Below are 114,266 nucleotides of genomic sequence, written 5' to 3'. Positions count from 1 at the left end.
GAGAAGCTGTCCAGCGGCTTCCGCATCAACCGCGCGGCCGACGACGCTGCAGGCCTCGCGATCTCCGAGGGCCTGCGTTCGCAGGTCAACGGTCTGAACGTCGCGGCACGCAACGCCCAGGACGGCATCTCGGTCATCCAGACCGCGGAAGGCGCCCTGACCGAGGTCCACTCGATCCTGCAGCGCGTTCGCGACCTGACCGCTCAGGGTGCGAACGACTCGAACAACGCGAAGTCGCGCGACGCGATCCAGAAGGAGATCAACACCCTCGGTGATGAGCTCACCCGGATCGCCGGCAGCACGAACTTCAACGGCATCAAGCTGCTCTCGGGTGGCGACACGCTGACGTTCCAGGTCGGTGCGGGCTCCGTCGCCGCCGAGGACCAGATCTCGGTCGCCCTGACCGACTTCGCCACCCTCGGTGCCGACATCAAGACGCTCGCGGCGACCATGACGGACGCGGCGACGTACGGTACCGCACTGGCGGGCATCGACACGCAGATCCAGGCGGTCTCGACCGCACGTGCCGGCTACGGTGCGCTGCAGAACCGCTTCGAGTCGACCATCAACAGCCTCAACGTGTCGGCGGAGAACCTCGCCGCTGCCGAGAGCCGTATCCGCGACACCGACATGGCGTCCGAGATGGTCAAGTTCACGTCGAAGAACATCCTGTCCCAGGCAGGTACGGCGATGCTGGCCCAGGCCAACCAGGCCAACCAGGGCGTGCTCCAGCTCCTGCGCTGAACCATGCCATAGGGTCCGGGCGCCCACCGGCGCCCGGACCCTGTCCGCTCCCGACCTGGAAAGGCGACCATGTCCCTCTCGCTCGACGGCCTCGTCTCCGGCCTGAAGACCACCGAGGTCATCAAGGCGCTGATGGATGTCGCGGCCATCCCCCGTTCGCTGCTCAAGGCGAAGATGGATGACAAGAACGGCATCGTCACCCAGCTGCGGACGCTGAACACCGCCGTGCAGAACCTCGCCACGGCGGCGGAGAAGGCCGCGACGCGCGACGGGCTGGCCCGCTTCACCACCACGTCGTCCTCTCCCACGGTCACGGTCGCCACCCGCGAGGGCGCGGCGCCGCTCGCGGCCGACATCGTCGTCGACAAGGTCGCCAAGAACCACACCATCGTCTCGGCCGCCTCCAACGGCTGGCCCGTCGACCCGCCCGTGATCACCCTCGAGAACGCGAAGGGCGAGCGCGTGCAGGTCACGGCCGACTCCACATCGATGCAGGATGTCGCGCGGGCCGTGAACGAAGCGGGCTTCGGCATCGTCGCCGCGGCCGTTCCCGCCGGACGCGACGCCGACGGCAACCCCATGCACCGCCTGCAGCTTCGTGCCGCCGATTCCGGGGAAGCCGGACAGTTCCGCGCCTATCGCGGAGACACAGCGGCGGTCGCTGCGGGCACCGCCTCCGACATCTCCACCGAAGCAGGAGCAGCCGTTATCGACGTCGGCGCCGATGCGCAGGTACGGCTGTGGGCGGGCACCAGCGCCGAGCAGGTGCTGACGTCGTCGAGCAACACGTTCACCGACCTGTTCGACGGTGTCGACGTGACCGTCTCGGCCGTCTCCGCGGCCCCCGTCACCATCGGCGTCGCCGTCGACACCGCGGCACGCACCAAGGCGTCCGCCGACTTCATCGCCGCCGTCAAGGACATCCTGACCCGCATCGACAACGGCTCGAAGGCGACCGTCGCCGCCAAGCAGGGCGACAAGACCACACTGGGCGTCTTCACCGGCGACAGCGCGGTCCGAGGACTCCGCACGGCCCTCGCCGACGCGGTGCAGCACCCCGTGAACGGCGTCTCCCCGTCGTCTATCGGCATCTCGACCGACATGTACGGCGTGCTCAGCTTCGACGAGAAGAAGTTCGCCGAGGCACTCGCGAAGGACCCCGACGCGGTCGCAGGGCTGTTCTCCGACATCGCCGCGCGGGTGCAGGACACCTCGAAGGTCTACTCCGACAAGTACGAGGGCCTGCTCACCACGCGCATCACCGGGCAGGAGAGCGAGGTGAAGGGTCTCGGCGAGCAGATGGAACGCTGGGACGTCCGCCTCGCGCAGCGCAAGTCCACTCTCGAGCGCACCTACGCCCGCCTCGAGGTCATGCTGTCGCAGCTGCAGTCGCAGTCCTCGTACCTGTCGTCCCAGATCGCCGCCCTGCCGGGCTCGAGCTCGAACTCCGGGAAGTGAGCATGAACGCCGCCCTGCGCGCCCAGCAGCGCTACCGTGACGACGCCGTGCTGTCGGCACCGCCCGAGCGTCTCGTCACGATGCTCTACGACCGCCTCCTGCTCGACATCGAACGCGGAGAGGTCGCCCAGCGCGCCGAGGACTGGGAGGAGGCGAACGCCCAGCTGCAGCACGCGCAGGCGATCGTCTCGGAACTGTCCTCGTCGCTCACCGACGACTGGAACGGCAGTGCGGGTCTGCGCTCGCTGTACGTGTTCCTGTCGCAGACGCTCATCGGGGCCAACATCGGTCGCGATCCCGAGCGCACGCACGCCTGCCACGAGATCATCTCCCCCCTGCGCGACGCCTGGCACGAGGCCGCGCGCACGGTGGCCGAGGCGCGGGCGTGAGCGTGGAAGAGTGGACCTCACTGCTCGACCGACTCGAGCAGGAGGCCGAGCAGATCCTCGACGCCGCCCCCGGTGCCGCCGCCGAGGCCACCCTCGCCCCATGGACGCCGCCACGCACGCCGCTTCCCCCTTCTCTCGCCGACCACGCCCGGCGGGTGATCGACCTCCAGCGCTCAGCGATGGACCGTGCCCGTTCCGACCTCGACGGCATGCGTCGGCATCTCGGCGCCGTGAGCCGCATCCCGAGCACGCGCCGTCCCGAAGAGCCCGCCTACCTCGACGTCGACGGGTGAAACCGCTTCCTAACATCGCGGACGACCCTGCCGATAGAGCAGGGCGAGCACGGATGGCTCGCAAGACTCGGCCATGGATCGGCCATACCAGCCACACACGGGAGCCGGTTCGTGTTCGATTCTGTGACCATCAACGCACTGACGAGTGCGCTCGACGGCCTCGCGCAGCGCCAGCGCGCGATCTCCGACAACATCGCCAACATCAACACCCCGAACTATCACGCCAAGCGCGTGCAGTTCGAAGAGGCGCTCGCCCGCTCGATCGATGCCGGCGACGGACGGGTCGGCGCGACGGTCGGCACCTCGCTCGAACCCACGCGCCTGAACGGCAACAACGTCAACCTCGACACCGAAACCCTGTCCAGCATCGACACGATGCTGCGCTATCAGTTCGCGACGCAGGCCGTGAACGGATCGTTCACGTCGATGCGCACCGCGATGAGGACCTCATGACCTTCGACGCCATCGGCATCGCCGGCACCGGCCTGACCGTGCACCGCAAGTGGCTCGACGCCATCAGCGACAACATCGCCAACATCAACACCGCCGCCCCCAGCAACGGGGCGGCCTTCCGCGCCAGGTACATCCTCGCCCAGACGAGCGATCAGTCCCCGGGCGTGTACGTGGCCGGAACCGCGCAGGGCAGCGCGCAGGGACGCCTCGTCCATCAGCCCGACCACCCTCTCGCGGACGCGGACGGCTACGTGCGCTACCCCGACATCGACCTGGGCGACCAGATGAGCCAGCTCATCCTCGCCCAGCGCGGCTACCAGGCGAGTGCGGCCATCGTCGACCGCGCACGCAACTCCTACGAATCCGCCCTCCAGATCGGACGCAGCTGATGGCCTCACTCCCCGGAATCGAAGCCATCTCCTCCGGTTTCACGCTCGCCCCGCCCGCCCCCGCGACGACCAAGGCCACCGACGACACCGCCTTCGCGAGCAGCGTGACCGGGGCCATCGACGAGCTGCGTTCGCTGCAGTCCGAGTCCGACAAGCTCAAAGTCGCGGCCGTCACCGGCGACCTCGACGACATCCACTCCGCGATGATCGCGTCCTCGCGCGCATCCGTGACCCTCGAACTCGTCGCCGCCGTGCGCAACAAGGGTGTCGACGCGTTCAACGAGATCATGCGGATGCAAGCCTGATGCCCCAGGCCGTCACAAACGTGTTCCAGCGCATCGGACGCGTGATCGCGGGCTTCTCGCTCGCCCAGCGCACGATCGCCATCATCGGCGTCGCCGTGCTCGCCCTCGGTATCGTCGCGCTCTCCAGCTGGCTCAGCCGCCCGACGTACACGCCGCTGTTCTCCGGCATGAGCGCCTCCGACGCGAACGCCGTGGTCGAACAGCTGCGGTCGTCATCGGTGCCGTACGAGCTCGCCGACGGAGGAGCGACCGTCCTCGTCCCCGAGAAGGACGTCTACGACCAGCGGCTCGCCGCCGCGTCGGCAGGGCTCCCCGGCACCAGCTCCGGCGGATACTCGCTGCTGGACAAGATGGGCGTCACGACGAGCGAGTTCCAGCAGTCGGTGACCTTCAAGCGGGCCATCGAGGGCGAGCTCGCCGCGACGATCTCCTCGATCAAGGGTGTGACCGCCGCATCGGTGCAGCTCGCGATCCCCGAGGAGAGCGTCTTCGTCTCGGAGACCGTCGATCCCACCGCCTCCGTCTTCGTGGAGACCTCCGGCAGCTCGACGCTGTCTCCGAAGCAGGTCGAGGCGATCGTGCACCTGACCTCTGCCGCGGTCAGCGGCATGAAGCCCGAGAACGTCGCCGTCGTGGACCAGAGCGGGCAGACCCTCTCCGCCGCGGGCGTCGGAACCACCGGAGGCATCGACCAGCAGGCCAGCGACTACGAGGCGCGGGTCACCGCGAACGTGCAGCAGATGCTCGACACCGTCGTCGGGCCCGGCAACGCCAAGGTGACCGTCGTCGCCGAGATCGATCACTCGGTCAACGAGCGCGTCGAAGAGACCTACACCCCGGCCGAGGGCGCTCCCCCGCTCACGGAGCAGACCAGGACCGACCGGCAGAACGGCTCGAGCTCGAACGCCGGCGTGCTCGGCCCCGACAACATCGCCGTCCCGTCCGCCGACGGCGACGGAACCTCCGAGTCCACCGAGACCTCGAAGACCAACGCCGTCAACAAGAGCACGCAGAGCACGTCCACTCCCGCCGGATCGCTGCTGCGCCAGTCGGTCTCGGTCGCGGTCGACGCGGGTGCGGGCGGTGACCTGAGCACCGCTCAGCTGAGCGACCTCGTCGAGAGCGCCGCCGGTATCGACACCGAGCGCGGAGACTCGATCGCGGTCGAGCTCGTCTCGTTCAACCAGACCAGCTCCGAAGCGGCGCAGGCCGCGCTCCAGGCCGCGAAGGACGCCGAGGGGGCCGCACGTCAGGCCGCGCTGCTGAACACGATCATCATCGCCGCCGCCATCGCCATCCCCCTGCTCGCCGGCCTCGCCGCCCTCATCATCCGTGCACGCCGACGCAGCAGCGCCGACACCGAGTTCGACCAGCTCTTCGGCGAGCGCCCGCCCGCACTCACCGTCCTCGATGCCGGCGCCACCGCGGCGATCGACCAGGCGCCGACCACTCCGCTCGCCTTCCTCGAGACGACTCCCGACCCGGAGCCGGAGCCCGACCCGGAACCCGCGCAGGTCAGCCTCGAGCGCCGCCGCGCCGAGATCGACTCCCTCACCCGGCAGGACCCGAAGCGCACGGCCGACCTGCTGCGGACCCTCATCGACGACAGGCAGCAGGTATGACCGGACTGACCGACAGGCAGACGGCGGCGGTCGTGCTGATGAACCTCGATCGCGCGCAGGCGATCGAGGTGATGAAGCACCTCTCCGAATCCGAGGCGGAGGCCGTCGCCGCCGAGATCATCGACCTGCAGAACCTCGATGCGGCGACCACCGCGCAGGCTCTCGGACAGTTCCACCGGATCGCCTCGGGCCACCTGCCGCCCGCCCGTGGCGGCCGCGACATCGCCGCAGGACTGCTGGAGGCGACGTTCGGCGCCGAACGTGCCGCCGCCGTGCTCGGCAGAGTCGGTTCCTCCTCGATGACGTCGTCCTTCGAATTCCTCGGATCCGCCGACCCCGCGCAGCTGGCGACCCTTCTGGACGGCGAGCTCCCGCAGACCGTCGCCCTGGTGCTCGCCCACCTGCCGACCGACCGCGCCGCCGCGGTGCTGGCCGCCCTTCCCGACCCCACCCGCACCGATGTCGCGCATGCGATCGCGACGATGGGGACCGCATCGCAGGAGGCCATCGCGATCGTGGCGGATGCGCTCAAGGCGCGGACCGGGACGTTCGCCGCACGCGACACCCCCGAAGTGCTCGGCGGTGTGGAACCGCTCGTCGAGATCATCGCCCGCTCCGGGGCGACGGTCGAGAAGGCCCTCCTGGCGAGCATCGAGGACAGGGACAGCGCCCTCGCGGAGGACATCCGCTCGCGCATGTTCACCTTCGCCGACATCGTCAAGCTCGACGACCGCGACACGCAGCGCGTGCTGCGGGGCATGGACATCCGCTCGCTCGCCCTCGCGCTGAAGGGTGCGCACCAGCCCATCGCCGACCTCATCCGGCGCAACGTCTCCGAACGGAACAGGGAGAACCTCGACGAGGAAGCCCGCACCCTCGGCCCGGTGCGTGTGTCCCAGGTGGAGGAGGCCAGAGCCGAGATCGTGCGCACGATCCGCGCGCTCGAGGCGGCCGGCGAAATCACCGTGCAGCGCGCGGACGAGGACGAGTATGTCTACTGACGCCTTCTCGCCGGTGCTGTTCCCGCGTCTCGACGGACGCGGGAGCGGAGAGGAGCATGCCAGGGCGAAAATGCGCGGCTATGCCGACGGACACGCGGAAGGCTTTCGCGCCGGCCGCGCCGAGGCGGAGGCGGCACAGCGCGTGGCGGAGGAGGCATGGGCCGCCCGTGAGGCGGTCGAAGCCGGAGAGGTCGCGCGCGCGGTCGCCGTGCTCCACGCCGCCGCTCGGTCGCTGAACGAGCGCGAGCGCGAGCTGACCACGGCCGCGCAGGACCACGTGCTGCGGTGCGCGATCGAGCTCGCGGAGCTGATCGTCGCCGGGGAGCTCTCCGATGCCGGCGCCTCCGCCGCAGCCGCCGCGCGACGAGCCGTCAGCGGTGTCGACCCGTCGGAGATCCGCGAGGTGCGCCTGCACCCGGACGACCTCCGGACGCTTCGAGGATCGGCAGCCGAACCGGCCGGCATCGCGCTCATCGCCGACGACACGCTCGCCCGGGGTGACGCCATCGCGACCCTGCCCCACGGGCACATCGACGCCCGCGTCGCCCGTGCGCTCGAGCGCGCCCGCCGCGCCCTCGCCGAGGCCGGTGCATGAACGCCTGGGACGCGGTGCGCGAAGCGGTGCGACCGGAGCGTGTCGGGGAGGTCTCCCAGGTGCGCGGGCTGAGTGTGCAGGTGCGCGGACTCGAGGGAGCGGTCGGCGACGTCGTGACCCTCGACGGCATCGATGCCGAGGTCGTTGCGATCGGCGAGGGCGGACTGCGATGCATGCCGCTCGCCCCCGTCGCCGGCCTCACGGTCGGCGCTCCGGCGCGCGCACGCGGAGGGGCGCTGCGTGTACCGACCGGTACCGCGCTGCTCGGACGGGTCCTCGACGGGCTGGGGCGCCCGATCGACGGGAAGGGGCCCCTGACCGGTGCCGTCCCCGTGAGCCTCGACCATGCTCCGCCCTCGATCATGGGGCGGGACCGGATCGACTCGCCTCTTCCCCTCGGCGTACGCGCGCTCGACACGCTCGTGAGCGTCGGACGCGGGCAGCGTGTCGGCCTCTTCGCCGGCTCCGGTGTGGGCAAGTCCTCGCTGCTGTCGATGATCGCGCGCGGCACCGAGGCGGAAGTCACCGTGATCGCCCTCGTCGGCGAGCGCGGTCGCGAGGTGCGCGAGTTCATCGAAGACGATCTGGGACCCGACGGGCTCGCCCGCTCGGTCGTCGTCGTCTCGACCTCGGACCAGCCGGCCATGGCGCGCATCCGTGCGGCCTACACCGCCACGCGGATCGCCGAGGCGTTCCGCGACGACGGCGCCCACGCGATCCTGATGATGGACTCGCTCACCCGCGTGGCGATGGCGCAGCGGGAGATCGGCCTCTCGGCCGGGGAGCCTCCCGCCACCCGGGGCTATCCGCCTTCGACGTTCTCCCTCCTCGCCGGCCTGCTCGAGCGGGCGGGCACCGACACCCGCGGCTCGATCACCGGCATCTACACCGTGCTCGTCGACGGCGACGACCACAACGAGCCCATCGCCGACGCCGTCCGGTCGATCCTCGACGGTCACGTGGTGCTCGATCGCGCCCTCGCTCTCTCCGGTCACCATCCCGCGATCGACGTGCTCGGCTCGGTGTCACGGGTGGCCGGCAAGGTCACCGCTCCCGAACGCCGGGCGCATGCGGCCACGCTGCGCGCCGTGCTCGCGGCGCGGCGGCGCGCGAACGATCTCATCGACATCGGCGCGTACCAGGCCGGGGCGGACGCCCGCATCGACGCGGCGATCGCCCACGAGAAGGCCATCAGCGCCTTCCTCACCCAGTCCCTCGACGAGACGAGCGAGATCGGCGAATCCTGGCGGCGGCTGGACGAACTCGTCACGGCGTTCGGAGGAGTCTCATGACGCGGTCCTTCTCCCTGGCCGGTCTGCTGCGCGTACGCGAGATCCAGGAGCGCGCGGCGGCTCAGCGGCTCTCGCGCGCCGTGATCGACGCCCAGCACACCGAGGCCCGCGACCGCTCGCTGCGCGCGCACCTGTCGGGCGTCGGGAGCGAGGCCGTCGACGTGCGCTCCCTCGCCGCCCTCGCTGCCGCCCGTGTGGCCGGCCGGACCCTGCTCGCCGACCTCGCGACGCTTTCGGAGCTGCAGGAGCAGACGGTCGATCAGGCGCGGACCGAGCACGCGGACGCGCGACGAGCGATGCGCGGACTCGACAGGCTCGCCCAGGCGCACGCACTGCAGGTGCGGGCCGCCGAGCTGCACGCGGAGCAGGCCGAACTCGACGAGATCGGCGCGCGCGCCCAGACGGACAGGGAGGGCCAGGCATGACGTCTCTCGGCATCGTGGATCTGCTCGGCGCGCGGACGAATCGCGCATCGGGTATACCCGCCCACTCCCGGCAGGTCACGCCGGGAGCTGCGGCATTCGCCGACGTCATCCTGGATGCCTCGCGCGCCTCGACCGATGATGCTCTCGCCGGATCATCCGCCGCGTCGCCTGCCGCGTCGTCTGCCGACGGATCATCTGCCGGCGGATCATCGGCGGACGGTTCGGCGTCGGACGCGCCGATCCCGTCTCCCCCGGCTGTCCTCCCTGCGCCCACGCCGAGTCACCCGGCGTCTCCGGATGGTGCCGTGGTCGGCATCGACGGCTCGGCGGCCCGAGCCCCCCTCGTGCCGGGGCCTGCGCCGGACGGCGCGGATCCGACGACGATCGCCGAGGGGACACTCGAGCACGAGGCCGGTGCCGCAGGGCTTGCCGCGCACACCGGGTCGATCGGCGCTCCGGCTTCTTCGTCGGCGGCTCCGGCAGCGGTCCCCGCGAACGCAGAGACCCGCATGCTCGCGTCGTCGCAGAGTTCCACTCCCGGACCTACGGCCGCTCCTGTTCCGGGAGGCGTCGCGCCTGCGGTGACGGCCGCGATCGGCACGGCCGGCCACGCAGCGCCGTCGGCGAACCCGGCTCTCCCGACCGTCCCCCGCATCAGCGTCGGTGGGAATCCGACCCCGACCGTCCTCGGCGGTCCCGGAGCCCCGATCCCGACAACCCGGACAGGAACGTCGGAGACGTCCGTGACCGTCGGCGACAGCTTCCCGGATGCCGCGACATCCGCTGCTGCGGCGACCTCGACTCCCGTCGCCACGGCGTCTCCCTCGCCGACAGCCACGCCGACAGCGACGCCGGGTGACGCGGCCCTCCCTCCCGTGGGCACCACGCCTGCCCCTGCGCCCGTGACCTCCGTGGCGGCTCCGGTCGCGGTCCCCACCGCCCGGCCCGCGCTGCTCCCGCAGATCGCCGCGCCCGTGGTGTCGCTCGCCCAGGCTCCGGACGGCGACCACAGCCTCACCCTGACGGTGTCCCCCGAGAACCTCGGTCCCGTGACCGTGCGGGCGCACATCTCCGGCGGTGCCATCCACATCGAGCTGCACGCGCCGAACGACCTCGGCAGAGAGGCGCTCCGTGCGATCCTCATCGACCTGCGCCGCGACCTGGCCGCTGCGGCACCGCACGCCTCGCTCCTGCTGTCGAGCGCGGACGACGGCCCGGCGTCGTCGAACCCGCAGCATTCCGCCCCGGGCAACGGCACCGGTTCCGGGAACTACGCCGGTCCCGGGAGCAACGGCGGTTCCGGGAACGGCGCCACCGGGACGCACGGCGGCCAGCCGGGAACCGGCACGGGTCGCGACGCGAATGCCCTGCCCACCACGTCCGACGGCGCTCTGCCGACTGATCCGTCGTCACCCGCAGACCCCGCATCTCCCCCGTCCCTCATCGCGCCGCACGGCGGCATCGACGTCTTCGCCTGATCCGAGAGGAACCCATGACCACGGTCGACCCCATCTCCGGCACCATCCCGCCCTCCGGCGTGCAGACGGGCAGCACCACGCCCCCGACGGAGCGCAAGAAGACTCTCGACTCCGAGGTGTTCCTGAAGCTGCTGGTCACACAGCTCACGAACCAGGATCCGAGTTCGCCCATGAACACCAACGAGATGATCTCGCAGACCACGCAGCTGGCCTCGATGGAGCAGTTGACCGCGCTCACGGCGACCTCGACCGAGAGCTTCGCGCTCAGCATGCGCCAGACCGCAGCCGCTCTGATCGGCCATGAAGCGCAGTACGTCGATGAGAAGGGTGTCACACAGAAGGGCATCGTCACCTCGGTGTCCTACGCCGGCGCCGTGCCCCTCGTCACCATCGGCGACGCCTCCATCCCTCTCGACGCCGTCTCCGGCGTCGCCCTCGCTCCCCGTTCGCAGTCCTGACCAGTCCCTTCCAGAAAGGCATCACCATGCTCCGCTCTCTGTTCGCCGGAATCTCGGGTCTGCGTTCGCACCAGACCATGCTCGACGTCACCGGCAACAACATCGCCAACGTCAACACGACCGGGTTCAAGGCCTCGGCCGTGCAGTTCCAGGACTCGCTCTCGCAGCTCGTGCGCAACTCGATGATGCCGCAGCAGGCCGCCGGCGGTCAGAACCCCGCCCAGGTCGGTCTCGGCGTGCAGGTCGCCGGCATCAGCACGAACTTCGCCTCCGGGGCTCCGCAGCCCACCGGCGTGCCGACCAACCTCATGATCGCCGGCGACGGGTTCTTCGTCGTGCGCTCGGGTGGCGAGACCCTGTACACCCGCAACGGCGGTTTCTCGTTCGACGCGAGCGGCAAGCTGGTCTCGGCCGACGGCGCACTCGTGCAGGGCTGGACGGCCCAGAACGGCGTGATCGTGCCCGGTCAGGGCATCGGCGACATCCGCCTTCCGGTCGGAGCGCTCAGCCCCGCAACCGCCACCACCACCGCCCGCGTCACCGGCAACCTGCCCTCCGGTGCCGCCGTCGGCGAGCAGCTGGTGCGCGACATCAAGACCTACGACGCCGAGGGCACGGCCACGTCGCTCCGTCTCACCTTCACCCGCACCGCCACGGGCTGGAACGTCACCGAGCCCGGCGGCACCAACACCGCCCTCACGTTCACCGACGGCAAGCAGCCGGCGGCCTCCTCCATCGTCTCCGGCGGTGTCACGGTCGACCTCTCGGCGGTCACCGGGTTCGCAGACGTCAGCGATGTCGCGATCAAGGAGCAGAACGGCAAGCCGGCCGGCACCCTGAGCTCGTACGCGCTGATGAACGACGGCAGCCTCGTCGGCACATTCAGCAACGGCGACACCGAGGTGCTCGCCCGCGTCGCACTGGCAGGGTTCGTCAACCCGGGCGGACTCGAGAAGGCCGGATCCTCCCAGTACCGCCCGAGCGGGAACTCCGGAGAGCCGACGCTCGGTCAGGCCGGCACCGACGGGCTCGGCGGCATCATCAGCGGCGCGCTCGAGATGTCGAACGTCGACTTGTCGCAGGAGTTCACCAACCTGATCGTCGCGCAGCGCGGCTTCCAGGCGAACGCCCGCATCATCACCACCAGCGACGAGGTGCTGCAGGAGCTCACGAACCTCAAGCGCTGACGCCGCCCTCGCACATCGCGTCTGCGTCGTCGCTGTCACCCGCTGCGGGTGAGAGCGACGACGCAGACCCTGGACCGCAGATGTGCGCTTACATAGAATCCTCAGGACATGACCACGTGGGCTCCGGCGTCGCACCACATCTGATCCGCTCATGCGGCATCGGCAGCCTGTACTCCTTCGTTGCCCTCGCGGCTTCCCCACGAAACGAGCACAATGTCCAGGACGAATCGACCCGCCGAGAACCAGCTGCGCCGCTTCCTCTTGGCCCTCATCGCCATCATCGGGCTCGTCGGTGCCGGACTGGTCGTCCCGCTGGCCGCCCAGGCCGCAGAATCCTCGCTCCGCATCGACAAGCTCGTCGACGGACTCGATACGCAGGACTCCCTGCAGCCCGGCGATGAGTTCACCTACACGGTCGATCTGGTCTGCGACGACGTGGACTGCCTCAACGTGGTCCTCACGGACACCCTTCCGGCCGAGTTCGCCGGCTTCCAGTTCGTCGGCTCGTCGTACACCCCCTCCACTCTGCCGCTGAACGTCACCACGACCGGATGCGTCGAAGAAGGCGGTGTACCCGTCGAGGTCACCGACGACTGCTCGGTCATGGTCGTCTTCGAGCAGCCCGTGGATGGCGGAGTCGGCCTCGAAGCCGGCGGAACCCTCAAGCTCAGCGTGGTGCTGCGCGCACCGCTCGACCTGCCCGCCGACTGGGCGTACAACGGCGACACCGTGACGAACACCGCGACGGCGGACTGGGACAACGGCCCAGGAGACGTCCCCGCGACCATCTCGGACACGGCGGATGCGGTCGTCACGATCGACACGGTCATCGGGGTCGAGGCCAGCAAGAGCTGGTCGCCCGCCTCGCAGCAGTTCGACCCCGGCGCGACCTCCCAGATCACGATCGGCGCCCAGAACCAGTCGAACATCGGCGGCGACGCACTCGTGATCCAGGAGCCGACGGGCGCCGTCGACGGAGCGGCGACCCTCAGCGCCGACAATCCTTTCCGCATCGTCGACTTCCAAGGGTTCGTATCCACGACCCTTCCCCCGGACGCGACCACGGTCCAGGTCGACGCGTATGTCTACGACGAGGGAACGGGGACGTGGAGCTGGCAGACCGGCACACCGGGCAGCGTTCCCGGGCTGCCGGCCGGCGTCGACCCCGGTGATGTCGGCGGCATCCGCCTGACCTATGCCGGTGGCACCATCGCCTCGGATGCCACCGCCTCCACGGGCTTCACCGTGGAGCAGCGCGCGACGGATCGCAACGACGAGAGCTCGCTCGCTACGGGCGCCTCCGTCACGAACAGCGTCACGTCCATCGTGAACGCACCCGGCGGCGCGACGGCGAGCGACGAGGCAACGGCGCCCTACGAGATCGGTCCGCTGACCGTCGACGTGGTCGCGGGCAAGACGATCACTCCGGCGGAGCTCCCCGCCGGCGGAGACGCGATGGCGGAGCTCACGGCGACGAACACGTCGAACGGCCCTGTGCAGAGCCTCAGCATCTCCGATCTCGGCTTCTTCGACGCCGAGATGCTCTTCGGCGGCTTCCCCTCCGGCATCCCGTACCCGGACGGAGCCACCGCCGGCGCGATCACCTGGTACATCGACGGGGTCGCGCAGCCTCCCGTCCCGTTCGCGGACGGGGACGCGCCGACCCCGCCCACAGGCACCGTCACCGGCTTCGTCATCGACTTCACCGGCCAGATCCCTGCCGGCACGGTCGCGACGATCGACGTGGGAATCGAGCCCTCGCTCGCGCTCGTCAGCACCGAGGCACCGACGCACCAGCGGACGAACAGCATCGACGTGACCGCGACCAACGACGTGGGTACCGCTGACGACGCAGCGGCCGATGACATCACGGTCTACTTCCCGCAGATCGGGGTCGCGGTCGACAAGCAGATCACGCCGGGCGGCGCCGTCGAACCGGGCAACAGTGTGGTCGCCAGCCTGACCGCGACCACCGAGACGGGCGTCGCGCAGGTGGATCCGACCCAGATCGTCGTCGAGGACTCCTGGCGCGACGACCAGGCGGACGACTTCTGGAACGCGTTCGACATCGTGGCGATCGCGCCCACCCAGGTCCCGCCGAACACCACCGCGACGGTCGAGTACCAGCGGCCGGACGGATCGTGGGCGACGCTCGCCACGGTCAGCACAGGCGAGACCGCGCAGACGTTCCAGATGAGCCGTGCAGAGTTCGCGGCCGCGCTCACGCCACCCGATCTCCCCTCCGACGTCACCGGGATACGGTTCACCTTCGACAACCCGGACGGATTCTCCCAGGGGTTCAGCGTCGTGCCGAACGTCGTCTTCGATGCGCGGGCCGACCTGCGCGACGGATCCGGCCCCACCGACCCGCGGGATGCCCCCGAGGACGAGCAGTCCGCGCAGGAGCCCACTGTCTATGAGAACGAGGCGAGCGCGCAGAGCCACGGGGAGGTCGACGGCCTGCCCGAGGGGATCGACAGCGACGTCGTGACCGACCAGGACACGATCGGTGTGCAGACTCCCGCCACCGGCGAGGGCGTGGGCGTCGACGCGAACAAGCGGTGGGTCCAGACGAGCGACAAGACCACCGATGCCGACTTCCTCGATGCGCAGTCCGGCGCGATCGTCTCCACGCGCAACGAGTGGCGGACGGGGACCCGCGGGATCGACACCCTCGTCCTCACCGATCCCGCCACGGCTCCGGACATGGATCCCCCGGGCGCAGCGAGCACCGTGTTCCAGGCTTTCGACCTGCTGAGCATCGATCCGGTCACTCTCGCCGACGATCCCCTGCTCGCCTGGGACGACATCACCGAGGTCTGGCTCTTCGTCGATGGCGTGTGGACCCCCATCGCCGCGCCGGGAGGAACCTGGATGGGAGCCGACGGATTCGTCGGCTACACGCTCACGCCCGCGCAGACCGCCGGGACGACGGGAGTCCGACTGGTCTACGAGCCCGATGACGCCGCACGCACCGCGAGCACGGATCCCACGCGACCCGAACCGGGCTCCGGACTCGCGACGTCCGCCGTCGGAGAATATCGGCCGACCTTCCTCACCTGGGAGCTGCGCAACGTCGTGCGCGACGACACGGCGACAGGCGACCGCTGGGTGAGCGCCGACGAGACCTTCAACGACCCCGACCCCGGCATCGTGTGGAACAGCCTCCGCGGTGACTGGACCTCGGCAGCGGGCAACGGCAGCGACTCGGAGCAGGACAACATCACCCTGATCGACCAGCCGCCGCTCGTCTCGGTGGAGAAGACCGTCACGCCGTCGAGCGTGACGATCCCGGAGTCCGCCGACGTCGACCCCGCGAACTATCCGGACGTGATGTTCGACATCGATGCCAGGAACGACAGCACCGCACGCGCGTCGTACGTGCGCGTGACCGATCCGATCCCCTGCGCGGCCGGAGCGGCGGACCAGTGCGTGAGCGCTCCCGGCGCCTGGGCGGATGACCCGTTCGACGACGCGGTCTACGACGCGGACACCAACCCCTACGAGCGCCTCACCGTGCAATCGCTCACCTTCGCCTACCCGGTCGAACAGGTGGACCCCGCCGCGTCGACCGTCACGCTCTGGGACCGCGCGACCGATGGCACGCTCAGCACCCGCACGCTCTCCGTGACCGACGCGGGAACGCTCACCGCCGGCGATCTCGCCACCGTGGTCGGGGTCAGCGTCGTGTTCCACGGCATCGACCCCACGACCGAGGGCGGCAGCATCCGCGCCGGGGAAGATCTGAGCGTCGGGATCGTCACCAAGGTGCGGCAGTACGAGCGTTCGGATGCCGATCAGCTCGTGGAGCCCGGCACCGTCGCCAACGACGTGATCGCCCAGTCCTACGACCCGGTCCTGACCCCTTCCGGCAACGCCTCGACGCCGAGCGACACCGCGAACGACACCGTGGCGCTCGTCAGCGCTCTGCTGGATGCGACGCTCGCGAAGACCATCGATCCGGAATCGATTCTCGAGACCCAGCTGCAAGACCCCGTCACCGTGACACTCGATGCGACGGACGGCTCCTCCACCGCGGCGACCCAGCAGGTCACCATCACGGATGCGGACGCCGCCTTCTGGAACGCGATGCAGTTGGCCCCCGACCCTGCGCTGACCGTGGTGCTGCCGGCCGGTGCCGACCAGGTGCGGATCGACGCGCTCGTGGGATCGACCTGGGTCGAAGGTGCGTTCGCGGCGACTGCGGCGCTCCCCACGGCGGCGGATCCGGCCGCGATCGTCGGCCTTCGGGCGGTGTTCCGCAATGCCGCCGGAGAGGTCTTCTCGCGCAATGCACCGCCCGACGACTGGACCGCGCAGCTCGCGTTCGACATCGTCGCGCTCACCACACAGCGAGATGGCACCGACCTGTCGCTGCCGACGACGCTCCCGAACACGGCGACGGTCGTGAGCGAGCGACTCGATGGACTGTATGCGGATGCCGACGCCGACGCCGATGCCGACCTGACGATCGATCCCGGGACGCACGAGCTCGATGTCGTGAAGTCGCAGCCCGGAACCAGCCACGTCGTGTCCATCGGCGCCAGCCTCCCGTGGACGCTGCAGTTCACCAACACCGGCACCGGTTTCCTCACGATCGACCAGCTCGTCGACACGCTCCCCGAGTACCTCGATTGGGACTTCTCGCCACCGACCTATCAGACCTCGGCGGGGGGCACGCTGTCGACGGACGTGTCGGCTCTGATCGACGACACCGGCAAGAACGTGACCTTCACCTGGCCGGAGGGCGGGAATCGGATGTCACCCGGTGAGGTCTTCACGATCACCGTGAACCTCGTGCTGGCCCCGGGACTCGCCCTCGACGAGTTCACGACCAACACGTTCGTCGTCACGACCGATGAGGCGCTCACCGCCTGCACGAATGCGTCCGGCAACGGGGAAGGCACGGTATCCGGCCTCGACGACGACCAGTGCGGAACGACCAACTATGTCCAGCCGTCACCGGGAGGATCCCTCGCGGCGTACAAGTACGTCAAGGGCGAAGTCGACGGCGACCTGGTCGACGGCGAGGTCAACCTGAACAACCCCGACGCGGCCTGCCCGCTCGACCCCGACGGCTACACCCGCACACCGTGCGCCGCCTACACCGCTGTCGGCGCCACGGACGACTGGCGGCTCTCCGTCGTGAACAGCGGCACGGTCGGATTCGAGACCGTATCGATCGTCGATCCCCTGCCGCGGATCGGCGACCGGCTGCTGGCGACCGGCGCTGCACGCAACACCACATTCGACCCGGTGCTCCTCCCCGAGTCCCTGGCCGCGAACATCCTCCCGGTCGGAGCGACCCTGACCCTGGACGTGACGACCTCGGCTTCGCCCTGCGTGGGCACGGGATCGAGCTCGGCATGGTTCGGCGATCTGCTCTGCGACACCACCGCGACCTGGGTGCCCGTCCGCTCCTACGCCGGCGCGTGGGAGGAGGTGACCGGAATCCGGGTCACGATCGACTTCACCGCCACGGCGGCCGGGTCGTTCGGCCCTGGCCAGGTGCTGTCGCTGCACTACGAGACGCAGAACGTCCCGGAATCGCCGGAGTATCCGGACCTCGCTCCGATCACCGTCCCCGATGCCGGGGGCTTCGCGTGGAATCAGATGGGCGCGGTGGGCACGGATGCCGGCGGGCGCGAGTACTCCGTGGCCCCCGTGCAGGCCGGGGTCACCCTGCTCGATGGCGACCTCGGGGTGCAGAAGGTGCTGGCCGGCGACACGGGGCGAGCTCCGGACAGCTTCGATTTCCTCGTCGAGTGCACGGTCGCCGGCGTTCCCCTCGTGCTCCCCGCAGGCGGCACCCTCACCGTGTCGAGCGCGGACGACCTTCGCACGCGCCTCGACGGGCTCCCGCTGGGGTCGGTGTGCCGAGTGTCCGAGACCGGTGCGGTCGGTGCCTTCGGAGAGGGGTCGAGGCTCAACGACGGCCAGACCGTCACGATCACCACCCCGGCCACCGGAGGTGAGCCGCCGACGTCTCAGATCGCGGCGATCACGAACGTGTACCTCGTTCCACCCCCGGATCCGAATCCGGACGGCGGCGGCGGCGGCCTCCCGTCCACCGGAGTCGACGGGCCCGCCGTATCCCTGTTCGCAGGGATCGGGATCCTGCTCCTCCTCGCCGGGGGACTCCTGGTCCGCCGTCGACGTCACGGGGTCGCCCTCACCTGACCGTCTCGTCGTCGGGAGGTTCGGTCCGGCTGTTCCGACGTCGATGCTCCGGCTGCGGGTTGTCCGGCTATCCGAACTCGCGGAGCTCCGATGTCATCTCACCGCCGGCATCGCCCGTGTTGACGGTGCCCTTCGGCTCGAAGAGGATCGCGTGCACCTCCTGATCGGCGCGCGGGCAGTGCTCGACGCCCTTCGGGACGACGAAGACATCGTTCGGTCCGAGCACGACATCGCGGTCGCGCAGCTGGATCGTCAGCTCTCCGTGCACCACCATGAAGAGCTCGTCGGTATCGGGGTGGGTGTGCCAGACGAACTCGCCGAGCAGTTTGACGACCTTGACGTCGTAGTCGTTGATGCTCGTCAATCGATGCGGCTGCCAGTGCTCGGTGATGCTCGCCAGCGCCGCCTGCACGTTCCGTGTGTCTTCGTCCACCCCGTCAGCCTAGGCCGCCGGGTTTCGCCGGTACTGTCGTCTGAGGGAGAACGGAGCCGGTCATGAACGCGGTCGACGCTGTCGGCACCATCGCCGAGGTCCTCTCGTGGATCGGCCTCGGCATCGGGCTCCCGCTGCTCGCGATCGTGCTCCTGGTGAAACTGCACGACGGCTCCTGGGTGCCGCACGAGGTGGTCATCGTCGAGGACGACGGCGGCCGGGCGCGAGCACGCTGGTTCGCCGCCGGCGACTTCTGGGAGCGCCCGCTGCGCGCGGAGGAATCGGTCCATTGGCACGGGCGGGAAGAAGCCGACGCGTTCCTCAGTGAACGGCACCCGAGCCTGATGCGGTTCGAACCCCGACGGCCCCTGCTGCATGCGTTCCAGGTGCTGGGGATCACGCTGGCCGGGGTCGGCGCGGCCTCCGTCATCCTGTCGATCGTGCTCCTCTTCCTCGGCTGAACGGATGCGGTGTCCGCTGATAGGGATCCCGGGCAGGATGGAGGCATGCCCGAATCCCCGCTCGCCTCCCGACCCTGGCTCGACTCCTACGCGGAGGGTGTCCCCGCGGAGATCGCGGATCCGTCGCAGACTCTGTCCGAGATGCTGTCGGCGACTGTGAAGTCTTTCGGGCGGCGCCCGGCACTGGACTTCTTCGGAGCGGTCACGACCTATCGCGAGCTCGGGGAGCAGGTCGAGCGGGCGGCCGAGGGTCTGCGGCGCCTCGGCGTCGGCCACGGCGACCGGGTGGCGCTGGTGCTGCCCAACTGCCCTCAGCACGTGGTCGCCTTCTACGCGATCCTCCGGCTCGGCGCGATCGTGGTCGAGCACAACCCGCTCTACACCGCGCGCGAGCTGCGGCATCAGTTCGAGGATCACGGCGCCCGCGTCGCGGTCGTGTGGGACAAATCGGTCGACACGGTCGCCGGATTCCCCGTCGATGTCAAGGTCGAGCACATCGTGAGCGTCGACATCACCACGGCGATGCCGCTGTCGAAGCGCCTCGCGCTCCGCCTGCCCCTGCCCCGGGCCCGCGAGGCCAGGGCGAAGCTCACCGGCGCCCCGAAGGCGCGGCACCTGATCGCGTGGAAGAGCCTCGCCGATCACCGACGCCTCTCCCGACGGGTGGGGGGACCGGGCCTGGAAGACATCGCCCTGCTGCAGTACACGAGCGGGACGACGGGTGTCCCGAAGGGAGCGATCCTCACGCACGCGAATCTCCGTGCCAACGCGATGCAGGGGCGGGCGTGGGTGCCGGGTCTCGTCGACGGCGAGGAGACGTTCTACGGCGTGCTGCCGCTGTTCCACGCCTACGGCATGACCCTGTGCCTCACCTTCGCGATGAGCATCGGCGCGCGACTCGTCCTCTTCCCGACGTTCGACCTGGGATTGGTCACCGCGGCGGCGCGTACGACGCCGCCCACCTTCCTTCCCGCCGTACCGCCGATCTACGACGCGCTCGCACGTGCGGCCGGCCGAGGAACGATCGACCTCTCGACCGTGCGCTTCGCGATCTCCGGCGCCATGAGCCTTCCGGTCGCCACGGTGAAGCGCTGGGAGGAGGCGACCGGCGGTCTGCTCGTCGAGGGCTACGGCATGACCGAGAGCTCACCGGTCGCGCTGGGCAACCCGATGGGCCCGACGCGTCGCCCCGGCACCGTCGGGGTGCCCTTCCCGAGCACGGAGATCCGCGTCGTCGACCCGGCCGACCCTGCGGTCGACCTTCCCGCCGGCGAGCCCGGCGAGCTCCTCATCCGCGGACCGCAGGTCTTCCAGGGGTACTGGGGGCGTCCGGGCGAGACGGCAGATGCCCTGCTGCCGGACGGCTGGCTCCGATCCGGCGACATCGCCCAGGTCTCCTCCGACGGGTTCGTGAGCATCGTCGACCGCCTCAAGGAGCTCATCATCACCGGCGGGTTCAACGTGTCTCCCAGCGAGGTGGAAGACGCGCTGGTCGCCCATCCCGATGTCGTCGCCGCGGCGGTCGTCGGTCTGCCGCGACCCCACGGCGGAGAGGAGGTCGCCGCCGCCGTGGTGCTCCGCGACGGTGCGGCCCTCGACGTGGATGCGCTGCGCGACTTCTGCCGCACCCGGCTCACCCCCTACAAGGTGCCTCGCCGGATCACCGCCGTCGACGACCTCCCCCGGTCGCTCATCGGCAAGGTGCTGCGTCGTCAGGTGCGCGACCGCCTGCTCGCCGACCGCTGAGTCGTCTCGGTCGCACTGCGAGCACGAAGCATCTCGGAGCGACACCCACGTGATCGCAGTCCCGCCGGTTGGCCCTTCAGTTGCCCATCTCCGCCTGGATCCGCCGGTCGAGGTCGTCGAGCTCCGCGAGCAGTTCGGCGGCGACCCAGACACGGTCCCGCTTGCGTCCGGTGATCTCTTGCACGAATCCTGCCGCTTCGAGCTGAGCGATGGCCTTGTAGGCCTGTTGCTCCGACGAACCTGAGCGCTGCTCGATCTCGCCTGCTGCCATGACGGGGTGATCGTAGAACCCGGGAATCAGCGCGGCGACCGCAGAACCGGCCCGCGGGCGCAGCTCGTTCGCCCACTCGGCTGGAAGACCTTTGATGCGGGCGATGGATTCGCGCGAGCACGAAGCCGCTGCGCGGGCCGCCCGGGCGAACAGCGCAATGAGCGGCGACGGCTCACCCCGCCGATAGTCGCCGAGCGCGGCGAAGTACTCGTCCCGTTTGGCGAGAAGCCCGCTCGCCAGGGGAACGACGGCGTTGACGGCAGCGCCACGGCGACGAAGCACGGCCGACACGAGGGCGCGGCCGAGACGACCGTTGCCATCCGTGAACGCATGGATGGACTCGAACTGCGCATGTCCGATCGCCGCCTGCACGATCACCGGGATGTCGTCTCGGTTGAGGAAAGCGATCAGGTCGTCCATCAACGCGGCGACTCGTTGCGGTGCCGGTGGCACATGAAGCGCACCTCGCGGCGAGTGGTCGCTTCCCCCGATCCAGTTCTGCATGTCACGCAAACGACCGGCATACGCCGCTTCGACGGGATCGTCCTTCATCAAGTCGTGGTGAGCGATGAGGAGGTCCTCGACCGCGAACAGACCTCGGTCGCCGACTCCGGCGACGAGGCCATGCAGTGCCGTGCTCGCCGCCACCATGCTCGTGGCCGAGGCGTTCGAACGGTTGCCGGCCAGCGCCCTGGCGTAGTCGGTCGCGCTGGCGGTGATCCGCTCGATCTTCGACGACGCGACGGATTCTGTGCGCATCATGAATCGGCTCAGCGCCGCCGAATGCCCCTCCGCGTCGGTATCCGCTTGCGCGATAGCAAGCAGAGCGCCCTCCGAGGCGACGACTGTCGCCATGGGGGCGGCGTAGTCGAGACCCGCGATCATCGGGGGGATCGTGGCGTCGACGGATGCCAGCGTCCGATCGTCCCGAGTGCCGCCACGGACCTGTTGGCGCCACGGAAGCGTCTCCACGGTGTGTGCCGGCCACCTGGTTCCCGGCGTACTTGCATCAGTGTCCACAAAGACGAGTATCGCACTCGTTACTAAGGTTTAGATCAATTAAAGACGAGTAATGTCGGACTGCTCGCGCTTCTGCTCCACGCCGACGGCAACTTCGTCGCGCGAACCTCCCGAACCGGGCCTTGCTAACGACCGGAGCCGGCCGGCCGACAGTCACCCCCGACAGCCCAGGACGGGCCGTCGGGTCCGTGCTCCCCGGAACACGGACGGATCTTTCCAGGATGGAGCCCATGATCGTCCTCACGCGCCTGAACCGTTCGCGGTTCGCGGTGAACCCCGACCTGATCGAACGTGTCCAGGCCACGCCGGACACGACGCTCATCATGGTCGACGGTGCGACCTTCGTCGTGACCGAGACGATGGATGACGTGATCGCGCAGATCACCCGGTTCCGCGCCGGAGTGCTCGCCACGGCCGCCGCTCTGATCAGCACCGCCGGATCGGATTCCGCCGCCCCCGATGCCGAGGTCGGTCTCTGATGGATCCGTCTCTCATCCTCGGACTGGTCCTCGCGTTCGGCGCACTGATCGCCATGATCAACCTCGAGGGCGCCACCATCGGATCGCTGCTGATCCCCGCCCCGATGGTGCTGGTCTTCGGAGCCACGATCGCCGTCGGCATCGCGAGCGGCACGGTGCGCGATGCGCTGCATGCGGTCAAGTCGCTCCCCCGCGCCTTCCGCGGCGAGCGCCGCACCGCGTCGAGCATGATCGACACGGTGGTCGGCTACGCCGAGAAGGCGCGCGCCGAAGGGCTCCTCGCCCTCGAGCAGGGACTCGAGGACGAGAAGGACCCGTTCCTGCGCCAGGCGCTGCAGAGCATCGCGGACGGGACCGACGCCGAAGACCTGCGAACGCTGCTGGAGGATGAGCTCACCTCGACCGCCGCCCGCAACCGCACCGCCTCACGCTTCTACATGACGCTCGGCGGCTTCGCGCCCACGGTCGGCATCATCGGCACCGTCGTCTCCCTCACGCACGTGCTGGAGAAGCTCGACAAGCCCGACACGCTCGGTCCCATGATCGCGACAGCGTTCGTCGCGACACTGTGGGGTCTACTCTCGGCCAACTTCATCTGGTTGCCCATCGGCGGACGCCTCCAGCGTCTCGGCGAGCTCGAACTCGAACGCATGACCGTGCTCATGGAGGGCATGCTCGCGATCCAGGCCGGCGCACCGCCGCAGTTCGTCGGCGAGCGCCTGCGAGCCCTCGTGTCCGAACGCTCCTCCGCCCGCTCCGGCCGGAAGGCCCGCACCCGAGCAGCCGAGGAGACGGAGCAGGCGTCATGAGCGTCCGTGCCCGTCGCCGCGTGCCGCAGGAGGAGCACAGCGGTCCGGACGAGCGGTGGATGGCGTCCTACATGGACATGGTCACGGTGCTGATGTGCATGTTCATCGTGCTGTTCGCGATGTCGACCGTCGACCAGGAGAAGTTCGAGGCTCTCAGCGCCTCCCTCGCGACCGGCTTCGGGCAGGAGCCCTCGGACGAGATCGACGCAACGACAGGCGTGGTCGTGCCTCCCGAACTGGTCGATGAGAAGGGCGAGGACTTCGCCGACATCGACCTCGCCGCTGCGCAGACCGAGTTCAACGAGCTGTCGGCGCTGCGTGAGCGCCTGCGTCAGGTGCTCGCCCAGAACGGTCTCGAAGCCGACGTCACCTTCACGATCGATGAGCGCGGCCTCACGATCGGCCTCGTGAGTGCCGAGACCTTCTTCGACACGAACAGCACGACGCTCAGTGCGAAAGCGCTCCTCGTCCTCGACGCGCTCGGCTCGGTGCTGGTCACCACCGCCAACGAGATCTCGGTCGAGGGCCACGCCGACGTGCGCGGATCGGTCGCCCCGTACCCCACGAACTGGGAGCTGTCCGCCGGACGCTCCACCCAGGTGCTGCGGCACCTCGTCGAGGCCTCGGGGCTGCCGCCCGCGCACCTGAAATCGGTCGGATTCGGCGACACGAGGCCGGTCGCCCCAGGCGACTCCCCCGATGCCCTGGCCCAGAACCGACGGGTCGACATCGTCGTCCTCTCCGATGCGAACGAGGAGGTGCGCGCGCTCATCCCCCAGGCACAGGCGGGAAAGCCGTCCTCCTGACCCGCCTTCTCACCTAACGCACGCCGTTCACCGCCCGATAGTCCGGTTCGTGGTGATCGAGGACAGCGTGCGCTCCGACGTGCGCGCGGGAACGGCGACGAAGACCGCCGACGTCGAGGTGTACGACTTCGGCCGTTCGGCGACCCTCTCGCGCGAGCACACCCGAGCCCTGGAACTGGCCTTCGAGACCTTCTCCCGCCAGTGGTCCGCGCAACTCTCGGCGAAGATCCACGTGCGCGCCACCATCGCGGTCGAGCACGTCGGCATGATGACATACGGCGAGTACGCCCAGTCGCTGCCGACGACGACCACGATGATCGTGTGCGCCCTGCCCGACTCGGAAGAGCGCCTCATCGTGCAGCTGCCGACCTCCGCCGCGACCGCCTGGATCGTGCAGATGGTGGGCGGACGAGCTTCCGCAGCCTCAGAGGACCGCACGTTCACCCCGATCGAGCAGGCCCTGATCCGATCGCTGATCGTCGACGCGATCGACCACCTCACCGGTGCGCTCGACGGTCTTCTCCCCACCGGGGTCGCCTTCAGCGGCATCCAGTACAGCTCGCAGTTCGCCCAGGTGGCGGCATCCGGCGAACCCGTCATCGTCGCACGGTTCTCGATGCGTCTCGCCGGTCGCACCGTGCCGACGAGCGTGATGCTGCCGGCCTCCGTGCTCGCCGGTTTCACCGTGCGTCCGTCCGACGACGAGCGCACCGCGGCACCCGCCCGGATCCGTCGCCAGGTCGAGATCGCCCCGGTCGAACTCGCGCTGCGACTCGCACCGCGAGCCGTGCTGCCCCGCGAGGTCCTGGATCTGTCCGTCGGCGACGTCATCGCGTTCCCGCACTCCGCCGATCGTCCGATGGTCCTCTCCGTCGGTGATCAGACCGTCGCCACGGCAGCCGTCGGTAGCGCAGGAGCGCGCTTGGCCTGCGTCGTGACCACCACCGTCCCCGATCCCGCTTTCGCCGAGGAGCCCGCGTGACCAGCACCACCACCTACGAGTCCGCCGTCGCCGCCGCCTTCGCCGCATCGTTGCCGACCGCCTCCCCTCTCGTCGCGCGCGCCTCGCAGGTCTCCGGCGACACCGGCGACGCCCTGGTCGTGCAGTTCGTCGGTGAGGCGAGCGCGCAGTTGGCGGTACAGCTGTTCGAGCCCGAGATCCTGGTCGACGGCCTCGGCGGCACGCCCCTGGCCGACCGGCTGCGCGACGCGCTGGAGAGCGCGACCAGCGCGCTCGGTGCCGGTGCCCTCGGCGCAGGCACGGTCGGCGATGCCTCCTCCCTCTTCGCCGACCCGGCCGTGCAGCTCTTCGACCTCCAGGACGACGCCGACCACACGGTCGGCCGGCTCGCCGTCGTCGTGACGCGCGCGCCCGCCGGTGCCTCCTCGTCCTCGCGGCGGCTGCACCGCATCGCGGGCGTCGAGATGGAGCTCACCGTCGAGATCGGGCGCACCAGGATGGCGGTGCGCGATGTGCTCGATCTGGAACCGGGACGCATCGTCGAGCTCGATCGCTCCGCCGGCGCTCCGGCCGACATCAAGCTCAACGGACGCATCATCGCGCACGGCGAGGTCGTCGTCGTCGACCAGGACTATGCGGTGCGGATCACCCGCATCCTCGAGAACGTCGAGGCCTGACCCTGGACGACCTCCTGCTCGGCCTACGGGTCGTGCTCTCGCTCGCCGCAGTGCTCGGGGTGCTGTGGTTCCTGCAGCGACGCGTCGCGCGCACGCAGGCGCGTCGCCGCGACAGCGAGGCGATCACGGTGCTCGGGCGCCAGGGGGTCGGCCCGAAGGCGCAGATCGTCGTGATCCAGACGGAGGACGCCCGGTACGTGCTCGGCGTCACCGAGCACGGCGTGAACGTCGTCGACCGTCTGCCGGTCAGACCCGCAGATGAGCCGGAGGAGACCGCACGGTCGACGTGGTCGGCGACGACGTCAGAGGCGGCGTCCGACGCCGAGGAGTTCGACCGCATCCTCGCCGCCACCGCCCTGACCGAATCGGCGGCCGGCCCTCCCGTGACGCCGGCGCCGCAACGCCGGGTCCGTCACCGGAACGACCCGCTGCGTGGCTCCATCCTCTCCCCCGAAACCTGGCGGCAGACCGCCGAGGCCATCCGGCGCACCCGATGAGCGTCGCCCGTGGGGTCGTCGACGGGCGCGCGCTGCGGCGAATCGCGCTGATCCTCGCCGCGGCCGCGGTGCTGGTCGTCGTGATGACGCTCCTGTCGGGCACGGCCGCCCACGCACAGGTGACCCCGGACGACCCGGGCGAGGGCGTCACGATCGACATCAACGGCGTCGACGGCGGTCCGTCCGGCTCGATCCTGACCCTGCTGGGCATCACCCTGCTCTCGGTCGCCCCCGCGCTCCTGCTGATGATGTCGTCTTTCACGAAGATCTTCGTGGTGCTGGCGATGACCAGGAATGCCCTCTCGCTGCCGACCATCCCGCCCAACCAGGTGCTGGCCGGCCTGTCGCTCTTCCTGTCGCTGTTCATCATGTGGCCGGTGCTCACCGAGATCAACACGGTGGCAGTGCAGCCCTACATCGACGGCACGCTCACCTTCACGCAGGCCATCGACGTCGGCCAACTGCCTCTGCAGGAGTGGATGCTCCGCTTCACGCGCGAAGAGGACCTCGCCCTGATGACCCGGATGGCGGGTCAGCCCAACCCCGAGGACCCTTCGAGCGTCCCGATGTACACGCTCATCCCCGCGTTCATGATCTCCGAGCTGCGGGCCGCGTTCATCATCGGCTTCGTGATCTTCGTCCCGTTCCTGGTCATCGACCTCGTCGTGGCCGCGGCGCTGATGTCGATGGGCATGATGATGCTCCCGCCCGTGATGATCTCGCTGCCGTTCAAGATCCTGCTGTTCATCCTCGTCGACGGCTGGGGGCTCATCATCCGGGCGCTGCTCGAGAGTTACGGAGGGGTGGGATGAGTCCCGAAGCCGTCATCGACATCGGAACGCAGGGGCTGCTCATCGCGGCGAAACTCGCCGCGCCCGTGCTGGTCACCGCCCTCGTGGTGGGCTTCGCCATCTCGCTGCTGCAGTCGATCACGCAGGTGCAGGAGGTGACGCTGTCGTTCGTGCCGAAGATCGTCGCCGTCGGGATCGCCCTGCTCATCGCGGGCAACTGGATGATCGCGGAGATGATCGCCTTCACGAACGAGATGTTCGCCCGTATCCCCTCGCTGCTGAGCGGATGACGACGTGTACATCCCGATCGACTTCGCCTGGCTGGAAGCCACGATGCTCACCGCCGTGCGCATCACGGCCTTCATCATGATCGCCCCGCCGTTCTCGTACGGGGCGATTCCGGTGCGGGTGAAGGCGATGCTCGCGATCGGGCTCTCCCTCGCGGTGGGCACGGCCGTGGCCCCCGGCTACGTGAACCTCGACACCGGCCCGTTCCTCGGGGCCCTGGTTCTGCAGCTGGTCACCGGTGCCCTGCTCGGCTTCCTCGTGCTGTTGTGCTTCTCGGCGCTGCAGGCGGCCGGCAGCCTGATCGACGTGTTCGGCGGGTTCCAGCTCGCTCAGGCTTTCGACCCGCACTCGCTCGTGAACGGCGCCCAGTTCACCCGGCTCTTCCACCTGACCGCGCTGACGCTGCTGTTCGCGTCCGGCGGGTATCAGCTGATCCTGGCCGGGCTCGCCCGCAGCTTCGAGGCCGTGCCCGTCGACGGCATGTTCCAGGCGGCGGGACCCGCAGAGCTCCTCGTCGACGGGGTCTCGCAGATGGTGCTCGCCGCCGTGCAGATCGCCGGGCCCCTGGTGCTCGTGCTGTTCCTCGCCGATGTCGGGCTGGGACTCATCACCCGCGTCGCTCCCGCGCTGAACGCGTTCGCGATGGGCTTCCCGGTCAAGATCCTGCTGACGCTGCTGCTCGCGGGCGCCGTCTACGCCGTCCTCCCCGGCATCGTCGATTCCCTCGCCGCGCAGGCCCTGCGCATGATGCAGGGGGTGCACGAATGAGCGGTACGGACAGCGGCGAACGCAGCGAGAAGGCGACGGACAAGCACCTCAGCGAGGCCCGCAAGAAGGGGCGGCTGTCACGCAGCCAGGATCTGACCGCCTGGCTGGGGATCGGCGCGGCGGCCGTCACGATGCCGGCGGCCATCGCCCTGGGGGCTTCGGCGGGAACCGAGCAGCTGCTCACGCTGACGTCCCTGGTCGATGCTCCGACACCGCAGGCGGCTCTGGCGGCCCTCGGGCGCGGACTCGCCTCCGTGCTCCCGACGCTCACCGTGATGCTGGCCGCCGTCGCGATCGTCACCCTGATCGGCGCGGTCATCCAGGGCGGGGTGCATCTGAAGCCGCTCACCGGCCGTTTCGAACAGTTCAACCTCGTCACCGGGATCCGCCGGGTGTTCGGCATGCAGGCCCTCTGGGAGGGCGCCAAGGCCCTCATGAAGACCGCGGCCATCGGCATCGCCCTCTGGTTCGTGATCGCGAGCCTGATGCCCGTGCTGACCGCGAGCGGCGCGCACTCGATCTCCCGCCTGCTCGGCACCGCGAGCGAGGGCACGACCGCGCTGCTGCAGACCGCGATCGGGGTCGGCCTGGCCCTCGCCGCGATCGACATGTTCGTGGTCATGCGCCGCAACCGCAAGCACACACGCATGACCAAGCGCGAGATCCGCGACGAGAACAAGAACTCCGAAGGCGATCCGCTGATCCGCCAGCAGCGACGTTCGCGTCAGCTCGCCGTCAGCCGCAACCGCATGATCGCGGCCGTCGCCGGCTCCGACGTCGTCGTGGTCAACCCGACGCACATCGCGATCGCCCTGCGGTACGAGCCCGGCCGCGCCGCCCCCAAGGTCGTCGCCAAGGGCAGCGGGGTGATCGCCGAGCGCATCCGCGACGAGGCCGTGCGCGCCGGTGTGCCGCTGGTGCGCGAGATCACCCTCGCCCGGGCCCTGCACGCCGCGTGCGAGCTGGGCCAGGAGATCCCCGAAGACCTGTACAACGCCGTGGCACGCGTGCTCGTGTTCGTCGACTCGTTGCGACGACGCGGGGCGGCCCGCGGCATCCACTCCCTTCCCTACCGGAGGACCGCATGAGACAGCTGCTTCCCAAGCTCGGGGTGCCGATCGGCGTCGTGGGCATCATCATGCTCCTCGTCGTGCCGGTGCCGCCGTTCCTGCTCGACATCCTCATCATCCTGAACATCATGTTCGCGCTCGTGATCCTGCTCACGTCGATGTTCGTCAAGAAGCCGCTCGATTTCTCCGTCTTTCCCTCGCTGCTGCTCGTGGCGACGCTGTTCCGGTTGGGACTGAACGTCGCCTCGACCCGTCTGGTGCTCGGCGAGGCGTACGCAGGGCAGGTGATCGAGGCGTTCGGCGCCATCGCGGTCGGCGGCTCGCTCATCATCGGCGCCGTCGTGTTCCTCATCCTGGTCGTCATCCAGTTCGTCGTGGTGACGAAGGGCGCAGAGCGCGTCGCCGAGGTCGGTGCACGATTCACGCTCGATGCGATGCCCGGCAAGCAGATGGCCATCGACGCCGATCTCAACGCCGGACTCATCACCGATGCGGAGGCGCGCGAGCGTCGCGCCGAGGTCGCCGCCGAGGCCGACTTCTACGGAGCGATGGACGGTGCGTCCAAGTTCGTGAAGGGCGACGCGATCGCCGGTCTCGTCATCATCATCATCAACGTCGTGGGCGGCATCGCCATCGGCATCGTGCAGCACGGCATGACGATCGACGAGGCCGTGAACACCTACAGCCTGCTCACGATCGGTGACGGTCTGGTCACGCAGATCCCGGCGCTGCTGATGGCGGTCTCCACCGGCATGATCGTGACCCGCTCCACGGCGGAGGCGGAGATGGGGACGGCGGCATCCGCCCAGCTCGGCCAATCCCGCAATGCGCTCATCATCGCCGGCTGCGCCGCGATCATCATGTCGCTCATCCCGCACATGCCGATGCTGCCGTTCGTCGCGATCGGCGCCCTCCTCCTCCTCATCGCCCAGCGCATCAAGGCGACCCAGAAGCGCGAGGAGGCGGCCGCCGCCGCGCAGAGCCCCTCCGCCGCCCCGGCCGACCAGCCCGAGGAACTCATCGAGAAGATGCGCGTGCATCCGCTCGAGATCCTCCTGGCCCCCGACATCATCGATCTGGTCACCGGCGGACCCGACGATCTGCTCGCGCGTGTCAAGGCCCTCCGACGCCGGATCGCCCTCGATCTCGGGCTCATCGCGCCGCCCGTCCGCACCCGCGACAGCATCGAGCTGCCGCAGGCGACCTACGTCATCCGCATCGCCGGTGTCGAGACCGGCCGCGGCACGGCGCCGGTGGGTTCCGTGCTCGCCCTCGGGCAGGGGCTGGACAGCCTCCCCGGCACCGCGACGCTCGACCCGGTCTTCGGGCTCGAAGGCAAGTGGATCCCGATGGAGATGCGCCACAGCGCCGAGTTCGCCGGTGCGACCGTGATCGACAGGGCAAGCGTGATCATCACGCACCTGTCCAGTGTGATCCACGCCCATGCCGCACGCCTGCTCAGCCGCGAAGACGTGCGCCAGCTCACGGACGCCCTCAAACAGGTCTCCCCCGCTGCCGTCGAGGAGCTCACGCCCGCGCTGATGTCCCTGGCCGAGGTCCAGCGCGTCCTGCAGGGCCTCCTCGCCGAACGGGTGCCGATCAACGACCTCAGCCGCATCTATGAGGCGCTCGCCCTGCGCGCCAGGGTCTCCACCGACCCCGAGGGCCTGATCGAAGCCGCACGGGCCGCGCTCGGCCCCGCGATCGCCGCCCGCTTCGCGGATGCCGGCACCCTGCGCGTGGTGATGATCAACCCGATGCTCGAACAGGCGATGCTCGAGAGCCTGCGCCCGGGCGACGACGGCAGCCAGATCGTGTTCGATCCACAGCGCATGGAGGCGGTGGTGGATTCCGTGAAGCAGGCCGTCGCCTCGGTACACGAGGGCGGCGAGCCGGTGCTGGTGTGCGCACCGTCGCTGCGGCCGGCCGTGCGACGCCTCGTCTCGGCGCAGACGGACGGCCTCCCTGTGCTCTCGTACACCGAGGCGACCGCGGCCGCCCTCACGATCGAGACCGTCGGTGTCGTACGAGACCTCCCCACGCCGTCGGTCGGCGTCGTCCCCGCAGCACTAGGCTGAACGAATGCTGGTTTTGACGAGGCGGATCGGTGAGAGCGTGCGCATCGACGGCGACATCGAGATCACGCTGCTCGAGATCAAGGGCGACAGCGTGCGGATCGGCGTGAAGGCACCGCGCGAGACGCGCATCCAGCGCACCGAGATCATCGAGGCGGTCGTCGCCGAGAACGTGTCCGCCGCCGCGGAGACCGATGCCGAGGCCGAAGGAGCGATCGCCGCCGCCCTCGCCCGCGGCCGGGAATCCCGCCCCGCCTAGCCGGACATCTCCTCAGGCCGACGTGAGATCCGCCGCGGTGGCGCGCTTCCACTGATCGCCGCCGGCATCCCGCGCCCTGACCGCTGCTCTGCCCGCCGCGGCGACGAGGGCGTCGTAGTCGTAACCGACGACCGAGGCGGTCGCCCAGCCGATGCTCGCCGAGGATCGGATCCCGGTGACCGCCGTCTCCCTGTCGATCACCGAGATGCGGGTCAGGATCCCCCGCAGGTGGTGCCGGACCGACTCGTCGCCACCGCGGATGACGACGATCGCGCGACCGTCGGCGACCCGATCGGCGTCGGCCGACGCGGGGAGCCCCTCCTGGATGTCGTGATGGAAACGGTCGACGATCATGGCGAACGCGGAACCCGTCGACGCCTCCCGGAGGTCGGCCGGATCGTCGAGCCGGATGTCGAGGACCGACCACGGCAGGTCGTTCTGCGCCTCGGCCTTGCGGAGCCGGCGACGGGCGCGGTCCGCGATGTCATCGGCGTCCCTCGTCTTCTGCTCCGAACGAACCAGCAGTACCAGGGTGAACGCCGCGCACGTGCTCACCACCACCGTGCCGACGGCATTCATACCGCGCAGTGCGCTCAACTGCGCCTCGGTGCCGGCGCCACCGGAGACCAGGGCGGACACGGCGCTCACGACCGCCACCACGACGAAGCCGCATGAAGCGAGGGCCAACGGCAGCACGATGTCCCTGACGGCCGGCCTGTCCCGCAGCAGCTCGTAGGCCACCAGGCCTGCGAAGACGGCGCTCCCGAGGAAGACGAGCTGGAACGAGGGCAGATACCAGACGCTGCCGGCCGTGGCCACCAGGAGCGTGGGAGAGACCAGGATGAAGACGACGACCGGCCACCAGCGCGCTCGCCGACCGAGGTGCATCCGCAGGCCGATCCAGACCAGCGGTTCGAAGCAGAGCATCAACGCGGAAGCGGCTCCGCGCAACACCGGTTCCTCGGTCTGCTGGCCCGCGAGCCAGAGGTAGGCCGCCAGCATCCCCAGGCCGAAGGCCGCTCCCCAGGTCACCGTCGCCTTCGACGGGCGGGCGAGGGTGCCGAGGCCCACGACCATCACCGTGAGCACGGTGACGACGGCCACCATGCTCGTCGTGATGTCGACGTTGACGGGGACGAGCGGGTTCACGTCTGCACCTCTTCCGGGGAACGCGGCGGGAAGCGGAGTGTCACCCGGGTGCCGACCGCGATCTCGCTGGAGACGTCGATGCTGCCCTCATGCGCGGCGACGATCTCGCGCACGATCCCCATTCCCAGTCCCGTGCCGCTGATGCCGGCACGCACAGCGCTCTCGGTGCGGAAGTAGGGCTCGAACACCCGTGACAGATCCTCCGGGGTCATCCCGAATCCGTCGTCGACGATCGTGACCTCCGCCTGACCCGTCGTGGCCGTCCCCAGACCGATTTCGATGCGCCCTCCTGCAGGGGTGTACTTGGCGGCGTTGCTGAGGAGGTTGTCGAGCACCTGCCGCAGCCGGAAGGGATCGCCCGAGATCACCAGGCGTGCGGCGCCCCCGATCCCGAGCTCCTGTCGGTTGCCGGCGATGACGGGTGCGTACGAGGCGGCCGCCGCCTCGACGACCTCGCGCAGATCGACCGGGGCGAACGGCTCCTGCGCGGAGCGGCTCGTCTGCTGCAGGATGCTCGAGACCAGGTCCTGCATCCGCTCACCCGCGTGCGCGATGATCTCGAGCTGCGCCGGCACGCGTCCCGGCAGGTCGTCGCGCTCGCGGAGCAGATCGACGTGACCGAGGATCGCGGTGAGCGGATTTCGCAGTTCATGGGAGACGACCGCATTGAAGGTGCGTCGTTCCTCGTCGACTTCGAGCAGCGCCGTCACGTCGTCGATCACGACGAGCGTGATGTCCTCGCCCTCTCCCGCGGTGGCCATCGGCTGTGTGCTCACCTCGAGCGCACGCCACTGTCCCGTGCCGTCGAACAGCCACACCCGTTCCGCCTGCAGCCGCTCGCCACCGGCGGCTCGGGCGAGCGAGGTGCGCGATGGCGGAAGCGCCGTGCCACGCCGCGCGTCGTACTCGACCGCGGCCGAGGGCAGAGCGGCACCGAAGCGATCACGACCGTAGAGCGTGCGGTAGGCGTCGTTCATCTGCAGGACGCGCCCGCCGGTCGTCACGACCACGAGCGCCACGCTCAGCGCGTCGACGATCTGCGTGACGCGTCGCTGGTTCGCCTCCGCCCGCTCGGCGGCGCGGTTGACCTGCTCGGATCGGCGCTGCAGGAGGCGGCGCGCGGCGCGGGAGCGCTGCGCGCCGATGCGGACCGTCACCCCGAGGAAGCCCAGGGTGATCACGAGGGTGAGCAGCCGCAGCAGGATGTCGGCCGGGGTACCGCTCTGATCGGCGAACAGCACGAGAGTGGCGCTGATGAAGGCGATGCCTCCGAGCACCCAGGGCATCGTGAAGTAGCTGGCCAGCCACACGACGGGAAAGACCCAGAGGAACCCGAGGCGGAGGTCGGGCGCGTTGGTCGTGAAGCCCACGGCGAGCGCGTCCAGGAGCGGCACGACGGTGGCGGCCGTGCGCGGGAGCCGGTGCCACGGCAGCGCCAGGGTCATGAGCGTGGTGACGATCACGAGACCGACGCCGGCGACCACCAGTGGGTTGGCGAAGGTCTGCGGCTTGAACGCGGTGATCATCACGACGATCGCCACGATGCTGCCGGTGAAGACGAGCTGCCAGCGCCAGATAGACACAGTGCGGACCATCAGCGCTCACCCTCCCCCTCGAACCTCAGCTTTGCCGCAAGATTACTCAAAGATCGATGCAGCCCGCTCTTCAGGCGGCCTCGCACCCCTAGCATTCTGAGTGGGGGCCGATACTGCGACTGGGGAACAACGCAGACGCTGGGGCCACGCGAGTGGGGATTCGCAGGCAACCGGGGCCGTGGTTGGGGAACCACGGTCCCGCCCCGCGGCATTCACGGACCATCGGCCGGCGTGAGACGATAGCCGACGCCGCGCACCGTCTCGATGTAGCGCGGCTGCGTCGTGCTGTCGCGGAGCTTGCGCCGCAGATTGGCGATATGGGTCTCGATCGCCCGTTTGTCCGGCTCGCTCACGTACTCGCTCGAGCCCTCGGGTGCCCCGCGCAACCCTCGCGCGAGATCGGCTTTGCTGCGCACGCGGAGCCCGGCCTCGAGCAGCATCGCGAGCAGGTCGAACTCGGTCGGCGTGAGGTCGATGCGCCGCTGCCCGATCAGGACCATCCGTGTGTCGAGGTCGAGGCTGAGATCCCGATGGACACGGCCCCGCCAGGTGAGGACGGTGGCACCGTCTGCCGCCGGGTCGGGCTCGACCGCCGCTCGTCCGGTCTCCGGGAGCCGGGGAAGCACGGAGCGGGGTTCGGAAGGGTGGGGTTCCGAGGGGCGGGGATCGGCGACGCGGGGGCGCCGCAGCAGCGCCTCGATGCGCGCACGCAGTTCGCGCGGACGGAACGGCTTCACCAGATACTCGTCTGCTCCCGACGTGAGGCCGAGGACAACGTCGGACTCCTCGGAGAGCGCGGAGAGCATGATGATGAAGGTGTCGCTGATCCGCCGGATGCGTCGTGCGACCTCGAAGCCGTCGATGCCGGGGAGATTGATGTCGAGCGTCGTGATCACCGGCTGGTGCTGCTCGATGGCCGCGAGCCCCTCCAACCCGGAACCGGTGAGGATCGTCTCGAAACCGGCGGCGAGGAACACCTCTTCCAGGAGGGATCGCACATCGGGGTCGTCCTCGACGATCACGGCGACGAGAGCGCGATCCACGGCCGGGGTCATACGATGCTCTCTCGCACGATCGTGACGACCCTCGGCGCGTCGGCGTCGAGCTCCGACGGGTCCAGAACGGAGGATCCGACCGGGCGCTCCACCTCGACATCCCACCACGAGTCGGCCAGTTCCTCGGCCATACCGCGTCCCCACTCCACCACCACGACCGATCGCTCGAGGTCGAGATCGAGGTCGTCGAGCTCCGCGGCGGAACCGAGCCGGTAGGCGTCGACATGCACGAGTGGCGCTCCGCCGACCAGCGAGGGATGCGTGCGGGCTATGACGAAGGTCGGACTCTGCACGGGACCGCGCACTCCGAGCCCCTCGGCGAGGCCGCGGGTGAACGTGGTCTTCCCCGCGCCCAGCGGGCCCGTCAGGACGAGCAGGTCGCCGGCTTCCAGCTGTTCCCCGATCCGCACGCCCAACTGCTCCATCGCGTCGGCGGTCGCGATCTCTCGTCGACCGAGGAACGCAGGGTCCACGCTCACGAGGTCCGCCGGGGGACGCGCGGACCGATGCGGGTGACGATCTCGTAGTTGATGGTGTCGGCGGCATCCGCCCAGTCCGTCGCGGACGGTACGCCGAGGGTGGGGTCGCCGAACAGGACCACCTCATCGCCGATCGAGACCGGAGCGTCTCCGACGTCGACGACGAACTGGTCCATCGCGATGCGTCCCACGTTCACGAACCGGCGTCCGCCGATCGAGACCGGGAGCTTTCCCGATGCGTTCCGCGGCACCCCGTCGGCGTATCCGAGAGGCACCAGGACCAACGTCGTGTCGCGGTCGGTGCGATGGTCGTAGCCGTAGGAGACGCCGGTTCCTGCGGGCACTCTGCGGACGGCGGCGATCGCACCGCGGAGCGTCATCGCCGGGCGCAGACCGAGCTCCGCGGAGCTGCGGTCGTCGAACGGCGAGAGGCCGAAGAGCCCCACGCCGATGCGCACCGCGTCGAGGCGCATCTCCGGCAGGTCGATGGCGGCGGCCGTCGCAGCGATGTGCCGGATCTCGGGGCGGATGCCGAAAGCCGCCGCCGCGGCGACGCCTTCCTCGAACTTCGCGAGCGCAGCTCTGTCGTCGTCGACCGACGTGTTGGAGAGGTGACTGAACAGCCCGACGATGCGCAGTCGTCCGATGCGCTCGAGGCGCGCGGCCTCGGCCAGCACGCGGCCCCAGTCGGCGGGGGCGATGCCGTTGCGCGACAGCCCGGTCTCGAACTTCAGGTGCACGCCGACCGGACGGTCGACCGCGGCGGCAGCTCCGGCTGCCTCGAGCTGGTCGAACGACGAGATCCCCACCTCGATGTCCTGCGCGGCGGCGTGCTCGAATCGTTCCCCCGGCGCGTGCAGCCACGCCATGATCGGTGCACGCACGCCCTGTCGGCGCAGTTCGAGCGCCTCGGGGATCTCGGCGACGCCGACGCGGGTGGCACCGGCGGAGAGCGCCGCGACGGCCGCCGCCGCCGCGCCGTGGCCGTAGGCGTTGGCCTTCACGATGGCGATCACCTCGACCCCGGTGAGTCGTCGGAAATGACGCACGTTGTCGGCGATCGCGTCGAGATCGATGGTCGCTTCGCGGAACGGGACGGTCACAGCGGTGCTCCTTCGGCGACGACGAACGCTGCGGCGAGACCGGCGTCGTGGGTGAGTGTCAGATGCAGCGTCAGGATGCCGCGTTCCTCGACGACGGCGGCCGTCGAGCCGGAGAGCACGAAATGCGGGCGACCAGACGGCTCCGACGCGATCTCGATCTCGGTCCAGTGCACGCCGTCCGAGCCACCGAGCGCCTTGATCAGCGCCTCCTTGGCCGCGTAGCGGGCGGCGAGGGACGGAAGGCGGAGGGTGCGCTCCGGCGGGGCGAAGAGCCGTTCGCGCAATCGCGGCGTCCGTGCCATCGTCCGCTCGAATCGCGGGATGTCCACGAGGTCGATTCCGGTGCCGATGATCACCCGTTCAGCCTACCGAGCCTGATTCCGGTTGAAATCGCCCAAATGGCTCCGTTTCCGCTGGAAACGAAGCCATTCGCGCGATTCGGAGGGCGGTTCTACTCGACCGTGACCGACTTGGCGAGGTTACGCGGCTGGTCGACGTCGAGGCCCTTCGCCGTGGCCAGCGCCATCGCGAAGATCTGCAGCGGCACGACCGCGAGCAGCGGCTCGAACATCGCTCCGGCGAGCGGGATGTGGATGACCTCGTCGGCGAACGGCAGCACAGCGGCGTCGCCTTCCTCGGCGATCACGATCACCCGGGCACCGCGCGCGCGGATCTCCTGGATGTTCGAGACGACCTTGGAGTGCACGAGTGCGGAGTGACGCGGGGAGGGAACCAGCACGAACACCGGCTGCCCGGGTTCGATCAGTGCGATCGGTCCGTGCTTGAGCTCGCCGGCGGCGAAGCCCTCGGCGTGGATGTAGGAGATCTCCTTGAGCTTGAGAGCACCTTCGAGGGCGATCGGGTACCCGACGTGGCGTCCCAGGAACAGCACCGAGCGGGTGTCGGCCATCCACCCGGCGAGCTGGGTGACGTGCTCCTGCTCGCTCTCGAGCACCTTGGCGATCTTGTCGGGAAGCGCAGCGAGTTCGTCGACGTCGACCGAGGCATCGGCGACCGCACCGCGCACCCGGCCCATGTGCAGGCCCAGCAGCAGGAGCGCGGTGATCTGCGCGGAGAACGCCTTGGTCGAGGCCACGGCGACCTCGGGGCCGGCATGGGTGTACACGACGGCATCCGACTCGCGCGGGATCGTGGCGCCCTGCGTGTTGCAGATCGACAGGGTGCGCGCACCGCGTTCCCTGGCGTACTTCACGGCCATCAGGGTGTCCATGGTCTCGCCCGACTGGCTGATCGACACGACGAGGGTGTCGGCGCCGATCACGGGGTCGCGGTAGCGGAACTCGTGGGCGAGCTCCACGTCGACGGCGACACGTGCCCACTGCTCGATCGCGTACTTGCCCACCAACGCCGCGTATGACGCCGTGCCGCAGGCGGTGATGATCACGCGGTTGATACCCACGAAGAGCTCGTCCAGTCCGTCGAGCTCCGGGATGACGACCTGTCCGTTGTGGATGCGACCGCGGATGGTGTTGGCGACGGCCTCGGGCTGCTCTGCGACCTCCTTGGCCATGAAGCTCGACCATCCGCCCTTCTCGGCAGCGGCGGCATCCCACGACACGTCGAACGGCTCGGGCTCGACGGGCGTACCGGCGAAGTCCATCACGGTGACGGCGTCGGGGGTGATCGAGACGATCTGATCCTGGCCGATCGCAAGCGCCTTGCGCGTGTGCTCGATGAACGCGGCGACGTCGGAGCCGAGGAAGTTCTCGCCCTCACCGAGTCCGATCACGAGCGGGGAGTTGCGGCGGGCGCCGACCACCAGACCGGGGTGGTCCTGGTGCATCGCCAGCAGGGTGAACGCACCTTCGAGGCGGTTCACGACGCTGCGGAAGGCGAGCTGCAGGTCGCCGCCGTTGCCGGCGTACTCGCGTCCGAGGAGCGCAGCAGCGACCTCGGTGTCGGTCTCACTGCGGAACACGACGCCGTCGGCGAGGAGCTCGTCGCGCAGTGCGGCGAAGTTCTCGATGATGCCGTTGTGGATGACGGCGAGCTTGTCGTCGTCGGCAAGGTGCGGGTGCGCGTTGCCGTCGGTCGGTCCTCCGTGGGTCGCCCAGCGGGTGTGCCCGATGCCGGTCGACCCGTCAGGGAGCGGCGCGTCGGCGAGCGAATCGCGCAGCACGGCGAGCTTTCCCGCCTTCTTGCGCATGCCGAGCGAGCCGCCGCCATCGATGACGGCGACACCCGCCGAGTCGTATCCGCGGTACTCCAGGCGTGCGAGGCCTGCGAGAAGGATCTCCTGGCTGGGGCGCGGGCCCACGTATCCGACGATTCCACACATGCGATCAAGAGTAAGACGAGTTTTTTGCGAGTCGTCCGTACATTCTTCCGCCCCGTCGCGGGTCGCACGCGGGGTCAGAGCTTGCGCAGCAGCACCGTCTCGACATCGTGGTCGGCACCCTTGCGCAGCACCAGGCGCGCGCGGTGCCTGGTGGGCATCACGTTCTCGATGAGGTTGGGCATGTTGATCTCGTTCCAGTAGCCGAGAGCCGTCGTGATCGCCTCGTCGTCCGTGAGGTGCGCGAACACGTTGAAGTAGGACGAAGGGTTGCTGAAGGCCGCCTGCCGGAGTGCGAGGAAGCGGTCGACGTACCACTTCTCGATATGCGACGTATCGGCGTCGACGAAGATCGAGAAGTCGAACAGGTCGCTCACGGCGACATCGTTCGGAGCCGGCGGCGGCTGCAGCACGTTCAGCCCCTCCACGATGACGACGTCGGGGCGACGCACCACGACGTTCGCGTCCGGCACGATGTCGTAGCGCATGTGCGAGTAGAACGGGGCGCGCACCTCGGTGGCACCGCTCTTGACCTCGGTGAGGAACTCGATCAGCGCGCGCCGGTCGTACGACTCGGGGAAGCCCTTGCGGTCCATGATCCCGCGGCGCTCGAGCTCGGCGTTCGGGTACAGGAAGCCATCCGTGGTGACCAGCTCCACCCGCGGCGTCCCCGGCCAACGGCTCATGAGCTCGCGCAGCAGACGGGCGATGGTCGACTTGCCCACCGCCACGGAACCGGCCACGCCTACGACGAACGGCGTCGTGGTGTCGTCCTCCTGGAGGAAGGAGGAGGTCGCCGCCCCCAGCCGTTTCGTCGCCGTGGCGTACAGGCTCAGCAGGCGGCTCAGGGGCAGGTACACCTCGCGTACCTCGGTGAGCGAGAGACGGTCCCCGATACCGCGGAGCTCGACGACCTCGGTCTCGGTGAGCGGCTGGTCGAGCCCGGCCGCGAGCCGCGCCCATTCCGCGCGTCCGATCTCCCGATAGGGCGACAGCGGCAGTGTGGGGTCGGCGGTGGTCACGGAGTACATCGTATCCGGGGGGCGAGTAGTCTCTTCCCGTGCGCCTGGGAGTCCTCGACATCGGATCCAACACCGTCCACATGCTCGCTGCCGACGTCCGTCCCGGTGGACGGCCGCTCGCGACGACGAGCGATAGGACGGTGCTGCGCCTCATGCGCTATCTCACCCCCGACGGCTCCATCTCGGAGGAGGGCGTCGCCGCGCTCGAGGAAGCGGTCGCGCAGGCACGGCGTGTGGCCGAGAGCGAGCGTGTCGACGCGCTGCTGGCCACCGCGACGAGTGCGGTTCGCGACGCGCGCAATGGCAGCGAGGTCATCGCCCGTATCGAAGCAGCCCTCGGCCAGCCGTTGCAGGTGCTCGACGGTGAGACCGAGGCCGAGCTGACGTTCCTCGCGGTACGGCGCTGGTTCGGCTGGTCCGCCGGTCAGATCCTGCTCCTCGACATCGGCGGCGGCTCGCTGGAGATCGCCGCCGGCGCGGAGGAGATGCCGGACGCGGCCGCGTCCGTTCCGCTCGGCGCCGGACGCATGACGGTGCAGTTCCTGCCGCACGATCCTCCGGGCGAGGCCGAGGTGGAGCGGCTGCGCGCGCACGCGACGACAACCTTGGCCGATGTGCTGCCGCGGTTCGTCGCCCTCCCCCGCCCAGACCATGTCGTCGGATCGTCGAAGGCGATCCGCTCCCTTGCCCGCCTGGTCGGCTACCCGGTACCGGGATGGTCGGGAAGCGAGCGGATGCTGCTTCCCCGCGCCGCCCTCGGGTCGTGGATCCCGCGCCTCGCACGCCTTCCCGCCTCCGCGCGGCAGGAGCTGCCGGGCATCACTCCGGACCGGACGTTCCAGATCGTGGCCGCCGCGGTCTCTCTGCATACGGCGATGACGGCCCTCGACGTCGACGAGCTCGAAGTGTCGCCATGGGCTCTGCGCGAAGGCGTGCTGCTGAGGTACATCGAACAGCTCAGCTGGTCCGCCTCTCGAACCTGAGCGGAGTCCGCCCCTCGAACATGAGCGGAGGACGACGCGGCACGAACACGCCCTGTTGCCGCGTACCTCCGTGCGGGTATCCTCTGACGAAGCGAGCGCCTCTCCCGCGGTCGCAGACCGCTGGCGGGAGGTACGAGCCCGGCGAGCCGACCTCATCGTTCGGCGCCGCCCATCGATCATCGGCGTCGGGGGGTGCTGAGTGAGTCCGGGAGAGGCATTGGCCATCGGCTCGGCCGAACTGATCTCGCACGGCGTACGCGCAGTCGACGATCCGGCGACGATCCGCGCGACGCGGCGGACGCCCGGGCCTGTGATCCTGCTGTCGATGCAGGGCACGGCGACCGAACTGGCGATCGACACCACCACCGCGCACCCGCACCACGCCGTCTTCGCCTTCGTGGAGGCAGGGGGATTCTCGGCGAAGGAGCAGCACGGCCCGTGGGTGCCGCTCGGCAACGGGCTCGTGATCGCCCCGCCCGGGATCGACCAACGTGTTCGGTGCGACGGTGCCTGGCGCATCATCGCCGCCTATGTTCCCCGCTCCGCGCTCGGGTCGTTCGTCGCGACGCTGCCCGCCACCAGTCGAGTCCTCGAAGAGCGGCGCCCGTTGGATCGCGCCATGCAGGCGTTCATCGAGCAGGTCCTCACCGTCGACGACGACGCGACGGCGATCGAGCGATATGCCATGGAGCATCTGATCGTGGAGATGAGCGGAGCGATCCTGCTCGACCGCGTCGACACGGCGTCCCCGCAACGCTCTCCCCACGCCGCGCTGCGCGACCGCGCCATCGCCGTGATCGCACAGCAGTGCGGCGACCCGGCGTTGAATCCTGACCTCGTCGCCCGCGAGGTTCAGGTCTCCCTCCGTCAGCTCCAGCTGGTCTTCGCCGAAGTGGAGAACAGTGTGGCCGGCGAGATCAGACACCAGCGCGCGCGCCGCGCCCGATCGCTTCTCATCGACAGCCGTTTCGATGCGCTGAGCATCGAGCAGGTGTCCCAGCGCTCCGGCTTCCATTCCCCCATCAGCCTCCGTCGCGCGCTCCAGGAGGACTACGGAGCCACGCCGCGGGCACTGCGCGCCCACAGCGGCACGGGATCGCAGAGCGACACGGGATCACGGAGCGGCGAACGCGAGACGGCCGATCGCTGAGATCAGCGATCGGCCGTCGTAGCGTCAGGTCAGGTCAGAGCGACAGGCGCTCTTGGACCACCTCTGCGAGGCGTCCGGCGTACGCATGCACGGATTCGGCATCGGCTGCCTCCACCATCACGCGCACCAACGGCTCGGTGCCGGACTTGCGCAGCAGCACCCGTCCGGAGTCGCCCAGCTCGGACTCGATGTCACGGACGGCTTGCTGCACGACCTCGTCATCGGACACGCGATCCTTGTCCACGTCGCGCACGTTGATGAGAACCTGCGGGTAGACCGTCATCACCGAGGCGAGCTCAGCGATCGACTTCTTCTGCCGCGCCATCTCGGCCACCAGGTGGAGGCCGGTGAGGATTCCGTCGCCTGTCGTGGCGTACTCGCTCATGATGACGTGACCGGACTGCTCACCGCCGAGGGCGTACCCGCCCTCGTTCATGTCCTCGAGCACGTAACGGTCTCCGACGGCCGTCTGGCGCACGGTGATCCCGTGCTCGCGCATGGCGACATGCAGACCGAGATTGCTCATCACCGTGGCGACCAGCGTGTCGTCCGTGAGGTGGCCGCGCTCCTTCATGGACACTGCGAGGATGGCCATGATCTGGTCGCCGTCGATGTGATTGCCCTCGGCGTCCACGGCGAGGCAGCGGTCGGCGTCGCCGTCGTGAGCGATGCCGATGTCGGCCCCGAGACGCACGACGGCCTCGGCCAGGTTGTCCAGGTGAGTCGAGCCGACACCGTCGTTGATGTTCCAGCCGTCAGGGTCGGCACCGATCACGGTGACCTCTGCTCCCGCATCGCGGAATGTCTCCGGAGAGACACCCGAGGCCGCGCCATGGGCGCAGTCGAGCACCACGTGGATGCCGTCCAGCCGGTTCGGGAGCGATCCGAGAAGATGCACCACGTAGCGGTCCTCCGCGTCGGAGAACCGGTCGATGCGACCGACGCCGGCACCCGTCGGGCGCAGCTTGTCGCCGGTCAGCGCTTCTTCGATGCGCAACTCGACCACGTCAGGGAGCTTGCGTCCTCCGCGGGCGAAGATCTTGATGCCGTTGTCGGGCGCAGCGTTGTGCGACGCCGAGATCATCACGCCGAAATCGGCATCGCGATCGGCGACGAGGAAAGCGAGAGCGGGCGTCGGGATGACTCCCGCCTCGAGCACGTCGACTCCGGAAGAGGCGAGACCCGCGGCGACGGCCGCGGCGATGAAATGTCCGGAGACCCGGGGGTCCCGGGCGACCACTGCGGTGAGTCGCTTGCCTTCGGCTTTGCGAGCCTCCGCAGTACGGCCCTGGCCCAGGACGACAGCAGTCGCCTGGGCCAGGGTGAGCGCCAGGTCGGCGGTGAGGGTGCCATTGGCGAGTCCTCGCACACCGTCCGTGCCAAAGATCGGCATCGGAGCAGTTGACCTTAACGCTTCGAGTACTGAGGCGCCTTACGGGCCTTCTTGAGTCCAGCCTTCTTGCGCTCCTTGACACGGGCGTCGCGCGAGAGGAAGCCGGCCTTCTTCAGGGTCGGACGGTTGTTCTCCTCGTCGATGCCGTTCAGCGAACGGGCGATTCCGAGGCGAAGCGCACCGGCCTGACCCGAGGGGCCTCCGCCGGAGATGCGTGCGATGACGTCGTACGCACCAGCGAGGTTCAGCACGGTGAACGGGTCGTTGATCAGCTGCTGGTGCAGCTTGTTCGGGAAGTAGTCCTCGATCGTGCGGCCGTTGACCGTGATCGTGCCCGAGCCGGGGACGATGCGCACGCGGGCGATGGCCTGCTTGCGACGGCCGACAGCGGCGCCCGGGACGCTGAGGACGGGGCGGGGAGCCGCCTCGACCACGTCGGTCTCGGGAGTCGACGTCGAGAAGTTCTGGGGGGTTTCGGTGGTGTCCTGGATGTCAGCCACGAGTATGTCCTTAAGTCTTTACGGCGCTTACTGGGCGACCTGGTCGAGGGTGTACGGCGTCGGCTGCTGTGCGGCGTGCGGGTGCTCGGCACCGACATACACCTTGAGCTTGGACAGCTGCTGGCGGCCGATGCTGTTCTTGGGGAGCATGCCACGGATGGCCTTCTCGACAGCGCGGACCGGGTTCTTCTCGAGGAGCTCGGCGTAGGTGACCGACTTCAGGCCGCCCGGGTAACCGGAGTGGCGGTAGGCCATCTTCTTCTGGAGCTTCTGACCCGTGAGCGCGACCTTCTCCGCGTTCACGATGATGACGAAGTCACCCGAGTCGATGTGGTTGGCGAAGGTCGGCTTGTGCTTGCCACGCAGGAGCGTTGCGGCGTGCGAGGCCAGACGGCCGAGAACGACGTCAGTGGCGTCGATGACGACCCAATCGCGCTGGACTTCGCCAGCCTTGGGGGTGTAAGTGCGCGTCACGATAGTGCTGCTTTCTTGTGTCGAACGGAGAAGTTCGTGAATCCCACTCCGGGGTGGTTCTTCCCGACAGGGAGGAACACGCCAGTGGAGGGCTCACGTTCGGACGATGCCCCTTCTCCGCGGACGGGGAAAGGCACCAAAGAGAAATCATACGCCACGCCGTGCGTATGCCCAAACCCTGGCCTCAGTCGGGCTTGACCGTGACGAGGATGGGACGGTGATCGCTCGCGCCCTGCGGGAGAGTCGTGATGCGTTCGATCTCGAACCCGGTCGACGTGGCGAAGTCGTAGTGCCCCCGGAACACGCGGTAGCGCGTATACGTGTCGTCGTCGCTGAGCGACAGCGCATACCCGTGCTCTCGAACGGCCTGACCGAGGTTCTCCTTGAAGATCGGATAGTTGTAGTCCCCGACCATCAACTGCGGCAGTCCCTCGCCGAGCGCAGCGAGCTCGGTGAGGGCGGCGCGGATCTGGTGACGTCGCAACGAGTTCAACGCGGTCAGCGGCGCGGCATGGAAGGAGGCGACGATGAAGTCCTGGCCATCGTCGATGTCGCGCAATCGTGCGCCGAGGACGCGCTCGTGCGCCGGCTTCGCGATGCGGTCGTGCAACGACTTCTTGAGGCCGAGCATGCGGATCGCCTGCAGATGGAATGTGCTCGCTCGATAGAAGAGCGCGAGCCCGAGACGATTGCCCTGCGTGGCGTCAGCCAGCACGAGGTCGCCGATCTGCGCGGGCAGCTCCGGAACATCGCACTCCTGCAGGCAGAGGACGTCGGGATCGTGCGCACGCACGAGCGCGGCGAGTTCGCCGGCTGCCCGGTGCTTCTGGAGGTTGTACGAGATGACCTTCATGATCGTTCCCACGCTACTCCCGACCGCTGTGCGTGGGCTCCGCGCAGCCGCCCGACGGCGTGTCCTGGACGTGATCGGTACCGGCGCCCGCACCGATGAGGGCGCCGGTACCGACACGCATCGAGCCCTGTGCGGGGATGGGGAGTTGTCCCCATCGACGGTGTTCGTGGGTGCGCCGTAGGGTGGGTGTTGTTCGGGCCGGAGGGGTCCGGTTCTCTCGATTGGCGGAGGTGTGGACGATGGCCGATTTCGGTGCGTCTTATGCGGAGATGGAGCAGGTGGCGTCGTCGCTGTCGCAGGCTCGTGATGACATTCAGGGTCAGTTGGACACGTTGAAGGGTCAGGTGGACACTCTTCTGGGTGAGGACTTCAAGACGCAGCACGCGTCGGGGAAGTTCGGTGAGGGGTACACGGAGTTGACGACGGGTCTGAAGACCGCGGTCGATGGCATCAACGACATGTCCGAGTCGCTGTTGGGCATGATGCGGGCGATCCAGGACCTGGACCAGCAGCTCGCCGGCAGCTGACACACGGCACGGTTTCACGAAGAGGGTCGACCACGACGGTCGGCCCTCTTCGTCGTATACGCCGCTCTCACACCGAGTGTCCGCGCGGGAGGTCGAGTGCTGCTGGGCGCGCCGACGCCTTCAGTCGCTGCCACGCGTGTCATCGCGTCGCGCGCGGGTCTGCTCCGCCCGCGCCGAGAGCAGCGCGTCGGCCGGATACCCGACCTCGGTGAGGATCAGGCCTCGCGCGGCCAGCACCTTGAACTCGCTCGTCCTCGTCAGCGCGTCACGCAGCACCACCAGGTCGTCCACATCGAGACGCCGCTCCCCCACCGCCACGCAGGCGCCGACCAGTGCGCGCACCATGCTGTGGCAGAACGCGTCGGCCTTGACCTCCGCCACGAGCACGCCATCGGCATCGCGCTCCCAGCGGTAGTCGAGCAGGGTGCGGATCGTCGTCGCCCCTTCCCTGGGCTTGCAGTACGCCGCGAAGTCGTGCAGCCCGATGAGAGTACGCGCGGCGGCATCCATCGCCTGCTCGTCGAGCCGCCCGCGAACCGTGGTCGTGTCGTGGCGGCGCAGCGGATCGAAACCGGCCTGCGCGTCGGCGAGACGGTATCGGTAGCGACGCCACACCGCAGAGAATCGGGCGTCGAACCCCTCCGGGGCGATCGACGTCCGCGTGACCGTGACGTCGGAGTAGGCGCCGAGCACGCCCCTCATGCGACCGGCGATGGTCTCCGCGGGCTCCAGCGGCGCGCGTCCCTGCCGGGCCTCGATGCGCGCCCACTGTCTCTCATCCAGGTCGACGTGCGCGACCTGGCCGCTTGCGTGCACACCGGCGTCGGTGCGCCCCGCGACCACGAACTGCACGTCGGATCCGACGATCCGGGCGAGCGCGGCCTCCAGCGTGCCCTGCACGGTGCGGAGAGTCGGCTGCTTCGCCCACCCGCGGAAGTGGGTGCCGTCGTAGGCGATGTCGAGCCGGATGCGCACGGAGCAAGCCTAGGACACGCGCTTCTCCCCCACAGGTCGCCCCTCAGCGTTCGACGAGGATCCCGTCCTCATCGCTGTAGAGGTGGGCCCCGGGCCGGAACACCACCCCGGTGATCACGAGCGTCACGTCGCGCTCACCCGCGCCGAGCTTGGCGCTCTTGCGCGGATTGGTGCCCAGAGCCTTCACCCCGAGGTCGAGCGCGTCGATGGCGACGCTGTCCCGGATCGCCCCGTTGATGACCACGCCCGCCCACCCGTTCGCAACGGCCGATGCCGCGATCAGATCGCCCATGAGCGCCGTCTCGAGCGATCCGGCGCCATCGACGACGAGCACGGCCCCCTCGCCGGGGCTCGCGAGGACGGACTTCACGATCGCATTGTCCTCGAAGCAGCGGACGGTACGGATCGGCCCGTCGAATGCCGTTCTGCGCCCGAACGAGCGCAACTGCAGCGAAAGGGATTGGATCCCTTCTCCGAGCTGGTCGTAGAGGTCGGCCGTCGCGACCGGCATCCTCAGATGCCTCCGTCGATCGAACGGATCGTCACCGCAGGCTCGTCCGGCACCATCACCTCGGTCTCGCGGTTCAGGCTCTCGCCGCGGAAGAACCGCTTCGACCGCGGGAACAGGTACCAGACGAACATCAGCACCAGGCCGAAGGCCAGCGATCCGACACCGATGACGAAAGTGCCGCCGATGCCGAACAGCACCGTGTAGCCGTAGTCGACGTCCCACATGTCGATCGCCGACTGGAGGAACGCCCACGTGAGCATGAGTCCGCCCAGCAACGGGAACAGGCCCTTGAAGAAGAACTCGCGGGCGGACGACGTCAGGTCCTTGCGGAAGTACCACACGCAGGCGAAGCCGGTGATGGCGTAGTAGAACGCGATCGCGAGACCGAGCGAGAGGATCGAGTCCTGAAGGATGTTGTCGCTGATCAGCGTCATCCCGACGTAGTAGACGGAGGCGACCACCCCCATGACGATGGTCGAGAACGACGGGGTCTTGTAGGTCGGGTGCACGTCCTTGAACTTCGCGGGCAGGGCACGGTAGACACCCATCGCGAGTGTGCCGCGGGCCGTCGGCAGGATCGTGGTCTGGGTCGACGAGATCGCCGAGATGATCACCGAGACCACCAGCACCCATCCGAACGGGCCGAGCAGCCCGTCCTTGATCGCCAGGAAGAAGTCGTCGGCGTTCGCCTCGTTGCCCAGGCCCGTGCCGTCCTCGCCGAGACCCGCGTACATCATGGCCGCGATGGTCACGGCGACGTAGGTGAACAGCAGGATCACGGTCGTCAGCAGCGCGGCACGACCCGGGATGCGCTTCGGGTCCTTGGTCTCCTCGTTGAGAGCGAGGCAGGTGTCCCATCCCCAGTAGATGAACAGCGCGAGCAGGATGGCCTCGGTGAAGCCCGACCAGTCGGTGAACGCGAACGGGTTCATCCACTCCCAGTCGAAGGGGGTCGGGTTCGGGGCGGTGCCGGCGAAGAACTGCCAGAGCGCCGCGACGACGAAGATCGCGAGCGCCAGGTACTGGATCCCGAGCAGGATGTTCTGGATGCGCTCGCCGATCTCGACCCCGCGCCAGCTGACCCACGTCATCGCCGCGATGAAGAGCACGGCGACGACCACGACACGCCAGTCGTTGTTCTCGAGGTCCTGTCCGATCAGCGACCAGAAGTAGACCGAGGCGATCTGGGCGAGGTTGGCGAGCACGACCATGCCGGCGACCGCGACACCCCAACCGCCCATCCATCCCACCCAGGGGCCGAACGCCTTGGTCCCCCAGGTGAAGGTCGTGCCGCAGTCGGGCACCGCGTTGTTCAGCTCGCGATAGGCGAAGGCGATCAGGAGCATCGGGACGAAGGCGATGATGAAGGCGATCGGAGCCTGCGCGCCGACGGCGAGCACCACGAAGCCGAGCGTCGCGACCAGCGAGTAGACCGGGGCCGTCGAGGCGAGACCGATGACGGTCGACCCCCAGAGTCCCAGTGTTCCCGCAGCCAGACCCTTGCCGTCGGGTCGTTCCAGATGAATCGGCGTCGTTGCTGCCATGTCAGAACAGTAGAGCCACAACGGTTATCGCGTCAATGGGTTTCTTCTACCGTCTGAATCCGAAGCACAATATGCGCCTTGACGACGGATTCCGTCGATTCAGGTCCTTTCGAGCATGGCGTCAGCATGATCGGCCACCCACTCCATCAGAGGCAGCATCCGCTCCATCAGATCGCGACCGAGCGGCGTCAGGCTGTACTCCACGTGCGGGGGCACGGTCGGGAGCGATTCCCGGTGGACCAACCCGTCGTCCGCGAGCGTGCGCAGAGTGGACGCGAGCATCTTCTCACTGATCCCGCCGACCTCCCGACGCAGCGCACCCCAACGGTGGGTGCCGTCGGACAGGCAGGAGAGCACGAGAACTCCCCACTTGCTCATGATGTGATCGAGGACGACCCGCGTTCCACAATTCTGATCGAAGACGAATGGAGTCGATTCCTTTATCTGCGCGAAACTAACCGTCATGTGGGTACCTTACTTCAAAGTGGGTACCGTCGGATTGGAATGCCGGACGCCCACCCCGGGGTTGTCGAGGGTGTCACCTAAGAAAGGACCCTCATGACCATCCTCGTCACCGGCGCCACCGGCAACCTCGGCCGCCTCATCATCGCCAGCCTGCTCGAGCGCGGAGCCGACCCGCAGTCGATCGTCGCCGGAGCCCGCGACACGGCCAAGGCCGCTGATCTCGGCGTGCGCGTCGTCCCCCTCGACTACACCGACCCCGCATCCGTCGCCGCTGCCGTCGAGGGTGTCGACACCGTCGTGCTGGTATCCGGATCCGAAGTCGGCCAGCGCGTCGCACAGCACCAGGCGGTCATCGAGGCCGCCAAGGCCGCCGGCGTCTCCAAGTTCGTCTACACGAGCGCCCCGAAGGCGACCACGAGCGACCTGATCCTGGCGCCGGAGCACAAGGCGACCGAAGAGCTCATCGCCGCCGCGGGACTGCCTGCGGTGATCCTCCGCAACAACTGGTACACCGAGAACTACGCCGCCGACCTCGCGCGCGCCGCCGAGACGGGCGTGCTCGCCGCCGGCGCCGGAGACGGACGTGTCGCCTCGGCGAGCCGCAAGGACTTCGCCGAAGCCGCGGCCGCAGTGGCGCTCGAGGACGGGCACATCGGCGAGGTCTACGAGCTGGGCGGCGACGTCGCCTGGAACTACTCCGACCTCGCCGCGGCGTTCGCCGAGGTGACGGGACGAGAGGTCTCGTACGTCCCGCTCGGCTTCGACGACCAGATCGCCGCGCTCCGCGGCGCCGGCCTCGACGAGGGTACGGCCGGATTCGTCGCTGCGCTCGACGCCGGAATCAAGAACGGCGCCCTCGGCGACACCGACGGCACGCTCGCACGTCTGATCGGCCGCCCGACGACCCCGCTCGTCGAGGGGCTGCGCGCCGCCTCCGCCTGATCCCGCGGGGAGACCGCGTGCCGTCGTCCCCCCGGACGGCGGCACGCGGTGGCTTTCATCGCTGGGTCAGGTCGCCGCGTGCGCTTGCACCGGAACCTGCACGTGAGCGACGGTGAGGGTGATGCTCTCACGGCGGACGCCGCGCTCCGCGAGCACCGCATCGACGGCCGCCTGCACGGCGTGGAGGATCTCCGCCGAACGCGCTGCGGAGTCGACACCGAGGGTCGCCTCGATGACCACACCGTCACCGTTCCCGGCGACGGAGACGATCGGCTCCTCGTTCGTGCGCACGCCGATCGCCTCGGCCCCCGCACGCAGCAGGTTCGAGATCAACGACCCGGACCGATAGACGCTGCGGACGCCCGGCGTCGACCGGACGACCGCCTCGATCGCTGCGGCGAGCTCGCCGCGCTCCTGTGCATCCATCAGCTCTCCCCCGCCCACGACGACACCTCCCGGATGTCTCTGATCGCGATGTCGATCGCGACGACGTTCAACTCGGTGTGTGCACGCAGACCACGATCCACCTCGGCTCGCAGCTCGGCGGCGACCTTCGGGATGGACTGTCCGTGCAGCGCGCTCGCATCGATCTCGACACGGATCGGGGTCCCGGGTCGGGTCACGTCCCCGTCGAGTCGGCACCGTCCGATGAGAAGGCCGGGCACGGCGTTCTCCGCCGACCGGATGAGTCCTCGCACCGCACCCTCGGTGATCGCGAGATCCACCTGCGGATCCGGAGACTCGAATGGGATGCGCCTTCCGGCGCGCGCATCCATGGCGATGCCACTGAGGATGCGATCGACCCAGTTCTCGTCGACCGGAGGTTCGGCAGCGGCTTCCGCAGCGATGAGCTCGGCACCGAGCCCCTGCAGCCGTGTCAGTGCGTCGAGTGCGAGCTGGCAACCGGGAGACTCGTCGATCGAGCGATCTGCGGGCTGTCGCCCCGCATCGAGATAGTCGGTGAGCTCGTCGAGCGTGTGCCCGTCGAGATCGGTCGGTTCCAGGCCGAGCCGGCGGACGTCGGGACTCTCTCTGTCGTCGGTCATCGCCACTCCTCCATCCGTACGATCATGTATTTCCGTGCTCGGGCGAGCAGTCCGCGGGCCGTCGAGACGGGGATGTCGAGCTCCTCGGAGATCTCCTCATAGGAGTACCCGCCGATCTCCCGCAGAACCCAGCACTCGCGCTGCGCATCCGGCAGCTCGCGCAGGGCGGCACCGAGCGCCGCGACGCCCGCGCGCGCTTCGACGACCGCGGTCGGCGACGCGTGCAGCGGGGCGGGACGGTCGATCGAGTCGATGTCCACGGCCGGTCGGGTCGCACGGATGCGATCGACGGCCTTCCGACTGACGATCCGCATCAGCCAGCTCTTCACCTTGGTCGGGTCGTCGAGCTCGCCGAACCGCTGCCAGGCGGTGACGAAGGATTCCTGGACGATGTCGTCGACATCGGCCGATGCGTTCAGCATCCGCTGCGTGTACGCCCGCATCATGGGCGTGTACCTGCGCACGAGAACCGCGAACGCCGCGACGTCGCCATCCATCGCGCGGCCGGCGACGATGCCGTCGTCCGCATGTTCGAGCGCTGTGCGAAAGCGTTGGTCTTCCATCTACCCCACCCCTCGACCCGATCCCCTGAGAGGTTCGGAACAGTCGCCCCACCGGATCGGATCATTTCTCACCCACCTGGGAAGGATCGGGGAGAGGCCGCGCGGCCTCTCCCCGCCTCGTCACTTCTTGAAGGCATCCTTCACGTTCTCGGCGGCGTCGCGGACGTCGCCCTTCGCCTGCTCGGCTTTGCCCTCGGCGACGAGCTTGTCGTTGTCGGTGAGCTTGCCGACGGTCTCCTTCGCCTTGCCGGAGACCTTCTCCGCAGCGGCCTTGATCTTGTCTTCAGCACTCATGGCTTCTCCTTCTCCCATATCGGCCCCGGAGTTCGGGACCGCGTCTTCGACGAGGCGCCCTATGCGGTCGGCGCGTCGTCCGTGTCGTTGTCATCGTCGGAGGGCACGTGCACGTCGTCGATGGTGACGTTGACCTCGACGGCCTGCACGCCCACCAGCTCGACGATGTCCCGGTGGATGGCTGCGCGCACATCGTCGGCGACCTTCTGCAGCGACACCGGATACTCCGCGACGATCGTCACATCGACCGTGATCTGTGCTTCGCCGACCGCGACGCTGATCCCCTGCGAGAGGTCGGTCGTGTTGAGCGCATCCCGAATCGCGCCCACCATGCGCGCGGCGCCCCCGCCGAGCGTGTGGACCCCACTGACGTCACGCGCAGCGATGCCGGCGATCTTCGCGATCACCGCATCCTCGATCGTGGTCGTCCCCACTGCAGCCCCCTGCACCGGAGTGACGACCTGGATCTCGGGCTGAATGCCACCCGTCGTGTTCGTCATCGTGAGCTCCTTCATCCGTGTGCCGCCCGCAGTGCGGTGCGCAGGTCGCGGTCGGCGACGCCATCACTAAGACGTATGCCGGAGGGCAGATGTCACAGATCGGTCGAAAAGATTCTCGTGAAGGCTCAACGCACCACTCTCAGTGCACTCCAAGGTTGAGAGTGCAATATTGCACTCCATGAGCGAGAATGCAGATTCACTGCGGGAGCAACGCAAGCGGGACACCTCCCGCGCCCTCACCGATGCCGCGCGGCGACTGACGACGGAGAGGGGCTTCGCCGGTTTCACGATCGAGGAGCTGTGCGCCGAGGTCGGGGTCTCCCGTCGCACGTTCTTCAACTACTTCGAGAGCAAGGAGAACGCGGTCTTCGGGTTCGCGACGATCGATTCCCGCCAGGAGGCGCTCGAGGAGGAGTTCGCCGCCCGCCGCGGCGACCTCATCGACGACTTCATCCAGCTGACGATCAGCCGCTTCGAGCTCTTCAATCCCGTGGAAGACGCCCCGGCGATGTTCGCCGTGATCGAGCAGGAGCCGCGTCTGCTCAAGGCCGCATTCGAGCAGATCGCGAAGAACGAACGACGCGATGTCGGCCTGATCCTGCGCCGCACTGTCGACGCCGAAGGCTCCGATCAGACCGACGACACAGCCGACGCGGAGTTGCGCGCCGAGGTGGTCGTGCACACCGTCGGCGCGCTCGTGCGCATGAGCATGGACCAGCTCCTGCATCACCAGTCCATCGAGTCGTTCGCCGACCTCATCACCCGACGCCTCGACCTCGCCCGATCGCTGTACGCGCCGTCACAGAAAGCCCACTGAATGTCCGTCACCGCCACGAAGGATGCGCCCTTCCTGCTCACGAAGCGCCGCATCTGGATCATCTTCAGCGCCCTCATCGCGGGCATGCTGCTCTCCAGCCTCGACCAGACCATCGTCTCCACCGCCATGCCGACGATCGTCGGGCAGCTCGGCGGCGTCGACCACCAGGTGTGGATCACCACCGCCTACCTGCTCGCGACCACCATCGTGATGCCCATCTACGGCAAGTTCGGCGACGTCCTGGGTCGGCGCAACCTCTTCCTGGTCGCGATCGCGCTGTTCACCCTCGCCTCGGTCGGCTGCGCGTTCGCCACCGACTTCTGGATGTTCGTCGTGTTCCGCGCACTGCAGGGTCTCGGCGGTGGTGGTCTGATGATCCTGTCGCAGGCGATCATCGCCGACATCGTCCCCGCCAATGAGCGTGGCAAGTACATGGGACCGCTCGGTGCCGTCTTCGGCCTCTCGGCTGTCGCCGGTCCACTGCTCGGTGGCTACTTCGTCGACCACCTCACCTGGCAGTGGGCGTTCTACATCAACATCCCGGTCGGCATCGCCGCCTTCATTATCGCCCTGTTCGCGCTCAAGCTGCCGAGCAAGAAGGCCGAGAAGCCGATCGACATCTTCGGGGTGATCTTCCTCTCCATCGCCACGACGTGCCTCATCTTCTTCACCGACTTCGGCGGAGACAAGGAGTTCGGTTGGGATTCGCTCGCCACCTGGGCCTGGGGGGCCGGACTCGTCGTCGCAGCGACCGCCTTCGTGATCACGGAGTCGCGAGTGCAGGACCCGATCATCCCGCTGAGCCTGTTCCGCAACCCGATCTTCGTGAACGCCACCGCGATCGGACTCGTCCTCGGAATCGGCATGTTCGCGGCGATCGGATTCGTGCCGACCTTCCTGCAGATGTCCTCCGGCACCTCTGCCGCGGAATCCGGTCTGCTGATGATCCCGATGATGGTCGGCCTGATGGGGACCTCGATCTTCTCGGGCATCGCGATCTCGAAGACCGGCCGATACAAGATCTATCCGATCCTGGGCACGATCATCACCGGCATCGCCATGGTCTCGATGACCACGCTGTCGGCGTCGACCCCGATCTGGCTGATCTGCGTGTTCCTGTTCGTGTTCGGCGCCGGTCTCGGCCTCATCATGCAGGTCGTCGTGCTGGTCGTGCAGAATGCGGTCCCGGCCGGCGAGATCGGCACCGCGACCAGCACGAACAACTACTTCCGCGAGGTGGGCGCCTCCCTCGGCACGGCGGTGTTCGGCACGATCTTCACCACGCGGCTCACCGAGAACCTGCTCGGCGTCTTCGCGGGAGCCGGCGCCTCACCCGAGGCGGCCTCCGAGGCCGCGTCGACGATCGATCCGTCGACGCTCAGCTCCCTGCCCGACGAGGTCCGAGAGGGCATCGTCACCGCCTATGCGGACGCCCTGGCGCCGGTGTTCTGGTATCTCGTCCCGTTCATCGTGCTCGCGCTCCTGCTCTCGCTGTTCCTCAAGCAGATCCCGCTGTCGGATCAGGCCGGACTGGTCGCACGCGGCGAGGCCATCAGCGGTGACGAGGCGGAGCGGCTGGAGGCCGAGCAGCGCGGGGGCGGACGGTCGGATGCGGCCGTCGCCGACGCCACGACCGATGCCGGGCCGACGGACCCCGGCTCCAGGCCCGTCGCGCGCTGAGCGAGCCGCCCTTGCCCGCCTGGGGCAGGGGCGGCTCTCTGTCAAGGGGCTCCCCTTTCGCGTCCCGATCGAGCAGTGTTCATCGTGGGGGCAGCGAGGAGAATGATGGAGCACGATCCAGACCGGAGATTCACGCTGGTCGAGGTCAGCGCGAGCGACTGGGCGATCCACGATCTGCAGTACCCGGAGAACGACCACCGCAGAGTCGTCTGCACGATCTTCGAGGACGCCCCCACCGAGGTGGAGGTGCTGTGGCGCCGCGACCTCCCGCTCGCCTTGCGTTACTCCTCCGCCGAAGACGTCCTCGAGGCCGTGCGGCGGTTCCAGGACACCTCCCGAGCGACGCGCCCCATCCCGATCCCGCACCTTCCCCCGGCCCGCGGCGCGGACGACAGAAGGTCTGCACCACGCTGACACGCCGTGATGATCAGGTGGACGCGATATGTCGGTCTGCGCCAGACTGACGACCAGTAGGCCGTCCCCCACCTCGCCTGGAGTCCCCGTGTCGTCACCCGCACCCGCCGCATCCTTCTGGAAGACCTTCTGGGAGAAGGGCGGCTGGTGGCGAGCCCTCTTGCTCACCGCCGTCTACTTCGCCCTGTTCCAGCTGTTGTCACTGGTCTTCACCCCTCTCGCCGAGCAGGTCCAGGACCCGGCGGGCACAGCCGGTGTCGCAGTGTTCTACCTGCTGCCCGAGATCATCGGAGCGGTGATCCTGGCGCTCTTCACCCTGTCGGTCGGATGGTGGCGCGAGCTCTTCGCGCGGCAGCCGATCCGCGGCCGTGGCTGGATGTGGATCGCGATCGTCGTCGTCCTGCTCTTCAACATCCTCCGGTTCGCCACGATCGACTATGGAGCTGTCGGCGTCGACGTCGTCCTCACGTGGCTGCTCACCGGACTCCTGATCGGGCTGACGGAGGAGGTCCTCACCCGCGGCCTGGTCGTGACCCTGATGCGCAAGGCCGGCTACCGCGAGATCGTCGTCGCGGTGATCTCGGCCACGCTGTTCTCCCTCCTCCACGCGGGCAACCTGCTCTCGGGACAGCCTCTGCTGACCACCGCGATCCAGGTCCTGTACACCTTCGCCTTCGGCATCCTGATGTATCTGGCCCTTCGCGTCACCGGCACGCTGATCGCACCGATCCTGCTGCACGCGAGCACGGACCCGAGCATCTTCCTGCAGTCCGCGTATCCCGCGGACGGTGCGCTCACGGCCTTCGCCGCCTTCGGAAACATCGCGGTGATCATCACCGGGTTCGTGCTGATCTTCTTCATCCGCGGTCGCGTCGGCGACGCCCAGCCGTCCCTCTCCGAGACGCGCCCCGCATGACGGCGCCGTCGCTCCGCGTGCAGCCGCGGGTATGGATCGGCCTGGTCATCTGGGTCGGCTACATCGTCGTGGTGTTCGCGATCCAGAAGTCCACGGGGATCCCCTACGACACATGGGGCGACAGTGCCGGCAACCTCTTCTTCGGCGCCGGGCTCTCCCTCATCGTCGCGACGATTCTCCTCGCGATCACCACGAGCCTGCTCGGCTGGTGGGGCCCGGCGATCCACGAGGCGCAGCGCAGCCGTCACACCTGGCCGATCTTCGTACCGATCCTGGTCGCCGTGGCCGCCGTGCTGAATCTCGCCGGTACCGATTGGAGCGCGTACAGCGGTGCGTTCCTCGGCGCTTCGCTCGTGCTCCTCCTGGTCGGCTTCACGGAAGAGATCGTGCACCGCGGACTGCTGCTCACGGCTCTGCGATCCCGGTTCGCCGAGGTCTGGGTGTGGCTCCTCTCCTCGGCCCTCTTCGCGGTGATGCACTTCGTCAACGTGCTCCTCGGCGCACCGTTCGCCGGCACCGTCAGCCAGGTGGGCACCGCCTTCCTCATGGGGACGGCGCTCTACATCCTGCGCCGGGTGACCGGATCGCTCATCTGGGCGATGGTGCTGCACGGCGTGTGGGACTTCTCGGTCTTCGCCGCGGGGGTGGGCACGCCGAGCGGGGTCTCCGTGATCGCCAACCTCCTCTACCTGCTGGTGGGGATCGTCGGTGTCGCGATCGTCTGGGTCGTGATCCGCGGAGTGGACGAGCGCACCCCCGCGCTCGGGTCGGCCTCACTGCAATAGGTCTGCCTCCGGCCAGTCGGTCACGACGACCTTCCCGATGGTGCGCGACGATTCGACGATCTCGTGCGCCCGACGCATGGTCTCGGCGTTCAGCGGGGTGAGGTGGGTCGTGACCGTGGTGCGGAGGGTGCCGTCGTCGACGAGGGCGGCGACGCTCTCCAACAGGTCATGCTGGTAGTGATCGGCGGGGTCGGTGACCGGCCGGGTGAACATGAGCTCCCAGTGCCAAGTGACGCTCTTCGCCTTGAGCGCGTCGATGCTGCCCCCTGTCTCGTCGATGGAGACCACCTGTCCTCGTGGACGGATGACGTCGGCGATCGCGCGGACGTTGCCGGGCGTGAACGACGTGAACACGTAGTCGACACCGGTCGGAGCGAGGGCCGACACCTCGGTGGTGAAGTCACGGCCGACGACGTGATCCGCGCCCATCTTCCGCACCCACTCCGCCGTCTCAGGCCGAGAGGCCACCGCGACGACCTCGAGACGGGTGAGCGCCTTCGCGAGCTGGATGATCAACGATCCGACGCCCCCTGCGGCACCGATCACCAGGAGCACGCCCTCGCTCTCGCGGGTGAGGGCGAGGCGGTCGAACAGGCTCTCCCAGGCGGTGATGACGGTGAGGGGCAGAGCGGCCGTCTCGGCCACCGAGAGCGTGTGCGGCGCATGCCCCACGATGTTCTCGTTCACGAGGTGGTATCGGGCGTCGGTGCCGGGGCGGTCGATCTGCCCGGCGTAGTAGACGCGATCCCCCACCGCGAAACGCGTGATCTCGTCACCGACGGCGACCACGACTCCCGCCGCGTCATATCCGAGGATCCGCGGCGCACCCGACGTGGGAGCGCCGGCGCGCACCTTCACGTCGACGGGATTCACCGACACGCCCTGCACCTCGACGAGGAGATCTCGACCGACGGGGTTCGGCACGGGAAGCGAGATGTCGCTGAGGGACGTGGGATCGGTCGCGGGACGCCGACCGCGGGCGCCGATCGCGGGCATGCGCTCGGGGAGAGGATGCGACGAGGAGGCGGAGTTCGGAGTGTTCATGGTTGTCATGCGCGTCACGCTATCCGAAGCACTCTAGTTACCCGCAAGCGCTCCTGGTATCCAAAAGATACTGGCCTGCATCGTGGAGATGGGCGACCTCGGCGGAGCGTTCCCGCCGCAAGGAGCGCCGAATCGCGATACCCAGCAGCGAGGCTGTTACATTCAACGGCATGCGCGCGGCGAACTCCTCGGTCGGAACAGCGGACCAGGAACGGTCGGATCGGCGCGGACTCGCGGTCAGCCTGTGGATCCTCATCCCTCTGATCCTCCTCGTGACGTACTTTGCGCAGATCCTCGAGTCGTTCAGCGCTGTCGGCTGCGAAGGCGACTGCGATCTGGATCTCGCCTTCGGCGCCCGCGCCGCTTATCCGTGGGCGATCGGGGCCTCGGTCCTCGCGGCGGTGGTCGTCGCCGTGGTGTCCCGACGCACGAGGAAGCCCGCGTACTGGGGCCCGTTGCTCGGCGTCGTCCTCGTCCTGCTGTCGGCGATCGTGACCAGCATCCTGTTCCAGGTCGGCCTGGCCCCGATGCACGAGCGGAACGACAGGATCGCGAGCGGCGAGATTCCGGTCGAGACGCCACCGCCGCTCCCCGACCCCGTCGGAGACTGGGAGGCGAGCGTCGGCGGCACCCCGTACCTGCGGTTCTCCGCCGACGGCACGGTTGACGGCAACGACGGATGCAACGACTTGAGCGGCCGATGGACGCAGGAGTCCTCCGGCAGGATCGACCTGGAAGCGCTCGTCCCCCAGACGACGAACGTGTGCGACGGCGTCGACACCTGGCTGAGCGTCGGTCGCTCGGCCGACATCGTCGACAGGTACATGTACGTCAACGGCGATATGGACTCACCCATCGGAGGCCTGCAACCGGCGCGCTGAGGCTCGGATCGCACCCCGGGAACCAGAAAAACCCCGGCGAACCGGGGTTTCGTTCTGTAGCAGGAGCGGGGCTTGAACCCGCGACCTCACGATTATGAGTTAGATGCGGCGGGACAGCTGATGCTCGTTACTCGCGGATTCCCGCGTGATTCCGCGGAAGATGTCATGGTTGGTCGTTGCTGGTCGAGGGTGGTTTCAGCGGAGGTACCGGCACGGAACCGGCACTGAAGCGGCGCTACCGATGAGGCGCTTCAGTGTTCTTCGTTCGGCTCGTCGAGACTTTCTTTCCCGAACTCGTCGAAGTCTAGAACCGCGCGTCGCAGAGCTCGGAGGTCCTGCGTTGGAACTTCGACGTGTCCATCGCTGCCGTCGGCTTCCTCCATCGGGAGCATGCCAGCAGGCGCATTCTGGGTGTTGATGAGGTCAACATAAGCACCATAATCGATGACATACACGTCGTACCGCTCTCCTGGGGCGTCTTGCGCCGAATAGCCCCGCCGGACCAAGTGAAGGACGCGTGCGTCGAAAAGCGCCACAAGCGCCCGCGCGCCCTTGTCCTTCTGATTGACCAAGAAACCTCGAGCCTTCTTGCCACGAATGACTCGATCAATCACCCAGTTCAGGAGGGCCTGTGCCTCGGGCACGTCAGCAATGGCACGTTCCTTGTCGTTCTGGAACCACTGGCGGGCAGCTCGCCGAACGTCTGGAATGGAGATTTTCCTATCGCCAGCACGCCAGGCGGCGTTCGCGGCGATGTTAATCGCGTCTCGCGGCACGCCTTCTGCCGCTCGGACGAGCTCGTCAAACGCGCGCGTGTCTGTGAACCCAAGCGAAATCAGTTCGGACTCACGAGTCAGCCGGAGTTCTCCCTGCTCTTCTTTGCTGCTTGCGGTCAGATGCTTGAAAAACAGACTGAGGAAGAATGCACGTGCTCGTTCTTCTTCCTGTTCAAACACCATGAAGTCATCGAGGTTGAGATTGGCTGACATATCTGCACCGACCTCAATCCCGACGAAGGAGCCGTTCCCGAGCTGGCGTCTAAACACAGCCTGTTGCTCGATCGTCGCGATCTTCACCGTAAACGGCTGAAGCGGCAGCAGACAACGCACTAGGAATGCCCCGAGGTACGGCTGGACTTCGGGCGGCACACTCGTCCACTCATCGAGCAGCACCCAGATTCGCTTCGCGGAGAGTGTTTCCGCTAGTGACCGAAGCGCCCGGGCGACGTCGCTGAAGTTGAGAGAGATCTTCTCTTCGCCTTGCCGAGTTTCCTCTCGATCCGTCTCCTTAGCTTCTTCGTCACCTGCCTCAAAGTGCGCCGCGATCTGTCCGTTGCTAGATATGCTCGCCCCCACGCTGGAGCTGCGTTGCGAACGGCTGCTGTTGCGAGTGGTTCGAGCAACTGTTCCGGTGACACGAATCGCGCTGATGGATTCAAGAAGCGAGTCGAGTGCAGAGACAAACGACGTGTTGGTCACGAGGCCCTCATCGTCGAGCGCTGCCTGCAAGATTTCATCGTGGATGAGATTCAGAAGGTCCACGAGCAGGCGCGCAGTCCTCTCGACCGGGCCTACATTCTCGCCGTCGAAGATTCCCTCAGCCGAGCCGATAGTCCTGAGGTCGACGTAGATAGTGATGTTCTCCACGTCGCCGCGAATCGAGGATAGATAGCGCAGCGCGTGGGTCTTCCCCGTGCCTCGTCGGCCGTAGATGATCTGGTGATCAACGGTGTCGAGCGCGAGCCCAACGCCGGAGTCCTCGAACGTTGATCGAAGTTCTGCTTCGGCGCGCGACTCCGCACGCTTAGGGATCTTGTTCAGAGCTGCGTTGATCGCAGTAAGCGTCGGCATGAGATGAGACTAGCGAACGGTGGGGTCAGTTCGCCGCTGATGACGTTAGGTGGTGCGAGGAGCGCCCGGACCGGAGCGGAGCGAGGACCGGACGCACCGCAGCGGCACCTAACGTCGGCCGAAGGCCGGCCTTGAACGAATAAAGAAAGTTCTCACAGCTCCGCTACCGCCTCGGGAGACGAGACCTTGCGTGTCAGGTCGAAGCTGAGATCACCGAGAGACTGATCAGCCGCACTGCCAACTACGGAGTAGCGCCCGAATGCGTCTGGCACCGGCTTCCACGGGACAAACTTGGCGTCGGCTTCCGCCAGAGCAAGTTGACGGTCCAGCTCGGGCGAGATGCCCCGAAGGTCGTTGAACCCAAGCGCGCGGATGCCAAGCCGGATGGCATCAAGGTCCGGGGCCGGTGAAAGAAGAGCCTCGATCGCGCCGACCGTCTTCGCCGTGTAGCGAGAAGCGAACGACTGAGTGATGGTGCCCTGCATAGCGGCAAGTTCGCCAATGGGCGGCTTCGGCTTGTGGAACCTGTGAGCGTAGGCATTGAACACACTCCGGTAGTCGCGAGTCGCCCGATCCGCCGCCTCAGCCGCTGCGGACATCTTCAAGAACGCTTCGTCGTGGTTCTGCGGCGTGCCGCTAGTGACCTGCGCCGCGTCCATGGCGTTGACAGCATCTGCCGCCTTGGTTTTCAGTCGCTGAAGAACGGCGGCGACCGGTAGCGGCACGACGCCCCACACGGGTAGCGCGGACAGTTCACTCATCGCACAACCTCCATGCTCGACAGCCTATCCGAGAGCAACCCGTTGCCGTAAGGAGTACATGACTAGAAAAAGACAAAAACCGAACATTGACTAAAACCCGTACTGACGTGCAGTCTTCCGTACAGAGATAAAGCATCACCAACTGAAAGGAATGAGCAATGGCACTGCAGTCAGGAATCCCGGTCAGCTTCGAGGCGTACTTCCCTCGTGGAGCGTTCATGGTCGGCGAGGTCGAGCCCGTCGCGAAGTGGTCCGATGACGGAGAACGGCAGGGACAGGATCTGGACAAGAACACCGGGCACCCGCTCTGGCAGGTGCGCGTGATCGACGCAGACCCTGAGGCCCGCAAGGGACAGAACGAGGTCACAGTCAAGATCGCGAGCATCGCGGAACCTGCGGCACCGCCGGAGGCCAACGGGCTCCCCTTCCGCCCGGTCTTTTTCGACGGTCTTTCAGTCACTCCGTATGTCAAGGAGAACGGTGGGCGTCCGCGCGTTGCGTTCTCACTCCGCGCTCGCGAAATGAAGCCCGCAGGCAAGCCGAGGAGCAACGACTGATGGACTGGTCATGGCGGATCGAACGCGCGTACTGGGCTGGTGAGTTGCCGCGCCTGTGGCGTCGCGGATGGTGGCTAGTCCCAATGCTCATAGTCCTCGGGCTCTTCAGCGCGGTGCCATTCGTCGGCCAGCTCGTCAACTGGCTGGTGGTGGGCGCGTTCGCAGTGGTCGTGTTGCGCCGCCTTCTTGCAGCGCGTGATCTGGACACCGTGTTGCACCGGCGGTGGCAAGAGCAGATGGGCGCACGGATCTTGGCGTCATGGCCTGCCCTGGCCCGCAACCTCCGGCTAGAGGTCAAGGACATCGCGGGGAATCCCCTCGTGTCCGGCGCGGGGCAGCCGCAATGGGATGGATGGACGTGCCTCCTTCCCGTTGCGATGCCTCCGGGACTGGCGCGGGAGGATCTTGTCGCGGCGACAGGGCGCATCGCTGAGGCCTTCAACGCCGTTCGAGTTGCCGTAGAAGGCCAGCAGATCGGGGCGCTCGCGTTGCGGATCGACTACGTCGACGTGCTGGCACGTTCGTTCGCGCTTCAGCTCGGCAGCAACTGGGACGGCAGATCAGTTCTGATGGGCGTGTCGGAAGGTGGTCACGATTGGCGGCTCCCGCTCGGCCCACACACGTTGGTCGCGGGGTCATCCGGCAGCGGTAAAGCCTCGCTCGTGTGGGGCCTTCTACTGGGACTGGCGCAGCCCATCCACTCCGGCCTCATCGAAGTTTGGGGCATCGACCGCAAGGGTGGCATGGAGCTTGCGATGGGCCGCCGTCTGCTCACGCGGTTCGCAGACGATGCAGCGCATTCCGTAGCGCTCTTGGAAGACGCTGTCGCGCAGATGCAGATACGAGCGCGCCAGCTTGCAGGGGTGACCAGGCAGCACGTCGCCTCGGTCGACAGCCCGACCGTGATCGTGCTGATCGATGAGCTTGCAGCGTTGACATCGTACGAAACCGATCGAGACATGCTCCGCCGCGCGAATGCCGCAATCGCGACGCTCGCATCCCAAGGACGGGCGGTGGGATTCATCGTCTTCGCGTGCTTGCAGGATCCCCGCAAGGAGACGCTCCCGGCGCGGGGCCTGTTCACACAGACCGTAGGGCTCAGGCTCCGTGACCGCACCGAGACGGCCATGGTTCTTGGCGACGGGGCAGTTGCAGCGGGTGCGATGTGTCACGAGATCTCGCCGTCTACGCCTTGAGTCGCGTACGTGCTTCCCGAAACAGGGCCTCCGGTGCGTGTGCGGGCAGCCTTCGCGACTGACGCGCAGATCAGGGAAGCAGCTGAGACGTTTGCCACCCCGCGTCCACGCCCTGTCGAGGTCGTCGAGCAGGTAGCTGCTCCAGGGGCACGGCGTCCGCGAGCATCACGGTCGAATGCAACGAACAGATCAGGAGAAGAATCATGAACAAGAGAACAGTCGCCGTTCTCGGCGCGTCGATTATGGGAGCAGCGCTCCTGCTCGGTCTAGGTGCCGCTGCCGGTTACACACTCGGAACGGCATCCACGACCGCTTCATCGGATACACCAGACAGGCAGCCCTCCCCCTGCAATCTGTGGTTCCCGCAGGGTGAGGTTCCGGCCGTTGCCGATGAGGATTCGGTCGACGTACGCATCGCGAATCCTGCGTGCTCTGATGCGCAGATCATCGCCTGGCAGGACCAGCAGCAATCCGATGGGCTCGATGACAGAGTCTGTCGCCCGCTGTCTATCGACCCGCTGACGCGCACTCCACTCTCGTGCGTTGTGCCCACGGAGGTCGACGTTGAGTATCGCTGAGGCCGTAGCCGCGCGGTTGCGAAGCTCCGAGTTCGATCAATGGATGGCGGGCGCGGCACGCGTTGGATTCTGCTCCAACCCGGTTCGACTCACCGGCTCGTCGGCCACGATGAATCCGCAGACCGGTGAGGTGATCCGTGAGTTCGTGGCGGAGACGCAACCTGACCGCATCTCATACACGAGATGCGGAAACCGTCGCGCCCGTCGCTGCGAATCCTGCAGCCACGAGTACAAGGGCGATACGTGGCACATGATCATGGCTGGCGCTGCGGGTGGGATGAAAGGGGTTCCCGAAGGGGTAGGCGAACACCCGATGGCGTTCGTCACACTCACCGCTCCGTCTTTCGGTGCCGTCCACTCTCTGGCTGGTTCGCGGAGACGTGGCACCTGCGTTCATGGCAAGCCGCGCGGGTGCTTCTGCAATCACGATGACGACGACGGACTCCTCGGCGAGCCGCTGTGCGAGGAATGCTATGACTACGTTGGCCACGTCGTGTGGCAGTACTTTGCACCCGAGCTGTGGAGGCGGTTCACCATTCAGCTCCGGCGGCAGCTGGCTTACGAGCTCGGGATGACTCAGAGAGCCGCTGCGGAGATCGTACGGGTCCAGTTCGCCAAAGTGGCGGAGTTTCAGCGACGCGGAGCGGTGCACTTTCACGCGATCATTCGGCTCGACGGCGTTAGCCCGACAGAACAGTTCCCGCCTGCCCCGGACCAAGTGACCGAAGCATGTCTCATCGCTGCGGTTCGGAAGTCGTCGCGTCGAGTCGTGTATGAGGCTCCGGCGGTGCGTGGAGAGGCATCCGCTCGGGTTCTCCGGTGGGGTGCGCAGATCGATGTTCAACCGATCGTTCGTCGTGAGGGGCTCGACGGCACGCTCTCTGACCGAGCCGTAGCGGCATACATCGCAAAGTACGCCACCAAGGCGACGGAGGATCTCAGTAGCGGGAGCCGTGACCGCCCGCACGTGAAAGTGATCAAGGCCACCGCTGAGCTGATTGCCGAGGAGAACGGTCCGGAGGGCCCCTACGCGCTGCTCAGGAAGTGGTCGCACATGCTGGGCTTCCGTGGACACTTCTCCTCGAAGTCGCGCCGGTACTCGGTGACACTTGGCTCGCTCCGAGGAGCCCGTCGCGCTTGGCGCTTGGCACGCACCGTGGAACGAGCCAAAGAGGAAGGCTACGACGTCGACGAGGTGCTGGTAGTGGGCTCATGGAGCTTTGCGGGAATGGGCTGGCGGAATGAGGGTGACCGGGCTCTCGCGATCGAAGCCGCCCGCGCCGCACGTGAATGGCGAGACGCACGACGGGTGCGGTTCGAATCTCAGAGAGGAAAGAGTGATGCGTAAACAACTTGAGCTGGTCGAAAACACTGCTGAGTCAGAGGCCGTCGAGGACAAGTACCTGACTCGCCGGGAGGTGGCTGCCCGCTGCCGCGTGCCTCTCTCGACGTTCGATTCGTTGCGACGACAGGCACGGGTCCCGTTTCCTGACGCGCACATGGGCAAGCACATGCTGTGGAGGCTGTCAACAATCGAAACCTTCCTCGACGCGGGTGGCACTCGTGGCCTCCAGTAGCGCGCGGATCGATCCCAAGACCCGCAAGCCGCTGCCCGAGGGCATTCGCTATCGTGCGGACCGCAACAAGTATCAGGTCCGCGTGTGGGCTACCGGCCTCAACGGAGAAGACCGAGAGCGGAGCTACCTCGTGGACACGCTCGGCGAAGCGAAGAAGATCCGTAGCGAGATGCGTTCGCAGGTGCGCCCCGACGGTGGGATGACGCTGAATGCTTGGCAGGTTCGGCATTGGCCGTCGCTTACAGAAGGACTACGCCCCGCGACGACCGCGGCGTACGAACGTGGGTGGCGACTCCGAGTGCAGCCGTGGCTTGGCCATCGAAAGATCGAGTCCATCGGGGTGAGTGATGTGGACGACGCGATAACGGGATGGAGCGGATCGGCGTCCACCCGCAATGACGCCCTGGCTGTGCTCAGTCGGCTACTCGAGGGCGCTGCGCGTGCAGAGATCATCGGAGTGAATCCGGTGCGGTTGGCGAGGCGTCCACGAGGCGAACGCCCGTCCAGCTTTCGTTCACGGGCACTGACGCTGTCCGAGGTTGCAACGATGCTCGACTCTGTCGATGAGGGGCCTCACCGCGACTATCTGGCGGCCTTGGTGTACACGGGCATGCGTGCCGGCGAGGCAAGCGCGTTGAGGGTGGGCGACGTCGATCTGGCGCACGGTGTTATCCATGTCCGGCGTAGCTTCTCGCCTGCTGGCGGTGGCAGAGTGCGCGAACAATCGCCAAAGAGTCACAAGGAACGTACTGTGCCGCTGCCCTCCGCTCTGCGCTCGATCATCGTTCGCAGGGTTGCAGGTCTCGGACGGAACGAGCTGGTGTTCACAGGCCCGAACGGCGGCCGGCTCAACACATCGAATGTTCGCCGGGCCGTCGACTGGGACGAGCTGAGGAATCGACTCGATCGCCCTGATCTGCGCATCCATGACCTTCGCCACACACTCGCGACCCTGCTCTTCGATGCTGGCGCTGCTGCGAACGACGTCCAGGCGATCCTCGGGCATTCCTCGATGCAGGTCACGGAGCGATACAGCCGGGCAAGATCTGATGCAGCGGTCCGCGCGAACGGCGCGCTCGACAAACTGATGGGAACAGAGTGATGGCGCTGCGAGATCACCACGAGGTGCAGATGGGGCCATACGCGCCGCTGTACGACTACCTGCGTACCCACGAGGAAGCGGAGGAGGTCTTGCTGAGCTTCGTCGAGATCGAAGCCATCCTCGGGTGCGCCCTCCCCGACGCCGCACGCACGCCCGGAGAAGGTTGGTGGTCGGGACATCCCACAAGGCTCCAGGCAAGGAGTTGGCTCGCGGCGTGGCGTCGCCCCGATCCTCGATACGACGATCTGTCCGTTGCCTTTCGCCGGACGGGTCAACTCACGAAGCCTTCCTCGGAAGATCAATCGCGACAGATCAAGATGTACCTTCGGCATGCGTGGGACATGTTGGACTTCGAGGTCGAGGATAACCAGGAGTGCGTCGTCTACCTCATACATTTTGAGGAGCCGGGACTGTACAAGGTCGGCATCTCGAAAGCATCGACAAGCCGCCCCCAAGCACTGGCGCAAGCTGGCGGCATCGTCCTTGACACGGTCCGAGTGAAGAACCGGACCCTTGCGCGGCTGCTCGAAAGCGAATGTCTCGTCCGGGTCGATGCAGCCCGCGCAGAGCCGCCTCTCTGGATCGCGCAGTGGGCGGGAGCAACCGAGTTCTGGAGCGATAGTGTCTCGCTGCCGCCGTTCCGCGAGATACTCAAGTCCCTAAACGATGAGCTTCCGATCGCGTATCGAGGAGCCTGGGCCTGACGACTTCGCCGCCGTACGAGGACTGACGGTCCATATAGTTGCCGATAAATGAAGCGAACTATCGGGAGCTATCGGCAAAAACAGCTTTCTCCCTCTGCACCGCGACGACATCGCGTATCCTGATCCGTTATGCCAAATCAAGAAGCTACCTACGTCACGCTCGACGGCGAGACGCACCTCGTGGTGGTCAGCGCCGACCTCACTGATGCCGAGCGCGCCAAACTCGGACATCCAGCGCTGGGCACTCGCTGCGCATGCCCGGACTGCGAGTGCCCGAACGAGGCCGACATGGGGACGCACGAACACCCGATCTGCGGATGCTGTCTCGCGGACTGCCCCGACGTCCACGCCGCTGACAGCCCGTAGATTCGTCCGTCTGCGCAGCTTCCTCACCTACTACTAGCGGAGCAGCCGTCCCCTGCGCCTCTCCGAGCCAAGTTCACCAGTTTCCACGCTTCTCCCACCGTTCTTCAAGAACGCCAAGTTGAGACCGAGATGCGAGGGTCGTTGTGCCCGCGGGCGCCCAGGTAGATGCCGCAACGAAGGAGAGCAATGAATGACGCACGGCAGCGGGGTGATGCCAAAGGTCGGGGCAAGTGGCTGCGCCCAGCAGGTGAACGATCTCACTCGCACCCGGAACCGGTGTACTCGAACCGACCGCTGACCTAACATGGGCCAGACCGCGTGATCTCACCGCGGCCAATCGCAGTGGAATACGCGCTTGACGGCTACGAGGGTACGCGATTCGACCATGAGGAGGGGCTTGGTTCCCGCTCGGCGTAGCAGTCTGCGCACGGGGGTCGTTCGCTTCTGCAAGCACGCTGCACCAGAGATGTCCATCGCAGATATTGTGTGTTTCCACATCTCCACCCACGATAGGGAGTGCGCCTTCGTATAGCCGAATCACGAACGCCTTCCGACTCTCCCGCTCAGAGTTGCTTAGCGAGACGCTAGCCCGAGCCACACCGACAAACGCAGCGTGAAGTGCCTCATCGAGAATCAGCGTCTCTACCCATGTTGCGCCGCGACCGCGATTGAGGTCGAGCTGTGCAAGATCTTCTGGAACTTTTCGTCGAGCTTCAGGGACTCCGTCACGCAGACTGGAATGAAACCCGCCGTACACACCTTCAAGATCAGCGAGGAGCTGGCCGATGTTGTTTTCACCAGTGGAGGCGCAAGTCACTGCCCGCTTGATGAGGTCAAGTTGATGACCAGCGCCGTGACAGAAGCAGTTGCAGGCGGATAACCGCGCTCGCTCGCATGAGCTGTTGTGTTCGGGTAGTAACTGTTGTACTGCTGACGACATATCGACCCCGCTCCTACCAGCTTCCTCGCTGGGCACTCGTAGCCTATCGGCGTTGTGTGATATTCAATCGGTAACGCCGATGATGAGGGTTTTCTCTCGGTGGGCGGAACGAGCTGCATCCCTAGATTCGGACGGGGTTGCACCCCTCATCGCGACTGCTACCGGCACAAAACCGGCACAGCCCTCCCCTGCGCTGCGCCAGCCATCGCCCCGGATACGACAAAACCCCCGGAAATCCGAGGGTCTTGATCTGTAGCAGGAGCGGGGCTTGAACCCGCGACCTCACGATTATGAGTCGTGCGCTCTAACCAGCTGAGCTACCCTGCCGCGAGGCATCCGTCCGCGTGAGAAGAATGCTTGCGAGCCCCGAGTCAGGATTGAACTGACGACCCCTTCCTTACCATGGAAGTGCTCTGCCACTGAGCTATCGGGGCGTGCTGCCCCTCGCGGGGCAACCGTACGAGAATACCATCACTGTGGCGTCCTCATGAAATCGAGCCGGTCAGTACGACGTTCGACCCGCGTTCTCCTTGAGCCACGGCATCGGGTCGATGGTCGATCCGTTGACGATGAGCTCGAAGTGCAGGTGGGCGCCGTAGGAACGGCCCGTGTTTCCGGTCTTGCCGACGACAGTGCCGACCGTCACCGTGTCGCCGGCCTTGACGTTCAGAGACCCGTACTGCATGTGCGAGTAGTGGCTCGTGATGACCTGGCCATCGATGACGTGGTCGATGTAGACCGTGACACCGAAGGCACCGCCCTGTTCGGTCGCGATGCGGACCGTGCCGTCGGCGATGGCCTGGATCGGCGCGCCGTTGCCCGGCACGAAGTCGATGCCCTCATGGAGGCGGCCGCTGCGCATGCCGTAGCCGTAGCTCATGCCCACGCCGACGAGGAACGGCCACTGGATCGCGGCGTCGGGGTCGTTCGTGAAGATCTCGCCCGAATAGTTGATGCCCTGCTCCGCGGCGACCTCGGCGAGCGAGACCGTGCTGAAGTCATCGGCGCGGGTGAGCGCCTCGCTCTCGACACCGGATGGCGCGACGAACGCCTGGATCTCACCCTCGGCCGTGTCCTTCGCTTCTTCGGCGGAGGACGACACCAGCGACATCGATGCCGCCGAAGCACCCTGCACGCCGGCGACCGCCTCGGCGGGGAGCGTCATGGACACCGCGAGGAGACCGGCGAGGCTCATCACCCCGACAGTCGCGCTGAGAGTCACAGCCTTGCGGATGTTGCGGGGACGACGGGCGGCCACATGCACGGAGGCGACGGGCTCGTCGTCGGAGGCGCGCGCCGACTGCGCCCGCGCACGGTCGGCTGCGGAGACGGTGGGAACGGGACCGGTCGCACGGAACGCGCGCGACGCACGCTCGAACGCGTCGGCGTCGTCGCCGGGCACATCGGGAACATCGGCGATGATCGGCTCCGGGTTCGGAGCGATGAAGGGCTCGACCAGCGGCTCGGCGGCGACATCGTCGGCCGTGGGGCGCTGGCGGGCGGCACGCCGGGAAAGCGGGGCGACAGCAGCCAGGGCGACGGCTGTGGCGTCGACCGCGGCAGTGGGGGCGGCGGCAGCGGGCGCGGCAGCGGATTCGGCGGCAGAGATGGGTGCCGTCGGTCCCGCCGCGGGGGCCTCAGAGGCCGCAGTGCGGAGTCGGCTGGACCGGCGCGTGGGCGCAGAGGCAGCCTGGGAAGTCTCGAAGGGCAAAGCGTTTCTCTCGGTCGTGCGTCAAGCTCGGGGGGCGCAAACTTTGACTTTCACCTTCGGGTGGCGAAAGTAACGATCGCATAAACCATATCTTGATCAGTCTGGGAATGCCATGAATCGTTCAATGTTTCTGGTCGAGGATGGCGCGCAGTCGCGAGTGCACTTCCACCCCGCCCGCGAGCAGCATCGGACGTGGGGAGTCGATGTCGATGCGCGACACCACACCACCCGCTTCTTCGACGAGGAGGGCACCGGCGGCGAAGTCCCACGGACGAAGCCCCCGCTCGAAGTATCCGTCCAGTCGCCCCGCCGCGACGAAGGCGAGGTCGAGCGCTGCGGCTCCCATGCGTCTCAGATCCCGGGCCATCGGCATCACCCGCCCCACGGTGGCGATGTCGCCCTCGTGCGTGGTCGGGTCGTAGCCGAACCCCGTGGCGAGCAGCGCTCCGGCCGGGGTCTCTCCGGTCACCTCGAGACGGTCGCCGTTCGACCACGCGCCCTGGCCGCGGGCGGCCGTGAACATCTCGCCGAGCGCGGGGGCGTTGACCGCACCGGCGAGTGCTTCCCAGGTCTCCGGATCGGGATCGCCGCGGACGGCGGCGATGCTCACGTTGTACGCCGGGATGCCGTATGCATAGTTGACGGTGCCGTCGATCGGATCGACGACCCACGTAATCCCGCTGCTGCCGGCCTCGGCACCGGTCTCCTCCCCCAGGAAACCGTCGTCGGCCCTCGCGGCCCGAAGGCGTTCGCGGATGAGCGCCTCGACCTCTCGATCGGCTTCGGTGACGATATCGGCCAGCGACGACTTGGTGGCCGCCAGACGCACCCCCTCCTGTCGACGCGTGCGCGCGAGCCGTCCGGCTTCTTCCGCGATCTCGCTCGCGAGCTCGAGGAGCTCGAGTTCGAGTGTCACTGGGCAGGCCGCTGCGGGGCGGGGGGAGGCGGCGGGAAGGCCGGCAAGGTCTCCTGCGGAGGAGCCGTCGGCTGCGCGGCCGGCGCCGGTGGCACCGGATGCTCTCCCGGAGCCACCTGCGGCGAGGCGACCGGTTGCGTGAACTGCGGAGCAGCGGGCTGTGGCGATGTGGGCTGGGGCGCGACCGGGAAACTCGAGACCGGCGCTGCGGCGAGCGCCTGCTGCGGCGGCACGACGGTCGGGTGCCCCGTGTAGTAGGCGTTCCAGTCGGGCGATGCGTCGGGAAGCGCCGGGAGCGGGGTGATGCCGTCTGCGTAGGTGGGCCAGGACGGCGGCGATGCCACAGCGCGATCGGCGGGCGTCTTCTTCTTGGGAGCGAAGAGCGCGTTCAGCAGTGGGATCAGCGTCGTGCCGACGGCCACCAGGATCGTCAGCGCGACCACGATGCGCCAGTAGAGCTCGCCGTAGTGGAACGTGTTCGGGAAGGCCAGGAAGAACACGAGCATGCCGACGAGGCCAGCGAGGAACGTGATCGTGACGATGTAGATGACCCGCGTGAATGTTGTGACGTATCGCTGCGCCGCGGGAGTGAACAGGCGCACGTGCAGCAGGGCGAGCTGAAGGATGCCGATCACGAGGAGCAGCTGGAAGAAGCGCTCGGCACCGAAGTAGAAGCCGTCTTCCGGCAGCCAGATCTTCACGGCTCCGACGAGGAGCGCGACGATCCAGCTCACCATGCTCGCCAACTGGAGCCAGTCGGGACGGTTCGGCGCGAGACCGGCTTCGAGGATCGCGATGCCGGCGAACGCTGCGAGCAGCAGGATCGTGAGGAACGCCCGGCCGATCAGACCATCTTGATCGCCGATGAGCACCCAGATGACGCACACGAGCGCCGCGGCGATCAGGGCCCCGATGGCGATCCACAGGGAACCCCTGATGAGCAGCGACATGTTCTTCTTCTCACCCTGCGTCTGATGCGTGGTGATGTCCGGCTGGGACATGGCGATCCTCTCGTCGTGCGGCGATGCCTTCATCCTGCCACGCGCGCCCGCAGATGCCACGGGCGCCGCCCTCGTCGCCGAAGACCTTTCCCGATCTCTGCCTCTGTGGAGGAGAGGTCAGCCGGCTTTCTTCGCCGATGCTGCGGCGAAGGCTGCGACTCTGGCCTGCGCATCCGGCGTCTCCAGGGCTGCTCCGATCGAACGCGCCTCCTCACTCAGCTGCTCGACGAACGTGCGCTCCGGCTGCGATCGCACCAGCCGCTTCGCCTGGCCGTAGGCGTCTGCGGCGCCCGCCAACCAGAATCGCGCGATCTCCTCACCGCGAGCACGCACCAGTTCCGCCTCGGAGACGGCGTCCGCACCTTCGACGGCCTCGGCGACGAGACCCCAGTCCACAGCCTCCGCCGACGACAGCAGTCGATCCTGCAGCACGAGCTGCAGGGCACGGCGCTGACCGACGGCACGGGCGAGCTGAGCGGAGACCGACAGATCCGGGGTCAGACCGATGTTCGCGTAGAGGCTGCCGAGCTTCGATCGCGAGCCGACCACGGCATAGTCGCTGCACAGCAGAATCCCCAGACCACCGCCGGCCGTGGTGCCGTGGGCAGCGGCGACGACAGGCACCGCCGATTCCGTCAACGAGCGGATGCCGGTGTTGATGACCTCGGCGAGAGCGGTGATCTCCGCGCCGGAAGCCCCCATCGTCGTCGCCATGTCGATCACATCGCCCCCGGCGCAGAAAGCGGGGCCGACGGCATCGATCAGGATCGCCTTCACATCGGATCTCGACGTCGCCTCGGCCGTCGCGTCCTTCCAGGCGTGTGCGAGGTCGGCGTTGAAGGCGTTGAGGCGAGCGGGGCGGTTCAGCGTCAGCCGTGCCAATCCCTCTTCGACGGCGAACAGGATGGCATCACTCATGGCTTCTCCTTCGAGCGCAGGACGTGTGGGACCAGCGTAACCGCGATCAGACCCGCTCCCAGACCTGCGAGACGAAGCTCTCCATTCGGCGACGCGTGCCGTCGAGGCGGAAGTCGACCTGCCCCGGAGTCCTGACCTCGTTCGGTGCGAGCGGGTGGGCGAGACGCACGTTCTCGTGGCAGGAGAGGTCGGCGCACATGTAGGTGCCGAACGAGTCGCCGCGCTTCCCCGCCTCCCCCGCCCGACGTGCGGAAAGGAGCGCGACCTGATTGCCGGGCTGCATCGTGTGACAGATGTTGCACATGCCCGAACGCGCACGTCCGGGATCCGTCGCGCGCAGCACGATGCCGACGATCTCCTCGTCGTGCGGGATCAGCACATAGCCACGGCGACTCGCGCCGGGATCCTGCCAGGCGAAGAAGTCGAGATAGTCCCAGTCGACGAGGAGGAAGTCGTGCGGCATCTCCATGAGGCGCAGTTCGTCGGCATCCGCATTGACGAACGAGGCCCGGACTTCGGCTTCGGTGAGCGGTCGCATCAGTCCAGTCTATGAACCGTTCGCACTCGCGGGGCCACGTCACATCCGCCGCATCGTGACCATCGAGAAGACCGTCTCGAACAGCTGAGCCGCGAACACCGATGCCCAGACGGACGCCGCGAGAAGAAAGACGACCTGGATGGCGATCATCACGATCAGCGGCGCCGACCCCCGTCCTCCCCGTCGACGGACCACGACATGACGACCGATCACGTAGACGAGAGAGGACAAGAAGGTCCACGCCCAGGGGAAAGGTCGGGAGAACCCTCGGCCGGCGAGCTCGCGGGCATCGAGGGCGGCGAACCAGACGGAGAGCCCGTAGATCGTCCAGCCCGACAGCGTCAGGACCAGGTACCACGGCGTGAGGAAGGCGTTGATCTCCGCGGCGATGAATCTCTCCACGTCGAGGGACGACGAGCGGTCCAGCGGGACGACGGCGAGCATGTCGAACATCCCCTGCTGCATCTGCACCAGGTATCCGATGGCGGCGATCGCGCTGAGCACCGGGAGGAGCACGATCAGCCACACCCATATGGTGTTTGCGCTCGTTCCCTCCGGGACCGACGGGAAGTCTCCCGACGTCACGGGGGTCGGCGCCTCGCCATCCCATCGGGATCCGTCCCACCATCGCGTCGCTCCCTGGTCATCGGTGTACCACCCGGCGGGGGCGCTCATGGTCGCGCTCCGAGGTCGACGCGGGCGCGGATCGTCTGGAGCATGTGACCACCATATTCATGGTGGCGACATCCGGGAGGCGGGGATGAGAGAAGGCCCCCGCGGTGATCGCGTGGGCCCTCGGATTTCCGCAGTCTTCCGCGGAGGTGATGGTGGCGAGTGAGGGATTCGAACCCCCGAATGCAGAGCAGTCTGATTTACAGTCAGATCCCTTTGGCCGCTTGGGTAACTCGCCAGAGCGCACCCGTCCGACTTCGACAGCCAACCGGGGGCACGAGAGACAAGCATACCTGTCGGAGGCGGGTGCAAGAAATCGGACCGTCAGCTGCCGCTCACGCCGCGACCGGAGGCCTCCAGCGACTCGGGCGTCCGCAGGAGTCCGCCCTCTGCGCGACAGGTCGCGGCGGCGACATCCATCGCGCGCAGCAGCAGTGCGCGCCACTCCCCCAGGTCGGACGGAGACGCTGTGACCAGGCCCTCTGCGACGGCGGCGAGAGTCGCATCCCCCGCGCCGACGGTGTCGATCACCGCGCCGGGAAGCTGCGCGATGGGGGCGGAGACGATGCCGGCATCCGCGTCGATCGTGGCGCCGTCGGCACCCGCGGTCGCGAGGACGGCCGCAGCACCGAGGTCCCGCAGGCGCGCGCGCAGCGCGTCGAGGTCACCGTCGTAGAGGATCGCCGCATCATCCGCACCGACCTTGACGATGGCAGCCGAAGCCACGAGCTGTTCGAATCCGCGGACAAACTCCTCCCGGTCGCTGAGCATCCCGGCGCGCGGGTTGGGATCGATCGCGACGCGTGCTTCTCCCAGGGCGTCGCTCAGTGCCTCGACCTCTGCGGGCACATCGAAGGGGAAGCAGCTGATCGCGACGAGCCCGGCGTCGGCGATCGCCTGACGAGCGTCGTCGGAGTATCGGATGCTGCGTCTCTGGGCGGCCTCGTTGAAGACGTACTGCGGTTCGCCGTCGGCCGCCCGCTGCACGATCGCGCGGGACGAGCCGAGGGGAGCCTCACTCCCGATCAGGCGCACGCCGTGGTCGGACAGGTACTCGCGGATGTGCGCGCCTGCCTCGTCCTCCCCGACCATGGCGATCAGCGTCGTCTCGACTCCCAGCCGCCGCAGTCCGACGGCGACGTTGAGTGCCGCACCGCCCACGAGCTCGCGGACGCCGGAATCGTCGCGGATCTCATCGATCAAGGCATCGCCGATCACGACAACGGAACCGGCGGAAGAAGTCTGATTGCTCACCCGCCGACACTATCGTGGCGCCGTGCACCGACGGGCTGCATCGCGTTCCTCTCCCGTCGCGCCGCCGACGAGCAGTACGGTGTGGACATGAAGCCCCGACTCGCCGGCGCTGCCGCCGCGTTCCTCCTCCTCGTCGTTCGCGATGTGCTCATCGACACGCGCTACACGAACCTCGCGCCGACCGGTTACACCTCGAGCATCGTGGAGCACATCTTCGGCTGACGTCCAACGCGCTCCGCGCGTGTCAGGATCCTCCGCCGACTGCACGGCTTCTCGACGAGTGCACGGCTCGGCGACACACGTCACCCGTGCGCTCGGCAGCTTCCCGTGCACTCGCGCCACGTCGCACACCGCCGGGCACGCAGAAGGCCCCAGGCGAGTCGCCTGGGGCCTTCTTCGTCATTCAGTACTCAGTACTGCGGCTCTCGCCTCGATCAGTTGTAAGTACCGGGGGTGATGTCGTCCGTCGAGAACGCGTCGAAGTCGACGTAGCCGAAGTCACCGTCGGCGTACGCACCGTCGGATGCGAAGATCCGGTTCGGGTAGCGCTCGCTCTTGGCTTCCTCGGTGGCCTCGACCGTGACGTCGCGGTACTTCGAGAGACCGGTTCCGGCGGGGATGAGCTTACCGATGATGACGTTCTCCTTGAGACCGACCAGCGGGTCGCGCTTGCCCTGCATCGCAGCCTCGGTGAGCACGCGGGTCGTCTCCTGGAAGGAGGCGGCCGACAGCCACGATTCGGTCGCGAGCGACGCCTTCGTGATACCCATCAGCTCCGGACGGCCGGACGCGGGACGCTTGCCCTCTGCCACAGCCTCGCGGTTGATCGACTGGTAGCGCTTGAGGTCGACCATCTCACCCGGGAGCAGGGTCGTGTCGGCGTGATCGACGACGGTGACCTTGCGGAGCATCTGACGGACGATGACCTCGATGTGCTTGTCGTGGATCGGCACACCCTGCGAGCGGTACACGCCCTGGACGCCGCCGACGAGGTAACGCTGCACCTCGCGAGCGCCCATGACGCGCATGATCTCCTTGGGGTCGAGCGTGCCCACGAGGATCGGCTGACCGACCGTGACGTGCTGCCCGTCCTCGACGAGAAGCGTCGCACGCTTCAGCACCGGGTAGATGACCGGCTCGTCACCGCTGTCGGGCGTGAGGATGACCTTCTTGCCCTTGTCGGTCTCGTCGATCGCGATGCGGCCATCGGCCTCGGCGATCGGCGACGCGCCCTTGGGGGTACGCGCCTCGAAGAGCTCCTGCACACGGGGAAGACCCTGCGTGATGTCATCCGCCGATGCCGAACCACCCGTGTGGAACGTACGCATCGTCAGCTGGGTACCGGGCTCACCGATCGACTGGGCCGCGATGATGCCGACGGCCTCGCCGATGTCGACGGTCTTGCCGGTCGCGAGCGAACGGCCGTAGCACTGCGCGCAGACACCGACGGCGGAGTCGCAGGTCAGGACCGAGCGCACCTTGATGCTCTCGACACCGAGCCCGACGAGCTTGTCGATCAGCACGTCACCCACGTCGTCACCGGCCGAGGCGAGAACCTCGCCCGACTCGCTCACGACATCGGAGGCCAGCGTACGAGCGAACACCGAGTTCTCGACGTTCGCGTCGCGCACGAGCTCACCCTGCGAGTTCGGTGCGGCGATCGGGAGCTCGAGGCCCTTCGACGTGCCGCAGTCCTCTTCGCGGATGATGACGTCCTGCGAGACGTCGACCAGACGACGGGTCAGGTAACCCGAGTCGGCGGTACGCAGAGCGGTGTCGGCCAGACCCTTACGGGTACCGTGCGTCGCGATGAAGTACTCCGCAACCGACAGACCCTCGCGGTACGAGGAGATGATCGGACGCGGGATGATCTCACCCTTGGGGTTGTTCACCAGACCACGCATACCGGCGATGTTCCGGATCTGCAGCCAGTTACCACGAGCACCCGACGACACCATGCGGTTGATGGTGTTGTCCTCGGGGAAGTTCGCCTTCATGGCGGCCTGGACCTCGTCGGTGGCCTCGGTCCAGATCTTGATGAGCTCCTGGCGACGCTCGGAGTCGGTCGTCAGACCCTTCTCGTACTGCGACTGGACCTTCGCGGCCTGCTTCTCGTAGCCGGCGACGATCTCCGCCTTGTTCGGCGGGGTGAGGATGTCGCTGAGGGCGACGGTCACACCGGAGCGCGTTGCCCAGTAGAAACCGGCGTCCTTGATGCGGTCCAGCGAGGCAGCCGTCTCGACCTTGGGGTACTCCTCGGCCAGCTTGTTGACGATCTGCGACAGCTTGTTCTTGTCGGCCTGCTCGCGGACGAACGGGTAGCCCTTGGGCAGCGTGTCGTTGAAGATCGCCTGACCCAGCGAGGCGTCGACGAGACCGTGACGCTCGTAGCCCTCGGGAGCTTCGCCCTCGAGGAAGGTCAGACCGGGGATGCGGATGCGGATCTTCGCCTGCAGGTCGAGGGAACCCTCGTCCTTGGCCAGGATCGCCTCGCCCACGGAACCGAACGCACGGCCCTCACCGGCTGCGCCCTCCTTGACCGTGGTCAGGTGGTGCAGACCGATGATCATGTCCTGCGAAGGCAGGGTGACCGGACGGCCGTCAGACGGCTTCAGGATGTTGTTCGACGCGAGCATCAGCACGCGGGCCTCGGCCTGAGCCTCGACCGACAGCGGCAGGTGGACAGCCATCTGGTCGCCGTCGAAGTCGGCGTTGAACGCCGCGCAGACGAGCGGGTGCAGCTGGATGGCCTTGCCCTCGACGAGCTGAGGCTCGAACGCCTGGATGCCCAGACGGTGCAGGGTGGGTGCACGGTTGAGCAGCACCGGACGCTCGCGGATGATCTCCTCGAGCACGTCCCAGACCTCGGGACGGGTGCGCTCGACGGCGCGCTTGGCCGCCTTGATGTTCTGCGAGTGACCGAGGTCGATCAGGCGCTTGATCACGAACGGCTTGAAGAGCTCCAGAGCCATCTGCTTGGGCAGACCGCACTGGTGCAGCTTCAGCTGCGGGCCGACGATGATGACCGAACGGCCCGAGTAGTCGACACGCTTTCCGAGCAGGTTCTGGCGGAAACGACCCTGCTTACCCTTCAGCATGTCGCTGAGGGACTTCAGGGCACGGTTGCCGGTACCGGTGACGGGACGACCACGGCGACCGTTGTCGAACAGTGCGTCGACGGCCTCCTGCAGCATGCGCTTCTCGTTGTTGACGATGATCTCGGGGGCACCGAGGTCGATCAGACGACGAAGACGGTTGTTGCGGTTGATCACACGGCGGTACAGGTCGTTCAGGTCGGAGGTCGCGAAGCGGCCACCGTCGAGCTGGACCATCGGGCGCAGCTCCGGCGGGATCACCGGGACGACGTCGAGGACCATCGCGGCCGGGCTCATGCCGGTCTCGAGGAACGAGCTGACGACCTTGAGGCGCTTGATCGCACGGATCTTGCGCTGGCCCTTGCCCTCGGAGATCTGCAGACGCAGGTTCTCCGCCTCGGCGACGAGGTCGAACGCCGCGAGGCGACGCTGGATCGACTCGGCGCCCATGTAGGCCTCGAAGTACTGGCCGAAGCGGTCCTGCAGCTCGTGGAAGACGTCGTCCTCCGGGCGCAGAGCACCGACCTCGAGGGTGCGGAAGTCCTCCCACACGCGCTCCAGCTTCAGGATCGCCTCGTCGGCACCCTTGCGGATGAGCGACATCTCCTTCTCGGCGGCGTCCTTGACCTTCTTCTTGGCGTCGGCCTTGGCACCCTCTGCCTCGAGGGCAGCGAGCTCCTCCTCCAGCTTGGCCAGGCGCTCCGCGATCTTGGCATCGCGGCGGTCGCCGAGCGTCTTCAGCTCGAGGCGGATGTTGTTCTCCTGCGTGCCCAGGTCGCGGTGACGAGCTTCCTCGTCGACCGAGATGACCATGTAGGCGGCGAAGTAGATGACCTTCTCGAGGTCCTTCGGCGCCATGTCGAGCAGGTAGCCCAGACGCGAGGGCACGCCCTTGAAGTACCAGATGTGGGTGACGGGAGCGGCGAGCTCGATGTGACCCATGCGCTCACGACGGACGGAGCTCTTGGTGACCTCCACGCCGCAGCGCTCGCAGACGATGCCCTTGAAGCGGACGCGCTTGTACTTGCCGCAGGCGCACTCCCAGTCGCGGGACGGGCCGAAGATCTGCTCTCCGAAGAGACCATCCTTCTCCGGCTTCAGGGTGCGGTAGTTGATGGTTTCGGGCTTCTTGACCTCGCCGTAGGACCACGCGCGGATGTGGTCTGCGGTCGCCAGGCCGATGCGAAGCTCATCGAAAGTTGTGGACTCGAGCACTAGTTCTCCTGTGTCGGAAATTCTTTTTGAGAAGTCTGCTTCGGTGGGCCCGGAACGCGTGTCCCGGGCCCCCGAAGGATTAGATCTCGTCGATCGAGGCGGCCTCGAAGCGGCTGGAGATGTTGATACCGAGCTCTTCTGCGGCGCGGAACGCCTCATCGTCGGTGTCGCGGAGGTTCACCAGCGTGCCGTCGGCCGAGAGGACCTCGACGTTCAGGCAGAGCGACTGCATCTCCTTCATGAGCACCTTGAAGGACTCGGGGATGCCGGGCTCCTGGATGTTCTCGCCCTTGACGATCGCCTCGTACACCTTGACGCGGCCGAGGATGTCGTCGGACTTGATCGTGAGGAGCTCCTGGAGCGCGTATGCGGCGCCGTAGGCCTCGAGGGCCCACACCTCCATCTCACCGAAGCGCTGTCCACCGAACTGCGCCTTACCACCGAGCGGCTGCTGGGTGATCATCGAGTACGGACCCGTGGAACGTGCGTGGATCTTGTCGTCGACCAGGTGGTGCAGCTTCAGGATGTACATGTAGCCGACCGAGATCGGGGCCGGGAACGGCTCGCCGGAGCGGCCGTCGAACATCTGGGCCTTTCCGCTGGAGTCGATCAGACGGACACCGTCGCGCGTCGGGATGGTCGCGTCGAGGAGACCGGCGATCTCCTCCTCGCTCGCACCGTCGAACACCGGGGTGGCGACCTTCGTGCCGGGAGCGGCCTCGAATGCCTGCTCCGGCAGACGGGCTGCCCACTCCGGAGTGCCTTCGACCTTCCAGCCCTGCTTCGCGATCCACCCGAGGTGGGTCTCGAGGACCTGGCCGAAGTTCATTCGACCGGGGATGCCGAGCGGGTTCAGGACGATGTCGACCGGGGTGCCGTCCGCCATGAACGGCATGTCCTCGATCGGGAGGATCTTCGCGATGACACCCTTGTTGCCGTGACGGCCGGCGAGCTTGTCACCCTCGGTGATCTTGCGCTTCTGGGCGATGTAGACCACGACGCGGCGGTTGACGCCGGAGCCGAGCTCGTCGTCGCCGTCCTCGGCGTTGAACTCCTTGACCGCGATGATCGTGCCCTGCTCGCCGTGAGGCACCTTCAGGGACGTGTCGCGGACCTCGCGGCTCTTCTCGTTGAAGATCGCGCGGAGCAGACGCTCCTCGGCCGACAGCTCGGTCTCACCCTTCGGCGTGACCTTTCCGACGAGGATGTCGCCGGGGCGGACCTCGGCGCCGATGCGGATGATGCCGCGCTCGTCGAGGTCCTTCAGCAGCTCCGGGCTGACGTTGGGGAGGTCACGAGTGATCTCCTCCTTGCCGAGCTTGGTGTCGCGGGCATCGACCTCGTACTCCTCGATGTGGATCGAGGAGAGGGTGTCGTCCTTCACCAGGTCCTGGCTCAGGATGATCGCGTCCTCGAAGTTGTAACCCTCCCACGTCATGAAGGCGACGAGGAGGTTCTTTCCGAGGGCCAGCTCGCCGTTCTCGGTGGCGGGGCCATCGGCGATGACCTCTCCGACCTCGACGCGCTCACCGGCGTTGACGACGACCTTCTGGTTGTACGACGTGCCCTGGTTGGAGCGGTCGAACTTGCGGAGGTGGTACTCCTGCGTCCCGCCCTCGTCGAGCATGACGACGACGCGGTCTGCGGAGACCTCGGAGACGACACCGGCCTTGTCGGCGGTGAGCACGTCACCGGCGTCGATGGCCGTGTAGCCCTCCATACCGGTTCCGACGAGCGGCGAGTCGCTGCGCAGCAGCGGCACAGCCTGACGCTGCATGTTGGCACCCATGAGGGCGCGCTGTGCGTCGTCGTGCTCGAGGAACGGCACGAGCGAGGTCGCGACCGACACCATCTGGCGCGGGGAGACGTCGATGTAGCCGATGTCCTCCGGGAGGAACATGTCGACCTCGCCGCTGCCGCCCTTGGGGCGGGCCAGCACGTGGCTCTCGATGAAGCGACCCTTGGCATCGAGCGGGGCGTTGGCCTGCGCGATGTTGAAGTCGACCTCTTCGGAAGCCGTGAGGTAGTCGATGTGCTCGGTGACGACGCCACCCTCGACCTTGCGGTACGGGGTCTCGATGAAACCGAACGAGTTGATGCGCGCGAAGGTCGCGAGAGCACCGATCAGACCGATGTTCGGGCCTTCAGGCGTCTCGATCGGGCACATGCGGCCGTAGTGCGAGGGGTGGACGTCACGGACCTCGACGCCGGCGCGGTCACGGGAGAGACCACCCGGGCCCAGCGCGGAGAGACGACGCTTGTTCGTCAGACCGGCGAGCGGGTTGTTCTGGTCCATGAACTGCGACAGCTGCGACGTTCCGAAGAACTCCTTGATCGCGGCGACGACCGGGCGCACGTTGATCAGGGTCTGCGGGGTGATCGCCTCGATGTCCTGCGTGGTCATGCGCTCGCGGACGACGCGCTCCATGCGGGACAGACCGGTGCGGACCTGGTTCTGGATCAGCTCGCCGACCGCGCGGATGCGACGGTTGCCGAAGTTGTCGATGTCGTCGGTCGCGAGACGGATCTCGGCCTTCTTGCCGCCGCGGATGCCCGTGAAGGTCTCCTCGGTGCCGGCGTGCAGGCGCACCAGGTACTTGATCGTGGCCACGATGTCCTCGACGGTCAGCACCGAGGAGGTCAGCGGCTGGTCCAGGCCCAGCTTGTGGTTGATCTTGTAACGACCGACCTTGGCCAGGTCGTAGCGCTTCGGGTTGAAGTAGAAGTTGTCCAGGAGCGCGCGGGCGGCCTCGGCGGCGACCTGCTCGCCCGGACGGAGCTTGCGGTAGATGTCGCGGAGCGCATCTTCCTTGGTGACGATCGTGTCCTTCGCGAGCGTCTCCTCGATCGAGGTGTAGCCGGCGAACTCGGCGAGGATCTCCTCGCTGGTCATGCCCAGTGCCTTGAGGAAGACGGTGACCGACTGCTTGCGCTTGCGGTCGACGCGCACGCCCACCTGGTCGCGCTTGTCGATCTCGAACTCGAGCCATGCACCACGGCTCGGGATGACGCGCGCCGACACGATGTCCTTGTCGGACGTCTTGTCGGGGGTCTTGTCGAAGTAGACACCCGGCGAACGCACGAGCTGCGACACGACGACGCGCTCGGAGCCGTTGATGATGAACGTGCCCTTGTCGGTCTGCAGCGGGAAGTCGCCCATGAAGACCGTCTGGGTCTTGATCTCACCCGTGAGGTGGTTCATGAACTCGGCCTCGACGTACAGCGGAGCGGCGTAGGTCTTGCCACGCTCCTTGCACTCCTCGATCGAGTACTTCTCCGGCTCGAGGTAGGGGTTCGTGAACGACAGCTGCATCGTCTCGCCGAGGTCCTCGATCGGAGAGATCTCCTCGAAGATCTCGCCCAGACCGCTGTTCTCGTTGACGTCGGTGCGACCCTGCTTCTTGGCCTCGGCCACGCGCGCCTTCCAGGCGTCGTTGCCGACCAGCCAACCGAAGGACTCGGTCTGCAGGGCGAGAAGGTCAGGGACCGTCAGCGTGTCGGAGATCTTGGCGAACGAAAGACGGGAAGCTCCGCGTCCGTTCTTGGTGGTGGTGGATGTGGATGCGTTGCGAGCAGCAGCCAAGGGAATAACCTCCGTGAGCCCCGCAGGGCTTCTCGATTCCTTTGTCGTCAGGTGGAGTGTGCGCCCGGGAACTCGACAGATGCCGACCACCATATGAGGGCAGGGAGAAACGAGCGCAACTACTAACTATACGCACGATTATGCGACATGGCAAGCGCAGTCCTTGACCAATCTCGGAAGCTGCGGTATGAGTCTCCGATCGCCGGACCGGAACACATGCGGCCCGGCGATCGGAGGAGGTGATCTCAGGACGCGATGCCCAGCTCGTTGCCGGGGATCGACGCCAGCAGACGCCGCGTGTACGGGTCACGGGGATTCGTGAAGATCTCCTCCGACGTCGCCGCCTCCACGAGCCTGCCGTCCTTCATGACGCACACGTAGTCGCTGATCAGCCGCACCACCGCGAGGTCGTGCGAGATGAACAGGTAGCTCAGGCCGTACTCCCGCTGCAGGTCGCCGAGCAGCTTCAGGATCTGGTCTTGCACCAGCACGTCCAGCGCCGACACCGGCTCGTCGCAGACGATCAGATCCGGCGAGAGGGCGAGAGCCCGTGCGATCGCGACACGCTGTCGCTGGCCGCCGGACAGCTCGGACGGATACCGCCGCAGCATCGACTGCGGCAGGGCCACGTCGTCGAGCAGCTGCCGCACGCGCTTGCGCCGATCGGCGCCGCTCCCCCGCTTGTAGAACTCCAGCGGCTCGGCGATCAGGCGCTCGATCGTGAACATCGGGTTCAGGCTCGAGTACGGATCCTGGAAGATCGGCTGCACCTGCTGCCGGAACTCCTTCGTCTCCGCCCGGCTCAGCGACGCGATGTCCTTGCCCTCGTAGCGGATCAGCCCGCTCGTCGGCTCGATCACCTTCAGCAGCATCCGCGCGGTCGTGGTCTTGCCGGAACCCGACTCGCCCACGATCGCGACCGTCTCCCCGCGCGGGATCACCAGCGACACGTCGTCGACGGCCACGAAATCCTCGCCGCGGCCCCGCACCGGGTACACCTTGGTGAGATTCTCGATCTCGACGATGTTGTCCGCGGGGGCCGCCTCGACGACGGCATCGGCAGCAGCGACGGCATCGGCCGCCCGTTCCCGGGTCCGGAAGGCCTCGGGTCGCAGGCGTGCCGCCGCGACGGACGGGGCCGCCTTCACGAGCGACTGCGTGTACGGATGCTGCGGGTCCTCCAGGATCTGGCGCGCATCGCCCTGCTCCACCACCTTGCCGCGGTGCATCACGATCACCCGCTCCGCACGCTCGGCGGCGAGGCCCAGGTCGTGCGTGATGAGCAGCACCGCCGTGCCCAGCTCGCGCGTCATCTGCCCGATCTGATCGAGGATCGTCTGCTGCACCGTGACGTCGAGCGCGCTGGTGGGCTCGTCGGCGATCAGCAGTCGCGGCTTGCACGCCAGACCGATCGCGATGAGCGCACGCTGGCGCATGCCGCCGGAGAACTCGTGCGGGTACTGCTTCGCCCGCCGCGCCGGATCGGGAAGGCCCGCGGCGGTCAGCGCCTCGACCACCTTCGCCTGCACGTTCTGTCGGGTGGCGAGGCCATGCGCGAGCAGCGTCTCCGCCACCTGCGTGCCGATCTTCGCCACCGGGTTCAGGTTCGACATCGGGTCCTGCGGCACGAGACCGATGTCACGACCGCGGATCGTGCGCAGTTCGTGCTCGGGTGACCGCGAGATCTCCTTGCCGTCGAGCCGGATGCTGCCGGACGCGATCCGGCCTCCCCCGGCGAGCAGTCCGATGATGGCCATCGCGGTGGTGGACTTGCCCGAGCCGGACTCCCCCACGATCGCGACGGTCTCGCCGGGACGGATCTCGAGGTCGACGCCTTCGACGGCGTGCACGACGCCGTCCATGGTGGCGAAGTCCACGGCCAGTCCCTGGACCGACAGCAACGGTTCGGTCGACATCTGCTTCTCCTTCGCGGCGCTCACGGCACCGTCGTCCCGCGCGTTCATCGCGCCCTCGTCCGGGGGTCCATCGCCTCGCGCAGCGCTTCACCCAGCAGGGTGAAGCCGAGCGCCGTGACGGCGATGCAGATACCGGGGAGGAAGGCGAGCCAGGGCGCGATGGCGAGCTCGGCCTGCGCGTAGGTGAGCATGCGCCCCCACTCCGCCGTCTCGGGCCGTCCGCCGCCGAGGCCGAGGAACGACAGCGCCGCCGCATCGATGACCGCGGTGGCGAGCGTCAGGGTGCCCTGAACGATCACGGGTCCGATCGCGTTCGGCAGCACGTGCGACATGGTGATCTTGCCGCGACCCAGACCGAGCGTCTGCGCCGAGAGCACGTAGTCGCTGGAGCGCTGCTGCAGCATGGAGGCGCGCAGCAGCCGGGCGAAGATCGGCACCTGGGAGGCCCCGATCGCGATCATGATGGCGAACGGGGTCTGCCCGAGGATCGCGGCGATCGACACCGCCAGCAGCAGGTTCGGCACCGAGAGGATGATGTCGACGATGCGCATGATGAGCGTGTCGACCCAGCCGCCGAACGTGCCGGCGAGCAGACCGAGGATCATGCCGCCGACCAGGCCCATCGCCGTGGAGATGACGCCGATCATAAGAGACGCCTGCGCGCCCCAGATGAGCTTGGACAGCACGTCGCCGCCGAAGCGGTCGAGGCCCAGCGGGAACTGCGGCAGCTCCCCCGGTCCCGGGATGTAGGTCGGCGTGATGTACTTCGCACCCGGCAGCGCCGTCTCCGGGTAGGGAGCGATCAGGGGCGCGAGCGCGGCGATGAGCAGGAACGCCACCACGATGGCCGCGCCGATCCATGCCGTCGGGTTTCGGCGGAGGCGGCGGAACACGTCCCGCCAGAAGCCGCCGGAGCCGTTCTTCAGATCGGCCTGGGCGATGGCGACGGTGTCGATGCTGCCGCCGCTCTCCGCGGAGGGGCCCTGGGCGGGCGGGAGCGCGATGGTCATGCGACCGCCTCCTTTCGGACGATGGGGAGGGACATCACTGCACCCTCACTCTCGGGTCGATGAAGCTGTAGGAGACATCGACCGCCAGGTTGATCAGCGCGTACGCGATCGCGATGAAGATGATGAAACCCTGGAGGACCGGGAAGTCCCTGGTGAAGATCGCTCTCGCCAGGAACGAGCCGATTCCGGGGAAGGCGAACACCGTCTCGGTGAGCACCGCCCCCGAGATCAGGAGCCCGGTCTGCAGGCCGATCGTGGTGATCACCGGGAGCATGGCGTTGCGCAGGATGAAGCGGTTCCGCAACGTCGGCGATCCGACACCCTTCGCGCGGCCGGTGCGCACGTAGTCGGCGTTCTGCACTTCCAGGACGCTGGCCCTGGTGATGCGGACGATGATCGCGAGCGGGATGGTGCCGAGCGCGAGCGCCGGGAGGATCAGGTGCAGGATCGCATCCCATGCGGCATCGAACTCGCCGGTGATGATGCCGTCCCACACATAGAACCCGGTGGGATGGGTCGCGTCTATTCGTGGATTCTGGCGCCCGTCCGACGGCAGCCATCCCAATTGCACCGCGAAGACGTACTTCAGGATGAACGCGAGGAAGAACACCGGGATGGTGATGCCGATCAGGCTCAGCACCACCGACGCGTGGTCGGTGAACTTCCCGTGGCGGCGGGCGGCCCAGTACCCCAGCGGGATGCCGATGCCCACCGCGAAGATGAGCGCCATGACGCTCAGCTCCAGCGTCGCGGGGAACCGGCGGAGGAACTCCTCCGTCACCGGTCGGTTGGTCTGGATGGAGGTGCCGAAGTCTCCCTGCAGGAGGCGTCCGATCCAGATGAAGTACTGCTCGATGAGGGGCTTGTCGAAGCCGTAGAGCTCGTTGACTCTCGCGACGGCCTCGGGTGTGGCCTTCTCGCCGAGCAGGGCGACCGCGGGGCCGCCGGGGAGGGCCCTGACCCAGGCGAACAGCAGGATGCTGAGCCCGAACAGGGTGGGGATGAGGAACAGCAGTCGCCTGCCGATGGTGCGCAGCACGAAGATCTCCGTCGATCAGAAGGTACGCCGTTCCCCCGGTCCCGCTGAATGCGCGGGACCGGGAGAGCGTCGTATCAGGTGGTCAGGCCTACTTGGTGAGGACGATGTCCGTGAAGACCTCGTCGTTCACCGGGCTGGCGGGATAGCTCTTCACGCGCGGGTCGAACGCCAGGGTCGGCGCCGGGTGCGCGAGCGGGACGCCCGGGATGAACTGGGCGACCATCTCGTTGATCTCCTCGTAGAGCGCCGTCTGGTCCTCGAGGTTGGAGACGCCGCGCGCCTCGTTCAACTTCTGGAACAGCTCGGGGTTGTCGAAGCCCCACTCGGAGCTCTGCTGGCCGAAGAAGACGCCGACGAAGTTGTCGGTGTCGTTGTAGTCGCCGGTCCAACCGAGCAGATGGATGCCGTGGTCCGAGGTGCCGGTGGTGCGGTCGAGGTACTCGACCCACTCCTCCGAGACCGGGGTGGTCTCGACGCCGACCTCGGAGAGCTGGGACGACAGCACCGTGAAGATCTGCTCGGGGTCCGGCATGTAGGGACGCGAGACGTTGACCGGGTAGTTGAAGGTGAGCTTCAACGGGTTCGCCTCGGTGTAGCCCGCCTCGGCCAGCAGCGACTTCGCCTTCTCGGGGTCGTAGTCGTAGGTCGTGACATCGGGGTTGTAGCCGTTGACGACCTCGGGCACGAACTCGATCGCCTTCTGCGTGCCCTCCGGCAGCACCTGGCTGATCAGCGCATCCTTGTCGACCGCGTACGAGAGGGCCTCACGGACCTTCGGGTCCTGCAGCTCCGGGACCGCCTGGTTGAAGGCGAGGTAGAGGATCGTGAACGGCGGACGCGACACCATGGTGAAGCCGTCGTCCTCGAGCGCCTTGGTATCAGCGGGGCCGACCAGGTCGTAGCCGTCGATCGATCCGGACTCGAGCGCCTGGCGGCGAGCGGTCGGGTCGTCGATCGTGCGGAAGATGATCTCGTCGACCTGTCCCTTGTCTCCCCAGTACCCGTCATAGGACTTGAGCGTGACCTGCTCGCCCGGTGCCCATTCCTCGAAGGCGTAGGGCCCGGTGCCGACGGGGTGACCCATCGCATACTCGGAGAGCTGCGGGGCCTCGGCGGAGCCGCTGACCTCATCCGCGCCGAACTCCTGCATCGCCGAGGGGCTCTGCATGGCGAAGGCCGGCAGCGAGAGCGAGGCGACGAAGCCGGCGAACGGCTTGTTCAGCTCGATCGTGACCGAGTTCTCGCCGTCGGGGGTGCAGGACTTGTACACGGCATCCGCCGCGTTCGAGGCGTACCCCTTGAAGAGCTTGTTGTAGTAGTAGCCGAAGGCCTCGGACGCGGCGAGCCCTGTCCAGTTGAACCAGCGGTCGAAGTTCACGCAGACGGCCTCGGCGTTGAACGGCGTGCCGTCCTGGAACGTGACGTCTTTCTTCAGCTCGAAGGTATGGGACATGCCGTCCTCGGACGACTCCCACGACTCGGCGAGGAGCGGTGCCGGGTCGGCGGTACCGGGCTCGGTGCCGACGAGACCTTCGAAGATCTGACGCGAGACGCGGAAGCTCTCGCCGTCCTGCGCGAAGGCGGGGTCGAGACTCGCCGGGTCGGAGGAGGCGGCGAAGACGAACGTGCCGTCGACGTCGCCGGAACCTTCAGACCCTTCGTCACCACGCTCGCTGGCGACACAGCCCGCGAGGGCGAGCGCAGCGATCGTGGCTCCGGTTACGGCGATGAGTCCTCGCCGACGCTTGACTGATTGGTGCATTGTGTGACCTTCCCTGTCGGGCGCTTCGTTGCGCGTCCCGAGGCTTCTTCGCCTCGGGGACGGTGATGACTCGACGGTACCCAGCAGATCCTCAGATGCCAAACGCATCCATGTTGCAATCCGATATCGGCGCAGCCCGCACCGATCCGGTAGTGTCCAGATCGTGCCAGACACCACCCCGCTCGCCGTCTGCTTCGGCGAGGGCATGGTCGCCCTCGTCGCCGCCACCGCCGGTCCGCTCGAGGACTGCCGGACCTTCCACCGCTCCCTCGCGGGCGCCGAGTGGAACACCGCGATCGCCCTGGCCTCGGCGGGCATTCGCACCTCGGTCCTCTCCCGTGTGGGCGACGACGGATTCGGACGCTTCCTCCTCGCCGAGTTGCACGCCCATGACGTCGACGCCTCCGCGGTCGAAGTCGACGGCGACGCGCCCACCGGCCTCTACGTGAAAGAACTCTCGGCCCGTGACGACGGAGCGGTCGACGGCACCATGCACTATTACCGTGCCGGCTCCGCCGCCGCAGCCCTCTCACCGCAGACGCTGACCACACCGGCGGCATCCGCCCTCCTCGCCGATGCCGCACTCGTGCATACCTCGGGCATCACGCCGGCGCTCTCTGCCTCGGCGCTCGCGGCCCAGGAGGCCCTGTTCGCGGATCGACGATCCGACCGGCTGCTCAGCTTCGACCTGAACTGGCGACCGGCGCTCTGGCGCGGCCGCGAGGCGGAGGGCAGGAGGATCGTCTCCGACTTCGCACGCCGGGCCGACGTCGTGTTCTGCACCAGGCCCGACGCGGAAGCCGTGTTCGGGACGAGCGATCCGCAGCAGCTGCGAGCACTCTTCCCTGAGCCGCGGTATCTGCTCGTCACCGATTCGAGCGGGGCCGTGGCGTTCGACCGCACGGAGACCGCCGAGAGCGACGCGCTGGACGCACCCGTGGTGGAGACCATCGGGGCCGGAGATGCCTTCGCGGCCGGCTTCCTCGCCGGGATCCTCACCGGCCTGTCGCTGGCGGGGAGCGTCGCCCGAGGGCACCGCATCGCGACGCGTGCCCTGGTGAGCACGCGCGATCACGTGGACTGAGGCGCGTCGCCGCGGACGGAGAGATCCCCGCGGGGAGGAACAGCTACGCCCACAACTCCGCCTCACGCAGCGGCCTCCGCCCGACGAGGCGGATACCGATCATCAGGTGCGGCGTCGTGTGGGAACGGCGTCGTGGGTCCGCTGAAGCGAGACCGCAACCGGTTCGCCGCGGTGCTGCACGACACGCACGAACAGCACGTCGACGAGCGCGAGCTGAGCGATGCGGCTCGACATCGCGGCCATCCGGAACGGCGATTCGTGCGCGTGCGTGAGCAGCACGACATCGGCTGCGAGCGCCAGCGGCGAGTCCGGTGCGCTGGTGACCGCCACGGTGAGGGCTCCGGCATCGCGCGCGACTTCGAGGGCACGCAGCGTCTCCGCGGTCTCTCCGCCGTGGGAGAACGCGATCGCCACATCGTCGGCAGTCCGCAGCGAAGCCGTCGTGACCGCGAGATGCGGGTCCGCCGAGTGCGACACGGAGCATCCGATACGTGACAGCTTCAACTGCAGGTCCTGCGCCGTCAGCGACGACGCCGCCTGACCGAAGAGGTCGATGTGCCGCGCGTCGACCACGGCGCGGGCGACCCGATCGAGGGCGAGGGGGTCGAGCGCCAGGGCGGTCTTCTCGATGGCGTCGATCTCCTGCGCAGCGAGCTTGGCGGCGATCGCCGCTGGACCGTCGTCGGGATCGATCGCCGTGGTGTCCAGACCGAACCGGGCCTGCTGCGCCTGTTCCAGGGTGACCGCGCGGGCGACTGCGACCCTGAGCTCCCGGTACCCGCTGTATCCGAGAGCCTGGGCGTACCGGGCGACCGTCGACAGCGACGTGCGGCAGAGCTGGGCGAGATCGTTGATCGCCAGGTCGACGACGAGTGTCGGGTCTCCCAGGATCGTCTCCGCGACGCGCGCTTCGGCGGCGCTCACCTTGGGAAGTGAGCGCCGCACCCGAGCGAGAACGTCGTCGTCCATGGAGGGAATCCCGTCTCAGCCGGCGCTGGTCATCCTCTGCTGCACCGGGAACCGCCCCAGGAGTGCTTCACGCGCCGTCTGCGCACCGAGCCTACTGGCTGCGGCGACCTCGATCGTCGGCAGCGGCAGCGGATTCTCCGTGGGGAGGCCGACGTTGACGACCACCGCACGAGGATCACGCACAGCGGCACGCTCGACGAGTGCACGCTGCGCGGCGTCCGTGTCGGGACGATCGATCAGCAGCACCGTCGTGCCTGCGGCTGCGGAGACCTCGTCGATCACGCGGTCCTGTTCAGAGACCGGGGCGGATGCCACGTCGAGGCGCACCCGCAGGCCATCTCCGGCCAGCGCACTCGCGACGTACGACCCCGCGCTGTCGACGGCGAGCGTCGAGCGTCGACGTGCGTCGATGACGGCGAGTTCGGACGTCGCCTGCGGGGCGTCGCCGGAGACGGTCACCACGCGGCGCACGATCTCCGCCGCGTCGAAGGGCTCGATCGGCTCGTGCGTCTGCTCCGCAGCGACGCGGAGCTTGGCGGCGAGGGATGCGACCCTGGCTGCCGCCTCCTCGACACGCGCCCGCGAGAGCGAACCGTCGCGCAGCGCGGCGACGATCCCGTCTCTGGCGGCGCGGAAGTCCTGCTCGTCCTGGTCGGGAAGAGCGGCATCGCCCGGATTCGTCGGGTTGCCGATGCAGAGGAGGTCTGCGCCGGCAGCGAGCGCCTGGGCTGCTCCCCCGCCGAGTCCGACCGTCTCACGAATCGCGGCCATGTCGAGGGCGTCCGTGATGATGACGCCGTCGTAGCCCCAGTCGCGCAGCATGCCGAGCACGCGCGGGTTGAGGGTGGCGGGCTGCTCGCCCCACGCCGGAACCACGATGTGCGCGGTCATGACCGCGTCGACGCCGGCATCGACCGCAGCGCGGAACGGTTCGAGGTGCACCCGTTCGAACTCGTCGAGATCCAGAGTGATCTCGGGGAGCGCGTGGTGCGAGTCCATGTGGGTGTCGCCGTGGCCCGGGAAATGCTTGACGCAGGCGGCCACCGCCCCGTCCTGGATGCCGTCGATCGTCGCCACCACGTGCCGTGAGACGAGCGCCTCGTCAGCACCGAAGGCCCGCACGCCGATCACCGGGTTACGGGGGTCGGTGTTGACGTCGGCGACCGGACCGAGCACCACGTTGGCCCCGACGGCGCGCACCCGACGCGCGAGTTCGGCGCCGGTCTTCTCCGACGCGACGAGGTCGTCGAGCAGACCGAGCTGGGCGGCGCCCGGAACCGTCGAGCCGGTGGCGGACTCGAGCCGGGTGACGCTGCCGCCTTCCTCGTCGATGCCGATCAGGGCGTCGGGGTTCGCGTCGAGGATCGCGGCGCTGAGGGCGGGAAGACCCGCGCCGACGTTCTGACCGAAGTACACGACCCCGGCCAGTCCGTCGCGCAGCTCGTCGCGGAGCCACTCCGGGGCTTCCGTGCCGAAGAAGCCCGGCCACAGCACGCCGTTCGCGAGGCGTTCGAGGTCGTCGGTCATCCCTTCACCGCTCCCGCCACCATGCCGGAGGCGAGCTTGCGCTGCACCAGCACGAAGAAGATCATGACGGGCACGGTGATGATCGTCGACGCGGCCATGATGCTGCCCCAGTCGTTGGAGTGCAGGCCGAAGAACGACTTCAGACCGATGGAGACCGTGTACTGGTCGGTCTGCGCGCCCAGGATGGTCATCGCGAAGATGAACTCGTTCCACGCGGTGATGAAGCTGAAGATGCTGGTCGCCACGAGGCCGGGCATCACCAGCGGCAGCAGCACCGATCGGAACATGCGCCACCAGCTCGCGCCGTCGATGTACGCGGCCTCCTCGAGCTCGACCGGGACGGCGGCGACGAAGCCGCGGAGCATCCAGATGCCGAACGCGAGCGACAGTGCGACGTACACGACCATCAGGCCGAGGATGCTGTTGAGCAGACCGAGGCTCTTCACCTGGAGGAAGAGCGGGATGACGAGCGCCTCGAGCGGCACCATCTGCACGATCAGGATCATCATCAGGATCGTGGTGCGGAACTTGAACTTGAAGCGCGCGACCGCGACCGCGGCGAGCAGGCACACGAGCGCGCTCACGAGGACCGTGACGAGCGCCACGATCGCCGAGTTGCGCAGGTAGGTGCCGAATCCGCCGTCGGTGAGCACGAAGGCGAAGTTGTCCCACGTGAACTCCTGCGGGAGCAGTGACTGGCCACCGCTGGACGCCTTGCCGTCGAATGCGCTGGAGACCATCCAGTAGACGGGGAACAGCGTGAAGATCAGGACGGCGGCGACCGCGATCCCGATTCCGATGCGGGAGCGGAGCCTCGGGCGCGGGTTCACAGCTCGTCCTCCTTCATGAGGGAGCGGATGTAGACGATCGTGATGCCGATCAGCACCAGCGTGAGCAGCACGGCGAGCGCCGCACCGAAGCCGTAGCGGTTCTGGCCGAAGGACTCCACATACGACCAGACGCCGAGGTTGAGCACCTGACGGTTGCCACCCCCACCGCCGGGCATCAGGTACACCTGCGCGAAGACCTTGAAGTCCCAGATGGTCGACAGGATGATCACGACCGAGAAGACGGGCTTGAGCGTGGGGAAGATGATCTTCCAGAATCGACGCCAGGCGCCGGCACCGTCGAGAGCGGCGGCCTCGAGCATCTCCTTCGAGACACCGAGCAGGCCGGCCAGCACCGTGATGGCGACGAACGGGAAGCCGTGGTGCACCACATTGAGAAGCACGATGGCGTAGAACGACCACTGGTTGGTGAACCAGTTCACCGGGTCGTCTATGAGACCGAGGTCACGCAGCACCGTGTTGAAGATGCCGCGGTCGGCATCGAAGATGAAGGTCCAGACATAGGTTCCGGTCACGGCGGGCATCGCCCAGGCGACCATGATGCAGCTGGAGACGATGACGCGCCAGGTGGTGCCGAGGCGTGCGAGCAGGAGCGCGACGAGCGTGCCGACGGCGACCGTGACGAACACGGCCACGGCGGCGAACCCGACGGTGTTGGGCAGCACCACCGTCCAGAGGGTCGGGTTGGTGAGCGCCTCGACGTAGTTGTCGAGACCGATCCAGTTGTTCTCACCGGTGTTGATCTCGCGCAGACCGTAGTCCTGCAGCGAGTAGATGAACACCTGGACGAGCGGCCAGAGCATGAGCACCGCGAGGATGGCCAGCCCGGGCGCGAGAAGGAGCCAGGGGCGGGCCGCGACGATCGAGAGACCGCGTCGCTTCCGGCCGCCGGCCACGGAGGCGGAGGTGGACTCCGCCTTCGTGGCCGGCAGTGGCGCTTGCACCATCGACATGGAAGGGATGCTTCCTTACTTCTGGTTGAGGAGTTCGGTCATCTCGGCGGCGGCGTCCTTCGTCGCGGTCGCGACGTCCTTCTGTCCGCTGAGGATGGCCTGGATCATGGAGTTGGTCGTCTTCTTCGCCTGCACGGCTCCGAAGTTCGGGGTGACCGGAACGGATGCTCCGCCGTCGACCATCTGCTCGGCGAACGGTGCGACCAGCGGGTCGGTCGAGGCCAGCGCCTCTTCCATCGCGGACTGAACGCCCGGGAAGTAGCCGGTCTCGTTCGACCACTGCTCGGCGAACTCGCCGGTGGTCATGAGCTTGACGAACTCCCACGCCAGGTCGGCGTTCTTGGTCGTGTTGAAGACCGAGAGGTGCGATCCGCCGAGCACGGACGGAGCGATGCCACCGTCTTCGCCCGGGATGACGGCCGCGCCGATCTTGCCCTCGAGGTCGGGGTTCGCCTCGACGAGCGACTTCGGCGTCCACGAGCCCGAGAGCATCATGGCGACGTTGCCCTGGGTGAACGCGTCACGGAGGTCGGTCTCCTTCCAGGTGGTCGCACCCGCGGAGGAGAAGCCGTGCTCGGTGGCCAGGCCGGTGTAGAACTCGATGCCGGCCTGCGACTCCGTGCTGTCCAACTCGCTGGTCCAGGTCTTGCCGTCCTTCGTGGCGATCTCGCCGCCGGCGCCCCAGACCCAGGGGTAGACCTGGAACTCGGCGTCGCCCGGGACCGGGAAGGGGAGCATGTCGGGCTTGGCGGCCTTGATGGCGTCGCCCGCAGCAACGATGTCGTCCCACGTCTTCGGGGCCTCGAGTCCGAGCTCCTCGAACACGTCGGCGCGGTAGACGAGCGAGCGGACGCCCGCGTACCACGGCATGCCGTACAGCTCGCCGTCGTAGGTGCCGGCGACCTCGAGGCCCTCGACGAGGTCGTCGCGGAGGCCCTTCTCGGCATCGACGTACTCGTCGAGCGGCTCGAGCGCACCGGCGTCGGCGAACTCGGCGGTCCAGGTGGTGCCGGTCTCGGCGATGTCGGGGGTCGTGTCGCCGGCGATGGAGGTCACGAAGCGGTCGTGGGCGTCAGCCCACTGGATCTCCTCGATCTTGACCGTCGCGCCGGTCTCCTTCTCGAAGGCGTCGGACACCTTGTCGTAGAAGGCGGAGGCATCGGGGTTCGTGCCCTTCATGATCCAGACGGTGAGTTCCTGACCCTTGCCGTCGGTGGAGCCGGTGTCGCTGCCGCCGGCGCAACCGGCGAGGGCGAGCGTGGCCACGGCGCCGAGCGCCACGGCCGAGAGAATGCGCTTGTGCATTGCGGGGATCTCCTCTTTGAAAAGTCCTGGCAAGCATCGGGTACTCACCGGGGGTTAGGAAAAAGTATCCACGACTAACTAATTACCTGCAAGTTCCTCTCACAATCGTCACGCGGCCGTAACATCAGCTTCTCCCGGTAGGCTCCCCGGATGGTTCGCCGCACCCCTGACAAGGACCGTTCGACGGTCGCCCGCCACGCGACGCTCCCCTCCCGCCGGCCCGCCAGAGGAATCCTGAAGATCGCCGGCATCACCCTGGGCATCGTGCTCGTCTCCGCGATCGCGGTCGCTGCCTTCGTCGTGACCGACTACTTCAACCGCTTCAATGAGGGCGCCGTCACCCTGGAAGGGGCGCCCGAGGTCGAGCCGCCCTCGATCAGCGCGTACCCCGGCGAGTTCAGCATGCTCATCATCGGGACCGACGAGTGCGGTGAGGTGTCGACAGGGCTCCTCGCCGCGCGATGCTCGGAGGCCGACGGGGGGATCCTCAACGACGTGAACCTGCTCGTGCACGTGTCGGCCGAGCCCCGCAACGTCACGGTCGTCTCGCTCCCGCGCGACCTCATGATCCCCACACCCGAGTGCACCAGGGAAGACGGATCAGTCGCCTCGGAGACGAGCAAGTCGCAGATCAACTCGATCTATCAGAACGCCGGGATGTCGTGTGTGGCGAAGAGCGTCACCGAGCTCACCGGCATCGAGATCCCCTTCGCCGCGAAGATCGACTTCGACGGGGTGATGGAGGTCACCGACGCCATCGGCGGGGTCGAGGTGTGCATCGGCGGCGAGGGCATCCGCGACGAGCACACGTCGATCGACTGGGAGCCGGGACTGCGCACGGTCTCCGGCTACGAGGCACTGCAGTTCATCCGCACACGGCACGGCGTGGGTGACGAGAGCGACATGGCGCGCGTGTCGAACCAGCAGCAGTACATGTCGCGCCTGGTGAAGAAGATCATGAGCGACGAGGTGCTCTCCGACCCGGGGAAGGTGCTCGGGCTCGCTGACACGATCGTCGACAACATCGACCCCAGCGACGAGTTGGGCAACCCCGTCCGACTCGCACAGCTCGCCCTCTCGATCAAGGACGTGCCGTTCTCCGAATTCGTCTTCCTGCAGTATCCGGTGTTCGCCGACCCCGACGACTCCGACCGCGTCGTCCCGAACCGGGACGCCGCGGCCAGCATCTGGGACGCGTTGAAGGCCGGGCAGCCCGTGCAGCTCACCGGGGACGTCAGCAACAACGGAGGCGTCGAGCTCGTGGAGCCCGCGCCGGGAACCGCCCCCGAGGTTCCCGCGACCGACCCTCCGACCACCGACGCCCCGACCACCGACGCCCCGGCGACCGACGCCCCGGCGCCCCGTGCGACGCTCGACTCGGCCATCTCCGGCCAGACGGCGGAGCAGGAGACGTGCGCGAACGGCAAGCAGCGCTGAGCCGCATCGCCAGCGCGTAGGCTCGTGCCCATGGGCCGGACGAGATCGCGCGACACCGAGCATCCCCAGGTCCGGTTGGATCACGGCGGCATCGCCAGCATCATCCCGTCGGAGTTCACGAGCGGCTTCGAGCTGATCGTCGACGGCACGCCGCAGTCGCACGTCGATCTGGACGACCCGACGCACCTGCACTTCGAGTACATCGTGCGCATGGGGGCGGTGATCGACCAGCTGCCGCCCGGCCCGCTGACCGCCGTGCACCTCGGAGCCGGCGCCCTGACGATCCCGCGCTATATCGAGAGCACGCGTCCCGGTTCGCGCCAGCAGGTGATCGAGCTCGAGGCCCCGCTGGCTCAGCTGGTGCGGGAGCACCTTCCCCTGCCGAAGGGCGCGCCGATCCGGATCAGGATCGGCGATGCCCGCGAAGGCGTGGCGAAGCTGCCGAGCGGACTGCAGGCCAGCTGCGACCTCGTCGTCTCCGACGTGTACTCCGGAGCCCAGACGCCCGCCCACCTCACCAGCGTCGAGTTCTACCGTGAGCTCGCGGAGCTGCTCGCGCCCGGCGGCGTGCTCCTCGTCAACGTCGCCGACGGCCCCGGTCTCGCCTTCGCCCGCCGACAGGCCGCGACCATCGCAGACGTGCTCCCCGAGATCGGCATCCTCGCCGACACACAGGTGCTCAAGGGCCGGCGGTTCGGCAACCTCGTCGTCGCGGCCTCGGCCGCTCCCCTGCCGACGGAATGGCTGCCGCGCATCCTGGCCGCCGGTCCCCACCCCGCGAAGATCGCGCAGGGCGCCGAGGCGGACGCCTTCCTCCACGGGGCGCGGATCGTGACCGACGCCGACGCCATCGCCTCCCCGCGACCCGACGCCTCGCTCTTCCTGCGCTGAGCCACGAGCGTCTCCGGCGTCCGAGGAGAGGCACGATCGGTGACAGCAGCGCCGGGGCGCCGTGTGTCGCAGAGAGGATGCGGAGACCAGGGCGCGCCGCCCCGACGACCCCGTCACCGGAAGGCAGACTGGTGGGGGACGCTGCGGAAGGAGAGCAATGAGTTTGATCCGGGGATACGACCAGGACACCCTCCGCGAGAAGGTCGATCTCGATGAGTGCGAGGCACGACTCGCGGAGATCGATTCGCAGCGCAGTCTGCCCGCTCTGCTGGAGCGCGTGTGGCTGCTGAAAGTGCTCGACCGCCTCGACGAGGCGCTCGCGCTGGCCGATGAGACGGTGCGTCAGGCGCGCATGGCCGGCACCCGGAAGGACGTTCTGCGCGCCCGCGTGCTGCACGCCACGATCCTGCAGTATCGGGGCGCGCACGCCGCAGCCGAACAGGAGCTCTCGACCTGCGCGACCGAGGCGGAGGGGCAGCGCTGGCTGTCGATCGCCGCGTTCGCGTACCAGCACCACGGCAAGAACGCCTACGACGCAGGCGACTACGAGACCGCCAGGGAGAGCTTCAAGCAGTCGCTGTTCCTCCGGCGCGAGTCGGGTGCGGAAGACCGCGAGCTCGAGACCGCGCTCCTGGCCATCGAGGCTGTCGAGCGGCGCCGCCCGCCGCAGCTCATCGCGGGCTGAGTCTTCGTGCCACCGCGATGTCGGCGGCATGGCTTAGCCTGATCGCATGGCGGAACTCGACCGTGTGCGCGTCTGGGGCGAAGCACTGATCACGCTGCACCTCGACGACAGCTGGTCGTTCGGCTTCGACAACGCCAAGCGGCGGGCCGGGCAGTGCGACTACACGAAGAAGCGCATCACCGTGTCCCGCTACCTCGCCGCACGCTTCGAAGACGACGACATCCATCAGGTGCTGCTGCATGAGGTCGCGCACGCCCTCGCCGGTCACGCCGCTGCGCATGGGCCCGCGTGGAAGCGCATCGCCCGTGATCTCGGCTACGTCGGGGGAACGACCCACCACGGTGAGACGGCCGTGGAGCTCGCCCCCTGGGTGGGCAGCTGCCCCGCAGGTCACGTCACCTACCGGCACCGCCGCCCGACGAGACCGACATCGTGCGCCCGGTGCTCGCGCACATTCGACTCCCGTCATCTCTTCGCCTGGACCCGACGGGAGATCTCGACCGACGTGCGCCTCGCCGCGCAGATGCCGCGCTGACCGCGGCTCAGCCCTTCGGCTCGTCGCGGCTCTCCGCATCGGTCGTCAGTGCTGCGCCGGGTTCGACGGCCGCGCCGGAATCGACCACTGCGCCGGAATCGACCGCCGCGCCGGATTCCACGGTCACATCGGCAGCGCTGCGCCGACGACGCAGCAGGGCTGCGATCGCGCGCCAGCCGACCAGGAACGCCCCGAGCACGAGCGTCGCCACGATGATGAACGGCAGCTCCGCCGTGTCGCCGCTGAGCACACGGATGAGCATCCCACCCGCGACCGTGACGGCCCACACCACTGCGCCCCATGGCAGCGACCAGGGACGACGGGGGCGGCCGGGCAGCAGCGCGGCGAGGAGATGGCCCACGAGCAGAGCGATCAGGAACGGCCATGCCGTGAGCAGGAACCCCGCAGGGTTCTCATCGTGGGACGCGCGACCGATCGCGGCGAAGATCAGCACGAGCACGACATCGACGACGACAGCGGGAAGGTACCTCATGCCACGACCCTACGTGCCCGCGGCCGTGTCGGCGCCTGCCCCGCGGTGACCGGCGGAGATCTCCGTGTCGGGAGGATGTCCTGCGGCCGCGCGTCCGCCCGTCGGGGAGAAATCCTCCGAACGGGGTGGGCATGCGCATCAGTCGAAGCGGACGAACGATCCCTCGTGGAGCACCGGGACGACGTCGACCGCATCGAGGACGGCGGCATCCGCCACGGAGGTCGGAATCAGACCCGATGCTTCGATGCGGGCGGTCGCGACGACGCCGGCGGCGAGCTCACGGCCGGATCCGCTCGCACCGATCATGTGCCGCACCGCGCCGCGCAGGGCGTGGAAGCCCTCGGCGGCGACCGCGGCGTCCGGAGCCGTGTGATCGATACCCCGATCCGAGAGCGCCGAGACGATCGCACCGGCCCCGAGCTGATCCTCGACGGCGAACCGCAGCGCACCCGCCTCATCCAGCTCGCCGGCCGCGATCACCGCGACAGAGGTGCGTGCCTGCCGTCGCTCCTGGATGGTCTGCACGGCCCGTGCGACGGCCGCCGCGTTGCGGATGCCGCCGACGAGCACCGTCGCCTCGGAGGGAGCCGCAGCGACGACGGCCGCCCCGTTCCGCGACCACCCCTCCGCCTCCGCGAGCGCGACCGCAGAGCCGGACGCCGTGGCATCGATGACCGTGGAGGAGAACCGCAGCACATCGACGACCACGACGACGTCGGCATCGGCGAGGCGGGCGAGACCCGCGGTGCCCCAGTCGAGGCGGACCTGGTAGGTGGACTGATCGAACGGCGACGGCATCCGACAAGCCTAGAGGCGTCAGTCCGCCGCGAGCGCCTCGACCGGGGCCACCCTGGTCGCCAGTCGGGTGGGCGTCGCCGCCGCCACCAGCGTCAGCACCGCCGTCGCGACGACGATGATGGCGACGGGGATCCACGGGATCTGCGGAGCGATGAGTCCCGCGGGAACGAAGTCCGGCAGGGTCGGCACCGATCCGAGCAGCGACTGCGCGGCGATCCAGCCGTACACCACGCCCAGCACGAGTCCCGTCAGCGTCGCGGCGACCGTGATGTGGGTCGCCTCGAGCAGCACCATCCGTCGCACCTGGCGATTGGACAGCCCGATCGAGCGCAGCAGCCCCAGTTCGCGACGACGCTGCACCACGCCGATAGTGAGCAGGTTCACGAGCCCGACCGCCGCGATCACGGCCGAGACGGCGACCAGCACCATCATCACCGCCGCGAAAGCGTCCATCGGGGCGAAGAACGCCGCAGGAACCTCTCCGGTGGTCTGGCTCATCATCAGCCGCTTGGCCGACTCGAGGGCCACGGCGAACATCGTCACCAAGGTCACGCCCATGACCACGCCGATCGCCATCCTCGACGAGCGTTCCGGGTAGCGCAGCGCATTCTCGGCCGCGAGACGAGCCGTCGCGCTCGATCCGAACATCCGCCCCACCAGGCGCAGCACCGGCGGCATGAACAGAACGGATCCGAGCGCGAGCCCCGTGAAGGAGAGCACACCGCCGAAGAAGGCGACGACGACCCCGAGCGGCGTGACGAGACCGATCAGCACCCCGCCCACGAGGAGCGCGGCACCGGCGACGCGCAGCACCCAGGCGCCGATGTGCCGACCCGGCGTGCCGGAGACGTCGTCGTGCGTGCGCTCGACAGACCCGCCGAGCGCCTGCAGAGGCGTCACCGACAGCACACGGCGGGAACCCGCCCATGCCGCCGCCCAGGTCGTGAGGGCCACGCCGATCGCCGGCAGCGCCACGAACGGCTGCACGAGGGAGAAGTCGGTCGGGGCGTTGGCGATCAGCTGCCCGCCGACCTGCACCCCGACGACCGCGAGCACGAGACCCGCGAGCATGCCGATCGCCGCCCCGAGCAGCCCGACGACGAGCCCCTGCGTGCCGACCTGAGCCCGCTGCGAGCGCGCGGTCGCCCCGATCAGACGCATGAGCGCGATCTGACGGGTGCGTCCGGCGATGATCGTCGAGAAGGTGTTCGCGGTGACGATCGCGGCGACGTACATCGCGACGACCGTCAGAAGCACCGACAGCAGTGCAACCACGAACGCGAGCGTCCCGCTGTCGCCGATGAAGGGATCGGCCTGCAGCACGGCGCCGATGTAGGCCGTGATCTCGACCAGGAGCACTCCGAACGCGGCGGACAGCGCGGCGACCAGGACGCTCGCGCCCATCCCCCGGTCTCGCAGCCAGGCCAGTCGAGGACCGGTCGCGCGGGTCTCGGGGACGACCGTGGCGACGGCGGTCATGCTGCCACCTCGGCGGCGAGCATGTAGGCCGAGATCTCTTCTGCGGTCTGGCGCGGGTGGTCGGCGACGATGCGTCCGTCACCGAGGTAGAGCACGCGGTCGGCATGGCTCGCCGCGATCGCGTCGTGCGTGACCATCGCGATGGACTGGCCGTGCTCACGGCTCGCGGTGGCGAGCAGACGCAGCACCTCGCGTCCGGTCTTCGAGTCGAGGTTGCCCGTGGGCTCGTCCGCGAACACCAGATCCGGTGCCGTGGCCAGGGCTCGGGCGATCGCCACACGCTGCTGCTGCCCGCCGGACAGCTGATGCGGGCGGTGAGAGAGACGCGAGCCGAGCCCGAGCGTCTCGATCAGTCCGTCGATGCGCGCCCTCTCGATCGCGCTCGGACGACGACCGTCGAGCTCGAACGGCAGCATGATGTTGCCGAGAGCGTCGAGCGTCGGCACGAGGTTGAAGGCCTGGAAGATGAAGCCGACCCGTCGACGCCGGAGGATCGTCAGATCGATGTCGCCGAGACCTGTGATCTCGGTGTCACCGATCCAGGCCCGTCCCTCGGTGGGGCTGTCGAGCCCCGCCATGATGTGCATCAGGGTGGACTTGCCGGAGCCCGATGGCCCCATGATGGCGGTGAACTGTCCGCGGCGGATGCCGACGCTGACGTCGTCCAGCGCATGGACGGTGCCCTCACCGGAGCCGTAGGTCTTCTTCAGGTGCTGGACGCGGGCGGCGAGCCCCAGGTCGGTGGTCGTGATCTCCATGCATCCGACGCTATTTCCGCGGTACCTCGCCGGTCATCGCTCCCGGGGACCCTTCCGCATACATCGCAAGGATGATCCGCGGACTCCGCCCGCGGAACGGCGTTCAGGCGAGGCCGTGCTCGAACGCGAAGACCACCAGCTGTACGCGGTCGCGCAGCGCGAGCTTGCTGAGGATGCGGCTGATGTGGGTCTTCACGGTCGCCTCGCTCAGGTACTCCCGGCCGGCGATCTCGGCGTTCGAGAGCCCCCGGGCGGCGAGCGCGAAGATCTCCCGCTCGCGGTCCGTGAGGTCGGCGTACTGCGGCGGCACGGGCTTGGGTGCTTCGGCGAAGTGCTCGAACAGGTCGCGTGTCGCGGCGGCGGCGATCACGCTCGAGCCCGAGTGCACCGTGCGGATCGCGGCGAGCAGGAACTCCGGATGGGCATCCTTGAGGAGGAAGCCGCTCGCGCCCTGCCGGATGGCCCGTGCCGCCGCTTCGTCGAGGTCGAACGTCGTGAGCATGACGACGCGCGGCGGTTCCGGGCGTGCCAGGATCTCGGCGGTCGCCGTGAGCCCGTCCATGACCGGCATCCGGATGTCCATCAGCACCACGTCGGGCCGGGTCGTGCGGACGACCTCGAGCGCCTCCTTGCCGTCGCCGGCTTCTCCGACGACTTCGAGGTCGGGCTGGGAGGCGACGAGCATGCGGATCCCGGCACGGAAGAGCGCCTGGTCGTCGACGAGCACGACTCTGATCATTCGGAGACTCCGATCGGGAGCGTGGCGTGGACGACGAACTGTGCCCCTCGGCGCTCGGCTTGCAGACTACCGCCGACGAGCTGCGCACGCTCGCGCATGCCGATGACACCGTGCCCGCCGGGAGACACCGTCGCTTCCCCCGTGACGGTGTTGCGCACATCGACGTCGACGCGGTCCGCGAGCCAGGCGAGGTGCACGTCGACCGCGCCGTCCCCATGCCGGATCGCGTTCGTGAGCGCTTCCTGCAGGATGCGGTAGACCGCGAGCTGGATGGCCGCCGGCGGCTCCCCCGGCGGCATCGGGTCGACGGTGACCCGCGGTTCGATTCCGGCCTGCCGCACCTGCGAGAACAGCGCTTCGAGGTCGGCGAGCGTGGGCTGCGGGCCGTCGCCCTGCCGGTGCCGCAGCTGTGTGAGCAGCATCCGCACGTCGCTCAAGGCGCCACGCGCCGTCTGGGCGATGGTGCCGAGCGCCTCGGTCGCGAGTTCGGGCTTCACCGCAGCCGCGTACCTGGCCCCGTCGGCCTGCGCGATCACCACCGCGAGCGAGTGGGCGACCACATCGTGCATGTCGCGCGCGATCCGCACCCGCTCCTGCTCCTCCGCGGCGAGCGACTCCGCCTGCAGCTGGGCCGACCGGGTGCGGCGAGCGCGCAGGACGACGCGCCACAGCAGCCCGCACACCCAGGCGAACCCGAGCGCCATGACGGAGACGACGAGCAGCAGTGTGCCCGCGCTGACCTTCTCCCACCCGCTGCCCGTGCCGAAGGCGACGCCGTTGACGATGACCATGAACACGGCAGCGACCAGGCCGCCGAACAGCGCCGAACCGAATCCCCACCAGAGCACGCGGCGTGTGCCCCAGGCGGAGGTGGCGTACAGCACGAGCAGGATCGCGATGTCGATCGGCAACGGTCCGAACCCGGAGAGCATCTGCAGCACGGCGCCGGCCCATGCGGCAACGAGCGCCCACCCGGGGGCGAGCCGGCCGATGGCGACGCCGCCCGACATCAGGACGCTCGCGATGACGATGCCAGCGACCGCTGCTCCCCCGATCGCGGTGTTCCCCGTTCCGGGCCCGTAGAACACCAGCGACATCGGCACGAGCACGAGGAAGAGCAGCGCCGCCCCGACGATGTCGAGGGTCAGCGCCGTACGAGAGAGCGGGCGGATCACTCCCCCACGCTACGCGAGGGGCCCTCGCGCCGGCATCCGTCGTGGGATGTATCCGCGTCCGTCAGGCGCGGGCGAGGATCTCGCCGTGCGGCACCAGATACCAGCCGTCGCCGTCGTCGGCCCAGCGCCTCCACGCATCGCTGATCTCCTGCAGATCGGCGCGCGTGGCCATGTCGCTGTCGACGAGCTGCCGCGCGAGGGCGGATTCGAGGATGCGGTCGGCCCACATCCCACCCCACCAGGCGCGCTCGGCGGGTGACGCGTAGCACCAGGTGGAGGCCGTCGCGGTGATATCGGTGAAGCCTGCGGCCCGCGCCCAGGACAGCAGACGGCGACCGGCATCCGGCTCGCCGCCGTTGGCTCGTGCGGCCGCACGGTACAGCGCCAGCCAGCGGTCGAGCTCGGGCAGCACGGGGAACCAGAGGAAGCCCGCGTAGTCGGCATCGCGCGCGGCGACGATCCCGCCGGGAACAGTGACGCGGCGCATCTCCCGAAATGCCTGCACCGGGTCGCCGACGTGCTGCAGCACCTGATGTGCGTGCACGACGTCGAAGGAGTCGTCGGCGAAGCCCAGTGCGTGCACGTCCTCGACCGAGAAGTCGAGGTTCGTCAGGCCCCGGTCAGCCGCGAGTCCCTGGGAGAGCGACAGCGCATCCTCGTCGATCTCGGTCGCGGTCACGTGCGCGACGATGCCGGCGAAGTCGACCGTGATGCTGCCGGGGCCCGCGCCGACATCGAGAAGGCGGGTCGTGGACGTGAGGTGGGGGCGGAGGTACGCGGCCGAGTTCGCGATGTCGCGCACGTTGTGCGAGCGGAGGACGGATTCGTGGTGTCCATGCGTGTACGAGGCCATGCGGTTCAGTCTGGCAGAGCCCGCCCTCAGCGCAGTCGCGCGACCATGCGGCGGATGGCCTCGCGGTCGGGTTTGCCGGAGGACAGCACCTCGATCTCGTCCACCATGATCAGACGAGCCGGTCGGGCATGCTTGCCGAGTTCGTTCTCGACCGCGTCGCGCGCCTGCGCGAGCTGCTCCGACTCGCTGCGACGCAGCACCTCGCCCCGGGCCGCGACGATCACGGACGCCTCGCCCCAGCGCTCGTCCTCCACGCCGACCACCACCGCCTCGTGCAGCCCCGCGATCCGGCGGACGACCCGCTCGACACGATCGAGCGAGATGTTGATCCCTCCGGACACGATCACGTTGTCGGCACGGCCGTGCACCCGGACGACACCGTCTTCGACGAGACCGAGATCCCCGGTCCGGTACCAGCGGATGCCGTGCTCGTCGCGCACGAACGTACGCGCGGTCAGCGATCCGTCACCGAGGTATCCCTCGGCGAGCATGGGGCCCGCGATACGCAGCTCGCCGTCGACCGTGCGCACGCCGACCGTGTCGAGAGGAACGCCGTCGTAGACGCAGCCGCCGCTGGTCTCGGTCGAACCGTAGGTGCGCACCAGACGCACCCCCAGATCGGCGGCACGCTCGCGCAACGGTTCGGGGAGCGATTGCCCGCCCACCAGGATCGCCCGGTAGGCCGTCAATGCGGCACGGACGGCGGTGTCGTCCGCGGCGTCGAGCAGAGTCGCGACCTGCGCCGGGACGAGCGACGTGAACAGCTCCGGGACCCCGGCCCCTGGCGATGGCCGCAGCATCTCGAGGGTCGCCTCGGCGAACGATGTCGGCGAGAAGCGGCCCTCGATCCGCGCGGGCTGCGTGTCCGCGAGGATCGAGCGGACCAGCACCTGCAGTCCCGCCACGTAGCCGGCGGGAAGGGCGAGCAGCCAGCGACCGCTCCCGATCCGCGCGGCCGTGGCCTCGGCGCTCGCCCGCAGGGCCTCCCCGCTGAGCGCGACCCGCTTCGGCACCCCACTCGACCCCGAGGTCGCGATCACGGCGGCGAGGCCGTCCGCCACGTCCTCCGGGGCGCCGGTCAGCATCCCGAGCCCCAGCGCCGGACCGCCGTCGAGCGCGCGCTGCAGGGCCTCTCGCAGGCGAACCGGATCTTCGGCATCCGTGGGGATCAGGGCGGTCATGCGCGTCTCCGACTCTGGGCTGCCCTGGTCAGTAGTGCCAGGGGAAGGACGACCAGTCCGGGTCGCGCTTCTCGAGGAACGAGTCGCGGCCCTCGACGGCTTCGTCGGTGCCGTAGGCGAGGCGGGTGGCCTCCCCCGCGAAGACCTGCTGGCCGACCAATCCGTCGTCGACCGCGTTGAAGGCGAACTTCAACATGCGGATCGCCGTGGGAGATTTCGTGAGTACGGTGCGCGCCATCTTCAGCGCCTCGCGCTCGAGCTCGGCATGCGGCACCACCCGGTTCACGGCGCCCATCTCGTAGGCACGCTGCGCCGAGTACTCCTCGGCGAGGAAGAACACCTCACGGGCGAACTTCTGACCGGTCTGACGGGCCATGTACGCCGAGCCGTAGCCGGCGTCGAAGCTGCCGACATCCGCATCGGTCTGCTTGAAGCGCGCCTCTTCGGCCGAGGCGATGGTGAGATCGCACACCACGTGCAGGGAATGTCCGCCACCGGCAGCCCATCCCGGCACCACCGCGATGACGACCTTGGGCATGAAGCGGATGAGGCGCTGCACTTCGAGGATGTGCAGCCGGCCGACCGCTGCGCGGCTCGCCCCGTCGACGATCGCCGTCTCCGCGTCGGAGTACTTGTACCCGTCACGACCGCGGATGCGCTGGTCGCCGCCGGAGCAGAACGCCCAGCCGCCGTCCTTCGGGCTCGGTCCGTTTCCCGTGAGCAGCACCGCGCCGATGCGCGCATCCTGCCGGGCGATGTCGAGTGCGCGATAGAGCTCGTCGACGGTGTGCGGACGGAAGGCGTTGCGCACCTCCGGCCGGTTGAACGCGATGCGTGCGACACCGCCGTCTCGCGAGACGTGAGCGGTGATGTCGGTGTAGTCCTCCGCCTCGGGCGCGAGCACCCATTCGGCCGGGTCGAACAGATCGGAGACGAAGGCGGTGGTCACGGCATCCAGCCTATTCCTCGCGCCCACGCCGCGCCCGCCAGGTCTTCATCCAGCCGTCGACGATGTCCCAACCGACGCCCACCGCGATGCCGAACCCCAACAGGACGGCGAGGATGCGGAACACCCCGCCTTCGTCGGCCGACTCCGCCTGCCCTGACGCGAACTCCTCCCCGCCTGCTGCGGTGATCTGCGCGAGGAACTCCGGATTCACCAGGTCACCGGTCAGCAGCAGCACGAGAACCCAGGCGAGGAACGCGACGGCGAGCACCGTGTTCACCACGGCCAGTCCGGTGCTCCAGCGTCCCCTGCGGTAGAGGACGACGGCGAACACCGCCTCCGCGACGATGAGCAGTAACAGGACGCCGATCCCCCACGGCCACAACTGCGGATTCAAGATCGGCAACGCCCCGCCGTCGACGTGGACGAAACCACGGAAGCGATCCCAGAGGAGAGCACCGATCGCGATGCCGAGGAAGACGAGCGAGGCGATCAGCTCACTCCGCCCCACTCCCTTCTCTGTCGGCTCCGGCAGCTGATCCAGATCCCACTTCTCGATCGCGGTCGTGCTGTTCGAGCGCTCGAGGATGACGAACACGAGCGTGGTCCAGAAGCAGATGTGCAGGATCGCACCACCGGTCGCGAGGATCGAGGTCGAGATGATCTCCCCGACGGGGGCGTTGGAGATGGTCTGTCCCAGCGCGACGCCGCCCAGAACGCAGACGGGAACGATCATCAGCAGCAGCTTGAGCAGCCGCCACCAGGTCAAGTAGAAGCGCGGCCCGATGAGGTAGAGCGGGCGATCCGCGTAGCCTGCGGCCAGGATTCCCGGGTCGCCGAGTTCGGTGAGCACTGCGCGCTCTGCCGACTCCGGTGCCTCCCCCTGCTCGACCCTGGCCTCGATCGCGTCGGCGATGGAGGCCTCGAGCTCAGCGCGGACGTCGGCTTGGGCGTCGGGGCGCAGACTGCGGATCGTCGCGCTGATGTAGCGCTCGGTGAGTGTGAACGTCGTGGTCATGTCAGTTCTCCTCTGCGGTGAGGGACGCGATCGCGGTGGTGAGTGATCGCCATTCGTCGGTGAGGGTGTCGGCGAGGCGGATGCCGGCGTCGGAGGTGCGGTAGAACTTGCGGGGCCGCGCCTCGTCGGTGTTCCACTCGCTCGTGAGGTACTCCTGCTTCTCCAGGCGGCGGAGCAGCGGATAGAGGGTGTTCGCGTCGGTAGCGAAGCCGCGCTGCTCGAGCTGCTCGAGCAGCGAATAGCCGTACCCCGGCGTGCGCAGCAGCTGCAGGCAGGCGAGCACCACGGTGCCGCGCCGCAGTTCCTGCAGGTGTGTGTCGAGCGTCTCGTTCATGACGATCACATTACTGTGCGTCACACACCATTGTCAATCACACATTTATGCGCGATCCAAGGCGAGACGAGAGAGCATCGAGACGGGAAAGTGTCGAGGCGGGAAAGTACCGTGGAGACATGACGCTCGAGATCACGCGCATCGACCCGTTCGACGCCGCTGCGGTGGATGCCTGGTGGGACGCCTATGCGTCCGCTGAGCGCGCAGACCGCGGGGACGACATCCCCGTCTGGTCCCGGGAGGAGACCCGCAGCGAGCTGCAGCAGGAGTCACGGGTCAACGAGCGGCGCGCCTTCCTGCTGCACGACGACGGCCTCGTCGTGGGTGCCGCGGGCCTCACCCTCCCACTGAAGGACAACACGCACGTCGCCTACGTCGACATCGATGTGCCCCTCGCGCACCGACGGCGCGGAGTCGGGTCCGCCGCCCTCGCGTTCCTCGAAAGCGAAGCCGCGGCCGCCGGACGCACCACCGCGCAGGGCGACACCTCGTGGCGGTACGAGCTCGGCTCCGACGGTTCCGGCGACCCTGGCCGGGAGTTCGCTCGTCGACACGGCTACGCGCTCGCGCTCGGCGATGTGCAGAACAGGCTCGCACTTCCTGTCGCGCCGACAGTGCTCGACGGCATCGACGCCGACATCGCCGCCGCGATCCAGGGCTACACGATCCGCAGCTGGGTCGGGCCGGTACCGGATGATGTCGTCGAAGGCTGGGCGATCCTCGATGCCTCGATCGACACCGAAGCGCCCAGCGGCGATCTCGACATCGAACCCGCGAAGCCCGATGTGGAGAGCATCCGCGAGCACGAGGACCTCCTCATCCGGCAGAACCGTCTGTCGATCGGCACGATCGCCCTCGACCCACAGGGCGAGGCGGTCGCCTACACCCAGCTGGTCGTGTCGGGGGACGACGGCAACGCCTACCAGTGGGGAACACTCGTACGTCGCTCGGATCGCGGCCACCGCCTCGGCACCGCGGTGAAGATCGCCAATCTCCGCCTGCTGCAGCACGCGGCGCCGCAGGCACGGGCGGTCTACACCTACAACGCCGAGTCGAACGCCCACATGCTCGCCGTCAACACCCTGCTCGGGTTCGCCCCCACCGAGCGGATGGGCGAGTTGCAGAAACACCTGGCCTGACGTGCGGCGCTCAGAGACTCCGCGGGGACAGAATGGGCACATGATCCCGCCACTCGCAGACCTGCTCGACTCGGCCAGGGTCGTCGCCCTCCCGATGCACAGCCGCTTCCGTGGCGTGGACGTGCGGGAGGCCCTGCTCTTCGAGGGGCCGGAAGGGTGGGCGGAGTTCTCCCCGTTCGTGGAGTACGAGGATGCGGAGGCGGCGACGTGGCTCGCCGCCGCGATCGACTATGCGTGGCGTGCGCAGCCGGAGCCGCTGCGCGACCGGGTCGGCGTGAACGCCACGGTGCCGGCGATCGATGCGGCGCGCGTGCCCGAGCTGCTGGCACGGTTCCCCGGATGCCGCACGGCCAAGGTCAAGGTCGCCGAACCGGGCCAGACCCTGGCCGACGACGTGGCGCGAGTGCGCGCCGTGCGGGAGGTCACGGGGCCGGAGGGACGCGTCCGCGTCGACGCGAACGGCGCGTGGAACGTCGACGAGGCCGAGCACGCGGTGCACGCGCTCGGCGAATACGACCTGGAGTACGTGGAACAGCCGTGCGCGACGGTGCCGGAGCTGGCGGAACTGCGCCGGCGCGTGAAGTACATGGGCATCCCGGTGGCGGCCGACGAGAGCGTGCGCAAGTCGACCGACCCGCTCGCGGTCGCACGTGCCTCTGCTGCGGATCTGCTCGTGATCAAGGCCCAGCCGCTGGGCGGCATCACCCACGCCCTGCAGATCGTCACCGCCGCGGGGTTGCCCGTCGTGGTCTCCAGTGCGCTGGACACGGCGGTCGGCCTGTCACAGGGGGCCGCACTCGCTGCCGCGCTCCCGTCGCTCGACTACGACTGCGGGCTCGGCACGGCGTCGCTCTTCCTCGACGACGTGGCGGACCTGCGTCCCGTCGACGGCACGATCCCGGTCCGCCGCGTGACGCCCGATGCCGAGTCCCTCAACCGTCTCGCCGCCTCGGACGAGCGTCGCGAGTGGTGGTTCGCCCGACTCGCCCGCTGCCACTACGAGCTCTCGAACAGCGCGCGCTGAGCGGGGTGGACCCCTCCACCTCCACCCCGGCGAACCTGCGGACTACTGCTCGATGAGCAGCTGCACCAGACGACCGAGCTCTTCGCCACCGGAGTGCCGCAGCTGGGCGTCATCCTGGCCCGCCATGGCGCCGCGCACGGTCATGCCCTCCCAGATGATCATGAGCATGCGGGCAGCCGTCTCGGCCGGCAGGCGAAGGCGCAGCAGGCCGGCGGTGACGATGTCGTCGACGATCTGCGCGATGCTCGAGACCATCTCGCGCTCCTGCGTGAGGTAGGCCTCGCCGAACCTCGCGTCGCGCAGTGCACGGATACGGATCTCGCTGAGCAGCATGACACCGAGACGATCGTCTCCGCCGAGCTCCATGATCTGCTGCACGAGGTCGATCGGATCGCACCCCTCGACCAGGGCACCGGCGGCCGTCAGCTCCTCCACGCGGGTGCGCACCGCGTTCACGCGCACCTCGGAGACGCTGGCGGCGAGCATGAGAAACAGCTCGTCCTTGGACTCGAAGTTCGAGTAGAACGCACCGCGGGTGAAACCGGCACGCTCGCAGACGGCCTCCACCGACGCTCCATCGAGCCCGACTTCGGCGAAGACCTGCGCCGCCGCCTCGAGCAGGCGGGCTCGCGTGTTCTCGCGGCTGCGGGTTGCGGGTGTCGACATCGAAACCTCCTGACCCTTCACTCTCGCATGATTCACACCCCGCACACAGGCTTGGCCGGGCGGGTCACCTTACGATACATCTATGTATTGGATACACCTGTGTATCCACCCCGCACCCCTCGGAGGAACGCGTGTCCACACTCCTGTCCTCGCTCGGACGCTGGTCCTTCCGGCACCCGTGGCGGGTCCTCGTGTCCTGGCTGCTCGCGCTCGGCATCGCCGGCGCCGGAGCGCTCGTGCTGGGCGCGGGAACCGACAACACGTTCTCCATCCCCGGTACGGAGTCGCAGGCGGGGCTCGAGCAGCTCTCCCGCTCGTTCCCGCAGGTGAGCGGCACGAACGCGCAGTTCATCGTGGTCGCGGCCGACGGCGACAAGATCACGGATGACGAGTACCGGGACGACATCGAGGGCGCGGTCGACGAGCTGAGCGACCTCGACGGTGTTCTCGCGGCCACCTCGCCGTACGACGAGATGGTCAAGGGCATGATCAACGACGACGACACCGCCGCCATCGTGCGCGTGCAGTTCGACGGCGAGTCCACCGACGTCTCGGACGAGACGAAGGATGCGCTGCGTTCGGTCGTGAGCGACCTCGACGCCGAGCTCCCCGCGGGCTCGCAGACCTCCCTCGGCGGCGACCTCTTCGCGATCTCCATCCCCGGCGTCACCCTCACCGAAGCGGTCGGACTGCTCATCGCCCTGCTCGTGCTGATCGTCACGTTCCGCTCATTCGTGGTGGCGGGCCTCCCCCTGCTCACCGCGATCCTCGGCGTCGGCATCTCGATGGCCGGCATCTTCACCGCGACCGCGTTCGCGACCGTCTCCTCGACCACCCCGCTGCTGGCGCTCATGCTCGGGCTCGCGGTCGGCATCGACTACGCGCTGTTCATCATGGCTCGACATCAGGATCAGGTGCGCGCGGGCGTGGACCCGGAGGAGTCCGCCTCGCGCGCCGTCGGAACCGCAGGCTCCGCTGTCGTGTTCGCGGGCGTCACTGTGCTCATCGCGCTGATCGGCCTCGGCTTCGCGGGTATCCCGTTCCTGACCACGATGGGCATCGCCGCCTCCGCCGCGGTCGCCGTCGCCGTGGCGATCGCCGTGACCCTCACCCCGGCTCTGCTCGGCTTCATGAAGGGCAGGGTCGTCGGCCGCCCGAAGAAGGTCAAGGCGTCGAAGGCGAAGAAGAGCACCGCCTCCGACGCGTCGGAGGAGCCGAAGGACGTCGTCGCCCCGGTGAAGGGCAGCGCCCGCTGGGTCGGCGGCGTCATGAAGCACCCCGTGCTGGTTTCTCTCGCCGTCGTCCTGGGACTCGGGATCGTGGCCGTTCCCGCGCTGAGCCTCGACCTCGCGCTGCCGAATGCTGGTGTGCTCCCGAAGGACTCCGAGGCCCGCCAGAACTACGACCTCGTCGGGGAGCAGTTCGGCCCCGGCTTCAACGGTCCACTGATCCTCACCGGCACGATCGTCACCTCCACCGATCCGCTCACCCTGATGGAAGATCTCGGCGACGCCGTGGCGAAGGTCCCCGGC

The 114,266-nt window shown here is 68.0% G+C and carries 111 protein-coding genes and 3 tRNA genes (2 of these 114 running past the window's edge); 55 read left to right on the top strand and 59 right to left on the bottom strand.

Annotated elements, in window-relative coordinates; genetic code table 11:
* From ABDC25_RS04505 to ABDC25_RS04430, 16 genes are all read left to right on the top strand, one after another.
* Window positions 1-744, top strand: the 3' portion of a protein-coding gene (locus tag ABDC25_RS04505) for a flagellin (protein ID WP_021198928.1). The gene continues 87 nt to the left of window position 1, outside the view; only the last 744 of its 831 coding nucleotides appear in the window; the start codon falls outside the window, past its left edge; it ends in the stop codon at window positions 742-744.
* 69 nt (window positions 745-813) lie between these two features.
* Entirely contained in the window at window positions 814-2,202 is a 1,389-nt protein-coding gene (fliD, locus tag ABDC25_RS04500; protein WP_347125037.1) for a flagellar filament capping protein FliD, read from the top strand.
* A 2-nt stretch (window positions 2,203-2,204) separates the two neighbouring features.
* Entirely contained in the window at window positions 2,205-2,591 is a 387-nt protein-coding gene (gene fliS / locus ABDC25_RS04495) for a flagellar export chaperone FliS (protein ID WP_029258619.1), read from the top strand.
* Window positions 2,588-2,884, top strand: a complete 297-nt coding sequence (locus ABDC25_RS04490; protein ID WP_029258620.1) for a hypothetical protein — start codon at window positions 2,588-2,590, stop codon at window positions 2,882-2,884. Before fliS ends, ABDC25_RS04490 begins: the two co-directional genes overlap by 4 nt.
* Window positions 2,885-2,995: 111 nt before the next feature.
* Window positions 2,996-3,337, top strand: coding sequence for a flagellar basal body protein (locus ABDC25_RS04485; protein ID WP_021198932.1), 342 nt, complete (start codon window positions 2,996-2,998; stop codon window positions 3,335-3,337).
* Window positions 3,334-3,726, top strand: a complete 393-nt coding sequence (locus tag ABDC25_RS04480) for a flagellar basal body rod C-terminal domain-containing protein (protein ID WP_021198933.1) — start codon at window positions 3,334-3,336, stop codon at window positions 3,724-3,726. The genes ABDC25_RS04485 and ABDC25_RS04480 overlap by 4 nt, the downstream gene beginning before the upstream one ends.
* The gene (gene fliE, locus ABDC25_RS04475) at window positions 3,726-4,031 is read left to right on the top strand and encodes a flagellar hook-basal body complex protein FliE (RefSeq protein ID WP_347125034.1); all 306 of its coding nucleotides are present in this window, start codon (window positions 3,726-3,728) and stop codon (window positions 4,029-4,031) included. The genes ABDC25_RS04480 and fliE overlap by 1 nt, the downstream gene beginning before the upstream one ends.
* Complete coding sequence (gene fliF / locus ABDC25_RS04470) at window positions 4,031-5,653, top strand: flagellar basal-body MS-ring/collar protein FliF (protein ID WP_021198935.1); 1,623 nt, start codon at window positions 4,031-4,033, stop codon at window positions 5,651-5,653. The genes fliE and fliF overlap by 1 nt, the downstream gene beginning before the upstream one ends.
* Window positions 5,650-6,654 carry a flagellar motor switch protein FliG gene (fliG, locus tag ABDC25_RS04465; RefSeq protein WP_347125031.1) on the top strand — a complete coding sequence of 335 codons (1,005 nt, stop codon included), beginning with the start codon at window positions 5,650-5,652 and terminating at the stop codon, window positions 6,652-6,654. Before fliF ends, fliG begins: the two co-directional genes overlap by 4 nt.
* Window positions 6,644-7,249, top strand: coding sequence for a FliH/SctL family protein (locus ABDC25_RS04460; RefSeq protein WP_081859756.1), 606 nt, complete (start codon window positions 6,644-6,646; stop codon window positions 7,247-7,249). Before fliG ends, ABDC25_RS04460 begins: the two co-directional genes overlap by 11 nt.
* The gene (locus ABDC25_RS04455) at window positions 7,246-8,541 is read left to right on the top strand and encodes a FliI/YscN family ATPase (RefSeq protein WP_347125029.1); all 1,296 of its coding nucleotides are present in this window, start codon (window positions 7,246-7,248) and stop codon (window positions 8,539-8,541) included. The genes ABDC25_RS04460 and ABDC25_RS04455 overlap by 4 nt, the downstream gene beginning before the upstream one ends.
* Window positions 8,538-8,966 carry a hypothetical protein gene (locus ABDC25_RS04450; RefSeq protein ID WP_021198939.1) on the top strand — a complete coding sequence of 143 codons (429 nt, stop codon included), beginning with the start codon at window positions 8,538-8,540 and terminating at the stop codon, window positions 8,964-8,966. The genes ABDC25_RS04455 and ABDC25_RS04450 overlap by 4 nt, the downstream gene beginning before the upstream one ends.
* Entirely contained in the window at window positions 8,963-10,444 is a 1,482-nt protein-coding gene (locus ABDC25_RS04445; protein WP_347125027.1) for a flagellar hook-length control protein FliK, read from the top strand. Before ABDC25_RS04450 ends, ABDC25_RS04445 begins: the two co-directional genes overlap by 4 nt.
* 14 nt (window positions 10,445-10,458) lie before the next feature.
* Window positions 10,459-10,902 (top strand): flagellar hook capping FlgD N-terminal domain-containing protein, encoded by a 444-nt coding sequence (locus ABDC25_RS04440; RefSeq protein ID WP_021198940.1) that lies wholly within the window; start codon window positions 10,459-10,461, stop codon window positions 10,900-10,902.
* Window positions 10,903-10,928: 26 nt separating this feature from the next.
* The gene (locus tag ABDC25_RS04435; RefSeq protein ID WP_029258627.1) at window positions 10,929-12,089 is read left to right on the top strand and encodes a flagellar hook protein FlgE; all 1,161 of its coding nucleotides are present in this window, start codon (window positions 10,929-10,931) and stop codon (window positions 12,087-12,089) included.
* Between the two features lie 213 nt (window positions 12,090-12,302).
* A complete protein-coding gene (locus ABDC25_RS04430; protein WP_347125024.1) occupies window positions 12,303-18,269 on the top strand; it encodes an LPXTG cell wall anchor domain-containing protein in 5,967 nt (1,988 codons plus the stop codon).
* Window positions 18,270-18,336: 67 nt separating this feature from the next.
* Here the strand turns inward: ABDC25_RS04430 and ABDC25_RS04425 are convergent, their stop codons facing one another.
* Window positions 18,337-18,702: a cupin domain-containing protein gene (locus tag ABDC25_RS04425; RefSeq protein WP_167253242.1), complete on the bottom strand. Its 366-nt coding sequence runs from the start codon at window positions 18,700-18,702 to the stop codon at window positions 18,337-18,339.
* Between the two features lie 62 nt (window positions 18,703-18,764).
* Here ABDC25_RS04425 and ABDC25_RS04420 point away from each other — a divergent pair, with 62 nt between their 5' ends.
* Complete coding sequence (locus tag ABDC25_RS04420) at window positions 18,765-19,163, top strand: hypothetical protein (RefSeq protein WP_021198946.1); 399 nt, start codon at window positions 18,765-18,767, stop codon at window positions 19,161-19,163.
* 45 nt (window positions 19,164-19,208) lie between these two features.
* Window positions 19,209-20,909, top strand: a complete 1,701-nt coding sequence (locus ABDC25_RS04415; protein WP_347125021.1) for a long-chain-fatty-acid--CoA ligase — start codon at window positions 19,209-19,211, stop codon at window positions 20,907-20,909.
* Window positions 20,910-20,985: 76 nt separating this feature from the next.
* Here ABDC25_RS04415 and ABDC25_RS04410 read toward each other — a convergent pair whose 3' ends face one another.
* Entirely contained in the window at window positions 20,986-22,152 is a 1,167-nt protein-coding gene (locus ABDC25_RS04410; protein WP_347125019.1) for a Fic family protein, read from the bottom strand.
* Window positions 22,153-22,430: 278 nt separating this feature from the next.
* Between ABDC25_RS04410 and ABDC25_RS04405 the strand changes: the two genes are divergently transcribed.
* The 12 genes from ABDC25_RS04405 to csrA are packed head-to-tail and all read left to right on the top strand — an operon-like array spanning window position 22,431 to window position 31,680.
* Window positions 22,431-22,679: a flagellar FlbD family protein gene (locus ABDC25_RS04405; protein ID WP_021198949.1), complete on the top strand. Its 249-nt coding sequence runs from the start codon at window positions 22,431-22,433 to the stop codon at window positions 22,677-22,679.
* Entirely contained in the window at window positions 22,679-23,488 is an 810-nt protein-coding gene (locus tag ABDC25_RS04400; RefSeq protein ID WP_021198950.1) for a MotA/TolQ/ExbB proton channel family protein, read from the top strand. Before ABDC25_RS04405 ends, ABDC25_RS04400 begins: the two co-directional genes overlap by 1 nt.
* Window positions 23,485-24,294: a flagellar motor protein MotB gene (locus ABDC25_RS04395; RefSeq protein WP_021198951.1), complete on the top strand. Its 810-nt coding sequence runs from the start codon at window positions 23,485-23,487 to the stop codon at window positions 24,292-24,294. The genes ABDC25_RS04400 and ABDC25_RS04395 overlap by 4 nt, the downstream gene beginning before the upstream one ends.
* A 49-nt stretch (window positions 24,295-24,343) precedes the next feature.
* Window positions 24,344-25,276, top strand: a complete 933-nt coding sequence (locus ABDC25_RS04390) for a flagellar motor switch protein FliM (RefSeq protein WP_322957020.1) — start codon at window positions 24,344-24,346, stop codon at window positions 25,274-25,276.
* A complete protein-coding gene (fliN, locus tag ABDC25_RS04385) occupies window positions 25,273-25,932 on the top strand; it encodes a flagellar motor switch protein FliN (RefSeq protein ID WP_021198953.1) in 660 nt (219 codons plus the stop codon). The genes ABDC25_RS04390 and fliN overlap by 4 nt, the downstream gene beginning before the upstream one ends.
* Before the next feature lie 32 nt (window positions 25,933-25,964).
* Window positions 25,965-26,429, top strand: a complete 465-nt coding sequence (locus ABDC25_RS04380) for a flagellar biosynthetic protein FliO (RefSeq protein ID WP_021198954.1) — start codon at window positions 25,965-25,967, stop codon at window positions 26,427-26,429.
* Window positions 26,426-27,241 carry a flagellar type III secretion system pore protein FliP gene (gene fliP / locus ABDC25_RS04375; RefSeq protein ID WP_021198955.1) on the top strand — a complete coding sequence of 272 codons (816 nt, stop codon included), beginning with the start codon at window positions 26,426-26,428 and terminating at the stop codon, window positions 27,239-27,241. The genes ABDC25_RS04380 and fliP overlap by 4 nt, the downstream gene beginning before the upstream one ends.
* Window positions 27,238-27,510 carry a flagellar biosynthesis protein FliQ gene (gene fliQ, locus ABDC25_RS04370; protein WP_021198956.1) on the top strand — a complete coding sequence of 91 codons (273 nt, stop codon included), beginning with the start codon at window positions 27,238-27,240 and terminating at the stop codon, window positions 27,508-27,510. Before fliP ends, fliQ begins: the two co-directional genes overlap by 4 nt.
* Window positions 27,511-27,514: 4 nt before the next feature.
* A complete protein-coding gene (locus tag ABDC25_RS04365) occupies window positions 27,515-28,276 on the top strand; it encodes a flagellar biosynthetic protein FliR (RefSeq protein WP_021198957.1) in 762 nt (253 codons plus the stop codon).
* Window positions 28,273-29,364 carry an EscU/YscU/HrcU family type III secretion system export apparatus switch protein gene (locus tag ABDC25_RS04360; RefSeq protein ID WP_021198958.1) on the top strand — a complete coding sequence of 364 codons (1,092 nt, stop codon included), beginning with the start codon at window positions 28,273-28,275 and terminating at the stop codon, window positions 29,362-29,364. The genes ABDC25_RS04365 and ABDC25_RS04360 overlap by 4 nt, the downstream gene beginning before the upstream one ends.
* Window positions 29,361-31,424: a flagellar biosynthesis protein FlhA gene (locus tag ABDC25_RS04355; protein ID WP_347125015.1), complete on the top strand. Its 2,064-nt coding sequence runs from the start codon at window positions 29,361-29,363 to the stop codon at window positions 31,422-31,424. The genes ABDC25_RS04360 and ABDC25_RS04355 overlap by 4 nt, the downstream gene beginning before the upstream one ends.
* 4 nt (window positions 31,425-31,428) lie before the next feature.
* Entirely contained in the window at window positions 31,429-31,680 is a 252-nt protein-coding gene (csrA, locus tag ABDC25_RS04350; protein WP_029258637.1) for a carbon storage regulator CsrA, read from the top strand.
* A 12-nt stretch (window positions 31,681-31,692) separates the two neighbouring features.
* Here csrA and ABDC25_RS04345 read toward each other — a convergent pair whose 3' ends face one another.
* The 8 genes from ABDC25_RS04345 to coaA form a co-directional block, all read right to left on the bottom strand.
* Window positions 31,693-32,829 (bottom strand): hypothetical protein, encoded by a 1,137-nt coding sequence (locus ABDC25_RS04345; protein WP_029258638.1) that lies wholly within the window; start codon window positions 32,827-32,829, stop codon window positions 31,693-31,695.
* On the bottom strand, window positions 32,826-34,424 hold the full coding sequence (locus tag ABDC25_RS04340) for a PAS domain-containing sensor histidine kinase (protein WP_021198962.1): 1,599 nt from the start codon (window positions 34,422-34,424) through the stop codon (window positions 32,826-32,828). The genes ABDC25_RS04345 and ABDC25_RS04340 overlap by 4 nt, the downstream gene beginning before the upstream one ends.
* A gap of 212 nt (window positions 34,425-34,636) precedes the next feature.
* Window positions 34,637-35,479, bottom strand: coding sequence for a response regulator transcription factor (locus tag ABDC25_RS04335; RefSeq protein WP_347125012.1), 843 nt, complete (start codon window positions 35,477-35,479; stop codon window positions 34,637-34,639).
* Window positions 35,476-35,904 carry a tRNA (adenosine(37)-N6)-threonylcarbamoyltransferase complex ATPase subunit type 1 TsaE gene (gene tsaE, locus ABDC25_RS04330; protein ID WP_347125926.1) on the bottom strand — a complete coding sequence of 143 codons (429 nt, stop codon included), beginning with the start codon at window positions 35,902-35,904 and terminating at the stop codon, window positions 35,476-35,478. Before tsaE ends, ABDC25_RS04335 begins: the two co-directional genes overlap by 4 nt.
* Window positions 35,905-35,954: 50 nt before the next feature.
* Window positions 35,955-37,061 (bottom strand): alanine racemase, encoded by a 1,107-nt coding sequence (gene alr / locus ABDC25_RS04325; RefSeq protein ID WP_297556793.1) that lies wholly within the window; start codon window positions 37,059-37,061, stop codon window positions 35,955-35,957.
* The gene (locus tag ABDC25_RS04320) at window positions 37,058-37,417 is read right to left on the bottom strand and encodes a holo-ACP synthase (RefSeq protein WP_167253230.1); all 360 of its coding nucleotides are present in this window, start codon (window positions 37,415-37,417) and stop codon (window positions 37,058-37,060) included. The genes alr and ABDC25_RS04320 overlap by 4 nt, the downstream gene beginning before the upstream one ends.
* Window positions 37,418-37,512: 95 nt before the next feature.
* Window positions 37,513-39,360: a glutamine--fructose-6-phosphate transaminase (isomerizing) gene (gene glmS, locus ABDC25_RS04315; protein WP_347125009.1), complete on the bottom strand. Its 1,848-nt coding sequence runs from the start codon at window positions 39,358-39,360 to the stop codon at window positions 37,513-37,515.
* Between the two features lie 74 nt (window positions 39,361-39,434).
* On the bottom strand, window positions 39,435-40,388 hold the full coding sequence (gene coaA / locus ABDC25_RS04310) for a type I pantothenate kinase (protein WP_021198968.1): 954 nt from the start codon (window positions 40,386-40,388) through the stop codon (window positions 39,435-39,437).
* A 29-nt stretch (window positions 40,389-40,417) separates the two neighbouring features.
* Between coaA and ABDC25_RS04305 the strand changes: the two genes are divergently transcribed.
* Window positions 40,418-41,362, top strand: a complete 945-nt coding sequence (locus tag ABDC25_RS04305) for a Ppx/GppA family phosphatase (RefSeq protein WP_347125007.1) — start codon at window positions 40,418-40,420, stop codon at window positions 41,360-41,362.
* Window positions 41,363-41,561: 199 nt separating this feature from the next.
* A complete protein-coding gene (locus ABDC25_RS04300; protein WP_347125005.1) occupies window positions 41,562-42,512 on the top strand; it encodes a helix-turn-helix domain-containing protein in 951 nt (316 codons plus the stop codon).
* Between the two features lie 34 nt (window positions 42,513-42,546).
* Here ABDC25_RS04300 and glmM read toward each other — a convergent pair whose 3' ends face one another.
* The 4 genes from glmM to ABDC25_RS04280 all read right to left on the bottom strand — a co-directional run bounded on the left by glmM (window position 42,547) and on the right by ABDC25_RS04280 (window position 45,732).
* The gene (gene glmM / locus ABDC25_RS04295; RefSeq protein WP_021198971.1) at window positions 42,547-43,905 is read right to left on the bottom strand and encodes a phosphoglucosamine mutase; all 1,359 of its coding nucleotides are present in this window, start codon (window positions 43,903-43,905) and stop codon (window positions 42,547-42,549) included.
* A gap of 14 nt (window positions 43,906-43,919) precedes the next feature.
* On the bottom strand, window positions 43,920-44,405 hold the full coding sequence (gene rpsI, locus ABDC25_RS04290; protein ID WP_017828210.1) for a 30S ribosomal protein S9: 486 nt from the start codon (window positions 44,403-44,405) through the stop codon (window positions 43,920-43,922).
* 27 nt (window positions 44,406-44,432) lie between these two features.
* Window positions 44,433-44,879 carry a 50S ribosomal protein L13 gene (gene rplM, locus ABDC25_RS04285; RefSeq protein WP_017828209.1) on the bottom strand — a complete coding sequence of 149 codons (447 nt, stop codon included), beginning with the start codon at window positions 44,877-44,879 and terminating at the stop codon, window positions 44,433-44,435.
* 184 nt (window positions 44,880-45,063) lie between these two features.
* Window positions 45,064-45,732 (bottom strand): endonuclease/exonuclease/phosphatase family protein, encoded by a 669-nt coding sequence (locus ABDC25_RS04280; protein WP_347125924.1) that lies wholly within the window; start codon window positions 45,730-45,732, stop codon window positions 45,064-45,066.
* A 239-nt stretch (window positions 45,733-45,971) separates the two neighbouring features.
* Here ABDC25_RS04280 and ABDC25_RS04275 point away from each other — a divergent pair, with 239 nt between their 5' ends.
* Entirely contained in the window at window positions 45,972-46,259 is a 288-nt protein-coding gene (locus ABDC25_RS04275; protein ID WP_028501988.1) for a WXG100 family type VII secretion target, read from the top strand.
* A 120-nt stretch (window positions 46,260-46,379) separates the two neighbouring features.
* Here the strand turns inward: ABDC25_RS04275 and truA are convergent, their stop codons facing one another.
* From truA to ABDC25_RS04255, 4 genes are all read right to left on the bottom strand, one after another.
* Complete coding sequence (gene truA, locus ABDC25_RS04270; RefSeq protein WP_322957056.1) at window positions 46,380-47,234, bottom strand: tRNA pseudouridine(38-40) synthase TruA; 855 nt, start codon at window positions 47,232-47,234, stop codon at window positions 46,380-46,382.
* Window positions 47,235-47,277: 43 nt separating this feature from the next.
* Window positions 47,278-47,745: a ribonuclease E activity regulator RraA gene (rraA, locus tag ABDC25_RS04265; protein WP_347125001.1), complete on the bottom strand. Its 468-nt coding sequence runs from the start codon at window positions 47,743-47,745 to the stop codon at window positions 47,278-47,280.
* A gap of 2 nt (window positions 47,746-47,747) precedes the next feature.
* Window positions 47,748-49,289: an APC family permease gene (locus tag ABDC25_RS04260; protein ID WP_021199044.1), complete on the bottom strand. Its 1,542-nt coding sequence runs from the start codon at window positions 49,287-49,289 to the stop codon at window positions 47,748-47,750.
* A 99-nt stretch (window positions 49,290-49,388) separates the two neighbouring features.
* Window positions 49,389-49,754 (bottom strand): helix-turn-helix domain-containing protein, encoded by a 366-nt coding sequence (locus ABDC25_RS04255; protein ID WP_021199043.1) that lies wholly within the window; start codon window positions 49,752-49,754, stop codon window positions 49,389-49,391.
* Window positions 49,755-49,847: 93 nt separating this feature from the next.
* Here ABDC25_RS04255 and ABDC25_RS04250 point away from each other — a divergent pair, with 93 nt between their 5' ends.
* The gene (locus ABDC25_RS04250) at window positions 49,848-50,696 is read left to right on the top strand and encodes an SDR family oxidoreductase (RefSeq protein WP_029259831.1); all 849 of its coding nucleotides are present in this window, start codon (window positions 49,848-49,850) and stop codon (window positions 50,694-50,696) included.
* Between the two features lie 66 nt (window positions 50,697-50,762).
* On the opposite strand, the gene ABDC25_RS04245 is transcribed toward ABDC25_RS04250, so the two are convergent.
* The 5 genes from ABDC25_RS04245 to ABDC25_RS04225 all read right to left on the bottom strand — a co-directional run bounded on the left by ABDC25_RS04245 (window position 50,763) and on the right by ABDC25_RS04225 (window position 53,099).
* Entirely contained in the window at window positions 50,763-51,122 is a 360-nt protein-coding gene (locus tag ABDC25_RS04245) for a hypothetical protein (RefSeq protein ID WP_029259830.1), read from the bottom strand.
* On the bottom strand, window positions 51,122-51,742 hold the full coding sequence (locus ABDC25_RS04240; RefSeq protein WP_021199040.1) for an Asp23/Gls24 family envelope stress response protein: 621 nt from the start codon (window positions 51,740-51,742) through the stop codon (window positions 51,122-51,124). Before ABDC25_RS04240 ends, ABDC25_RS04245 begins: the two co-directional genes overlap by 1 nt.
* On the bottom strand, window positions 51,739-52,305 hold the full coding sequence (locus ABDC25_RS04235) for an RNA polymerase sigma factor (protein WP_347125000.1): 567 nt from the start codon (window positions 52,303-52,305) through the stop codon (window positions 51,739-51,741). The genes ABDC25_RS04240 and ABDC25_RS04235 overlap by 4 nt, the downstream gene beginning before the upstream one ends.
* A 120-nt stretch (window positions 52,306-52,425) precedes the next feature.
* On the bottom strand, window positions 52,426-52,599 hold the full coding sequence (locus ABDC25_RS04230; RefSeq protein ID WP_029259828.1) for a CsbD family protein: 174 nt from the start codon (window positions 52,597-52,599) through the stop codon (window positions 52,426-52,428).
* 59 nt (window positions 52,600-52,658) lie between these two features.
* Entirely contained in the window at window positions 52,659-53,099 is a 441-nt protein-coding gene (locus ABDC25_RS04225; protein WP_021199037.1) for an Asp23/Gls24 family envelope stress response protein, read from the bottom strand.
* A gap of 178 nt (window positions 53,100-53,277) precedes the next feature.
* Between ABDC25_RS04225 and ABDC25_RS04220 the strand changes: the two genes are divergently transcribed.
* From ABDC25_RS04220 to ABDC25_RS04200, 5 genes are all read left to right on the top strand, one after another.
* On the top strand, window positions 53,278-53,916 hold the full coding sequence (locus ABDC25_RS04220; protein ID WP_347124997.1) for a TetR family transcriptional regulator: 639 nt from the start codon (window positions 53,278-53,280) through the stop codon (window positions 53,914-53,916).
* Complete coding sequence (locus ABDC25_RS04215; RefSeq protein ID WP_347124995.1) at window positions 53,917-55,596, top strand: MDR family MFS transporter; 1,680 nt, start codon at window positions 53,917-53,919, stop codon at window positions 55,594-55,596.
* A gap of 105 nt (window positions 55,597-55,701) precedes the next feature.
* On the top strand, window positions 55,702-56,010 hold the full coding sequence (locus ABDC25_RS04210; RefSeq protein WP_347124993.1) for a hypothetical protein: 309 nt from the start codon (window positions 55,702-55,704) through the stop codon (window positions 56,008-56,010).
* An 88-nt stretch (window positions 56,011-56,098) separates the two neighbouring features.
* Entirely contained in the window at window positions 56,099-56,926 is an 828-nt protein-coding gene (locus tag ABDC25_RS04205) for a CPBP family intramembrane glutamic endopeptidase (protein ID WP_347124991.1), read from the top strand.
* On the top strand, window positions 56,923-57,711 hold the full coding sequence (locus tag ABDC25_RS04200) for a CPBP family intramembrane glutamic endopeptidase (RefSeq protein ID WP_021199032.1): 789 nt from the start codon (window positions 56,923-56,925) through the stop codon (window positions 57,709-57,711). The genes ABDC25_RS04205 and ABDC25_RS04200 overlap by 4 nt, the downstream gene beginning before the upstream one ends.
* Here ABDC25_RS04200 and ABDC25_RS04195 read toward each other — a convergent pair.
* Window positions 57,700-58,764: a zinc-binding alcohol dehydrogenase family protein gene (locus tag ABDC25_RS04195; RefSeq protein WP_347124989.1), complete on the bottom strand. Its 1,065-nt coding sequence runs from the start codon at window positions 58,762-58,764 to the stop codon at window positions 57,700-57,702. The genes ABDC25_RS04200 and ABDC25_RS04195 overlap by 12 nt on opposite strands.
* A 161-nt stretch (window positions 58,765-58,925) precedes the next feature.
* On the opposite strand from ABDC25_RS04195, the gene ABDC25_RS04190 reads away from it, so the two are divergent.
* A complete protein-coding gene (locus ABDC25_RS04190; RefSeq protein ID WP_347124987.1) occupies window positions 58,926-59,636 on the top strand; it encodes an META domain-containing protein in 711 nt (236 codons plus the stop codon).
* 251 nt (window positions 59,637-59,887) lie between these two features.
* Here the strand turns inward: ABDC25_RS04190 and ABDC25_RS04185 are convergent, their stop codons facing one another.
* Together ABDC25_RS04185 and ABDC25_RS04180 are read right to left on the bottom strand one after the other, a co-directional pair.
* Window positions 59,888-61,486, bottom strand: a complete 1,599-nt coding sequence (locus ABDC25_RS04185) for a hypothetical protein (protein ID WP_347124985.1) — start codon at window positions 61,484-61,486, stop codon at window positions 59,888-59,890.
* A gap of 152 nt (window positions 61,487-61,638) precedes the next feature.
* Window positions 61,639-62,247 (bottom strand): hypothetical protein, encoded by a 609-nt coding sequence (locus ABDC25_RS04180; RefSeq protein WP_021199027.1) that lies wholly within the window; start codon window positions 62,245-62,247, stop codon window positions 61,639-61,641.
* A 158-nt stretch (window positions 62,248-62,405) separates the two neighbouring features.
* Between ABDC25_RS04180 and ABDC25_RS04175 the strand changes: the two genes are divergently transcribed.
* The 6 genes from ABDC25_RS04175 (at window position 62,406) to ABDC25_RS04150 (ending at window position 69,207) form a co-directional block, all read left to right on the top strand.
* Window positions 62,406-62,804 (top strand): hypothetical protein, encoded by a 399-nt coding sequence (locus ABDC25_RS04175; RefSeq protein WP_021199026.1) that lies wholly within the window; start codon window positions 62,406-62,408, stop codon window positions 62,802-62,804.
* The gene (locus tag ABDC25_RS04170) at window positions 62,804-64,000 is read left to right on the top strand and encodes an FtsK/SpoIIIE domain-containing protein (RefSeq protein ID WP_347124982.1); all 1,197 of its coding nucleotides are present in this window, start codon (window positions 62,804-62,806) and stop codon (window positions 63,998-64,000) included. Before ABDC25_RS04175 ends, ABDC25_RS04170 begins: the two co-directional genes overlap by 1 nt.
* A 564-nt stretch (window positions 64,001-64,564) precedes the next feature.
* Window positions 64,565-65,926, top strand: coding sequence for a replication initiator (locus tag ABDC25_RS04165; protein WP_347124980.1), 1,362 nt, complete (start codon window positions 64,565-64,567; stop codon window positions 65,924-65,926).
* Between the two features lie 215 nt (window positions 65,927-66,141).
* The gene (locus ABDC25_RS04160; protein ID WP_347124978.1) at window positions 66,142-67,257 is read left to right on the top strand and encodes a site-specific integrase; all 1,116 of its coding nucleotides are present in this window, start codon (window positions 66,142-66,144) and stop codon (window positions 67,255-67,257) included.
* Complete coding sequence (locus ABDC25_RS04155; RefSeq protein WP_021199020.1) at window positions 67,257-67,961, top strand: hypothetical protein; 705 nt, start codon at window positions 67,257-67,259, stop codon at window positions 67,959-67,961. Before ABDC25_RS04160 ends, ABDC25_RS04155 begins: the two co-directional genes overlap by 1 nt.
* Window positions 67,962-68,940: 979 nt before the next feature.
* A complete protein-coding gene (locus ABDC25_RS04150; RefSeq protein WP_021199019.1) occupies window positions 68,941-69,207 on the top strand; it encodes a hypothetical protein in 267 nt (88 codons plus the stop codon).
* Between the two features lie 313 nt (window positions 69,208-69,520).
* On the opposite strand, the gene ABDC25_RS04145 is transcribed toward ABDC25_RS04150, so the two are convergent.
* From ABDC25_RS04145 to ABDC25_RS04100, 10 genes are all read right to left on the bottom strand, one after another.
* Window positions 69,521-69,594, bottom strand: a tRNA-Met gene (locus tag ABDC25_RS04145).
* Between the two features lie 35 nt (window positions 69,595-69,629).
* Window positions 69,630-69,701 (bottom strand) — tRNA-Thr (locus ABDC25_RS04140).
* Window positions 69,702-69,769: 68 nt separating this feature from the next.
* Window positions 69,770-70,978, bottom strand: coding sequence for a peptidoglycan DD-metalloendopeptidase family protein (locus ABDC25_RS04135; RefSeq protein WP_347124975.1), 1,209 nt, complete (start codon window positions 70,976-70,978; stop codon window positions 69,770-69,772).
* 121 nt (window positions 70,979-71,099) lie between these two features.
* Window positions 71,100-71,894, bottom strand: coding sequence for an inositol monophosphatase family protein (locus ABDC25_RS04130; protein ID WP_029259810.1), 795 nt, complete (start codon window positions 71,892-71,894; stop codon window positions 71,100-71,102).
* Window positions 71,891-72,895, bottom strand: a complete 1,005-nt coding sequence (locus tag ABDC25_RS04125; protein WP_347124973.1) for a hypothetical protein — start codon at window positions 72,893-72,895, stop codon at window positions 71,891-71,893. Before ABDC25_RS04125 ends, ABDC25_RS04130 begins: the two co-directional genes overlap by 4 nt.
* Before the next feature lie 117 nt (window positions 72,896-73,012).
* Window positions 73,013-73,813 (bottom strand): enoyl-CoA hydratase/isomerase family protein, encoded by an 801-nt coding sequence (locus ABDC25_RS04120; protein ID WP_136025359.1) that lies wholly within the window; start codon window positions 73,811-73,813, stop codon window positions 73,013-73,015.
* Between the two features lie 46 nt (window positions 73,814-73,859).
* Window positions 73,860-74,351, bottom strand: a complete 492-nt coding sequence (locus ABDC25_RS04115) for an FBP domain-containing protein (protein ID WP_021199015.1) — start codon at window positions 74,349-74,351, stop codon at window positions 73,860-73,862.
* 39 nt (window positions 74,352-74,390) lie between these two features.
* Window positions 74,391-75,026: a hypothetical protein gene (locus tag ABDC25_RS04110; RefSeq protein ID WP_347124970.1), complete on the bottom strand. Its 636-nt coding sequence runs from the start codon at window positions 75,024-75,026 to the stop codon at window positions 74,391-74,393.
* 150 nt (window positions 75,027-75,176) lie between these two features.
* A tRNA-Tyr gene (locus ABDC25_RS04105) sits at window positions 75,177-75,261 on the bottom strand.
* 86 nt (window positions 75,262-75,347) lie between these two features.
* Window positions 75,348-76,277 (bottom strand): PfkB family carbohydrate kinase, encoded by a 930-nt coding sequence (locus ABDC25_RS04100; protein WP_347124968.1) that lies wholly within the window; start codon window positions 76,275-76,277, stop codon window positions 75,348-75,350.
* Window positions 76,278-76,364: 87 nt separating this feature from the next.
* Here ABDC25_RS04100 and ABDC25_RS04095 point away from each other — a divergent pair, with 87 nt between their 5' ends.
* A complete protein-coding gene (locus tag ABDC25_RS04095) occupies window positions 76,365-76,499 on the top strand; it encodes a hypothetical protein (RefSeq protein ID WP_268741822.1) in 135 nt (44 codons plus the stop codon).
* 212 nt (window positions 76,500-76,711) lie between these two features.
* On the opposite strand, the gene rpoC is transcribed toward ABDC25_RS04095, so the two are convergent.
* From rpoC to ABDC25_RS04065, 6 genes are all read right to left on the bottom strand, one after another.
* Window positions 76,712-80,587, bottom strand: a complete 3,876-nt coding sequence (gene rpoC / locus ABDC25_RS04090; RefSeq protein ID WP_021199011.1) for a DNA-directed RNA polymerase subunit beta' — start codon at window positions 80,585-80,587, stop codon at window positions 76,712-76,714.
* Window positions 80,588-80,666: 79 nt separating this feature from the next.
* A complete protein-coding gene (locus tag ABDC25_RS04085; RefSeq protein ID WP_021199010.1) occupies window positions 80,667-84,170 on the bottom strand; it encodes a DNA-directed RNA polymerase subunit beta in 3,504 nt (1,167 codons plus the stop codon).
* A 245-nt stretch (window positions 84,171-84,415) separates the two neighbouring features.
* Entirely contained in the window at window positions 84,416-86,134 is a 1,719-nt protein-coding gene (locus ABDC25_RS04080; RefSeq protein ID WP_021199009.1) for an ABC transporter ATP-binding protein, read from the bottom strand.
* The gene (locus ABDC25_RS04075) at window positions 86,131-87,096 is read right to left on the bottom strand and encodes an ABC transporter permease (protein WP_021199008.1); all 966 of its coding nucleotides are present in this window, start codon (window positions 87,094-87,096) and stop codon (window positions 86,131-86,133) included. Before ABDC25_RS04075 ends, ABDC25_RS04080 begins: the two co-directional genes overlap by 4 nt.
* Window positions 87,097-87,130: 34 nt before the next feature.
* Window positions 87,131-88,135, bottom strand: coding sequence for an ABC transporter permease (locus ABDC25_RS04070; protein ID WP_017828176.1), 1,005 nt, complete (start codon window positions 88,133-88,135; stop codon window positions 87,131-87,133).
* Window positions 88,136-88,223: 88 nt separating this feature from the next.
* The gene (locus ABDC25_RS04065) at window positions 88,224-89,897 is read right to left on the bottom strand and encodes an ABC transporter substrate-binding protein (protein WP_021199007.1); all 1,674 of its coding nucleotides are present in this window, start codon (window positions 89,895-89,897) and stop codon (window positions 88,224-88,226) included.
* A gap of 163 nt (window positions 89,898-90,060) precedes the next feature.
* Here ABDC25_RS04065 and ABDC25_RS04060 point away from each other — a divergent pair, with 163 nt between their 5' ends.
* On the top strand, window positions 90,061-90,981 hold the full coding sequence (locus ABDC25_RS04060; RefSeq protein WP_021199006.1) for a sugar kinase: 921 nt from the start codon (window positions 90,061-90,063) through the stop codon (window positions 90,979-90,981).
* A gap of 102 nt (window positions 90,982-91,083) precedes the next feature.
* Here the strand turns inward: ABDC25_RS04060 and ABDC25_RS04055 are convergent, their stop codons facing one another.
* Genes ABDC25_RS04055 through ABDC25_RS04035 form a run of 5 tightly spaced genes read right to left on the bottom strand, consistent with a single transcriptional unit; the run spans window position 91,084 to window position 96,583 of the window.
* The gene (locus ABDC25_RS04055; RefSeq protein WP_021199005.1) at window positions 91,084-91,950 is read right to left on the bottom strand and encodes a MurR/RpiR family transcriptional regulator; all 867 of its coding nucleotides are present in this window, start codon (window positions 91,948-91,950) and stop codon (window positions 91,084-91,086) included.
* A 15-nt stretch (window positions 91,951-91,965) separates the two neighbouring features.
* Window positions 91,966-93,477, bottom strand: a complete 1,512-nt coding sequence (locus tag ABDC25_RS04050; protein ID WP_347124963.1) for a glycoside hydrolase family 3 N-terminal domain-containing protein — start codon at window positions 93,475-93,477, stop codon at window positions 91,966-91,968.
* Window positions 93,474-94,307, bottom strand: a complete 834-nt coding sequence (locus ABDC25_RS04045) for a carbohydrate ABC transporter permease (RefSeq protein ID WP_017828171.1) — start codon at window positions 94,305-94,307, stop codon at window positions 93,474-93,476. The genes ABDC25_RS04050 and ABDC25_RS04045 overlap by 4 nt, the downstream gene beginning before the upstream one ends.
* Window positions 94,304-95,278 carry a sugar ABC transporter permease gene (locus ABDC25_RS04040; RefSeq protein ID WP_167253068.1) on the bottom strand — a complete coding sequence of 325 codons (975 nt, stop codon included), beginning with the start codon at window positions 95,276-95,278 and terminating at the stop codon, window positions 94,304-94,306. Before ABDC25_RS04040 ends, ABDC25_RS04045 begins: the two co-directional genes overlap by 4 nt.
* 15 nt (window positions 95,279-95,293) lie before the next feature.
* Complete coding sequence (locus ABDC25_RS04035) at window positions 95,294-96,583, bottom strand: sugar ABC transporter substrate-binding protein (RefSeq protein ID WP_021199002.1); 1,290 nt, start codon at window positions 96,581-96,583, stop codon at window positions 95,294-95,296.
* Between the two features lie 150 nt (window positions 96,584-96,733).
* Between ABDC25_RS04035 and ABDC25_RS04030 the strand changes: the two genes are divergently transcribed.
* The 4 genes from ABDC25_RS04030 (at window position 96,734) to ABDC25_RS04015 (ending at window position 100,131) form a co-directional block, all read left to right on the top strand.
* Complete coding sequence (locus tag ABDC25_RS04030; RefSeq protein ID WP_021199001.1) at window positions 96,734-98,020, top strand: LCP family protein; 1,287 nt, start codon at window positions 96,734-96,736, stop codon at window positions 98,018-98,020.
* Between the two features lie 30 nt (window positions 98,021-98,050).
* Window positions 98,051-98,911, top strand: coding sequence for a fused MFS/spermidine synthase (locus ABDC25_RS04025; protein ID WP_021199000.1), 861 nt, complete (start codon window positions 98,051-98,053; stop codon window positions 98,909-98,911).
* Window positions 98,912-99,068: 157 nt separating this feature from the next.
* Window positions 99,069-99,596, top strand: a complete 528-nt coding sequence (locus tag ABDC25_RS04020; protein ID WP_021198999.1) for a hypothetical protein — start codon at window positions 99,069-99,071, stop codon at window positions 99,594-99,596.
* Between the two features lie 46 nt (window positions 99,597-99,642).
* Window positions 99,643-100,131, top strand: a complete 489-nt coding sequence (locus ABDC25_RS04015) for a SprT-like domain-containing protein (protein WP_347124959.1) — start codon at window positions 99,643-99,645, stop codon at window positions 100,129-100,131.
* A gap of 7 nt (window positions 100,132-100,138) precedes the next feature.
* Here the strand turns inward: ABDC25_RS04015 and ABDC25_RS04010 are convergent, their stop codons facing one another.
* The 11 genes from ABDC25_RS04010 to ABDC25_RS03960 form a co-directional block, all read right to left on the bottom strand.
* Window positions 100,139-100,624, bottom strand: coding sequence for a DUF3054 domain-containing protein (locus ABDC25_RS04010; RefSeq protein ID WP_347124957.1), 486 nt, complete (start codon window positions 100,622-100,624; stop codon window positions 100,139-100,141).
* 138 nt (window positions 100,625-100,762) lie between these two features.
* The gene (locus tag ABDC25_RS04005) at window positions 100,763-101,422 is read right to left on the bottom strand and encodes a 2-phosphosulfolactate phosphatase (protein ID WP_021198996.1); all 660 of its coding nucleotides are present in this window, start codon (window positions 101,420-101,422) and stop codon (window positions 100,763-100,765) included.
* A gap of 18 nt (window positions 101,423-101,440) precedes the next feature.
* On the bottom strand, window positions 101,441-102,901 hold the full coding sequence (locus ABDC25_RS04000; RefSeq protein ID WP_347124955.1) for an FtsX-like permease family protein: 1,461 nt from the start codon (window positions 102,899-102,901) through the stop codon (window positions 101,441-101,443).
* On the bottom strand, window positions 102,898-103,659 hold the full coding sequence (locus tag ABDC25_RS03995) for an ABC transporter ATP-binding protein (RefSeq protein WP_021198994.1): 762 nt from the start codon (window positions 103,657-103,659) through the stop codon (window positions 102,898-102,900). Before ABDC25_RS03995 ends, ABDC25_RS04000 begins: the two co-directional genes overlap by 4 nt.
* A 103-nt stretch (window positions 103,660-103,762) precedes the next feature.
* On the bottom strand, window positions 103,763-104,398 hold the full coding sequence (locus ABDC25_RS03990) for a response regulator transcription factor (RefSeq protein ID WP_347124953.1): 636 nt from the start codon (window positions 104,396-104,398) through the stop codon (window positions 103,763-103,765).
* Complete coding sequence (locus ABDC25_RS03985) at window positions 104,395-105,573, bottom strand: histidine kinase (protein ID WP_021198992.1); 1,179 nt, start codon at window positions 105,571-105,573, stop codon at window positions 104,395-104,397. Before ABDC25_RS03985 ends, ABDC25_RS03990 begins: the two co-directional genes overlap by 4 nt.
* Window positions 105,574-105,634: 61 nt before the next feature.
* The gene (locus ABDC25_RS03980; RefSeq protein ID WP_021198991.1) at window positions 105,635-106,426 is read right to left on the bottom strand and encodes a class I SAM-dependent methyltransferase; all 792 of its coding nucleotides are present in this window, start codon (window positions 106,424-106,426) and stop codon (window positions 105,635-105,637) included.
* Between the two features lie 26 nt (window positions 106,427-106,452).
* Entirely contained in the window at window positions 106,453-107,607 is a 1,155-nt protein-coding gene (locus ABDC25_RS03975) for an AMP-binding protein (protein WP_347124950.1), read from the bottom strand.
* A gap of 28 nt (window positions 107,608-107,635) precedes the next feature.
* Window positions 107,636-108,556, bottom strand: coding sequence for a 1,4-dihydroxy-2-naphthoyl-CoA synthase (locus ABDC25_RS03970; protein WP_347124948.1), 921 nt, complete (start codon window positions 108,554-108,556; stop codon window positions 107,636-107,638).
* Window positions 108,557-108,566: 10 nt separating this feature from the next.
* The gene (locus ABDC25_RS03965; protein WP_021198988.1) at window positions 108,567-109,571 is read right to left on the bottom strand and encodes a permease prefix domain 1-containing protein; all 1,005 of its coding nucleotides are present in this window, start codon (window positions 109,569-109,571) and stop codon (window positions 108,567-108,569) included.
* 1 nt (window position 109,572) lies between these two features.
* Window positions 109,573-109,905, bottom strand: coding sequence for a helix-turn-helix transcriptional regulator (locus ABDC25_RS03960; protein ID WP_029259789.1), 333 nt, complete (start codon window positions 109,903-109,905; stop codon window positions 109,573-109,575).
* A 119-nt stretch (window positions 109,906-110,024) separates the two neighbouring features.
* On the opposite strand from ABDC25_RS03960, the gene ABDC25_RS03955 reads away from it, so the two are divergent.
* Window positions 110,025-111,044 carry a GNAT family N-acetyltransferase gene (locus ABDC25_RS03955; RefSeq protein ID WP_021198986.1) on the top strand — a complete coding sequence of 340 codons (1,020 nt, stop codon included), beginning with the start codon at window positions 110,025-110,027 and terminating at the stop codon, window positions 111,042-111,044.
* Between the two features lie 40 nt (window positions 111,045-111,084).
* Entirely contained in the window at window positions 111,085-112,068 is a 984-nt protein-coding gene (locus ABDC25_RS03950) for an o-succinylbenzoate synthase (protein ID WP_347124945.1), read from the top strand.
* Between the two features lie 42 nt (window positions 112,069-112,110).
* On the opposite strand, the gene ABDC25_RS03945 is transcribed toward ABDC25_RS03950, so the two are convergent.
* Window positions 112,111-112,734 (bottom strand): TetR/AcrR family transcriptional regulator, encoded by a 624-nt coding sequence (locus ABDC25_RS03945; RefSeq protein WP_021198984.1) that lies wholly within the window; start codon window positions 112,732-112,734, stop codon window positions 112,111-112,113.
* Between the two features lie 131 nt (window positions 112,735-112,865).
* Between ABDC25_RS03945 and ABDC25_RS03940 the strand changes: the two genes are divergently transcribed.
* Window positions 112,866-114,266 carry the beginning of an MMPL family transporter gene (locus ABDC25_RS03940; RefSeq protein ID WP_347124942.1) on the top strand. Its footprint extends 1,401 nt past the window's final position, so the window shows 1,401 of its 2,802 coding nt (coding positions 1-1,401); the start codon lies at window positions 112,866-112,868; the stop codon falls past the right edge of the window.

Source organism: Microbacterium sp. SY138, from assembly GCF_039729145.1.
GTDB lineage: Bacteria > Actinomycetota > Actinomycetes > Actinomycetales > Microbacteriaceae > Microbacterium > Microbacterium maritypicum_A.
This window is presented reverse-complemented; position numbering and strand designations above follow the sequence as displayed.

Coding starts and splice junctions, on each gene's coding strand:
- ABDC25_RS04000 (WP_347124955.1), bottom strand. CDS start 102,901: ATGACCGCCGTCGCCACGGTCGTCCCCGAGACCCGCGCGACCGGTCCT.
- ABDC25_RS04020 (WP_021198999.1), top strand. CDS start 99,069: ATGAGTTTGATCCGGGGATACGACCAGGACACCCTCCGCGAGAAGGTC.
- ABDC25_RS04230 (WP_029259828.1), bottom strand. CDS start 52,599: ATGAGTGCTGAAGACAAGATCAAGGCCGCTGCGGAGAAGGTCTCCGGC.
- ABDC25_RS04030 (WP_021199001.1), top strand. CDS start 96,734: ATGGTTCGCCGCACCCCTGACAAGGACCGTTCGACGGTCGCCCGCCAC.
- coaA (WP_021198968.1), bottom strand. CDS start 40,388: ATGTACTCCGTGACCACCGCCGACCCCACACTGCCGCTGTCGCCCTAT.
- ABDC25_RS04340 (WP_021198962.1), bottom strand. CDS start 34,424: ATGGTCCGCACTGTGTCTATCTGGCGCTGGCAGCTCGTCTTCACCGGC.
- ABDC25_RS04050 (WP_347124963.1), bottom strand. CDS start 93,477: ATGACCGACGACCTCGAACGCCTCGCGAACGGCGTGCTGTGGCCGGGC.
- ABDC25_RS03945 (WP_021198984.1), bottom strand. CDS start 112,734: ATGTCGACACCCGCAACCCGCAGCCGCGAGAACACGCGAGCCCGCCTG.
- ABDC25_RS04405 (WP_021198949.1), top strand. CDS start 22,431: ATGATCGTCCTCACGCGCCTGAACCGTTCGCGGTTCGCGGTGAACCCC.
- ABDC25_RS04110 (WP_347124970.1), bottom strand. CDS start 75,026: ATGAGCGCCCCCGCCGGGTGGTACACCGATGACCAGGGAGCGACGCGA.
- ABDC25_RS04065 (WP_021199007.1), bottom strand. CDS start 89,897: ATGCACCAATCAGTCAAGCGTCGGCGAGGACTCATCGCCGTAACCGGA.
- fliD (WP_347125037.1), top strand. CDS start 814: ATGTCCCTCTCGCTCGACGGCCTCGTCTCCGGCCTGAAGACCACCGAG.
- ABDC25_RS04095 (WP_268741822.1), top strand. CDS start 76,365: ATGAAGCCCCGACTCGCCGGCGCTGCCGCCGCGTTCCTCCTCCTCGTC.
- ABDC25_RS04180 (WP_021199027.1), bottom strand. CDS start 62,247: ATGAGTGAACTGTCCGCGCTACCCGTGTGGGGCGTCGTGCCGCTACCG.
- ABDC25_RS04280 (WP_347125924.1), bottom strand. CDS start 45,732: ATGAAGGTCATCTCGTACAACCTCCAGAAGCACCGGGCAGCCGGCGAA.
- ABDC25_RS04440 (WP_021198940.1), top strand. CDS start 10,459: ATGACCACGGTCGACCCCATCTCCGGCACCATCCCGCCCTCCGGCGTG.
- ABDC25_RS04420 (WP_021198946.1), top strand. CDS start 18,765: ATGAACGCGGTCGACGCTGTCGGCACCATCGCCGAGGTCCTCTCGTGG.
- ABDC25_RS04435 (WP_029258627.1), top strand. CDS start 10,929: ATGCTCCGCTCTCTGTTCGCCGGAATCTCGGGTCTGCGTTCGCACCAG.
- ABDC25_RS04260 (WP_021199044.1), bottom strand. CDS start 49,289: ATGGCAGCAACGACGCCGATTCATCTGGAACGACCCGACGGCAAGGGT.
- ABDC25_RS04250 (WP_029259831.1), top strand. CDS start 49,848: ATGACCATCCTCGTCACCGGCGCCACCGGCAACCTCGGCCGCCTCATC.
- fliG (WP_347125031.1), top strand. CDS start 5,650: ATGACCGGACTGACCGACAGGCAGACGGCGGCGGTCGTGCTGATGAAC.
- ABDC25_RS04185 (WP_347124985.1), bottom strand. CDS start 61,486: ATGCCGACGCTTACTGCGATCAACGCAGCTCTGAACAAGATCCCTAAG.
- ABDC25_RS04415 (WP_347125021.1), top strand. CDS start 19,209: ATGCCCGAATCCCCGCTCGCCTCCCGACCCTGGCTCGACTCCTACGCG.
- ABDC25_RS04445 (WP_347125027.1), top strand. CDS start 8,963: ATGACGTCTCTCGGCATCGTGGATCTGCTCGGCGCGCGGACGAATCGC.
- ABDC25_RS04215 (WP_347124995.1), top strand. CDS start 53,917: ATGTCCGTCACCGCCACGAAGGATGCGCCCTTCCTGCTCACGAAGCGC.
- ABDC25_RS03990 (WP_347124953.1), bottom strand. CDS start 104,398: ATGATCAGAGTCGTGCTCGTCGACGACCAGGCGCTCTTCCGTGCCGGG.
- ABDC25_RS04075 (WP_021199008.1), bottom strand. CDS start 87,096: ATGACCATCGCGCTCCCGCCCGCCCAGGGCCCCTCCGCGGAGAGCGGC.
- ABDC25_RS04210 (WP_347124993.1), top strand. CDS start 55,702: ATGGAGCACGATCCAGACCGGAGATTCACGCTGGTCGAGGTCAGCGCG.
- ABDC25_RS03955 (WP_021198986.1), top strand. CDS start 110,025: ATGACGCTCGAGATCACGCGCATCGACCCGTTCGACGCCGCTGCGGTG.
- ABDC25_RS04005 (WP_021198996.1), bottom strand. CDS start 101,422: ATGCCGTCGCCGTTCGATCAGTCCACCTACCAGGTCCGCCTCGACTGG.
- ABDC25_RS04480 (WP_021198933.1), top strand. CDS start 3,334: ATGACCTTCGACGCCATCGGCATCGCCGGCACCGGCCTGACCGTGCAC.
- ABDC25_RS04120 (WP_136025359.1), bottom strand. CDS start 73,813: ATGAGTGATGCCATCCTGTTCGCCGTCGAAGAGGGATTGGCACGGCTG.
- ABDC25_RS04115 (WP_021199015.1), bottom strand. CDS start 74,351: ATGCGACCGCTCACCGAAGCCGAAGTCCGGGCCTCGTTCGTCAATGCG.
- ABDC25_RS03980 (WP_021198991.1), bottom strand. CDS start 106,426: ATGGCCTCGTACACGCATGGACACCACGAATCCGTCCTCCGCTCGCAC.
- ABDC25_RS04400 (WP_021198950.1), top strand. CDS start 22,679: ATGGATCCGTCTCTCATCCTCGGACTGGTCCTCGCGTTCGGCGCACTG.
- ABDC25_RS04010 (WP_347124957.1), bottom strand. CDS start 100,624: ATGAGGTACCTTCCCGCTGTCGTCGTCGATGTCGTGCTCGTGCTGATC.
- ABDC25_RS03950 (WP_347124945.1), top strand. CDS start 111,085: ATGATCCCGCCACTCGCAGACCTGCTCGACTCGGCCAGGGTCGTCGCC.
- ABDC25_RS04360 (WP_021198958.1), top strand. CDS start 28,273: ATGAGCGGTACGGACAGCGGCGAACGCAGCGAGAAGGCGACGGACAAG.
- fliS (WP_029258619.1), top strand. CDS start 2,205: ATGAACGCCGCCCTGCGCGCCCAGCAGCGCTACCGTGACGACGCCGTG.
- csrA (WP_029258637.1), top strand. CDS start 31,429: ATGCTGGTTTTGACGAGGCGGATCGGTGAGAGCGTGCGCATCGACGGC.
- ABDC25_RS04455 (WP_347125029.1), top strand. CDS start 7,246: ATGAACGCCTGGGACGCGGTGCGCGAAGCGGTGCGACCGGAGCGTGTC.
- ABDC25_RS04055 (WP_021199005.1), bottom strand. CDS start 91,950: ATGGACGACGACGTTCTCGCTCGGGTGCGGCGCTCACTTCCCAAGGTG.
- glmM (WP_021198971.1), bottom strand. CDS start 43,905: ATGCCGATCTTTGGCACGGACGGTGTGCGAGGACTCGCCAATGGCACC.
- rraA (WP_347125001.1), bottom strand. CDS start 47,745: ATGCCGGTCGCGACGGCCGACCTCTACGACCAGCTCGGAGAAGGGATC.
- ABDC25_RS04255 (WP_021199043.1), bottom strand. CDS start 49,754: ATGACGGTTAGTTTCGCGCAGATAAAGGAATCGACTCCATTCGTCTTC.
- ABDC25_RS04225 (WP_021199037.1), bottom strand. CDS start 53,099: ATGACGAACACGACGGGTGGCATTCAGCCCGAGATCCAGGTCGTCACT.
- ABDC25_RS04430 (WP_347125024.1), top strand. CDS start 12,303: ATGTCCAGGACGAATCGACCCGCCGAGAACCAGCTGCGCCGCTTCCTC.
- ABDC25_RS04235 (WP_347125000.1), bottom strand. CDS start 52,305: ATGGAAGACCAACGCTTTCGCACAGCGCTCGAACATGCGGACGACGGC.
- ABDC25_RS04015 (WP_347124959.1), top strand. CDS start 99,643: ATGGCGGAACTCGACCGTGTGCGCGTCTGGGGCGAAGCACTGATCACG.
- fliP (WP_021198955.1), top strand. CDS start 26,426: ATGAGCGTCGCCCGTGGGGTCGTCGACGGGCGCGCGCTGCGGCGAATC.
- ABDC25_RS04040 (WP_167253068.1), bottom strand. CDS start 95,278: ATGTCGATGGTGCAAGCGCCACTGCCGGCCACGAAGGCGGAGTCCACC.
- ABDC25_RS03975 (WP_347124950.1), bottom strand. CDS start 107,607: ATGACCGCCCTGATCCCCACGGATGCCGAAGATCCGGTTCGCCTGCGA.
- ABDC25_RS04245 (WP_029259830.1), bottom strand. CDS start 51,122: ATGGATGCACAGGAGCGCGGCGAGCTCGCCGCAGCGATCGAGGCGGTC.
- fliQ (WP_021198956.1), top strand. CDS start 27,238: ATGAGTCCCGAAGCCGTCATCGACATCGGAACGCAGGGGCTGCTCATC.
- ABDC25_RS04025 (WP_021199000.1), top strand. CDS start 98,051: ATGGGCCGGACGAGATCGCGCGACACCGAGCATCCCCAGGTCCGGTTG.
- ABDC25_RS04335 (WP_347125012.1), bottom strand. CDS start 35,479: ATGACCCCGGCCGTGGATCGCGCTCTCGTCGCCGTGATCGTCGAGGAC.
- ABDC25_RS03960 (WP_029259789.1), bottom strand. CDS start 109,905: ATGAACGAGACGCTCGACACACACCTGCAGGAACTGCGGCGCGGCACC.
- ABDC25_RS04175 (WP_021199026.1), top strand. CDS start 62,406: ATGGCACTGCAGTCAGGAATCCCGGTCAGCTTCGAGGCGTACTTCCCT.
- ABDC25_RS04450 (WP_021198939.1), top strand. CDS start 8,538: ATGACGCGGTCCTTCTCCCTGGCCGGTCTGCTGCGCGTACGCGAGATC.
- fliF (WP_021198935.1), top strand. CDS start 4,031: ATGCCCCAGGCCGTCACAAACGTGTTCCAGCGCATCGGACGCGTGATC.
- ABDC25_RS04395 (WP_021198951.1), top strand. CDS start 23,485: ATGAGCGTCCGTGCCCGTCGCCGCGTGCCGCAGGAGGAGCACAGCGGT.
- ABDC25_RS03995 (WP_021198994.1), bottom strand. CDS start 103,659: ATGGAGATCACGACCACCGACCTGGGGCTCGCCGCCCGCGTCCAGCAC.
- ABDC25_RS04080 (WP_021199009.1), bottom strand. CDS start 86,134: ATGAACGCGCGGGACGACGGTGCCGTGAGCGCCGCGAAGGAGAAGCAG.
- ABDC25_RS04035 (WP_021199002.1), bottom strand. CDS start 96,583: ATGCACAAGCGCATTCTCTCGGCCGTGGCGCTCGGCGCCGTGGCCACG.
- ABDC25_RS04275 (WP_028501988.1), top strand. CDS start 45,972: ATGGCCGATTTCGGTGCGTCTTATGCGGAGATGGAGCAGGTGGCGTCG.
- glmS (WP_347125009.1), bottom strand. CDS start 39,360: ATGTGTGGAATCGTCGGATACGTGGGCCCGCGCCCCAGCCAGGAGATC.
- ABDC25_RS03965 (WP_021198988.1), bottom strand. CDS start 109,571: ATGACCACGACGTTCACACTCACCGAGCGCTACATCAGCGCGACGATC.
- ABDC25_RS04200 (WP_021199032.1), top strand. CDS start 56,923: ATGACGGCGCCGTCGCTCCGCGTGCAGCCGCGGGTATGGATCGGCCTG.
- ABDC25_RS04355 (WP_347125015.1), top strand. CDS start 29,361: ATGAGACAGCTGCTTCCCAAGCTCGGGGTGCCGATCGGCGTCGTGGGC.
- ABDC25_RS04195 (WP_347124989.1), bottom strand. CDS start 58,764: ATGACAACCATGAACACTCCGAACTCCGCCTCCTCGTCGCATCCTCTC.
- fliE (WP_347125034.1), top strand. CDS start 3,726: ATGGCCTCACTCCCCGGAATCGAAGCCATCTCCTCCGGTTTCACGCTC.
- ABDC25_RS04220 (WP_347124997.1), top strand. CDS start 53,278: ATGAGCGAGAATGCAGATTCACTGCGGGAGCAACGCAAGCGGGACACC.
- ABDC25_RS04190 (WP_347124987.1), top strand. CDS start 58,926: ATGCGCGCGGCGAACTCCTCGGTCGGAACAGCGGACCAGGAACGGTCG.
- ABDC25_RS04460 (WP_081859756.1), top strand. CDS start 6,644: ATGTCTACTGACGCCTTCTCGCCGGTGCTGTTCCCGCGTCTCGACGGA.
- ABDC25_RS04155 (WP_021199020.1), top strand. CDS start 67,257: ATGGCGCTGCGAGATCACCACGAGGTGCAGATGGGGCCATACGCGCCG.
- ABDC25_RS04240 (WP_021199040.1), bottom strand. CDS start 51,742: ATGACCGACGACAGAGAGAGTCCCGACGTCCGCCGGCTCGGCCTGGAA.
- ABDC25_RS04125 (WP_347124973.1), bottom strand. CDS start 72,895: ATGTCCCAGCCGGACATCACCACGCATCAGACGCAGGGTGAGAAGAAG.
- tsaE (WP_347125926.1), bottom strand. CDS start 35,904: ATGGAGCAGTTGGGCGTGCGGATCGGGGAACAGCTGGAAGCCGGCGAC.
- ABDC25_RS04170 (WP_347124982.1), top strand. CDS start 62,804: ATGGACTGGTCATGGCGGATCGAACGCGCGTACTGGGCTGGTGAGTTG.